Origin of the sequence: Streptomyces sp. R-74717 (assembly GCF_047305335.1) — a bacterium.
In the GTDB taxonomy this organism is placed as follows: domain Bacteria; phylum Actinomycetota; class Actinomycetes; order Streptomycetales; family Streptomycetaceae; genus Streptomyces; species Streptomyces atratus.
In genome coordinates this window covers 685,503-798,984 of the sequence record NZ_CP102361.1, presented here as the reverse complement: position 1 = coordinate 798,984, position 113,482 = coordinate 685,503, and the positions used below count along the sequence as shown (strand labels likewise).

At 69.3% G+C, this 113,482-nt stretch carries 104 protein-coding genes and 4 pseudogenes (1 of these 108 running past the window's edge); 43 read left to right on the top strand and 65 right to left on the bottom strand.

Going from position 1 to position 113,482, the window contains the following annotated elements:
* Positions 1–723 carry the 5' portion of a TauD/TfdA family dioxygenase gene (locus NRF20_RS03775; RefSeq protein WP_413751999.1) on the bottom strand. Its footprint begins 363 nt before the window's first position, so 723 of the gene's 1,086 nt are visible here — the first part of the coding sequence; its start codon is at positions 721–723; its stop codon lies beyond the left edge, outside the window.
* 365 nt (positions 724–1,088) lie between these two features.
* Here NRF20_RS03775 and NRF20_RS03770 point away from each other — a divergent pair, with 365 nt between their 5' ends.
* The 7 genes from NRF20_RS03770 to NRF20_RS03740 all read left to right on the top strand — a co-directional run bounded on the left by NRF20_RS03770 (position 1,089) and on the right by NRF20_RS03740 (position 9,684).
* Positions 1,089–2,111 carry an AraC family transcriptional regulator gene (locus tag NRF20_RS03770; protein WP_413751998.1) on the top strand — a complete coding sequence of 341 codons (1,023 nt, stop codon included), beginning with the start codon at positions 1,089–1,091 and terminating at the stop codon, positions 2,109–2,111.
* 384 nt (positions 2,112–2,495) lie between these two features.
* A complete protein-coding gene (locus NRF20_RS03765) occupies positions 2,496–3,554 on the top strand; it encodes a 3-keto-5-aminohexanoate cleavage protein (protein WP_413751997.1) in 1,059 nt (352 codons plus the stop codon).
* A 71-nt stretch (positions 3,555–3,625) separates the two neighbouring features.
* Positions 3,626–4,597 (top strand): quinone oxidoreductase family protein, encoded by a 972-nt coding sequence (locus NRF20_RS03760; protein ID WP_413751996.1) that lies wholly within the window; start codon positions 3,626–3,628, stop codon positions 4,595–4,597.
* Between the two features lie 39 nt (positions 4,598–4,636).
* Complete coding sequence (locus NRF20_RS03755; protein ID WP_413751995.1) at positions 4,637–5,554, top strand: TauD/TfdA dioxygenase family protein; 918 nt, start codon at positions 4,637–4,639, stop codon at positions 5,552–5,554.
* A gap of 111 nt (positions 5,555–5,665) precedes the next feature.
* On the top strand, positions 5,666–6,916 hold the full coding sequence (locus NRF20_RS03750; protein ID WP_413751994.1) for an MFS transporter: 1,251 nt from the start codon (positions 5,666–5,668) through the stop codon (positions 6,914–6,916).
* Positions 6,913–7,497 (top strand): RBBP9/YdeN family alpha/beta hydrolase, encoded by a 585-nt coding sequence (locus NRF20_RS03745; protein ID WP_413751993.1) that lies wholly within the window; start codon positions 6,913–6,915, stop codon positions 7,495–7,497. The genes NRF20_RS03750 and NRF20_RS03745 overlap by 4 nt, the downstream gene beginning before the upstream one ends.
* 171 nt (positions 7,498–7,668) lie before the next feature.
* Positions 7,669–9,684, top strand: coding sequence for an acetoacetate--CoA ligase (locus tag NRF20_RS03740; RefSeq protein WP_413751992.1), 2,016 nt, complete (start codon positions 7,669–7,671; stop codon positions 9,682–9,684).
* A 405-nt stretch (positions 9,685–10,089) separates the two neighbouring features.
* Here the strand turns inward: NRF20_RS03740 and NRF20_RS03735 are convergent, their stop codons facing one another.
* On the bottom strand, positions 10,090–10,473 hold the full coding sequence (locus tag NRF20_RS03735; protein WP_398632066.1) for an AAA-associated domain-containing protein: 384 nt from the start codon (positions 10,471–10,473) through the stop codon (positions 10,090–10,092).
* A gap of 238 nt (positions 10,474–10,711) precedes the next feature.
* On the opposite strand from NRF20_RS03735, the gene NRF20_RS03730 reads away from it, so the two are divergent.
* On the top strand, positions 10,712–11,842 hold the full coding sequence (locus NRF20_RS03730) for a site-2 protease family protein (protein ID WP_398631998.1): 1,131 nt from the start codon (positions 10,712–10,714) through the stop codon (positions 11,840–11,842).
* Positions 11,843–12,058: 216 nt separating this feature from the next.
* On the opposite strand, the gene NRF20_RS03725 is transcribed toward NRF20_RS03730, so the two are convergent.
* From NRF20_RS03725 to NRF20_RS03715, 3 genes are all read right to left on the bottom strand, one after another.
* On the bottom strand, positions 12,059–12,337 hold the full coding sequence (locus NRF20_RS03725) for an SHOCT domain-containing protein (RefSeq protein WP_398631997.1): 279 nt from the start codon (positions 12,335–12,337) through the stop codon (positions 12,059–12,061).
* Positions 12,338–12,441: 104 nt separating this feature from the next.
* Positions 12,442–12,804: a hypothetical protein gene (locus NRF20_RS03720; RefSeq protein ID WP_413751991.1), complete on the bottom strand. Its 363-nt coding sequence runs from the start codon at positions 12,802–12,804 to the stop codon at positions 12,442–12,444.
* A gap of 113 nt (positions 12,805–12,917) precedes the next feature.
* Complete coding sequence (locus NRF20_RS03715) at positions 12,918–13,310, bottom strand: Hsp20/alpha crystallin family protein (RefSeq protein ID WP_413751990.1); 393 nt, start codon at positions 13,308–13,310, stop codon at positions 12,918–12,920.
* A gap of 377 nt (positions 13,311–13,687) precedes the next feature.
* Between NRF20_RS03715 and NRF20_RS03710 the strand changes: the two genes are divergently transcribed.
* Positions 13,688–15,409, top strand: coding sequence for a GAF domain-containing protein (locus NRF20_RS03710; RefSeq protein WP_413751989.1), 1,722 nt, complete (start codon positions 13,688–13,690; stop codon positions 15,407–15,409).
* A gap of 18 nt (positions 15,410–15,427) precedes the next feature.
* Here the strand turns inward: NRF20_RS03710 and NRF20_RS03705 are convergent, their stop codons facing one another.
* The 3 genes from NRF20_RS03705 to NRF20_RS03695 form a co-directional block, all read right to left on the bottom strand.
* Positions 15,428–16,138, bottom strand: a complete 711-nt coding sequence (locus NRF20_RS03705) for a response regulator (protein ID WP_413751988.1) — start codon at positions 16,136–16,138, stop codon at positions 15,428–15,430.
* Positions 16,139–16,248: 110 nt separating this feature from the next.
* Positions 16,249–16,710, bottom strand: a complete 462-nt coding sequence (locus tag NRF20_RS03700; RefSeq protein WP_398631993.1) for a cyclic nucleotide-binding domain-containing protein — start codon at positions 16,708–16,710, stop codon at positions 16,249–16,251.
* Between the two features lie 185 nt (positions 16,711–16,895).
* Positions 16,896–17,627, bottom strand: a complete 732-nt coding sequence (locus tag NRF20_RS03695; protein WP_398631992.1) for a helix-turn-helix domain-containing protein — start codon at positions 17,625–17,627, stop codon at positions 16,896–16,898.
* 260 nt (positions 17,628–17,887) lie between these two features.
* On the opposite strand from NRF20_RS03695, the gene NRF20_RS03690 reads away from it, so the two are divergent.
* On the top strand, positions 17,888–18,499 hold the full coding sequence (locus NRF20_RS03690) for a hypothetical protein (protein ID WP_398631991.1): 612 nt from the start codon (positions 17,888–17,890) through the stop codon (positions 18,497–18,499).
* Between the two features lie 48 nt (positions 18,500–18,547).
* Positions 18,548–19,429, top strand: a complete 882-nt coding sequence (locus NRF20_RS03685) for a universal stress protein (RefSeq protein ID WP_398631990.1) — start codon at positions 18,548–18,550, stop codon at positions 19,427–19,429.
* Between the two features lie 53 nt (positions 19,430–19,482).
* Here NRF20_RS03685 and NRF20_RS03680 read toward each other — a convergent pair whose 3' ends face one another.
* Entirely contained in the window at positions 19,483–19,854 is a 372-nt protein-coding gene (locus NRF20_RS03680) for a universal stress protein (RefSeq protein ID WP_413751987.1), read from the bottom strand.
* Between the two features lie 544 nt (positions 19,855–20,398).
* Here NRF20_RS03680 and NRF20_RS03675 point away from each other — a divergent pair.
* On the top strand, positions 20,399–21,976 hold the full coding sequence (locus NRF20_RS03675; RefSeq protein ID WP_413751986.1) for an AAA family ATPase: 1,578 nt from the start codon (positions 20,399–20,401) through the stop codon (positions 21,974–21,976).
* Between the two features lie 242 nt (positions 21,977–22,218).
* Here NRF20_RS03675 and NRF20_RS03670 read toward each other — a convergent pair whose 3' ends face one another.
* The 5 genes from NRF20_RS03670 to NRF20_RS03650 form a co-directional block, all read right to left on the bottom strand.
* Positions 22,219–22,845, bottom strand: a complete 627-nt coding sequence (locus tag NRF20_RS03670; RefSeq protein ID WP_398631987.1) for a CBS domain-containing protein — start codon at positions 22,843–22,845, stop codon at positions 22,219–22,221.
* A gap of 12 nt (positions 22,846–22,857) precedes the next feature.
* Positions 22,858–23,460, bottom strand: coding sequence for a CBS domain-containing protein (locus NRF20_RS03665; protein WP_398631986.1), 603 nt, complete (start codon positions 23,458–23,460; stop codon positions 22,858–22,860).
* Between the two features lie 240 nt (positions 23,461–23,700).
* Positions 23,701–24,393, bottom strand: a complete 693-nt coding sequence (locus tag NRF20_RS03660) for a CBS domain-containing protein (protein WP_398631985.1) — start codon at positions 24,391–24,393, stop codon at positions 23,701–23,703.
* 131 nt (positions 24,394–24,524) lie between these two features.
* Positions 24,525–25,136, bottom strand: a complete 612-nt coding sequence (locus NRF20_RS03655) for a hypothetical protein (RefSeq protein ID WP_413751985.1) — start codon at positions 25,134–25,136, stop codon at positions 24,525–24,527.
* Between the two features lie 48 nt (positions 25,137–25,184).
* On the bottom strand, positions 25,185–25,901 hold the full coding sequence (locus tag NRF20_RS03650; RefSeq protein ID WP_398631984.1) for a CBS domain-containing protein: 717 nt from the start codon (positions 25,899–25,901) through the stop codon (positions 25,185–25,187).
* Positions 25,902–26,183: 282 nt separating this feature from the next.
* Here NRF20_RS03650 and NRF20_RS03645 point away from each other — a divergent pair, with 282 nt between their 5' ends.
* The 3 genes from NRF20_RS03645 to NRF20_RS03635 are packed head-to-tail and all read left to right on the top strand — an operon-like array spanning position 26,184 to position 30,550.
* Positions 26,184–27,080 carry a universal stress protein gene (locus NRF20_RS03645; protein ID WP_413751984.1) on the top strand — a complete coding sequence of 299 codons (897 nt, stop codon included), beginning with the start codon at positions 26,184–26,186 and terminating at the stop codon, positions 27,078–27,080.
* Complete coding sequence (locus NRF20_RS03640) at positions 27,080–27,937, top strand: universal stress protein (RefSeq protein ID WP_413754516.1); 858 nt, start codon at positions 27,080–27,082, stop codon at positions 27,935–27,937. Before NRF20_RS03645 ends, NRF20_RS03640 begins: the two co-directional genes overlap by 1 nt.
* Positions 27,938–27,946: 9 nt before the next feature.
* Positions 27,947–30,550: a cation-translocating P-type ATPase gene (locus tag NRF20_RS03635; RefSeq protein WP_413751983.1), complete on the top strand. Its 2,604-nt coding sequence runs from the start codon at positions 27,947–27,949 to the stop codon at positions 30,548–30,550.
* Here the strand turns inward: NRF20_RS03635 and NRF20_RS03630 are convergent.
* The 6 genes from NRF20_RS03630 to NRF20_RS03605 all read right to left on the bottom strand — a co-directional run bounded on the left by NRF20_RS03630 (position 30,545) and on the right by NRF20_RS03605 (position 37,401).
* The gene (locus NRF20_RS03630; RefSeq protein ID WP_398631980.1) at positions 30,545–30,976 is read right to left on the bottom strand and encodes an ArsR family transcriptional regulator; all 432 of its coding nucleotides are present in this window, start codon (positions 30,974–30,976) and stop codon (positions 30,545–30,547) included. The two genes, NRF20_RS03635 and NRF20_RS03630, sit on opposite strands and share 6 nt — an antisense overlap.
* Complete coding sequence (locus tag NRF20_RS03625; protein WP_398631979.1) at positions 30,907–32,859, bottom strand: multicopper oxidase family protein; 1,953 nt, start codon at positions 32,857–32,859, stop codon at positions 30,907–30,909. The genes NRF20_RS03630 and NRF20_RS03625 overlap by 70 nt, the downstream gene beginning before the upstream one ends.
* A 395-nt stretch (positions 32,860–33,254) precedes the next feature.
* The gene (locus tag NRF20_RS03620; protein ID WP_398631978.1) at positions 33,255–33,878 is read right to left on the bottom strand and encodes a CBS domain-containing protein; all 624 of its coding nucleotides are present in this window, start codon (positions 33,876–33,878) and stop codon (positions 33,255–33,257) included.
* Positions 33,879–33,925: 47 nt separating this feature from the next.
* Positions 33,926–34,387 (bottom strand): cyclic nucleotide-binding domain-containing protein, encoded by a 462-nt coding sequence (locus NRF20_RS03615; RefSeq protein WP_266354885.1) that lies wholly within the window; start codon positions 34,385–34,387, stop codon positions 33,926–33,928.
* A 177-nt stretch (positions 34,388–34,564) separates the two neighbouring features.
* Entirely contained in the window at positions 34,565–35,911 is a 1,347-nt protein-coding gene (locus tag NRF20_RS03610; protein WP_413751982.1) for a nicotinate phosphoribosyltransferase, read from the bottom strand.
* A gap of 275 nt (positions 35,912–36,186) precedes the next feature.
* Positions 36,187–37,401, bottom strand: coding sequence for an IS110 family transposase (locus tag NRF20_RS03605; protein ID WP_413751981.1), 1,215 nt, complete (start codon positions 37,399–37,401; stop codon positions 36,187–36,189).
* 377 nt (positions 37,402–37,778) lie between these two features.
* Between NRF20_RS03605 and NRF20_RS03600 the strand changes: the two genes are divergently transcribed.
* A complete protein-coding gene (locus tag NRF20_RS03600) occupies positions 37,779–38,651 on the top strand; it encodes a universal stress protein (RefSeq protein WP_413751980.1) in 873 nt (290 codons plus the stop codon).
* Positions 38,652–38,670: 19 nt separating this feature from the next.
* On the opposite strand, the gene ppk2 is transcribed toward NRF20_RS03600, so the two are convergent.
* Together ppk2 and NRF20_RS03590 are read right to left on the bottom strand one after the other, a co-directional pair.
* Positions 38,671–39,492, bottom strand: a complete 822-nt coding sequence (gene ppk2 / locus NRF20_RS03595) for a polyphosphate kinase 2 (RefSeq protein WP_266354880.1) — start codon at positions 39,490–39,492, stop codon at positions 38,671–38,673.
* Between the two features lie 513 nt (positions 39,493–40,005).
* Positions 40,006–40,509: a hydrogenase maturation protease gene (locus NRF20_RS03590; protein ID WP_413751979.1), complete on the bottom strand. Its 504-nt coding sequence runs from the start codon at positions 40,507–40,509 to the stop codon at positions 40,006–40,008.
* 177 nt (positions 40,510–40,686) lie between these two features.
* Between NRF20_RS03590 and NRF20_RS03585 the strand changes: the two genes are divergently transcribed.
* From NRF20_RS03585 to NRF20_RS03565, 5 genes are read left to right on the top strand one after another with little or no spacing between them, the layout of a single operon-like run.
* On the top strand, positions 40,687–41,847 hold the full coding sequence (locus NRF20_RS03585; RefSeq protein WP_413751978.1) for a 4Fe-4S dicluster domain-containing protein: 1,161 nt from the start codon (positions 40,687–40,689) through the stop codon (positions 41,845–41,847).
* The gene (locus NRF20_RS03580; protein ID WP_398631973.1) at positions 41,844–42,302 is read left to right on the top strand and encodes a Crp/Fnr family transcriptional regulator; all 459 of its coding nucleotides are present in this window, start codon (positions 41,844–41,846) and stop codon (positions 42,300–42,302) included. Before NRF20_RS03585 ends, NRF20_RS03580 begins: the two co-directional genes overlap by 4 nt.
* A gap of 17 nt (positions 42,303–42,319) precedes the next feature.
* On the top strand, positions 42,320–43,138 hold the full coding sequence (locus NRF20_RS03575) for an FAD/NAD(P)-binding protein (RefSeq protein WP_398631972.1): 819 nt from the start codon (positions 42,320–42,322) through the stop codon (positions 43,136–43,138).
* A gap of 1 nt (position 43,139) precedes the next feature.
* Positions 43,140–43,922, top strand: coding sequence for an oxidoreductase (locus tag NRF20_RS03570; RefSeq protein WP_413751977.1), 783 nt, complete (start codon positions 43,140–43,142; stop codon positions 43,920–43,922).
* Positions 43,919–45,286, top strand: coding sequence for a Ni/Fe hydrogenase subunit alpha (locus tag NRF20_RS03565; RefSeq protein WP_398631970.1), 1,368 nt, complete (start codon positions 43,919–43,921; stop codon positions 45,284–45,286). The genes NRF20_RS03570 and NRF20_RS03565 overlap by 4 nt, the downstream gene beginning before the upstream one ends.
* A gap of 356 nt (positions 45,287–45,642) precedes the next feature.
* Here the strand turns inward: NRF20_RS03565 and NRF20_RS03560 are convergent, their stop codons facing one another.
* Both NRF20_RS03560 and NRF20_RS03555 read right to left on the bottom strand, forming a co-directional pair.
* Complete coding sequence (locus tag NRF20_RS03560) at positions 45,643–45,924, bottom strand: DUF1876 domain-containing protein (protein WP_398631969.1); 282 nt, start codon at positions 45,922–45,924, stop codon at positions 45,643–45,645.
* A gap of 456 nt (positions 45,925–46,380) precedes the next feature.
* Positions 46,381–47,298, bottom strand: coding sequence for a pyridoxamine 5'-phosphate oxidase family protein (locus tag NRF20_RS03555; protein ID WP_398632065.1), 918 nt, complete (start codon positions 47,296–47,298; stop codon positions 46,381–46,383).
* Between the two features lie 226 nt (positions 47,299–47,524).
* Here NRF20_RS03555 and NRF20_RS03550 point away from each other — a divergent pair, with 226 nt between their 5' ends.
* From NRF20_RS03550 to NRF20_RS03540, 3 genes are all read left to right on the top strand, one after another.
* Positions 47,525–48,199, top strand: a complete 675-nt coding sequence (locus NRF20_RS03550; RefSeq protein ID WP_266354876.1) for a CBS domain-containing protein — start codon at positions 47,525–47,527, stop codon at positions 48,197–48,199.
* Positions 48,200–48,674: 475 nt separating this feature from the next.
* Positions 48,675–49,550, top strand: a complete 876-nt coding sequence (locus NRF20_RS03545) for a universal stress protein (RefSeq protein ID WP_398631968.1) — start codon at positions 48,675–48,677, stop codon at positions 49,548–49,550.
* A 148-nt stretch (positions 49,551–49,698) separates the two neighbouring features.
* Positions 49,699–50,064, top strand: coding sequence for a hypothetical protein (locus NRF20_RS03540; protein WP_398631967.1), 366 nt, complete (start codon positions 49,699–49,701; stop codon positions 50,062–50,064).
* A gap of 53 nt (positions 50,065–50,117) precedes the next feature.
* On the opposite strand, the gene NRF20_RS03535 is transcribed toward NRF20_RS03540, so the two are convergent.
* The 14 genes from NRF20_RS03535 to NRF20_RS03470 form a co-directional block, all read right to left on the bottom strand.
* Positions 50,118–50,837 carry an NADase-type glycan-binding domain-containing protein gene (locus tag NRF20_RS03535; protein WP_398631966.1) on the bottom strand — a complete coding sequence of 240 codons (720 nt, stop codon included), beginning with the start codon at positions 50,835–50,837 and terminating at the stop codon, positions 50,118–50,120.
* A 415-nt stretch (positions 50,838–51,252) separates the two neighbouring features.
* Positions 51,253–51,816, bottom strand: a complete 564-nt coding sequence (locus NRF20_RS03530) for a phage tail protein I (protein WP_398631965.1) — start codon at positions 51,814–51,816, stop codon at positions 51,253–51,255.
* Positions 51,813–53,774 carry a putative baseplate assembly protein gene (locus tag NRF20_RS03525; RefSeq protein ID WP_398631964.1) on the bottom strand — a complete coding sequence of 654 codons (1,962 nt, stop codon included), beginning with the start codon at positions 53,772–53,774 and terminating at the stop codon, positions 51,813–51,815. The genes NRF20_RS03530 and NRF20_RS03525 overlap by 4 nt, the downstream gene beginning before the upstream one ends.
* Entirely contained in the window at positions 53,774–54,199 is a 426-nt protein-coding gene (locus NRF20_RS03520; RefSeq protein ID WP_266354866.1) for a GPW/gp25 family protein, read from the bottom strand. Before NRF20_RS03520 ends, NRF20_RS03525 begins: the two co-directional genes overlap by 1 nt.
* Entirely contained in the window at positions 54,196–54,513 is a 318-nt protein-coding gene (locus NRF20_RS03515; protein WP_413751976.1) for a PAAR domain-containing protein, read from the bottom strand. Before NRF20_RS03515 ends, NRF20_RS03520 begins: the two co-directional genes overlap by 4 nt.
* Positions 54,514–54,573: 60 nt before the next feature.
* Positions 54,574–56,340 carry a VgrG-related protein gene (locus tag NRF20_RS03510; protein ID WP_413751975.1) on the bottom strand — a complete coding sequence of 589 codons (1,767 nt, stop codon included), beginning with the start codon at positions 56,338–56,340 and terminating at the stop codon, positions 54,574–54,576.
* Entirely contained in the window at positions 56,337–57,059 is a 723-nt protein-coding gene (locus NRF20_RS03505; RefSeq protein ID WP_398631962.1) for a LysM peptidoglycan-binding domain-containing protein, read from the bottom strand. The genes NRF20_RS03510 and NRF20_RS03505 overlap by 4 nt, the downstream gene beginning before the upstream one ends.
* Positions 57,060–57,120: 61 nt before the next feature.
* Positions 57,121–57,546: a phage tail protein gene (locus NRF20_RS03500; RefSeq protein ID WP_266354863.1), complete on the bottom strand. Its 426-nt coding sequence runs from the start codon at positions 57,544–57,546 to the stop codon at positions 57,121–57,123.
* Positions 57,547–57,605: 59 nt separating this feature from the next.
* Positions 57,606–58,115 (bottom strand): hypothetical protein, encoded by a 510-nt coding sequence (locus NRF20_RS03495; RefSeq protein WP_398631961.1) that lies wholly within the window; start codon positions 58,113–58,115, stop codon positions 57,606–57,608.
* 2,536 nt (positions 58,116–60,651) lie between these two features.
* Positions 60,652–60,810, bottom strand: a complete 159-nt coding sequence (locus tag NRF20_RS03490; RefSeq protein WP_003966147.1) for a DUF6760 family protein — start codon at positions 60,808–60,810, stop codon at positions 60,652–60,654.
* Positions 60,807–61,295 (bottom strand): hypothetical protein, encoded by a 489-nt coding sequence (locus tag NRF20_RS03485; protein ID WP_413751974.1) that lies wholly within the window; start codon positions 61,293–61,295, stop codon positions 60,807–60,809. The genes NRF20_RS03490 and NRF20_RS03485 overlap by 4 nt, the downstream gene beginning before the upstream one ends.
* Positions 61,292–61,732: a phage tail protein gene (locus tag NRF20_RS03480; protein WP_114242518.1), complete on the bottom strand. Its 441-nt coding sequence runs from the start codon at positions 61,730–61,732 to the stop codon at positions 61,292–61,294. The genes NRF20_RS03485 and NRF20_RS03480 overlap by 4 nt, the downstream gene beginning before the upstream one ends.
* Before the next feature lie 39 nt (positions 61,733–61,771).
* Positions 61,772–63,301: a phage tail sheath family protein gene (locus tag NRF20_RS03475; RefSeq protein ID WP_413751973.1), complete on the bottom strand. Its 1,530-nt coding sequence runs from the start codon at positions 63,299–63,301 to the stop codon at positions 61,772–61,774.
* A gap of 701 nt (positions 63,302–64,002) precedes the next feature.
* Entirely contained in the window at positions 64,003–65,310 is a 1,308-nt protein-coding gene (locus NRF20_RS03470; RefSeq protein WP_398632064.1) for a hydrolytic protein, read from the bottom strand.
* Between the two features lie 226 nt (positions 65,311–65,536).
* Here NRF20_RS03470 and NRF20_RS03465 point away from each other — a divergent pair, with 226 nt between their 5' ends.
* From NRF20_RS03465 to NRF20_RS03445, 5 genes are all read left to right on the top strand, one after another.
* On the top strand, positions 65,537–66,274 hold the full coding sequence (locus NRF20_RS03465; protein ID WP_398631959.1) for a response regulator transcription factor: 738 nt from the start codon (positions 65,537–65,539) through the stop codon (positions 66,272–66,274).
* A gap of 213 nt (positions 66,275–66,487) precedes the next feature.
* The gene (locus NRF20_RS03460) at positions 66,488–69,640 is read left to right on the top strand and encodes a hypothetical protein (protein WP_413751972.1); all 3,153 of its coding nucleotides are present in this window, start codon (positions 66,488–66,490) and stop codon (positions 69,638–69,640) included.
* Complete coding sequence (locus tag NRF20_RS03455; protein WP_398631957.1) at positions 69,637–70,341, top strand: DUF4255 domain-containing protein; 705 nt, start codon at positions 69,637–69,639, stop codon at positions 70,339–70,341. The genes NRF20_RS03460 and NRF20_RS03455 overlap by 4 nt, the downstream gene beginning before the upstream one ends.
* Complete coding sequence (locus NRF20_RS03450; protein ID WP_398631956.1) at positions 70,338–72,473, top strand: AAA family ATPase; 2,136 nt, start codon at positions 70,338–70,340, stop codon at positions 72,471–72,473. The genes NRF20_RS03455 and NRF20_RS03450 overlap by 4 nt, the downstream gene beginning before the upstream one ends.
* 339 nt (positions 72,474–72,812) lie before the next feature.
* On the top strand, positions 72,813–74,564 hold the full coding sequence (locus NRF20_RS03445; protein ID WP_413751971.1) for a DUF4157 domain-containing protein: 1,752 nt from the start codon (positions 72,813–72,815) through the stop codon (positions 74,562–74,564).
* A gap of 232 nt (positions 74,565–74,796) precedes the next feature.
* On the opposite strand, the gene NRF20_RS03440 is transcribed toward NRF20_RS03445, so the two are convergent.
* Complete coding sequence (locus tag NRF20_RS03440; protein ID WP_413751970.1) at positions 74,797–76,224, bottom strand: multicopper oxidase family protein; 1,428 nt, start codon at positions 76,222–76,224, stop codon at positions 74,797–74,799.
* Positions 76,225–76,350: 126 nt separating this feature from the next.
* On the opposite strand from NRF20_RS03440, the gene NRF20_RS03435 reads away from it, so the two are divergent.
* Positions 76,351–76,626: a hypothetical protein gene (locus tag NRF20_RS03435; protein WP_413751969.1), complete on the top strand. Its 276-nt coding sequence runs from the start codon at positions 76,351–76,353 to the stop codon at positions 76,624–76,626.
* Positions 76,627–76,883: 257 nt separating this feature from the next.
* On the opposite strand, the gene NRF20_RS03430 is transcribed toward NRF20_RS03435, so the two are convergent.
* Positions 76,884–77,063, bottom strand: a complete 180-nt coding sequence (locus NRF20_RS03430) for a SelB C-terminal domain-containing protein (protein ID WP_413751968.1) — start codon at positions 77,061–77,063, stop codon at positions 76,884–76,886.
* Positions 77,064–77,255: 192 nt separating this feature from the next.
* On the opposite strand from NRF20_RS03430, the gene NRF20_RS03425 reads away from it, so the two are divergent.
* A complete protein-coding gene (locus tag NRF20_RS03425; protein WP_398631950.1) occupies positions 77,256–77,420 on the top strand; it encodes a hypothetical protein in 165 nt (54 codons plus the stop codon).
* Positions 77,421–77,924: 504 nt separating this feature from the next.
* On the opposite strand, the gene NRF20_RS03420 is transcribed toward NRF20_RS03425, so the two are convergent.
* From NRF20_RS03420 to NRF20_RS03390, 7 genes are all read right to left on the bottom strand, one after another.
* The gene (locus NRF20_RS03420) at positions 77,925–78,560 is read right to left on the bottom strand and encodes a hypothetical protein (RefSeq protein ID WP_398631949.1); all 636 of its coding nucleotides are present in this window, start codon (positions 78,558–78,560) and stop codon (positions 77,925–77,927) included.
* A gap of 244 nt (positions 78,561–78,804) precedes the next feature.
* Positions 78,805–79,239, bottom strand: coding sequence for an ester cyclase (locus NRF20_RS03415; RefSeq protein WP_398631948.1), 435 nt, complete (start codon positions 79,237–79,239; stop codon positions 78,805–78,807).
* 60 nt (positions 79,240–79,299) lie between these two features.
* Positions 79,300–80,070: an SDR family oxidoreductase gene (locus NRF20_RS03410; RefSeq protein WP_413751967.1), complete on the bottom strand. Its 771-nt coding sequence runs from the start codon at positions 80,068–80,070 to the stop codon at positions 79,300–79,302.
* A complete protein-coding gene (locus NRF20_RS03405; RefSeq protein WP_398631946.1) occupies positions 80,070–80,204 on the bottom strand; it encodes a hypothetical protein in 135 nt (44 codons plus the stop codon). The genes NRF20_RS03410 and NRF20_RS03405 overlap by 1 nt, the downstream gene beginning before the upstream one ends.
* 43 nt (positions 80,205–80,247) lie before the next feature.
* The gene (locus NRF20_RS03400) at positions 80,248–80,796 is read right to left on the bottom strand and encodes a dinucleotide-binding protein (RefSeq protein ID WP_398631945.1); all 549 of its coding nucleotides are present in this window, start codon (positions 80,794–80,796) and stop codon (positions 80,248–80,250) included.
* Positions 80,797–80,983: 187 nt separating this feature from the next.
* On the bottom strand, positions 80,984–81,448 hold the full coding sequence (locus NRF20_RS03395) for a MarR family winged helix-turn-helix transcriptional regulator (RefSeq protein ID WP_266354839.1): 465 nt from the start codon (positions 81,446–81,448) through the stop codon (positions 80,984–80,986).
* Positions 81,449–81,557: 109 nt separating this feature from the next.
* Positions 81,558–82,556, bottom strand: coding sequence for an alpha/beta hydrolase (locus tag NRF20_RS03390; RefSeq protein ID WP_398631944.1), 999 nt, complete (start codon positions 82,554–82,556; stop codon positions 81,558–81,560).
* A 447-nt stretch (positions 82,557–83,003) separates the two neighbouring features.
* On the opposite strand from NRF20_RS03390, the gene NRF20_RS03385 reads away from it, so the two are divergent.
* A complete protein-coding gene (locus tag NRF20_RS03385) occupies positions 83,004–84,245 on the top strand; it encodes an IS4 family transposase (RefSeq protein WP_413754515.1) in 1,242 nt (413 codons plus the stop codon).
* Between the two features lie 313 nt (positions 84,246–84,558).
* A complete protein-coding gene (locus tag NRF20_RS03380; RefSeq protein WP_413751966.1) occupies positions 84,559–87,303 on the top strand; it encodes a helix-turn-helix transcriptional regulator in 2,745 nt (914 codons plus the stop codon).
* Positions 87,304–87,353: 50 nt separating this feature from the next.
* Here NRF20_RS03380 and NRF20_RS03375 read toward each other — a convergent pair whose 3' ends face one another.
* Entirely contained in the window at positions 87,354–88,001 is a 648-nt protein-coding gene (locus NRF20_RS03375) for a hydrolase (RefSeq protein WP_266354835.1), read from the bottom strand.
* Between the two features lie 565 nt (positions 88,002–88,566).
* Positions 88,567–88,974, bottom strand: a complete 408-nt coding sequence (locus NRF20_RS03370; protein WP_398631942.1) for a RidA family protein — start codon at positions 88,972–88,974, stop codon at positions 88,567–88,569.
* 138 nt (positions 88,975–89,112) lie between these two features.
* Between NRF20_RS03370 and NRF20_RS03365 the strand changes: the two genes are divergently transcribed.
* The gene (locus tag NRF20_RS03365; RefSeq protein WP_266354833.1) at positions 89,113–89,493 is read left to right on the top strand and encodes a winged helix-turn-helix transcriptional regulator; all 381 of its coding nucleotides are present in this window, start codon (positions 89,113–89,115) and stop codon (positions 89,491–89,493) included.
* A gap of 591 nt (positions 89,494–90,084) precedes the next feature.
* On the opposite strand, the gene NRF20_RS03360 is transcribed toward NRF20_RS03365, so the two are convergent.
* The 5 genes and pseudogenes from NRF20_RS03360 to NRF20_RS03340 all read right to left on the bottom strand — a co-directional run bounded on the left by NRF20_RS03360 (position 90,085) and on the right by NRF20_RS03340 (position 93,639).
* Entirely contained in the window at positions 90,085–90,498 is a 414-nt protein-coding gene (locus NRF20_RS03360; RefSeq protein ID WP_413751965.1) for an AAA family ATPase, read from the bottom strand.
* Positions 90,495–91,118 carry an alpha/beta fold hydrolase gene (locus NRF20_RS03355; RefSeq protein ID WP_398631940.1) on the bottom strand — a complete coding sequence of 208 codons (624 nt, stop codon included), beginning with the start codon at positions 91,116–91,118 and terminating at the stop codon, positions 90,495–90,497. Before NRF20_RS03355 ends, NRF20_RS03360 begins: the two co-directional genes overlap by 4 nt.
* A gap of 82 nt (positions 91,119–91,200) precedes the next feature.
* Positions 91,201–91,347 (bottom strand): annotated as a pseudogene (locus NRF20_RS03350) (alpha/beta hydrolase); the annotation flags it as partial.
* Positions 91,348–91,964: 617 nt separating this feature from the next.
* Positions 91,965–93,223, bottom strand: a pseudogene (locus NRF20_RS03345) (RNA polymerase sigma factor).
* Positions 93,224–93,231: 8 nt separating this feature from the next.
* Positions 93,232–93,639 (bottom strand): YciI family protein, encoded by a 408-nt coding sequence (locus NRF20_RS03340; RefSeq protein ID WP_413751964.1) that lies wholly within the window; start codon positions 93,637–93,639, stop codon positions 93,232–93,234.
* Positions 93,640–94,320: 681 nt separating this feature from the next.
* Here NRF20_RS03340 and NRF20_RS03335 point away from each other — a divergent pair.
* From NRF20_RS03335 to NRF20_RS03315, 5 genes are all read left to right on the top strand, one after another.
* Complete coding sequence (locus NRF20_RS03335; protein ID WP_398634642.1) at positions 94,321–94,512, top strand: hypothetical protein; 192 nt, start codon at positions 94,321–94,323, stop codon at positions 94,510–94,512.
* A gap of 186 nt (positions 94,513–94,698) precedes the next feature.
* Positions 94,699–95,262 (top strand): MauE/DoxX family redox-associated membrane protein, encoded by a 564-nt coding sequence (locus tag NRF20_RS03330; protein ID WP_413751963.1) that lies wholly within the window; start codon positions 94,699–94,701, stop codon positions 95,260–95,262.
* 25 nt (positions 95,263–95,287) lie between these two features.
* On the top strand, positions 95,288–95,845 hold the full coding sequence (locus NRF20_RS03325) for a redoxin domain-containing protein (protein WP_398634644.1): 558 nt from the start codon (positions 95,288–95,290) through the stop codon (positions 95,843–95,845).
* Positions 95,842–97,740, top strand: a complete 1,899-nt coding sequence (locus NRF20_RS03320; protein ID WP_413751962.1) for an ABC transporter ATP-binding protein — start codon at positions 95,842–95,844, stop codon at positions 97,738–97,740. The genes NRF20_RS03325 and NRF20_RS03320 overlap by 4 nt, the downstream gene beginning before the upstream one ends.
* An 8-nt stretch (positions 97,741–97,748) precedes the next feature.
* Complete coding sequence (locus NRF20_RS03315) at positions 97,749–98,252, top strand: S26 family signal peptidase (RefSeq protein WP_413751961.1); 504 nt, start codon at positions 97,749–97,751, stop codon at positions 98,250–98,252.
* A 34-nt stretch (positions 98,253–98,286) separates the two neighbouring features.
* On the opposite strand, the gene NRF20_RS03310 is transcribed toward NRF20_RS03315, so the two are convergent.
* From NRF20_RS03310 to NRF20_RS03300, 3 genes are all read right to left on the bottom strand, one after another.
* Positions 98,287–100,854 carry an ATP-binding protein gene (locus NRF20_RS03310; RefSeq protein ID WP_398634647.1) on the bottom strand — a complete coding sequence of 856 codons (2,568 nt, stop codon included), beginning with the start codon at positions 100,852–100,854 and terminating at the stop codon, positions 98,287–98,289.
* Positions 100,855–101,807: 953 nt separating this feature from the next.
* The gene (locus NRF20_RS03305; RefSeq protein ID WP_413751960.1) at positions 101,808–103,199 is read right to left on the bottom strand and encodes a serine/threonine-protein kinase; all 1,392 of its coding nucleotides are present in this window, start codon (positions 103,197–103,199) and stop codon (positions 101,808–101,810) included.
* A 600-nt stretch (positions 103,200–103,799) separates the two neighbouring features.
* A complete protein-coding gene (locus NRF20_RS03300) occupies positions 103,800–103,994 on the bottom strand; it encodes a hypothetical protein (RefSeq protein ID WP_413751959.1) in 195 nt (64 codons plus the stop codon).
* Between the two features lie 148 nt (positions 103,995–104,142).
* Here NRF20_RS03300 and NRF20_RS03295 point away from each other — a divergent pair, with 148 nt between their 5' ends.
* Both NRF20_RS03295 and NRF20_RS03290 read left to right on the top strand, forming a co-directional pair.
* A complete protein-coding gene (locus tag NRF20_RS03295) occupies positions 104,143–104,709 on the top strand; it encodes a DUF2243 domain-containing protein (RefSeq protein ID WP_413754514.1) in 567 nt (188 codons plus the stop codon).
* Positions 104,709–105,551 carry a cytochrome c oxidase assembly protein gene (locus NRF20_RS03290; RefSeq protein WP_413751958.1) on the top strand — a complete coding sequence of 281 codons (843 nt, stop codon included), beginning with the start codon at positions 104,709–104,711 and terminating at the stop codon, positions 105,549–105,551. Before NRF20_RS03295 ends, NRF20_RS03290 begins: the two co-directional genes overlap by 1 nt.
* Positions 105,552–106,060: 509 nt before the next feature.
* Here the strand turns inward: NRF20_RS03290 and NRF20_RS03285 are convergent.
* The gene (locus tag NRF20_RS03285) at positions 106,061–106,237 is read right to left on the bottom strand and encodes a hypothetical protein (protein WP_398634651.1); all 177 of its coding nucleotides are present in this window, start codon (positions 106,235–106,237) and stop codon (positions 106,061–106,063) included.
* 119 nt (positions 106,238–106,356) lie between these two features.
* Positions 106,357–106,467: pseudogene (locus tag NRF20_RS03280) on the bottom strand (IS5/IS1182 family transposase); the annotation flags it as partial.
* Between the two features lie 387 nt (positions 106,468–106,854).
* Here NRF20_RS03280 and NRF20_RS03275 point away from each other — a divergent pair.
* Complete coding sequence (locus tag NRF20_RS03275; RefSeq protein ID WP_398634660.1) at positions 106,855–107,034, top strand: hypothetical protein; 180 nt, start codon at positions 106,855–106,857, stop codon at positions 107,032–107,034.
* 39 nt (positions 107,035–107,073) lie between these two features.
* Here the strand turns inward: NRF20_RS03275 and NRF20_RS03270 are convergent, their stop codons facing one another.
* The 3 genes from NRF20_RS03270 to NRF20_RS03260 form a co-directional block, all read right to left on the bottom strand.
* Positions 107,074–108,717 carry an amidohydrolase gene (locus NRF20_RS03270; RefSeq protein ID WP_398634652.1) on the bottom strand — a complete coding sequence of 548 codons (1,644 nt, stop codon included), beginning with the start codon at positions 108,715–108,717 and terminating at the stop codon, positions 107,074–107,076.
* 153 nt (positions 108,718–108,870) lie between these two features.
* Complete coding sequence (locus tag NRF20_RS03265) at positions 108,871–110,334, bottom strand: sodium:solute symporter family protein (RefSeq protein WP_266354812.1); 1,464 nt, start codon at positions 110,332–110,334, stop codon at positions 108,871–108,873.
* Positions 110,331–110,552, bottom strand: a complete 222-nt coding sequence (locus NRF20_RS03260; protein ID WP_398634653.1) for a hypothetical protein — start codon at positions 110,550–110,552, stop codon at positions 110,331–110,333. Before NRF20_RS03260 ends, NRF20_RS03265 begins: the two co-directional genes overlap by 4 nt.
* A 162-nt stretch (positions 110,553–110,714) precedes the next feature.
* On the opposite strand from NRF20_RS03260, the gene NRF20_RS03255 reads away from it, so the two are divergent.
* Positions 110,715–111,752: an Lrp/AsnC family transcriptional regulator gene (locus NRF20_RS03255; RefSeq protein ID WP_266354810.1), complete on the top strand. Its 1,038-nt coding sequence runs from the start codon at positions 110,715–110,717 to the stop codon at positions 111,750–111,752.
* Positions 111,753–111,772: 20 nt separating this feature from the next.
* Here the strand turns inward: NRF20_RS03255 and NRF20_RS03250 are convergent, their stop codons facing one another.
* The 3 genes and pseudogenes from NRF20_RS03250 to NRF20_RS03240 form a co-directional block, all read right to left on the bottom strand.
* Positions 111,773–112,012: a hypothetical protein gene (locus NRF20_RS03250; RefSeq protein ID WP_398634654.1), complete on the bottom strand. Its 240-nt coding sequence runs from the start codon at positions 112,010–112,012 to the stop codon at positions 111,773–111,775.
* An 84-nt stretch (positions 112,013–112,096) separates the two neighbouring features.
* Positions 112,097–112,726, bottom strand: coding sequence for a phospholipase A2 (locus NRF20_RS03245; protein WP_413751957.1), 630 nt, complete (start codon positions 112,724–112,726; stop codon positions 112,097–112,099).
* 102 nt (positions 112,727–112,828) lie between these two features.
* Positions 112,829–113,290, bottom strand: a pseudogene (locus NRF20_RS03240) (transposase); the annotation flags it as partial.
* Between the last annotated feature and the right edge of the window lie 192 nt (positions 113,291–113,482).

Genomic DNA, 113,482 nt, shown 5'->3' with positions numbered 1-113,482 from the left:
CTGTGCGGATTCGAGGTAGCAGCGGTTGTAGCGCATGCTGAGCTTGCCCTCGCTGAAGGACACGAGCGGGACCGCGGCGTACGGGCGCTCGCCAGGGGCTTGCTCCTCCCGCAGGTCGAGGAAATGTGTGCGGTACAGTCGCTCGACCAGATCCGGCCGCCGTGCCAGGACGGCGTTGTAGACCGCCGCCGAACTGACGACGGCGGTCCGTGCGCCGGAGCGGGCCGCTCGCAGGCACAGCAGCCCGAGGACGTCGGACCCGTCGGTGTGGAACGGCAGCACCGCTCTGGTCTGATATCCGCGCGTTCCCGGGTCGGCAAGGCTACGGCCGGTGTCCCGGGCGTGGCCCAGCATGTGGCCCGCCGCGTTCTGCGACACCGGAACACCCAGATACTGGCCCACTCCCCAGAAAATGGTGCTCGCCGCCGCCTGGCTGTATCGCTCGACCGGAATGCGTTTGACGAGCACGAACCCGCGTCCGTTCTCCAGTACGCCGGCAATGCGCTCCAGTTCGCCGGCCAAGGTCGGCAGCGGAAAGTCGCCGGCGGTCATCTTCAGCAGTGGAAGGCCCCGCGCACGCACCGCGCGCAGGGCCGCCTCGAGTTCGTTGATCTGCGCCGCCGAGAGCCGCAGGACCCATTCCTCGGAGTCCGCCAGGTCCGGACCCGCCCACACGGCCGGCCCGGTGCAGGGCCGACGCAGCACGTTGATCACGCTCGTCATGGTGACCTCCCTCAGGTCGTACGTCTCTCTTCGGACTCGTGTGCAGCTCATTGCCGGCTGGAACGGGAATCGTGCGGACGACCTCTCACCTTTCTTTGTGGAATATTTCTGACGGCTTCGGTGCGTGTCATTGCCTCGAATCCATTGATCTGCAGGAAATTCCGTGCCGCCTTTTCAGTGCCGGTCAGCACTTGAGATTTTTTGCGATGGTGTTCTCCGCTGGATTTCCGATCGGCCGGGACGCCGTATCCAGGCGGAGAACCCCACCGCGGTGGTGCAACGCTAGGTCACGACGTGGCCCATGGCTTGACGTGACGTGACATCTCACTTATCACTTGGGGACAAAGCCCCCTTGGAGCGCGCCCATGAAGCCTCTTGTCCGCAATGCAGCGCTGAACAACTATGTCGAGGTCAGCCAGTCGCTGGGCATCGATGCGAGGGCCCTGATGAAGCGCGTGGGCCTGGACCCTGTCGGCCTCGCGGTCCAGGACAGATGGATCCCCGGCGCGGCGGTCACCCAGCTGCTCGAACTCTCGGCCGCGGCCTCACGGCGCGGGGACTTCGGCCTGCTCCTCGCCGAGCGACGCAGCTTTTCCAATCTCGGCCCCATCAGTCTGGTCCTGCGTGACGAGCCCGATGTCCGCAGCGCCCTCGAACTTCTCGTCCGCCATGAGCACATGTACAACGAGATGCTCCGCAGCCGGCTCTCCGGGGCGAACGGCCTGGCCACCCTCAAGGTGAGCCTCGAGCTGGGTGAGGCCATGGCCGCCCGCCAGGCCACGGAGCTGGCCGTGGGTGTCTTCCACGGAGTCCTCCGCAGCTTTCTCGGTGCCCGGTGGCAGCCGCTGTCCGTGTGCTTCACGCACGACGCGCCAGCTGATCCCGGCACCCACCGGCGCCTCTTCGGTCCCGTAGTGGAATTCGACCGGGAGTTCAACGGGATCGTCTTCTACGCCAGCGACCTCAAGGCTCCCAACCCCATGTCGGACCCGCTGCTGCGGACCTATGCCCGGCAGTATTTCGAGTCCATCGCGGTCTCGAAGGACACCACCGTGCTGGACCGCGTGCGTGAGCTGATCGAAGTCCTGCTGCCCACCGGGCGCTGTTCGATCGAGCAGGTCGCGGACAGCCTCGGCATCGACCGGAGGACGATCCACCGGCACCTCGCGGCCTCGGGCGAGACGTTCTCCGCCGTTCTCAACGCCACACGTACCCAGCTCGCGGAGCAGCTCGTGGCGAACCCGCGCCGCTCGTTCACGGAGATCTCCGGGCTTCTGGGATTCTCGGCACCGAGTGCTTTCTCGCGCTGGTTCCGCGAGCGATTCGGCTGCAGTCCGAGGGAGTGGCGGGTCCGCGGCACCAGGCAGCGGCCTTCCGGCGAGGAGTGACCACCAGGATTTCTGCAGGGGCGTGGAACGGCCGTTCACGCCATATCCCGGTATGACCCTGCCTGGGCCCGGAGGACGGCGGCCGCGAGGGCAAGGCATGTCCCCAAGCGGCAAGTCTTCTGTCACCTTCGGTCAAGCGCGCGCCCTGGCCCGCCCTTAACGTTGCCTCACCGCAAGGGACATGGCCGATCCCACGAGGCCGGGCAGAAATCCTGCCCGCAGCGAATGTTCCCTCCCGGGCCCGCTGATCGTATCCGAGCCCCCGGCGAGCCCGGGAACCCCGTCTGCATTCCCGCGTCCGCTCCTCGCAAGCCCTCCGGGCCTCGCATCGAAGGCAGTGATGCGTGCGGCGAGTGAAGACCCATCCGACAAAGGAGATGGACCATGCATTTCTTCGACGACTCCCTGTATCCGGAGAACCAGGAGAGGCTGGTCATCCAGGCCGCGCCCTACGGGCCGGAGTGGTTGCCCGGTGACGCCGACGACCTGCCGCTCACCATGGACGAGCACGTGCAGGCGGCCGTCGACTGCTACAACGCCGGTGCCACGGTGCTGCACATCCACGTGCGCGAGCTGGACGGCCACGGGTCCAAGCGCATGTCCATGTTCAACGAACTGATGGCCCGGCTGCGCGAGGCCGTGCCGGACATGGTCCTGCAGATCGGCGGGTCGATCTCCTTCGCCCCCGAGGACGAGGGCAGCGACGCCAAGTGGCTCAGCTACGACACTCGCCACATGCTGGCCGAGATCACTCCCAGGCCTGACCAGGTGACGATCGCGATCAATACCAACCAGATGAACATCGTCGAGCTCTTCGACGACGAGGACATCGAGGGCACCTCGATCGCCAAGCCCGGCTACTACAAGGCTTATCGGGACATGGTGGTCGAGGCCGGGCCCGACTTCTACCTCGAGCACCTCACGCGGCTCCGTGCCAACGGCATCCAGCCGCACTTCCAACTCGCCAACATGGCGCAGCTGGAGACCGTGGAGCGGCTGATCCGCAAGGGCATCTACAGCGGTCCGCTGGTGCTCAACTACGTTGCCATCGGCGGCGGGTTCGCCGGCCGGCACCCGGCTGATCTGATCGAGTTCATCCGCCGTGTCCCGGACGGCGCCGTGCTCACCATCGAGGCATCCATGCGCGCGGTGGCGCCGATGAACGCGATCGGCATCGCCCTCGGCACGCACGTGCGGGTGGGCAACGAGGACAACCTGTGGCGGCACAAGGGCGAGCGGATGTCCTCCGTGGAGCAGGTCGAGCAGATGGTCAAGATCGCCCATGCGCTCGGGCGTGAGATCGCCACCGGGCAGGAGGCGAAGAAGATCTACAAGATCGGCGAATGGTACTCGGACGCCGACGCGACCCTGGCCCGGCTCGGCATGGTGCCCAACCGCCGCCCCGGCCGGCGCGGTTCCATGCTGCGCGACCTCGAGAGCTGACTCGACCCCACTGGCGGCGGCCCGGGTTCCCGCCCCGCCGCCGCCCCACACACGAGTGAACGGAGCACGCCTTGGCACACGCCATTCGATTCCATGAAACCGGTGGCCCTGAGGTCATGCGGTGGGAACAGGTCGTCGTCGGCGACCCGGGTCCGGGCGAGGTACGGATCCGGCACGTCGCCGTCGGACTCAACTTCGCCGACACCTATTTCCGCACGGGCCTGTACCCGGCTCCGCTGCCTGCGGGGCTCGGCGTGGAGGCCTCGGGTGTGATCGAGGCTGTGGGCGAGGGTGTGTCGCATGTCGCCGAGGGCGACCGTGTGACCTACACCGGCAGTCCGCTGGGTGCCTACAGCACAGAGCGGGTCATGCCCGCGGATTCACTGATCAAGCTGCCGGACGAGATCGGCTGCGAGACCGCCGCGGCGATGACCATGCGCGGACTCACCTCGGCGTACCTGCTGCGCCGGATCCATCCGCTGAAGTCCGGCGATACCGTGCTGCTCCACGCGGCGGCCGGCGGCGTCGGCCTGATCGTCTCCCAGTGGGCGAAGCTCCTCGGCATCACGGTGATCGGCACGGTGTCCAGCGAGGAGAAGGCCGAGGTCGCCCGCGCCCACGGCTGCGAGCACATCATCTACTACCGGCGCGAGAACGTGGCCGAGCGGGTGCGTGAACTGACCGACGGCAAAGGCGTACCGGTCGTCTTCGACAGTATCGGCAAGGACACCGTCGCCGGATCCATGGCCTCGCTGCAACGCCGCGGCCTGTTGGTGTGTTTCGGCACGGCCTCAGGAGTCCCGCCGCTCGACGCCATGCAACTGGCCATCCACGGCTCGTTGTTCGTGACCCGCCCCGCACTGGCCGACTACATCGCCGAGCCGGCGGAGCGGGACGCCCTGGCCAGAGAGCTGTTCGGGCACGTCGCGGCCGGTCGCATCAAGATCGAGACCAACCAGCGCTACGCCCTTCAGGACGCGGTACAGGCCCATCGTGACCTGGAAGCGGGACGGACCACGGGATCTTCCGTCTTCGTCCTCTGAGCTCGCCGTGCCCCGCACGTGACCCCCAGGAGTGAGCACATGCCCCAGACTGTCCGCCCGAAGGAAGACACGCCCGCCCTGGTGCGTCCGGGCGTCCTCCGTACCTCGATCAAGGTTGAGCCGCTGACCTGCACCATCGGCGCCGAACTGTCCGGTGTGAACCTCGGCGACGCCGCGCGCGACGGCGACCTGTTCTCCGAGATCAAGGCGCTGCTGCTGGAGTACAAGGTCCTGTTCCTGCGTGACCAGGACATCACGCGCGCCGAACATATCGCCTTCGCCGAGCGCTTCGGCCCGCTGGAGGACCATCCAGCGGTCGGCAGCGACCCCGACCACCCAGGGCTGGTCCGTATCTACAAGGATCTGGACAGCAAACCCGAGCACTACGAGAACGCGCTGCACTGCGACGCAACCTGGCGCGCGTGCCCGCCCATGGGTGCCGTGCTGCGCTGCGTGGAAACACCGGAGGTGGGTGGTGACACGGTCTGGGTCAACATGGCTGAGGCCTACCGCAGGCTGCCGGAGCACATCAAGACGCAGATCGCGGGCCTGCACGCACGGCACAGCATCGAGGCGACCTTCGGCGCTGTGATGCCGACGGAGCAACGCCACCAGCTGAAGGCCCGCTTCCCGGACCCGGAGCACCCGGTGGTGCGTGCCCACCCGGAGACCGGCGAGCAGATTCTCTTCGTCAACGCCTTCACCACCCACTTCGTCAATTACCACACGCCCGAGAACGTGCGCTTCGGCCAGGACTACGCGCCCGGAGCGGGCAGTCTCCTGAACTACCTGATCAGCCAGGCGGCCGTCCCCGAGTACCAGGTGCGCTGGCGCTGGCAGAAGAACAGCGTCGCCATCTGGGACAACCGCTCCACCCAGCATTACGCCGTCCAGGACTACTGGCCCGCGGTCCGCAAGATGGAGCGCGCGGGGATTGTCGGCGACAAACCTTTCTGAGCCCGGACCAGAGACGAAAAGGTGATGCCAATGGGACTGCACACTGCCGGCACAGCGGTGCCGGGGACGTCTCCCGCCGCACCGGCTGTATCCCGCACCTATGCCTGGCTGGTGTTCGCGCTCGGTTTTGGGCTTCTGCTGTCCGACTACATGTCGCGACAGGTCCTCAACGCGGTTTTTCCCCTGCTGAAAGCGGAATGGCTGCTCTCCGATGCCAAGTTGGGCTCTCTCAGCGGCATCGTGGCCCTGATGGTCGGTGTGCTCACCTTCCCCCTGTCGCTTCTGGCGGACCGCTGGGGCCGGGTCAGGATGTTGGTCATCGCCGCGACGGCGTGGAGCCTGGCGACCCTGGGCTGCGCCATTTCCGCGAGCTACGGCCAGATGTTCCTGGGCCGGTTCATGGTGGGCGTAGGAGAGGCGGCCTACGGGAGCGTCGGCATCGCGGTGGTGCTCAGCGTGTTCCCCATCGGTTTGCGGGCCACGCTCTCCGGAGCCTTCATGGCGGGGGGTTCGTTCGGATCCGTGCTGGGCGTGTCGGTCGGCGGTGTGATCGCCCAGGAGCATGGCTGGCGCTGGGCGTTCGGCGCGATGGGAATCCTCGGACTGGTCCTGGCCGCGGTCTACGGCCTCGTGGTCACCGAGAAGAGGCTGGGCCCGGCGTCCATCCGTAACAGCGCCGTGTCCGGTGAACGCGCCCCCATCCGGGCCCAGTTGCCGCGGCTGTTCTCCTCGGTCTCCGTGGTCTGCGCCTACATCGGCAGCGGGCTGCAGATGTTCATCGCGATGGCCCTGCTCGCGTGGATACCCAGTTTCCTCAACCGGTACTACGACATGCCTCCTGCGAAGGCCGGCCTGGCCGCCGGGGTCTTCGCGCTGATCAGTGGCATTGGCATGATCCTCTGCGGGATCGTCGCGGACCGCCTCAGCCGGAAGGCCGCGGCCCGGAAGTGGATCGTTGCGATTGTCTGCGCTCTCGGGTCGTTCGTGCTGCTGATGGCGGGATTCCACTTGCCGGTCGGCCCGCTGCAGCTCGTGTTGATCGCGGCCGGGACCCTGGTGGCCGGCGGCACCGCCGGTCCGGCGGCCGCCATGGTGGCCAATCTGACCCCCGCCGCCATTGCGGCGACGGCTTTCGCCACCCTCACTCTGGCCAACAGCCTGCTCGGGCTGGCCCCCGGGCCCGCGGTGACGGGCATGCTCGCGGACCACCTGGGCCTGCTCGGCGCACTGCAGGTGATCCCGCTCGTCGCGCTAGCGAGCAGCGTGGCCTTCACCATCGGCAAGTTCTCCTACGAAAATGACCTGCGCCGTCTGGGGCTGTTCCCCGGCCCGGCGCTCAAGATCCCGGAGCTGCAGTCATGAATCTCAGCGCACAGCCGACGGTCGTCATCGTCCCCGGACTGCGCGATCATGTGCCGGACCACTGGCAGACCGTCCTCGCCGACACGATCGCGGACGCCCGAACCGTTCCCCCGCTGGAGAAGGACAGGCTGAGCCGCGATGCCCAGGTCGCCGCACTGGACGAGGCGCTGTCGGACATCTCCGGGCCCGTCGTACTGGTTGCCCACAGTGCCGGGGTGATGACCACCGTGCACTGGGCACAACGACACCGGCGTCCCGTCAAGGGCGCACTGCTGGCGGCGCCGCCGGACTTCGACACGCCGCTGCCGGAGGGCTACCCCACCCTGGGAGCCCTGCGCGAAAACGGCTGGACGCCGACGCCGCGGACACCCCTGCCCTTCCCCAGCATCGTCGCAGCGAGCACGAACGACCCCCTGGCCGCTGCCGATCGCGTCGCCGATCTCGCCAGGGCATGGGGGAGCCGCCTCGTGGACCTCGGCCCGGTCGGACACCTCAACCCTGCCTCCGGCTACGGCGCATGGCCCCGGGCGGAGGAGTTCGTCCGCGAGCTGGTCCAAGCCTCGTCCGACATGTCCGCCTGACCGGCGACGGCCTTGCCTCACGGCTCCCTCCTGCCCGCGCCGGGCAGGAGGGAGCCGTGTGCGGCCGAGCACCCCTCGTTGCAGACATGTCGATGAGCCCCGTAGGCGCTTCCCCTGGCCGGCCTCTACGCACCGGTCCCCACCCGCACGACCCCGCCCCTGGAGGCGCTGATGAGCACCGATGCCGACCTGCTGTGGTCCCCCAGCCGCTCGACGGCCGAAAGCTCCAACATCGCCGGCTTCATGCGCTGGCTGAGCGAAACGCGGGGACTGTCCTTCGCCGACTACCCGGAGCTGTGGCGGTGGAGCACCACCGACGTGCCCGCCTTCTGGTCGGCGGTATGGGAGTTCTACGGCCTCGACGCCGTCACCAGCTACGACGAGGTGCTGGCCGACGCGTCGATGCCCGGAGCCTCCTGGTTCGGGGGAGCGCGGATGAACTTCGCCGAGCAATGCTTCGCCCGTACCACCGACGAGCGCCCGGCCTTGATCAGTGTCTCCGAAGGCGGCGTTCCGGTGGAGACGTCGTGGCGGCAGCTCGGACGCGACGTCGCCGCTCTCGCCGCATCCCTTCGCGAGATGGGCGTGGGGCCTGGTGACCGCGTTGCCGGTTACCTCCCGAACACGTCCCATGCCGTGGTCGCGTTGCTGGCCAGTGCTGCTGTCGGCGCGGTGTGGACCGTGTGCTCGCCGGACTTCGGTACGTCCAGCGTGCTCGCGCGGCTGCAGCAGGCGCAGCCGACGGTTCTGGTGGCCGCCGACGGCTACTTCTACGGGGGGAAGAAATTCGACCGACGTCCGGCGGTCGCTGAGATCGCGGACGGGCTGCCCACGCTCCGGCATCTGATCGCGGTCGGCCACCTCTCCACGTCCTCAACCACCTCACCGTGGTCGCAGCGGCCTCAGCTGGAGCAGCACACGTGGTCCACGCTGCTCGACACCCGGGCCGAACTCACCTTCGCCGACGTCGCCTTCGACCACCCCCTGTGGATCTTGTGGTCATCGGGCACCACAGGCGTACCGAAGGGCATTGTGCAGGGTCACGGCGGCATCGTCGTCGAGCTGCTCAAGGCCCTCGGTCTCGGCGTCGACCTGCGGAGCGACGACCGCTATTTCTTCCATACGTCCACCAGCTGGATGGTGTGGAACTTCATGGTCGGCGGCCTGCTGCACGGCGCCACGATCGTCCTGTACGACGGCAGCCCCACGTACCCCGACGTCAACGGCGTCTGGAAGGTCGCCGAACAGACGCGCGCGACGATGGTCGGCGTGGGAGCGGCCTACCTGGTCGCAGCAGAGAAAGCGGATGCGCACCCAGCGGCTGAGATCGATCTGAGCGCTCTGCGGTCCATCCTGCAGACCGGCTCATCGCTTCCCGGCAGCACGTGGCGCTGGGTTTACGACCGTCTCGCTCCCGACGTCTGGCTGCAGTCGATCTGTGGAGGGACCGATGTCTGCTCGGTCCTCGCGGGGGGCTCCCCGCTCCTGCCGGTGCGGGTCGGCCGGATCCAGTGTCCCGGGCTCGGCGTTGCCATCGCCGCCTGGGACGCCTCCGGACAGCCGCTTGTCGGGGCGCAGGGGGAGCTGGTGGTGACGGCACCGCTTCCCTCGATGCCGTTGCACTTCGTCAACGACCCGGAGAATCAGCGCTATCTCGCAAGCTACTTCGATGTCTATCCCGGAGTGTGGCGGCACGGCGATTGGGTCACGGTCGAACCGGACCTGTCGGTCGTGGTGGTGGGACGTTCGGATTCAACACTCAACCGTATGGGCGTGCGGATGGGGTCCGCCGACATCTACGCCGTTGTCGAGCAGCTTCCCCAGATCGCAGACAGTCTGGTCATCGGCGCCGAACTGCCGGACGGCCGGTACGTCATGCCGCTCTTCGTCGTCCTCGCCGAAGGGGAATCCGTCGACGACACACTTCGGAGTGCCATCGCGACGTCGATCAGGCACACGCTCTCACCTCGGCACGTTCCGGACGTCATCGTTCCGATATCTGCCGTGCCGCGCACCTTGACCGGGAAGAAGCTGGAGGTCCCCGTCAAGCGCATCATCCAGGGAGCCCGCGCCGCTGATGTGACCGCTGAGGGCGCAGTCACCCACCCCGAGATGCTGGCCTGGTTCGAGGGGTTCGCCACCAGGCTCCCTTCCGGACACCGACGCGGCCGCCAGGACGGTAAATGATCTCCATGCCCGTTCCTGGGACGGACCGCGTCACCGGATCCATCAGCACGTGCGGAAATGGCGGTGATGACCGGGGCTGACGGCGCACTGGTCCGTTGGTCCTGCTGGCCGGCAGTGTGTCAGGTCGCTTGGCGGGCAGGTCGGGACCCGGCTGTGCCGCCGCGCTGCTGGGAGCCGGCGACCCGGTGGTCGCCGGCTCCCAGCGACAGAACCTCCTCGCACCTGTCCCGGCGCGGGGTGCCTCGGCGCCGGATCGTTCGGGGGCCGACGGGGTGATCCCGGGGTGACCGGCGGACGCGGCCGGCCCCGGTTCCGCTGTCCGCGCCCTGTCCATGCGGACGGTACGTGGACCGACGCCGTGCTTCGGCGTCGTAGGCATGCAGCTCGGCGTAGCGGCCCCGGTCTTCAGCTGCTGGGTGACCTGTTCGCTGGTGCAGTGGTGAGCGAGCAAGTCCCGGACGAATCCTGCGCGGAGATCGTCTTGGACAGCTGGACGCCGGCCCCGGCCCAGTCGGTGCCGTTCTCGATGAGGACCAGGTCGTTGCCGCTGATCTTGGCGAAGCCGAGCAGGTCGAGGGCGTCGACCTGCGGCAGGATGTCGTCGACTTCCAGTGCGCCTGTCCAGCTCCGTACCCTCGACCCGGCCGGGGGTACGGGTTTCATGACGCGGTCGATCAGCTCTTCGAAGGCGGCGCCGTTGCGGTCGCGTGGCCGGTCCAGGCCGGCGCCGAAGGTCTCGTGGATGGTGCCGTAGGGGCGGGAGCCGAGCACGACGATCCGGTCGGCCATCAGCACGGCCTCTTCGATACCCGGCAGCTGAACTTGAATCCGCCCTCCCCGACCGTTTCTGCGCAGCGACGTGCTGAATGGAACCAACGGAACGGAAGAGCACCTTCCTGGGCCATTGGCCGACCGCGGGAGATTCCGAGAGCGAGAATTGTGAGTGGGTGCCGTGCCGCTCGGTTCACGGAGTCAGGTCGCGAGGTCCTGTCCGGTGAACTGGGTGCCGAGCCGGCGGGAGAAGACGATGAACGGTTCGTTCCGCGTCGGACAAGTTGTCGGGGTACCACTGCGGATGCACTGGAGCGTGCCGCTGCTGGTGGTCCTGTTCGCGTACGGTCTTGGCCGCCAGACCCTCCCCGCATGGACGCCAGGGCGCTCGGATGCGGTTTATACCTTCGCCAGTGCGGTGGGGGCCGTGCTGCTCATGGGCAGCCTCCTGCTCCACGAGACGGCACACGCTGCGACTGCCCGCAGGAAGAAGATCGCGGTACAGGATGTGACGCTGTGGGCGTTGGGCGGGATGACCCGGATGGGGCGACCGCAGACGGCTGCGGTGGCTTTCGCGGTGGCGGTCAGCGGGCCGCTCACCAGCCTGGCCATTGGAGGCGCCGCGCTCGGAGTGGGAATCGGGCTGCATTCGATGTCTGGCTGGGCGGTGCCCGCCGCCGTTCTGGTGTGGCTCGGCTGGGCGAACCTGTTCCTGGGCGCATTCAACCTCCTTCCCGCTGCGCCGCTCGACGGTGGAAGGGTGGTGCAGGCGCTGTTGTGGTGGCGTACCGGAGACCGGGAACGTGCGGATCGGGCGGCCTCCCGAAGCGGTCAGGTCGTGGGCGTGCTGCTGATGGCCTTCGGCTGGATCTCCTTTCTGCGCGGGGTGCCGGGCGGGCTGTGGCTCGTCTTCGTCGGTCTCTTCATCACGGTCGTTGCCGGCGCCGAACGGCAGCGCGCCGTGATCCACACGGTACTGCGGGGCGTCAAGGTCGCCGATGCCATGTCCAGCCCGGTGACCACCGGCGCCGACTGGCTGACCATCCGGCATTTCATCGACGAGGTGGCAGTGAACTCCCGCCATTCCGCCGTGCCACTGCTCGATTTCGAAGGCCGTCCCAGCGGGATCGTTCAGATACGCAAGCTTGCCGGGATACCGGGAGCGCGCCGGGAGGCGCTGCGCGTGCGTGAGGTGGCGATCCCACTGTCACAGTGCGCGGTTGCCGCCCCGAGTGATCTTCTGAGTGAGGCGCTCGACAAGCTCCGCTCGGGTACGGGCATGCGCATTCTCGTCGTGGACGGGGGCCATCTGGTGGGGATCGTCACCGCGAAGGACATTTCGCGGCTGATGCAGCGGCACACGCTGGGGGGCCAAGGGCCCGACTGAGCCGGGCCCCGCAGCGTCGTCGGTACTCAAGGGCACCGCAGCGAACCTCCGCAACGGGGACACGGTGCGGCGCCAGCGGCTGGTGTTCGCCCTCGGTTAGCCCTCTCATGCTGCTGGCATCTACCGCGATGAGCGCTGGCTCGATCATCGCGGCGTCCTCGGGAGCGTCGCCGTCGAGCAGCTGTTGCCCGCCAGATGGCGGGGTGTGGACTGCGTTCACTGCTGTTCCCGCAGCAGTGCCAGGCGACGTTTGTACTCGTCCTCGTCGATTTCCCCGCGGGCGAACCGCTCGGCGAGCAGTTCCTCGGCGCGCCTGCCTCCCCACCCATGCTCGCCGGAGGAAGGAGGCGGGCCAGGCTGGTGACCACGGTGGGCGCTGGTCAGGTAGTGGACAAGGACAACGATGCCCGCGATCGCCAGTGCCCAGAACATCACCATGACCACGGCCATGACGAGCCAGCCGCCCCAGCCCCATCCGCCGCCGTACCACACCATGCCGATCACTTCCTTTGGTTCCCCTCAATTCCAGGGTGGGTCGGAAACGCCTTCGACGGAAATCGGGAGCCTGCTTCCCGGTGCTGGGCCGAACGGACGGGGGCTCATGCCTGCGGCCGGAAGGTCGATCGCTGCGCGTGGTCGTCGGGTGCGAACAGGCTGGTGGGCACCACGATCGCCTCCGGGGAGGACTTGAGGCAGCGGCGTACCACCGTCGGACGAGGCGAGCCGCGCTGCCGCGTTCCGCAGGCCCTGAACGTGGTGAGCACCAAGAAGGGCAACATCCCGGCCCTGCCCGACATCAGTCCCGTCCAGGTGACTGCGGGAGTGAGGCCGACCTTTGACTCGGGGCGGCGCCGGAGGGAAGGTACGTCCCGGGTGCGGTGGACCCGCAGGCGTTCACGCACCTTCGGCCCGGAACTCTCCGGCAGGAGGCACGTATGACCGAGCCATGCCTCCGTAGACACCAGTCATGGCTGTGAATCTCAGGCCGACAGGATTCCGACCGACCTGCCGAAGTGGGGCGGACGGCGACCAAAGATCCTCCGCCCCGCGTACGGGAGCCAGGCGCGGCTGCACGTCAGCTTTCAGTGATCTCGATGTGCCGAGGCTTGGCTGCTTCGGCCTTGGGAACGGTCACGATGAGCACCCCGTCGGCCAGGGTGGCCTTGATCTCTTCGGCCTTGACTTCGGCGGGCAGCAGCGCCCGGTATTCGAAGTGTCCGGTCCGCCGGGTGCCGCGCCGCAAGACGCCTTCACGTTCACACTCTTTGCACTCCCCGGTAATGCGCAGTTCCCGCTCACTGACCTCGACGTCGATGTCCTGCCGGTTGATCCCGGGAAGTTCCGCCTCGACCACGTAGGCGTCGTCCTTCTCGTGCATGTCCGCCAGGGGCGACCAAGCCCCGGCAGGAGCAGCGGACTCGAGCAGCCGGTTCATCCGCTCGAAGAGTTCGTCGAACTCGGCGGTCATAGGCTCGCCCCAGCTCATGGCTGGGAACGTCCTCTCCAGGAGCCGGCCGGGCCGGTGGTGTACAGGCAACGTCATCGCGGTTCACCTCCGCGAAACGACAGCATTCGGGTCAATTTCCATGCTGCGCCCCACTGCCTTGCCCGGCGAATCGTGCGCCGGGGCACTCCAACACTCTTCCCGGTCACATTCCCAGGGGCGGCAGGAAGCCGCCTCACTGAGCGTCGGCACATGGCGGAGTCCTTCCAGTCCGGCAATGGTCCTGCACAGGCGGGCTTCGGCGTCCGGAGTGGCGCCGCGTACCGGGTGCCGATCGGCGCGCGGCCATTAACGTGGAGGTGTGGCCGGCCCCGGGGTGCGCGGGGCGAGACGGAGGCACCGTGGGCGACAACGGAACTGACCGCTGCGGCGTGGAGCGCCGTCGGCTGAGCACGTTGCCGGAGGATCTCCAGGGGCGCCTCGACACCGTGCAGCGCGGTCCTGCCGCCGCGGCCGTCCTGTTGGACGCCGTCATGTCAGTGGGCAGAGGGCTCGACCTGCCCCAGGTGCTGCACCGCATCGTCGACGCTGCGGTCATTGTGGTCGATGCCGAGTACGGAGCCCTGGGAGTCGTTGGCGAGGGAACCCGGCTCACGCAGTTCCTGCCGGTGGGCATCACGGGGAAGCAGCGCGAGGCCATCGGCCCACTGCCCGAAGGGCACGGCATCCTCGGCGAGCTGATCCGCCACCCCGAGCCGCTGCGGCTCGCGGAACTCTCCGGGCATCCGTCGTCCTACGGGTTTCCGCCGAACCATCCCCCGATGCACTCGTTCCTGGGGGTTCCCATCCGGGTCCGCGACGAGGTGTTCGGCAATCTGTATCTCACCGAGAAACGGGGCGGCCGCGAATTCGATGCCGAGGACGAGACCGTGCTCTCGACACTCGCGGTGGCAGCGGGAGTCGCCATCGAGAACGCCCGTCTGTATGCGCAGACGCGCGACCGTCAACGCTGGCAGGAAGCCAACAGCGAGATCGTCGCGGGTCTGCTGAGCGGGGCGGACGACGCACACGTCCTGCACATGATCGTCGATCACTCCTCGCGTATTCTCGGCGCGGATCTCGGCGTCCTGGCACTTCCCGCCGGCGCCGGGGGACAGTCCCTCCGTGTGGCACTGGCATCGGGCGTGGACGCCGAGATGCATCGCGGTCTGATCCTGCCACGCGAGGGATCGTTCGTCGGCGCGGCTCTCGACGCGGGCGAACCGATCACCAGCCTCGATGTCGCACGCGATCCCCGGATCACCGAAGGCCCCCCGAGGTGGCCGGGGCTCGGCCCGGCTGTCGCGGTCCCGATGGTGACGGGGGACCGGACCCGTGGTGTGCTGCTGCTGGCCCGGGTGCGGGACAGTCGCGCCTTCACCGATTCGGAGACCGCGCCCCTGCTGGCGTTCGCAGGGCAGGCGGCCCTGGCGATGGAACTCACTGAGCGGCGCGAGTCCGCCGAGCAGATTGCCCTGCTGGAGGAACGCGACCGCATCGCCAGGGATCTGCACGACCTGGCCATTCAACGGCTGTTCGCCACCGGGATGACGCTGCAGAGCGTGGTGCGGCTCGTGGATCAGCCACAGGCGAGCGAGCGGTTGCTGCGCGCGGTGGACGATCTGGACGAGACCATCAAGATCATCCGGTCCACCATCTTCGGCCTCCGCGCCCGTGACTCGGGTCGGACCGGCCAGGGGCTGCGTGCTCGGACGGCGACCATGGTCGAGCAGGCCGCACGGACCCTGGGCTTTCAGCCGTCCCTGCGGATGGGAGGGCTGATCGATACGGATGTGCCGACCGAGATCGCCGAGCAGGTGATCGCGGTCCTCGGCGAGGCGCTCAGCAACGTCGCCCGCCACGCGAGGGCGACGGCGGTGGACATCTCGCTGGTGGTGGGTAAGGGGGCACTGAACCTGGTCGTTTCCGACAACGGTGTGGGCATGCCCGAGCACGGCGGTGCCCGCAGCGGACTCGACAACCTCGCACGGCGCGCCGAGAGACTCGGCGGCGAGATGAATGTGGGGGCATCGGAGCAGGACGGCACCCGGCTGAGCTGGTGTGTGCCACTGCGGCTGTTCTGAGGCTCTGGGGCCGCACGGTCATCTCCGGTGGTGCCCGGCAGTGGGCGGGGAGGATTCCGTGGCGTGCGCGGCGATCACGGCCGCCTGGATGCGACGCTCGACGCCGAGCTTGGCCAACAGACGGGAGATGTGGTTCTTGACCGTCTTCTCCGACAGATAGAGGCGCTTACCGATCTGGCTGTTGGTCAGTCCTTCACCGATCATAGCGAGGACGTCCTTCTCCCGAGGCGACAGCTCCGACAGCGCGTCGTCCTCCGCAGGTGCAGTACCGAGTTCCTCCTCGCGCAGGCTGGTCATCAGCCGAGCCGTGGTCGACGGGTCGAGGGTCGAGCGCCCGGAAGCCAGTGTGCGGACGGCGGCGACGAGGTCCGCACCCTTGATCTCCTTGAGTACGTAGCCTGCCGCGCCGGCCATGATGGCGTCGAGCAGCGCTTCGTCGTCGTCGAACGAGGTGAGCATCAGGCAGGCCAGTTCCGGCATCCGCGAGCGCAGCTCACGGCAGACCGTGATCCCGTCACCGTCCGGCAGCCGCACATCGAGAATCGCGACATCGGGGCGCAGCGCCGGGCCGCGGGACAGTGCGTGATCGGCCGTGCCGGCATCGCCGACGACCTCGATGTCGGGTTCCGCGTCCAGCAGATCCTGCACCCCGCGCCTGACGACCTCGTGGTCGTCCAGCAGAAACACGCGGATCGGCTTCTGCGCCGAGAACCCCGTCACGTCGCTCATGGTGCCCTCCTCGCTGTCGCGTCGACGGGCTGCGCAGTCCCGCCCCTCACTCATCGTGGGTCCGTACGGGAGAGATGTACCAGGGCCGGACGGCCCCACGCCCGGACCGTTCAGGCATCAAGGGGCTCGGCACGGGGACCGTACAGCTGCAGCAGCCTCGTCCGTGTTCCGTACAGCCGCTCCGCCACCGTCTCGGCGACGTACTTGTACACCGCCCGGCCCAGAACTGCATCGGCCTCGCACAGCGAGCGGACGGCAGCGGCATCGAATTCCACGGCCCGACCCGCACGGATCACGTGCGCACCCAGGTGCCACACGTGCGGGGAGAACAACCAGGACCAGCCCAGCAGGTCATCCTGGCCCAGCGTCTCGACGACCGCCGCACGGCGGCCGGGAACATGGAGGTCGACCTCGACCTGTCCGGTGCGGATGATCCAGAAGCGGTCGGCTTTTCGGCCTTCCTCGAAGAGCCGTGCGTCGAGGACCAGAGGCACTTCGCGGGCCGCCTCGTCGAGCAGGCGAGCCCGGCCCTCGGGCGGGATCACGTCGAGCAGACTCCTGGCCGTTGACATGGAACCTCCGTTGCTGGCTGACGGTGTGTACCCGAGCGCCCGCTCTGAACGATATGCCCGCTTTCAGTGGGTCGCTCGGCCGTGCTGCGTGGTGCGATACGGAATCCACGCCGTGCCTGTACGCAGATGGCCAGAACTGGCGGACTCGTGTGCTCGGGCGTTGCCGTACATCCATGATCGCGGCGTCAGGTCGAGGAACCTCGGGGGCCCCCACCAGCCGGAGCGGGGTGGCTCTTCAGTACGTGAATGCGGCGTCCGGTCATGCGGGTGGGGGTGATGGTCAGCCATACATTCCGTGGGCCGCCGGCCCACGGGGTGGTGTAGGCGAGTTCGTCCAGTCTGCGGGCGGCTTCGGGATCGGTGATGGTTGCTGCCGTACCGACGAGAAGTACGCTCCACCCTTGGCTCAGGGCTTCGTCGATGTGGTCCACTTCGAAGGCCACCGGGTGGTCCGCCGCAGTGGCGGGCAGCGTGTGGTGAGCAGTGCGATAGGCGATCCGGTCACCATCCACGACGTAGTTGACCGGCAGGATGGCCGGCCCGTCGTCCGTCGTCAGACCGATCCGGCCCACTCCGTGGGTGGACAACAGCTGGCGGCACTCCTGGGGGCCGAGTTCGAGCAACTGGGTGTGGTAGCCGGCGCGGCCGATGCCCGGCGGCAGCTCCGTTGTGCTGCCGGTCAGCTCGGCCGCGGTGGTCTCCAGCGCCTGGGCCAGTCGCAGCAGAAACCCGATGCCGGGTGTGGCCTGCCGCTCCTCGACGTACTGGATGTAACCGGGCGCCGATCCGGCCCGCTCGGCCACTTGCTCACGGCTGAGCCCGAGCTGCTCGCGGCGCATCATCACCCGTCGGCCCAGGTCTCCCGACGGGGTTCTGTCCGGCTTGCTGTCCGATGAGTGGCTTTGTTCGTGCACCATGCTGCACACATCCTTTGTGGATCCGGTCCGGTCATCAGGCCGCCGCCGTTCTCCGCGCTCTTCTCTGCGTGCTCTTCTTCGACTCCATCGTGTGCCACCGGGGTGCGCGGCGCTTGGGCCGACCGGCCTGGTCTCGCGACCCGCTCAGCCCATGCCGCGGGCCGCACGGGGCGTACAGGATGGTGGCACGCGCTCCTGCCCACACGCTCCGCGATGCACTGCGGGCAAGGAACGGTGTCACAGGGGAATGAGGCCGGATCATGATGGAAGAAATGCCCCCCGGAGAAGGCCAAGGACACGGCGCGCCCAGCACCAGCACCCGGAGGCTGCCGATCCGCGCCTCGGATCGCATCCAGCGCTGGGGCAGAGTGCTCTTGGTTGTGGTTTTTCTACTGGCGGCACCCCTGGCGTCGGCTTCCACGGGCCGTGCGGTGCACGACGCCGAGACTCGTCGTGCCGCCACGCTCTCCGATGCAAGGAAGGTCGAGGCACGGCTCATTTCCGACGCCGACGGCCCTGCTGCAGCTGCCATGGGGCAGACAACGGTGCGTGCTCCCGTCCGGTGGACACAGCCCGACGGTACCGCGCGCACGGCAGTGGTCAGTGTCTGGGCCGGCAGCCCGGCCGGCACCACCGTACCGATCTGGACCACTGCTCAAGGCGTGGCCACCAGCAGGGGACCCGCAGCACCCGGTGAGGTCGTTGCATCTGCATGGATGACTGCAGCAGGGACCTTCACAGCGGCGACGGGACTTTTCATCGCAGTGTGGAAATTTTTCACGAAGCTGGTGGACCGCGTCAGGTACGTGGGGTGGGAGAAGGAGTGGGACGAGGTGGAAGCCGAGCTGTCCGAGCAGTTCCGGAACCGGTAGCAGATCGGCGCTCGCTCTGCCTCGGACGCAGGACTTCGAGGAGAGACCATGGACAACACTCAATCAAGCGTGACCATGACGGGACCCGTCGTCGTCGGCACCGACGGTTCCGACCACGCGATGCGGGCCGTGCGGTGGGCGGCGGGCGAGGCAGCCGCCCGCAGTCGGCCGCTGCGGATCGTGTACGCCACCGCGACGAGCCACGGAAGTCTGTACCTCTCCCGGGAGGACATCCAGCAAATCGACGGCTTCGCGGAAAGCGTGCTGGAAGAGGCTTCTGCACTCGCACGCCGACTTGCTCCCGCCGTCCCCGTGACGACGACCGTGTGCGAGAACGAGACGACAGCATGCCTGCTCAGTGAAGCCGGTCCCGATGCCACGATCGTCGTGGGCTCCCGCGGACGCGGCGGATTCGCATCTTTGCTGGTCGGTTCGGACTCGCTCCGGGTGGCCGCTCGCTCCGATGTTCCGGTTGTCGTCGTGCCCCGCAGTGGTGACCGTGAACCGGCAGGTGTCGTCCTGGCCGCGGCACGGGACGAGCGTGACATGGAGACGCTGTGCGTTGCCGCCCGTCTGGCCGAGCGGGAGGGCGTCTCGCTGCGAGTGCTCAGCGCATGGGTCTTCCTGGAGAACGTCGGGAGCATGGCGACGATGTTCGATGGCGTGGGCCGGCTCGCCGCGGACCAGGCGACAGCGACTGCCCGGCTCGTCGAGCCCGTGCGCAGGGAGTTCCCGGACCTCACGGTGACCGAGCACGTCGTTCGTGCCGGATCCGTCTCTGAGGTGCTGGTGGCAGCGACCGCCGACGCCGACGTGATCGTCGTCGGATCCCATCGGCGTCCCCACTCCATCGGCTCTCCGCTCGGCCGCGTGACACATGCTGTCCTGCACCATGCGCACTGCCCAGTCGTCCTCGTTCCCCACTCTTGAGTTCTCTCCTCTTGACTTGAACAGAAGCGCCCCGTTGAGGAGCGGCGTCGCGCTCAGCGGGTATCTGGGACCACGGCCACGGGACAGGGCGCGTAGTGCAGTACCGCGTGATTCACCGGACCAAGGCGCAGTCCGTGGTGTCCGCCGGCTCGGCGTGCGCCGACGACCAGGAGCTCCGCGTCGGCGGCCGCCCCGATCAGTATCTGGTGTACAGGTCCCTGCTCAACGGATCGGTGGACAGCGGCGTCGGAGCCGGGTGGGAGGCGGATACCCGTGGATTCAGCAGGGCCGCGCCGGAGGAGGACCCGGGCATGGTCGCTCTCGATGAGGAACTTACTGCCGGTGACTGCTTGGACGCCGCCGAGGAAGCGCAGCAGGGCGGGTCTCGACGCGGGTGCGGCCGGGGCCGAGTCAGTGCCGAACACGATTGGCCCCTCCTTCGTTGGGTGGCAGTCCGTCTTCACCCTCACAGTCACGGCGCCGGGGCGGGATGGGCCCGACGGGTCCGGGCAGGGACCGACCGGCCCATATGCGACGGGCGTGCGCCGGGTCAGCCTGAGGGGGAACCTCATCGGAGAGGGCACAGGAAGGGGGGCGACGTCGTGAAGGCACTCGTTTTTCAGGGCCCGGGGCAGACCGCATGGCAGGACGTTCCGGACCCTCCGGTCAACGATGCTGCCCCCTCGATCTCGTCGAACGGGGCGTCGCAGGTGTGGAGGCAGTCCCGGACGGACTCCGCATCGAACCATCCCGCTCAGGGAGGTGCCGCGCTGCACATTCACGTTCTGTTACCGCGGGCACAGCGGCATCCGTGTCCAGCTCCTGCCAGGCCGACTGGGGAATCGCGTGCCCCACTCACGACTCACTCCCCCTCTGCCCGTGTGCCTGCCCGGCGAGCGGCCGGTGACCGTGGCTGCGGGAGAGCACCGTTGGTTCCGCCTGCCCGTGCGCTGACCCATTGCGGATTCAGTGCGCGCCCGACCGCCGCGAGTCCGAGAATGGAGTAGTCCTCAGCTGGTTCCGGAGGTGCATGGTGTGAATGCCGTACACGGACAGCAACAGAGTTCGGTCGTGAGCCGTGATCGCTCGGCCAAGCCCGATCGCCTCTTCGACAAGGAGGACGAATGGGCAGCCCTGATGTCCTTCTCAAGCGATCCGCATCCGGGAACGAGCCTGGGCGTTGTCATGGGGAGGCCGCGCCAGGGCAAGACCCTCCTGCTGGAATCGGTGGCACGCGCCACGGACGGGTTCTATTTCTGCGGACAGGAAGCCACCGAGGCCGAATCCTTGCGCAGGTTGGGCGAGGAGTATGCGCGATACCGGCAGGTCGCACAGCCCAGTTACTGGCGCAATTGGAAGGAAGGCATCGATGCATTGCTGGCACTGGGTGACACCAGGCCACTGCCCGTGATCATTGACTCGTTCCCCGACCTCGTCGCGGCGAGCCCGGCCCTGCCGTCCGTCATCCACGGCGCTCTCCGGCACCTCGACAGACCACCGCTGGAAAACCGTGCGCGATTGCTGCTCAGCGGTGAGACCGCACCGGTCATGACCCGGCTGTTCGCACCTTCCTCGCCCTTGCACGCCCTTGCCGCTCTGAAGCTCGACATCCAGCCCCTGGACTTCCGTAAGGCAGCACAATTGTGGGGCATCGACGACCCGGCGCTCGCTTTCCTCGTCTACACGGTCGTCGGTGGGACGCCCGCCTACCGGCACGATTACGTGAACGACGATGTTCCCGTCGATCGCGACGACTTCGATGCCTGGGTCTGTCGCACCATCCTGAATCCGTGCACGCCGCTGTTCCACGAGGCACGCCACCTCCTCGACGAGGAGACCGGGCCCTGGAGTCATGGGGTTTGTCACTCCGTACTCGCCGCCCTGGCCAGAGGCTGCACGACCCACGGCGAAATCGCCACTTTCCTGGGACAGCAGCTCACGGACGCCTCGCGCGCTCTCGCCCTCCTGCGCGACCACGGTCTGCTCCAATCACAGGCGGACGGACTGCAGCCTGGGATCACGCGCCATCGCATCGCAGACCCGCTCCTCGCGTTCGAGCACGCCCTGGCGCGCCCGCGCAGGGCCGCTCTTGAGCAAAGCGACGCCGAGACGGTGTGGGAAGGCGCGCGAACCGATTTCAACACTCTCGTCGCCGGCCCCCGGTTCGCCCAAGTCTGCAGAGACTGGGCGGCCTGCTCCGCCGGCTCGGCTGCCTTCGGAGCCGAAAACGTCACGGCCTCGTACGGCTCCCTCAGCGACCCGTCGGCGACTGCCGGGCTCGATGCCGAGGTCGTGGTCCGCAGACAGGATGGCCACCCGACCGGCCGCCTTCTGTCGGTCGGGCTCGCACGATGGCACACCGGCATGGACATCCACCATCTGCAACGCCTGCGGCGCATCCTGGAAGGACTCAGTTCACGTGAGGATGTCAGACACGTCCGCCTGGCCCTCTACGGCGCTTCAGGATTCAGCCCCGAACTGCACGCGGCACACGCGCGTGGCGATGTCATGCTCGTTGACGTTGAAAACCTGTACCGGGGCGCCTAGCGGACGGCATTTCGAAAGTCTTCGCACCTCGGTGGTCGCCAGTTCCGGTTCGGCCCCGGGCATGGGCCGATCGGTTCCTCCCCCGCACGGCCCACTCGGGTCCCGGGGCCCCCTCGGCACTGCGGCGATGACGCCTACGGAACGATCCCGGATGCCGGGGATTCGTTTCCTTCATAGGCCTGGAGGCGACGTTCGCGGGTCGGTGACGAACTCTCGTATGCGTCGACGCGCCAGGCCTTCTCCTACCGCTGGGTATCCGTTCGTACATCGACAGGCAGGTCGTCCTGCTCGTAGTTGAGCCGATTGATCACGTCCACGACTCCGTCGACGCTCCGGCACAGACGCAGGACGACGGGCACGAGGCTGTGCCGACTCACGGTGCCGCTGAGAGTCACGAGGCCGTCCGCGACGTCGACGTTCAGCGACGAGGGACTGAGCCGGAGCGTGTGCGTCAGGACGTCTTCGAGGATCTCCTCTTGGATTGCGTGGTCCCTGCGCAGGAAGAGTTGCAGGAGGTCGCTGCGGCTCAGGACCCCGATCAGCCGGCCTTCGCTGTCGACGACGGGGAGCCTCTTGACCTTGTGCTTCTCCATGACGCGGGCGGCACGGACGGCGCTCCACCCGGGAGCCGCGGTGATCGCCGGGTGGCTCATGAGATCGACGGCGGCGTTCGCGCCGCTCCCGGAGTTGCGCATGCGGAGCAGGTCGGCTTCGGAAACGACACCCACGGGGCATCCGTTCTCGTCCACGACAGGTACTGCGGTGACGCCGAATTCGTCGAGGAGCCGGGCGATCTCCTTGAAGGTGGTGCCGCGCTGGACGCTGACGGCCGTGGGTGTCATGAGGTCGGAGACGCTGCGATGCCTCATGTTCGCTCTCCTTCACGCGGGAACTTCGGCGTCGAACCGGGCCGTCACGTCCACGACTCCCGGCACCGTGCGCGCAACACGCACCAGCACGTCACTGAGTGACGGGTCGGGGATGGCGCCGTTCAAATGGACGATGCCGTCGGCCACGTGGACGTACACGGTTGCCGAGCCCTCCGGGACGAGCTGAGTCATGATCAGCTCGCGCAGCTCCTGGGCGACATCCTCGTCCGGGCGGAGATAGATCTTCAGCAGATCGCCCCGGCTGACCACGCCCACGAGGCGTCCGTCGTCGTCAACGACCGGCAGCCGCTTGAGGTGGCCGCGGGCCATCAGCCGAGCGGCACCTGCGATGCCCGCACTCCGTGGCACCGTCACGGCGGGTACGGTCATCAGCTGACCTGCGGAGACAGCGCGGGACTCATCTCCGCCTTGCGCCTTGAGCAAAAGGTCTGCCTCGGAGACCACGCCGACGACCCGTCCCTCGTCCGACACGACAGGCAGTGCGCTGATCCGCCATTGCCGCATGGTCTCAACGATGTCCTTGAACGGAGCTCCGCGGTTGACCGAGATGACGGCGTGCGTCATGACGTCGTCGACGATACGCAGAAGTTTCATGGTTCCTCCAGGAACAGAGGCCCTGTATCTCCGAGCGTCCGCATCGTTGTCGGCCGGTGGTAGGACCACCCGGGGTCCGCCGGGGACTGTTCGGCCCTGTTGCCCTGGCACGAACGGTGCTTTCGTGAATGTGGCGGAAGGAGCCGTTGCGAGGATGCGGAGAAGCGGCTGATGGCCGTGCACCGCACAATCGGGAACCGCGAGAAGCGGTTGGCTCCTTCCGTCCTCTGGCGTGAGCGCTCAGCGATTGCCGGCGTCACGTGCCGGATCGAGATCCGGCGACAGATCGTCCACGGCGTATTCGAGGGACTGGTCGACGCTGACGACGCCGTCGACGGAGAGGCACAGGAGTTCGATGATCGGAATGATTGAACGCTCCTCCACTCTTCCGCTCAGGGTGACGACTCCCTCCTGAACGGTCACTGTCACGCCCCCGGGTGTCATCCGGAGGGTCCGGCCCAATACCTCGTCGACGATTTCGTCGTGTATGGCGTCGTCGCGGCGGAGCATGGGGCGCAACAGGTCCGAGCGGCTGACGATACCCACGAGCGTGCCGGTGTCATCGATCACCGGAAGGCGTTTGACGCCCCGCTCGTTCAGGAAGCGAGCTGTCTCGACGACGCCCCACTCGGGCCGGGCCGTCAGCACGGGGGTGGACATGAGATCACCGGCGGTGCGGGCGTCCATGATGCGGTGGTTCACGGCCGCCGTCCCGCGCAATTGATCACGGCCCTCCGCGTCCGGCAGGCCGGCCTGCCTGCGGAGCAGGTCGGCCTCGGAGACGATGCCGATGGGATGGTGGTGGGTGTCCACGACGGGCAGGGCGGAGACGTCGTTGTAGGCGAGGCTCCAGGCGACCGTCTTGAGCGACGCTTCGGGGCTGGCCGTGGCGACGTCCCGGGTCATGACTTCGGCGACAGTGCGGTGCATCATGGTCCGATTTCCCTTCGTGCAGGGGCGTCAGTCGTGGGCGACGTGGTGATCTCCAGATGCCTCCTGAGCGCCCCGGACTGCGGCTGCCCGGCTTTCTGGGGAGCTGTCGACGCCGACCGTCACGCGGTGCTTCATGGCGGAACCTCCTGCGCGTCGCAGGTCTGCGCTCCGTTCTCAGCCTGGCCCGCGAGGCAGGAGCGGAGGAGGGGCCATGCGGCCCCTTGCGGGGCCGACCAGCCCCGTCCAGCCAGGTGGTGGGTGTGCGCGAGGCTACGTAGTCCGCGCAGCTGTTCAAGGTGTTCAGCGAGGGATAGTCCGTGACATCCGCCCGGGCTCCATGGGATGCCCCGTGATCGCGGCGAACGAAGCCGTTCCCGTCGGCGGATCCGCGACGGGGCGGACGAGAAGCACGTGATCCAAGCGCGGCAGGCGGTGCCTGTCTCCTCCACCTTGCGCCGGTACAGCTCCTCCGTGGTGACAAGAACCCGGACGTCGCCCAGTTCCAGCCGCTGGCGTACGGGCTCGGGGCCGAACGCGGAGACAGCGAGCACAGCACGCCGACGACTGCGCAGCGTGCCCAGCACCGTCGCGTAGAGCTCGGGGCCCGGCCCAGGAGCGTGAACACCATCTCCTGCCGAGCCCACCCCCATGACCGTGAGTGCGTTGGCGAAGCGCCCTGTGAGGCAGGCGAGTTCGCCATAACTGATAAGGGTCGCCGTGTCGTCCGCTGCGACACAGCGCAACGCCAAGGCCTGCGGCCACCCGGCGGTCCACGGCTTCGTCTCCCATGTTCAGCCCGCCACCGGGCAGTCCGGCCAGCCGCGACCGAGCCTCGTCCCAGGTGAAGGCGGCGCCGGGCCTGCGCCATCCACGGGTGCGGACACATGGTTCACGACCGCGACCACCCCGTCGAGCTGTTCGGCTAGGCAGGTCAGGATCGCGATCTGGTTCTGGCCCTGCAGCCGGCCTTCCAGGGTGACAACGCCGTCCACTACATGGACGGTGACCACGTCGGCTCTGAGCCCCATGATGCCCACGAGCACGTCCTCGACGAGGCGTCGTCGTATCTCGGCGTCGGGGCGCAGAAAGAGGCGCAGCAGGTCCCGGCGCGTGACGATGCCGACAAGTCTGTCCTCCTCGTCCACGACCGGGAGCCGCTCCACGCCACTGCGCATCATCAGCCGGGCGGCGTCCGGTGCGGTCTCGTCCGCGTGGACGGTCACCGCCGGTGTCGACATGACCTCGGCAGCGGTGAATTCCGCTCCGGACGAGGCCGCGGTCCCGGTGGCGGCGTCAGGGACGTCGCCCGTCACGAGGTGCCTCGCCGCCTGTCGGTTCAGCAGGTCGCTCTCGGAGACGACGCCGAGGACCCGGTCCTCGTCGTCGAGCACGGGCAGTCCGCTGATGTTGTGCTCGGCGAGCAGCTTCGCGACCTCCTTGAAGGAGGTCACCGGGACGACCGAGACGACCTCGTCGGTCATCAGGTCTCCCACTTTGATGCGCTTCATGGAGGCGCCTCCTGCCATCTCGCAGGGACCCGCACGGACGCAGCGCCCGCAGGTAGTTCAGGGACCACGATCCGCCGGGCTGTACTGAGAGGAGGAGGGCCGAACGGGTCGTGGCCGGGACCGGTCGGACCCGGATCGGGCGTCCGGGCACCTGAGCACGGCAGGATTCTCTCGACAGGGTCCATCGGCCCCCCGGGCGGTCCTGAGCGGCCCTCTCCCCGAAGGGGCCCGTGGTGCCAGCGTGAGAGCTGACCCTTCAGTGGCCCTCGGTGAGGAGGAACCATGAAAGGCACCACCGGCAGCCCGGAACTGGGCTCCGTCATCGTCGGTGTCGACGGCTCCGAGCAGGCCCGCCGGGCGGCGCTGTGGGCAGCGGCCGAGGCCACTCGCCGTGACAGCCCGCTGTGCATCGTCCACGCGGCCGACACCGACAGCCGGGTTCTCTACTCCTCGGCGGAGAGCATCGAGCGCGTTCGCGGCGCGGGCCACGAACTGCTGCGGGAAACCGCCGCTGCCGTCGCGGAACAGTACCCCGGTCTACGCATCACCACGGAGTTCAGCCGCAGCGCACCTGTCCCGAGCCTGCACCGGACGGCCGGCCTCCGCGGCACTGTCGTGGTGGGCAACCGCGGGCTCGGCGGGTTCAAGAACCTCATGCTCGGATCCGTCGGTCTGAAGGTCGCCGCCGGCGCCACGACGCCCGTCATCGTGGTCAGGGGCACCGACAACGGGAACGAGACCGGAGTGGTGCTCGCCGCGGTCCGTGACGAGCACGACGCCGAATGCGCCCGGTACGCGGCGCGCGAAGCCGAGATCCGCAAGGCCTCGCTGCGGCTGCTGCACGTGTGGAACATTCTCGAATCAGCCGGACTCGCCGTGACCATGCTCGACGACGTCGAAGCGATCGCCGGTGAACATGTCCATCACCTGATCGCCGTGACGGACCGGATCCGCGACGAATTCCCGGAGCTGAACGTGCAGGCGGATGCTGAGAAGAGCCTGACCGTCGCCGGGGTCCTGGTGGAGGCATCGCGCCACGCGGATCTGCTGGTGATGGGCGGACGGCGGTCGCCCGGGTATATCGGACCCACCCTCGGGCGGGCGACGCACAGCCTTCTGCACCACGCCCACTGTCCCGTGCAGCTCATTCCGCGGCAGGGTCCCGGGAGTGAGTCGTGATGGGCGCCGGTGAACGCGGTGAGATCGTCGTCGGTATCGACCCGGCCAGGAACTGGCACCTGTCGTTGGCCTGGGCGGCGGACGAAGCACATCGACGCGGGCTGGAGCTCCGGCTCGTCGTGGCCGCACCCCCATCGCACGACAGGCGTGAGGGCGATGACAGCCCACGCAGAAAGGACATGCTCCAAGCCGGTGCGGATGCTCTCCAGGAGGGGGCCGACTGGGTCCGGGCGCGCCATCCGCAACTGCAGCCGGCCACCGATCTGCTCGACGGTTTCCCGGTTCCCGTGATCGGCGCGCTGTCCGCGCGGGCCCGCATGGTCGTTCTCGGGTCCCGGCATCTGAGCCGTACGGCGGAGTATTTCAGTGCAGGCTCCCTCGTCGTCCCCGTCACGGCCCAGGCGCGTTGTCCCGTGGTGGTCGTGGGCGACGCGGAGCACGTCACCCAACAGCCGACCTACCTGGTCGTGGGAATCGACGGCAGCGAGTCCTCGAAGGCGGCGCTGGGGCTGGCGTTCGAGGAGGCCGACCTCCGCGGAGCAGTGCTCCGAGCCGTCTCGGTGTGGCAGCCGCCCGTATTCATGCTCCACGACGAAAAGGTCGCGGTGCAGGCTCAGCGACGCATGCTCTCCGAGACCACGGCGGGCTGGCCACTGCGGTACCCGGACGTGCACCTGACTCACGAGGTGCCGACCGGACATCCGGTGGAGGAGCTGGCCGGTGCGTCCGAGTACGCCCTGGCTGTCGTAGTGGGCCGCCGTGGCCGGGGCGGCTACACGGGCATGCGGCTCGGCTCCGTCGTCCACGGACTGCTGCACCGGGCACACTGCCCGGTGATCACAGTTCCCCTTGTGTGAACTCCGACGGTGACGACCACCCCGGCCGGGGAGAGGGAGCCCGGACAGGAGCTCTGCGGGCTGGCTGCGCCGGAGGCCGAGCGGCGTCTGGCCGAGCACGGCCGCAACGAGGTGGCGGAGGTGCGCAGCGCGCCTTTGCGCAGCCGCGTTCTTGCACAGCTTCGCGATCCTCTGATCATGGTGCTGCTGGGTGCGGCCCTGCTGACGATCGTGATCGGTGACCACCCGGATGCGGTGGTCATCGGTCTGGTGATCGTCTTCAATACAACGGTGGGAGTCGTGCAGGAGATCCGTGCCGACCATGCCGTGGCGGCCCTGTCGGTCTTGTCGGCACCAAGCGCCCGTGTCCTGCGTGATGGCATCGCACGGGAGATCGCCGCAGCTGTTGTGGTGCCCGGCGACGTATTGCTTCTCGGCGAGGGCGACATTGTTGCTGCCGACGCCGAGCTCATCGAAGCATCCGCTCTTCTCATCGACGAATCCATGCTCACCGGGGAATCGGTTCCCGTGCACAAGGACGCCGGTTCGCTGCTGGGCGCAGGGACTGTCGCAATGCGCGGACGAGGCGTCGCGACGGTCACGGCCACCGGCGCTGCCAGCGCGCTCGGCCGTATCGCCGCACTGCTCGACGGCACGCGCGAGCCGACACCACTGCAGCGCCGTCTGGCCTCCCTGGGCCGCATCCTGGCCGTCGTCACCCTGGGACTGTGCCTGGCGGTCTTCGTCCTCGGGCTCGCACGAGGCCTGCCGGCCGGAACCATGGCTGTGACAGCGATCAGTCTGGCCGTGGCGGCGGTCCCCGAGTCCTTGCCGGCCGTCGTGACCCTCGCGCTGGCACTGGGCGCCCGTCGCATGGCGGCCCGGCACGCGCTGGTGCGCCGGCTCCCCGCTGTGGAAACGCTCGGCTCCGTGACCGTTCTGGCCACTGACAAAACCGGTACCCTCACCGAGGCCCGCATGGTCGTCCAGCACGTATGGACACCGTTGGTCACAGCGGACTTCTTCGGAGTGGGATACGAACCGCAGGGGGACGTCCAGGTCGACGGCAGGAAGCCGACGCCTGCCGAACTCGGCCCCGTACGGGACCTGCTGACGGTGGCGTCGTTGTGCAACGACGCCACCTTGCGGCCACCGCAAGGTCCTCCCGCTCACGAGGACCGGTGGACCGCGGTCGGCGACCCGATGGAAGCCGCTCTCCTGGCGGCTGCGGCCAAAGCGGGCTGTGCGGATCAGGCGGACATCAGGCGCCTGTACCCGAGGACGTGGGAAGCGCCCTTCGACAGCCTCCGCAAGCGCATGACCACGGTGCACCGAATGCCATCGGGCAATCTGCTGGTGTGTTTGAAAGGGGCGCCGGAAGTGGTACTCGACGTGTCCGTCCTCGCCGACCGCAAAGACGTGCTGATGGGCGCGCGACAGCAGGCGGCGATCCTTGCTTCCCGCGGTTTCCGGGTCCTCGCGTTCGCGTCCACCGAGTGTCGGGACGAACCGAGCAGTGCGGCCACAGCCGAGAAAGGTCTGCGGCTGCTGGGCCTTGTCGCGATCAGCGATCCCCCGAAGTCCGCGGCGGCCACCACACTCGCCGCCTGCCGTGCAGCAGGGATTACGCCAGTCCTCATTACGGGCGACCACCCGGCCACGGCGCGCGCGGTCGCCGCTCGCGTAGGGCTCGTCGGCGAGGACGGCGGTGACGAAGAGGTGCTCAGCGGCCCCGATCTGGCATCGGGTCGCATCGCCGACCTCACCGCGGCGCGGGTATTCGCCCGGACAGACCCGCAGCAGAAACTGGATATCGTCGATGCTTGGCGTGCCCGAGGGGCGGTCACGGCGATGACCGGCGACGGCGTCAACGACGGCCCGGCCCTGCGCCGAGCCGACATCGGTGTGGCGATGGGGAAGCGGGGGACGGAGGTCGCACGACAGGCGGCCGACCTCGTTCTCACCGACGACAACCTGTCGACCGTGGTCGCGGCCGTCGAGGAAGGCCGGCGCGTCTACGACAACATCCGGCGCTTCCTGGTCTACGGCCTGGCCGGCGGTACCGCCGAGATCCTCGTCATGCTGGCCGGTCCCCTTCTCGGACTTCCGCTGCCGCTCAGGGCCGGGCAGATCCTGTGGATCAATCTGCTGACCCACGGCCTGACGGGTGTGGCCATGGGCGCCGAGCCGGCGGCCCCGGACGCCATGCGCAGACCACCGAGGCCATCCGGCCAGCACATCCTCGGCGCCGGAGCCTGGCAGCGTCTCCTCGTGCTGGCCGCGGTCGTCACCGCGGTCTGTCTCGCCGCAGGTGCTGTCGCACGAGCCTGGGACCTTCCATGGCAGAGCGTCCTGTTCCTGTCGCTGCTCGGCGCGCAACTCGGCGTCGTCCTGGGCCTGCGGACGCGTCTGTTGACCCGGCAGAACCTCTTCCTCCCCCTGGCTGTGCTCGCGTCCGCCCTGCTGGCGCTGGCGGCGCTGTACGCTCCGCCGCTGCGGTCGGTCCTGGAGACCGAGCCGCTCGGTTGGTCCGGGGCCGCTCTTGCGACGGCCGCCCTCATGAGCGGTTACCTGGCCGCTCGGCTCACACGAAACGCATTCCGGGAAAAGAAGGCCGCGAAGGCGAAGTCATGAGACTGGTGCGAGTCTGTCAAGAACCCGCCTGATGAGGCACCCTGCGCACTCGGTTGCCGCCGGCTCAGCCTCCGCCGCGGTCAGCGGCGCGGGCCGGGCGAGAGCAGGGCGGGAGTCAACCAGCCCGCACTCGCACAGACAGGCCAGGTGCTTGAACACCATCGACTGCGCCAGGCCGGACTCGTCGACCAGGTCCACCACCCTCGCTTCGCCGGCCGCGAACCGCCGCACGATCTTCAACCGGGCCGGTACCAGCGACCGGAACAAGGCGGCGGTCGGCGCCGACTCGACACGCGGGGTCGGTGAATCGTCACCGCCGTGGAGCGATGGCAGCGTAGAGCGAGGTGCTCCGGCGTTCAGAGAGGGCCTACACGGTACGGCCGCATCATCTCGTTGTCTTCGTGTTCCAGCATGTGGCAGTGCCACACGTACTGTCCCGCCCGGTCGAAGGTGGCCTTGACCCGGGTGATGGCGTGCGGATAGGCGATCACCGTGTCCTTGAAACCGCTCTCCCAGGGCTCTGGAGGTCTTGCGCTGTGTCCGGTGCTCTGCCGGTCGACGACCTGGAACTGGACCTCGTGGATGTGGATCGGGTGGGCATCGCCGGTGGAGTTGTGTATTTCCCAGATCTCGGTCGCTCCGAGTGCCGGGTTCTCCGTGATGGGATCACTCCATCCCATGGGGGTCGGGTTTCCGTGCCGGTCCACGGTGCCGAGCATCACCACGCGGGGGCCCACACCCCGCAGGACCGCGGAGTTCTGCTCCTGCAAGGAGACCCGCCGCGTGTGGCTCGCTGGACCCAGTGGTTTGAACGGCGGAAGGGTGAGGTGTGCTGGGGGTACGGTCCTGTCCGGTGTGGCGAGCGGTCGTGCCACCGTGAATTTCATGACCTGTCCAGTGGTCCCGGGGGCCGCCGGCCGGAAGTCCGTGCCCGCTCTCCCACCCCTGAACGGCTCGTCGGGGCCCTCGTTGATGAGGTACAGATCAGTGCCGACCGGGATCGAGGTGAAGTCGACGATGACGTCGGCGCGTTCGGCGGGGGCGGTGAGCAGTTGGTCGCGCTGCACAGGTGCGGGCAGGAAGCCTCCCTCCGAACCGATCTGCCAGAAGGGGAGTACCGGGTCTGCGGGACGAGAGGCCATCGGGTCGGTGACGATCTTCAGGATCAGGAAGCGTGCGTTGCAGCCGTTGAGAAACCGCAGGCGGTAGCGGCGCGGCTCGACGGAGAGAGCGGGCCAGGTGCGGCCGTTGGTCACCATCGTGTTGCCGAAGAACTCCGGGTTCCAGATGGGGGAGATGTCACTGCCGGGGATGTAGGGACCGGTGAAGTGGTCGAAGGATGCGCGGCTCGCCGGGTAGAACAGGCTGCCGTCGGTGGAGAACGACCGGTCCTGGATGACGACCGGGATCTCGTAGTAGTGCCTCCCCGGGGGGTCACCGAGTTTCGGCGCCGGCCCCGGAAGCACACCGCTCGGAAGGTCGGCGGGCCCGCCACGCAGGAGGTAGAAGCCCGCCAGCCCCGCGTAGACGTTCAGCCGAGTGACCCCCAGGGCATGGTCATGGAACCAGGAGGTGGCGGCACGCTCCTGGTTGGCGTACTGGAATACGGCGGTTCCTGGCTCCCAGACTGCATCGAACTGGTTCTCGAATATCGTCTTGAACTGTTCATAGAAGGAGCCCACCCGTGCGTATCCGTCGGGGATGTCGGATGCACGGGGTAGATACCACGCCTCGGGGTAGCCGTCGCTCTCCTGCGTGTTGTGCCCCCCGTGCAGGTGGGTCACGATCGGCACGGGCCCGGTATAGGGGCCGGGTGTCGAGTTGAAGTTCGGTCGCGCATCACGCCGTGAAATGCCGCCTTCAGGGTTGGCCCAGTGCAGTGTGGGGTCTACCGGCAGCAGGTGCGGCAGATGGTTGCCGTGGCGGTCGAGCAGCTGGTTCACCCACGTGACCCGTATGGCCCGGCCGAAGGCCGCCTCGACGGTGCATGACGGGTAGGCGAAGCTTCCCGGATGCCGGGTCGACCCGTATCCCCATACCGTCGTGGCCGGCATACCGGCTGGCAGGATCTGCTGCCGTAACTGCCGAACACCGATCGTGTAGTGATCGACGCGTCCTGCCTCGTCCCTCTGGGTCCAGGGCATGACTGGCGGGACGGCGAGCTCGGTGACGTACTTGTCGATTGTCGTCGGGTTCAGGACGCGGCTGGGGATCCCCGGCCAGGCCGACGTGGAGGCAGACCCGGCCGGGAGGAAGAGGCAGGTTCCGCCGGCTAGGCCGGCCTTGATGAATTGGCGCCTTGTGGCCATCTGAGTCCTCCTGGACACGGCCCCCCCATCGGCTGCAGTCCCAGAAACCGTTCCAGTGTTTCCGACACAAGGAAGAAGAGCCACTCGGAACGTCGCGGGCCGAGTTCTTCGTGCAGGTGCAGCGTTTCAGCTCGCCCGGATCTCCACGCCGTGGCGTTCACTGCGCATGGCTTACGACTTCGGCGACAGTCGGCTTGATGAAGGAGACTGGTACGCCGGCCGGGTTTCAGCAGCAGCGCAGTCACGACACTGCCCCCGGAGCGTAGAGGTCGAGTGTCCACTCCGCCGGAGGAACTTCTGAGGAACTTCACCCATTCGATACCCCTGCTGGGCCGCGACCGCCCGCACGGCGGAGCCGGACCGGCTGCTGCGGGACGCAGTGCCTGGAGGGAACTTCAGCCAAGCTCCATGCGCACGTCCACGACGCCTTCGACCGCGCGAATGGCCCGAGCCAGAAGTGGCACCAGGGAACGGTTCTGAAGAGGTCCTTGCAGGGTGACGACACCGTCCAGCACAGAGAATTCCACCCGGTCCGGGGGAGAGATTTCGGCGACAACAGCGGATCGGATTTCCTCGCCGATCTCCTCGTCCGGGCGCAGGAACACCTTCAGCAGGTCGCTGCGGCTCACGACGCCCTCCAGCATGCCGAGGTCGTTCACGACGGGCAGTCGTTTCACTCGCTTGCGCGCCATGATGCGGGCGGCCTCGGCGAGCGTGGCGTCGGGGTGGACGGTGACGGCTGGACTCGACATCAGCTCGTCGGCCAGCACGGCGCCGGCTTTGGACGCCTCCTCCAGTTGGTCGGGCAGCTTCGGGTCGTCCTGCCGGAATTCCTCCTTCGGTAGCAGGTCCGCCTCGGAGACGACCCCGACGACGCGGCCCTCGCCTTCGAGGACCGGCACGGCGCTGACCTTCCACTGATGCATCAGCTCGATGATCTCCTTGTACGAGGCCTCGCGGCCGATGGCCACGGCCGTGTGGGTCATGACGTCGCTGACGGTGTACCGGGATGCAGCCATGGCGTGCTCCTCGGGCGTGACTCCTGGGTGGTGGCACGACGGCGTACTCACATGAATCCGCCGCTGCCATGAGGGGCGTAGAGATCGAGCAGACGGATCCGAGTGGCCTGCAACCGGTGGGCGAGAACCTGCCCGACCCAATGGCCGATGGCCGAACCGAAGGCGGGATCGGCGTCCATCATCATGCGTACGGTCGCCGCGTCGAACTCATGGGTACGGACAGGTGTCATCGCCTCTGCTCCGAGGTGCCAGATGTAGGGCTCGAACAGCCAGGCCCAGCCGACCAGTTCGCCGGAGCCGAGGCTTTCGATCGCTGCCGGGGAACTGCCCGGTACGCGGATGTCCAGCGTGACGGTGCCCGAGCGCAGGATCCAGAAGCGGTCTGCGCGGTCTCCCTCGTGGAAGAGGCGGACTCCCTCCGCGAAATTGACCTCCTGTCCGATCTGCATCAGGCGGTCACGGTACTGGGCAGGCAGGGCTGCGGTGATGCGAGTCGGAGAAGCGCTCATCGGTGTCCTCCTCTGTGGCCTCCGGTTTCAGCATCGCCGGACGGCCGGTTCACGGACATGGGTCGACCGGCCCCTGCCGCGGTCCCGTCCGGCCCTGGGTGGGCAGGCTCTGCGATCTCAGAGCACTTGACGGCTCTGTCGGCCGAGTCACTCCTTGCGCCCGATCGCGAGTTCGGATCAGGCGGCTCCGTGAGTGCCACCCAGCAGATTCTTCTCGATGTACCGGCGGACATCTGCGGTGAGTGAGCTGAGGCGTCCTGAGAGTTCCGCTTCTGGCGCGACGGGCGCGCGTATGGTGCGGGCCGCGGGAGGCAGTGCCGCGAGGTCGGCCATGAACCTTTGCCGGGCTGTGTCCAGCTCTGCGCGTTCCGAAACACGGCGCCCCTCCCGCATGACCGACTCCAGCAGCGGGACGCCATCCGGCGGTGGCTGCTCATCGACGAGGGCTATCAGATCCGCGTATCCCGGCCTTCGGAACACCTGCTTACGTCCGGGCGCCGTCACCTTGGCCGATGACAGTTTCATCACCGGCCGCCCGGCGTACTCGACCAGCTTGTACGCGGAATCCAGGTAGGGGGCATCCGCACTGACGCCGATCCGGGTGCCGACCGCGTACGTATCGATGGGCGCTTCGGAGCGGACCAGACTGTCCACGGCGAACTCGTCGAGACCACCGCTCGCCACAATCCGTGTCTCCTGGAGGCCGGCAGCATCGAGGATGGTCCGCGCCTGTATGGCCAGGGCTCCGAGGTCACCGCTGTCCAGCCGGATGGCGCAGCCCGGGCCGAGCCCCAGGTCGCGCAGCACGCGTGCCGCCGTCGCCACGCCTGTCACGGTGTCGTAGGTGTCCACGAGAAATGTCACCGGGCCCGGATGGGACCGGGTGAAGGCCCGGAACGCGTCCTCCTCGGCACCGAACGCCTCGATGTACGAGTGGGCCATCGTGCCGACCGCGGTCAGGCCCTCCGAGTGAGCCGCCGCCACATTGCTGGTTCCGGCGAAGCCGACCATGGCACCCAGCCGGGCGGCCTGGTGTCCGGCTTCGATGCCATGAGTGCGGCGCAGGGAGAAGTCCACGACCGGGTGTCCGTCGGCGGCCAGGACACACCGGGCGCATTTGGACGCGACGCAGGTCTGGTGGTTGAGCTGGTTGAGTACATAGGTCTCGACGAGCTGGGCCTGCGGGAGAGGTGCAGTGATTTCCAGCAGGGGTTCTCCGGCCAGCACGACGCGCCCTTCGGGTACTGCCCGGACTTCGCCGCTGAATTCCAGGCCGAGCAGCGGTGCCAGATCCTCGGGCCGCCGTCCCATCACAGAGGCGAAGACGTCCACGTCATCTGCGTCTACACGATAGGCGGAGAGGAAATCGAGGACGGAATCCAGCCCGGCACAGACAAGGAAGCCTCGGTCCGGCGGCAGATCGCGCACGAACAGACTGAACGTCGCCGAACCTGTCATGCCCTCGCTCAGATACGACTGAGCCATCGTGACCTCGTAGAGGTCGGTGCTCGTGGCATTCGACATCGACGGCACCTTCCTCCCCGTCGCGTCATCCCTTCCGGGACTGCCGCCCGGCCCCCGCGCCCTCGCGCCGCACCACCCTGCACTTCTCCCTCCACTATCGGCCTCCTGCGTCTCGTGGGCCAGCCGGACGCCGGGGCGGCAACCAGCATCGCCGAGTCTCTTCTGCCGCTGCCGAAGAGCACGTCATGCGTGCGGACCAGCCGGACCACGAAGGGGGGGTGCCTCTATGTCCTTCGTCAAGGACGTGGTGCCGGGTGTGCGGGTTTTTGGGGTGGTTATGCGGCCAGGATGGCGGTGGGGGCTTTGGACTCGTAGAAGGTGCCGTCGCGGAGCATGGCGAACAGGACGCTGATGCGTTGGCGGGCGAGGCGGAGGAGTGCTTGGGTGTGGGTCTTGCCGCGGGCGCGCTGGCGGTCGTAGTAGGTGCGGGAGGCGGGGTCTGCGTTCATGCAGGCGAAGGCGGAGAGGAACATCGCGCGTTTGAGCTGCCGGTTTCCTCCTCGTGGTGCGTGTTCGCCGTGGATCGAGGTCCCGGACGACTTGGTTGTGGGGGCGAGGCCGGCGTAGGAGGCGAGGTGGGCTGCGCTGGGAAACCCGGTGCCGTCGCCGACCGTGACCAGCAGGACGGCGGCGGTCCTGACTCCGACTCCGGGCATCGAGGTCAGGACCGGGTGAAGAGGGTGGGCCTCCAACAGGGTGGTGATCTGGGCTTCGAGCGCTCTGCGCTGGTCGTGGACCGCTGCGAGCGAGGCGGCCAGGGACGGGATCACGATGTCGAGGGTGCCCGTGCCGGGAACGATGACGGTCTGTTCGTCGAGGGCGTCGAAGATGTCGTCGATCAGCCTCTGTGCCATCCGCGGGGCCTTGGGCCGGATGAGTTCGACGAGTCTGCGGCGGCCGGCTTTCCTCAGGGCGGCCGGGGATCCGTATCGTTCGAGGAGCCAGGTGACGGCCCGGTGGTCCAGTCGTGGGCCCAGGACGCGCTCGAGGCTGGGGTGGAACTGGGTGAGCAGGCCGCGTATCCGGTTGCTGGTGCGGGTGGCTTCCGCGGCGAGGTCCTGGTCGAAGCCGGTCAGGACGGTGAGCTCGGCGGTGATCTCGTCGGTCAGCTCCAGCGAGCGCAGGGTGTGGGGCATCGTCCGGGCGGCGTCCGCGATCACCGCCGCGTCCTTCGCGTCGGTCTTCGCCTCGCCGGGATACAGATCGGCGATCCGCCGCATCGCGAGTCCGGGCAGGTAGGCGACCTGGCAGCCCGCGTCCCGGGCGACGGTCAGGGGCAGAGCACCGATCGATGCGGGCTGGTCGACGATCACCAGCACGGTGCCGAACTTCGCGGTCAGCTTGTCGAGGACGGCCCTCAGTTTCGGTTCGCTGTTGGGCATCGGCTTGTCGAAGACCTTCTTCCCGGCCGGGGTCAGCCCGTGGCCGTGATGGGCACTCTTGCCGACGTCCATGCCCAGGAAGACGCCCACATCGCCGGTGTCGAACATCGCACCCCTCCCAAGTGGTTGACCTTGCCGGCCTCGGCGGTGGCACCGTGCTCGCGCATCCACGTTATGCAGACCTGCCGCCCGCGAGCTGCCCGGCATTGCACCGGGCCAGGCGGTGGCCGGACCTCTCATCAGCGTCTCCGACGGCACCCCACGGACCCGGCGACACCACCCCCCAGGTCATCGCTTCGACAGAGGGGACACAGTCATACCGGGCCCGGAGGCCAACGGCCCCATTGCAGGACCGCGAAAAAGATAACGGGGGGGGGGCCGAATGTTCCGTATCCGGGCCGAACCGGTCCTCACGAACGGCCCGCTGCAGTGCAACTGTGAGGGCAGGTACTTCTTACCCGGTCGAGTGGAAGGTGGTGGGAAGGATGAAGCTGCCCCTGGTCTCGGGTGTGGACGGATCGGAGACCAGCCTGCGGGCGGTCGACTGGGCCGTCGACGAGGCGGCCCTTCATGGGCTGCCGCTGCGGCTGGTGTACGCGTCCAGGTGGGAGCAGTACGAGGGCGCCGCGCTGGCGCTCAGCCTCGGCCGTCCTTCGGAGCAGGCGCTCGCCGACAGCATCGCCGAAACTGCCGCTGAGCGTGCCCGCCGCCGTCATCCGGACGTCGACGTCTCGGTTGAGGTGGCGCCCGAGGACGCGGTGCTCGCCCTTCTGTACGAGGGGTACAACGCCGAGGCACTGATCACCGGGGCGCGTGGCCGTGGCGGTCTCACCGGACTTCTGCTCGGCTCGGTCAGCCTGGCCGTAGCCGCGCGGGCCCCTTGTCCCGTCATCGTCGTGCGCGGTGACGAGGCCGGTATCGAAGGCGCGCATGGGCGGATCCTCGTGGGTGTCGGGGAATCGGAGGGAGGATCGGCGGCGGTCCGGTTCGCCTTCCGCGAGGCCGGGGCAAGGGGCTGCGTCCTGGATGCCGTACGTGCTTGGCGCTGTCCGGCGCACAACCGTGCCGACCCCCGGCGTACTGCCAGTGAGTACCTGTACCACAAGGAACGTGCGGCGACCCTGATCGACGAAGCGGTGGCTGAGTCCGTACGCGATCACCCGACGGTCCGGCTGTACTCAGCGGCGGTCGAGGGAACGGCTGCGAAAGTGCTGGTCCAGCGCTCGGCTGCCGCGGACCTGATCGTCGTCGGAGCGCATCGCCGCCACGGCCACCTCGGACTCCAGCTCGGCCGAGTCGCTCATACCCTGCTCCACCACGCCGACTCTCCGGTGGCTGTCGTACCTCTGGCGGGCTGACTGTGTGAGACCTGTCGCCTCACTTCCTGAGTAGTGACGCGTGATCGGGGACGTACGTCTGAAGGTTTCTCGGCGGTCGTTGGTATCCCGTGGCCGGAGGTCGTCGAGGCAGTTCGATCACCGGCGGAGCGACTGCCTCGTACGGCACGGTCGACAGCAGATGGGCGATCATGTTGAGCCGGGCCCGGCGCTTGTCGTCGCTCTCGACGACGTACCACGGAGCCTCCGAGATGTCGGTATGGACGAACATCTCGTCCTTCGCCCGGGAGTACGCCTCCCAACGGGTGATCGATTCCAGGTCCATCGGTGAGAGTTTCCACCGGCGGGTGGGATCCCGCAGTCGGCGTCGGAACCGCTCCTCCTGCACCGCGTCACTCACCGAGAACCAGTACTTACGCAACAGAATGCCGTCCTCCACCAGCATCCGTTCGAAGATCGGGCACTGGCGAAGGAACCGCTGGTGTTCCTCCATGGTGCAAAAGCCCATGACGCGCTCGATGCCCGCGCGGTTGTACCAGCTCCGGTCGAGCAGGACCACTTCCCCCGCGGCTGGAAGGTGCTCGACGTAGCGCTGGAAATACCACTGGCCGCGCTCGCGCTCGGTGGGCCGCGGCAGCGCGACGATACGCGCCAATCGGGGATTGAGGTGTTCGGTGACGCGCTTGATCGTGCTGCCCTTGCCCGCCGCGTCACGTCCCTCGAACACCACGACGAGCCGCGCGCCTTCGGCCCGCACCCACTCCTGAAGCTTCACGAGCTCGGTCTGGAGCCGGTACAGCTCCCGCTCGTACAGCGAGCGCGGCAGCTTTCCGGGCTCGCCCGAGCCTTTCTCGTCCGACATGGGATGACGTTATGGAGGAGACCATGCTCGAAGTCAAGCGTCAGCGCCGAACGGGCTTCGCTGCGCGGACCCGGTACGGCGTACTCGATGAGGCAGGTCGGCGAGCGGATCGGTTTCACCAGTTCGTCGACCACTCCCGACCACGCGTTCCGTCCAGACACGGATAGCCCTGTTGCCGCCGCCGTGTCGCGCTCTCGCACGTAAACGCTTATCTCAGGATTATGACCTCGACCGATTGCCAACACGATGAGGGTATGGCTCCTGTCGGTTCTGCGGACCGTTTCGACGCGTTTCGGGCCACTGCTCCGACAGGTCCGCGTACGACTCGGGCAGAAGACGGACGAGGGTGTCATCGTGGCCGTAGGACTGGTGGGTGCGATGCATCCGACGCCCGCTGAGGGTTCGTGGGAGCGTGGCCGGGGGTGCGCCGGGTGAACCGGGGTGCGGATCGCTCCGGTGCAGGACATGGCGGCGCGACAGGGAACGTGCATGTCGCACGCAGCCAGTTCACACCTATCGGCTGCCGCCAGAACCCACGTGCAGCGAGATTTCTTCCGCGATCCGTTCGGCGAGCGGTTCCACGATGGCTGCGACGGGTGCTGACAGGCCGGTGCCCAGGCTGCTGTTGGCTCCCTCGATGGCGTAGACGACCAGTTGTCCGGGCAGGCGGTCCAGTTCGCGGGCGAGTTCGACGGCGTCGCCGAGTCCGAGCCCGTGGGAACTCGTCGCGCTGCCTGTCTGCGACAGCGGCCCACCGTCCGGTTTCAGGCGATGCAGTCGACCGGGATGCCCGGGCTGTGCGTGCGCGGCGTCCACCACGATGGCGAGGTCGGCGTCTTCCCACAGGGTGATCAGTCGGGCGGGGTCGCCGTCGCACACCACGAGGGCGGTCCCGCTCGGCAGTGGCCGTTCCTCGGCTCGTTCTGCCAGCCGGCCCACGACGGCCCAGCCCACACCGTCGTCGTGGCGGAACTCGTTCCCGACGCCGATGACGGCGATCCGCGTAATGGGGTTCACGCGCTCGCCCCTTCCCGCCGGAAAGGCTCGCCAGTTGTACCGGGTCCGTGCGGGGTCCGTACGGGGTGACGGACACAGCCACCTGGACCACGCAGGGGCAGGTCGGCCCATGCCGGGCAGCAGGTCCGTGCGCATACTGGCCGGGCAAGCATCATCGGCGGCGTCGGAAGGTTGGCGATGGCGGACGACGGCGGCACGGCCGCGGTGATCGGCAAGGACGGCCTGGACGCGCTGATCACGGTCCTGGCCGGGCGTGGCCGGACGGTCGTGGGACCGACCGTCCGCGACGGGGCGATCGTCCTGTCCGAGATCTCCGGCGGTGCGGAACTCCCCTATGGCTGGGGAGTCGAGTTGGAGGCAGGCGTCTACCGGCTGCGTGCCCGCGGGGACGGCGCCGTGTTCGCGCACAGCGCGGGCCCTCAGTCCTGGAAGACGTTTCTGCACCCGCCGCGGGAGCGGCAGTGGACAGCCGATCGCGGTGCCGACGGCGAGCTGGTGGTGACCGAGGACCGGACATCACCGCCGTCGTACGCGTTCCTCGGCGTGCGCCCCTGTGACCTGCGGGCCATCGCGATCCAGGACCGGGTGCTGACCGGCGGGATGTACAGCGACCCGGGGTACCGTGGGCGTCGTGAGCGGGCCTTCTTGGTGGCGGCGGAGTGTACCGAGCCGGGTGCCACCTGCTTCTGCGTGTCCATGGGCACGGGGCCGGCCGTGGGGCCCGGCTACGACCTGGCGCTGACCGAGGTGCTCGATTCCGACGGCCACCGCTTCCTGGTGCGGATCGGGAGCGAGGAGGGAGAGTCGGTCCTGGCCGAGCTGCCCCACCGTTCCGCCGATGCCGCGACCCGGACCGCGGCGAGTGAGCGTGTCGCCGACGCGGCGGATCGCATGGGTCGCAGCATGCCGCTGGTGGACCTGCAGGTGCTGATGCGCGAGACGCTCACGGCCGAGCGCTGGGACGATGTCGCGGCCCGCTGCCTGACCTGCGGAAACTGCACCATGGTCTGCCCGACCTGCTTCTGCACCACCACCGAGGACGTCACGGACCTCACCGGAGACCACGCCGAGCGGTGGCGGCGCTGGGAGTCCTGCTTCGACCTGGATTTCTCCCACCTGCAGGCGGGTCCGGTCCGTAACTCCTCGCGTAGTCGCTACCGGCAGTGGGCCACCCACAAACTCGGCACCTGGTACGACCAGTTCGACAGCTCCGGGTGCGTCGGCTGCGGGCGCTGCATCGTGTGGTGCCCGGTCGGTATCGACATCACCGAGGAGGCTCACGCGCTGAACCTGGAACGGGAGGCCGCCCGGCAGGAGACGGGGGAGGGCCCGCCATGACCGTTGTTCGCCACGGGTTTCTCGGGGCCCTGCCGCCCGGCCACCGCGAGCGGCTGGTCACGTTCGCCCACGACGTCTCCTTCCCCGGTGGCACCCGCATCTTCGAGGAGGACGGCGTCGCCGACCGGTTCTGGATCATCCGTTCCGGGCTTGTTGCGCTCGACGTCCACGTTCCGGCCCGGCGCGAGGCAGTCCTGGAGACCCTTGGTGAAGGCGATCTGCTGGGCTGGTCCTGGTTGTTCGAGCCCTACCGCTGGCACCTCGGCGCGCAGGCCCGCACCATTGTGTCGGCGTCGGAGTTCGACGCGGAGCGGGTCCGAGCCGCGTGTGAGAAGGATCCGTCGTTCGGCCTGGCGTTGACCAACTGCGTTGCACAGGTGATCGCACGGCGGCTGAAGTCCACCCGAATCCGCCTGCTCGACCTGTACGGGCCCCCCGACGCCGGTGAGTCGTGACGACGGCTGCCGCACCAATGACTGCTCGGCCGGGAGCGGTCCCAATTCCGTACCGGGTGGTGGAACGTGAGGCCGAGACGCCCGACACCGCCACGATCGTCCTGGAACCGGTCCGCTCGGTTCTGCAGCCCTTCGCTCCTGGGCAGTTCGCGATGGTGTACGCCTTCGGCGTCGGCGACATCCCGTTGTCGGTCTCCGGGATCGACGGGAGCCGGCTGACGCACACCGTTCGCACGGTCGGAGCGGTCTCCGGCGCGCTGCACGGGCTGCGGCGTGGTGACACGGTCGGAGTGCGCGGCCCGTTCGGCACCGACTGGGCACTCCCCGCCGCAGCCGGGAACGACCTGCTCGTCGTGGCTGGAGGTATCGGTCTGGCGCCGCTGCGCCCGCTCGTACGCGACGCGCTTGCCGCACCCGAGCGTTACGGACGGCTGAACGTTCTCATCGGAGCGCGCACGCCCCACGAGCTGCTCTACGGCGAGGACGTTCGCGGCTGGCAGTCGGCTGCCCGGGTGTTGACCACCGTGGACCGCGCGGACCCGCTGTGGCAGGGCGAGGTCGGCGTCGTCACGACCCTGCTCGACCGGGTCGCCTTCGGCCCCGGGGCGTCGGCGGCGTTCATCTGCGGCCCCGAACCGATGATCCGGGCCACCGCCGGCGAGCTGGTGCACCGCGGCGTCGATCCGGAGCTGATCCGGGTCTCGCTGGAACGCAATGTGCACTGTGCCACTGGCCACTGCGGGCACTGCCAGCTCGGCCCCCTCCTGCTCTGCCGCGACGGTCCCGTCGTCAGCTGGACCAAGGCCCAATCCCTTCTCACGGTCAGGGAGTTGTGACATGACCGCGAGCGGTCGCCCGAAACTCGCCGTCTGGAAGTTCGCTTCCTGCGACGGATGCCAGCTCACTCTGTTGGACTGCGAGGACGAGCTCCTCGGCATCGCCGAGCGGGTGGAGATCTCACACTTCCTGGAGGCTTCCAGCGCCGACGCGCCGGGCCCGTACGACCTGTCGCTGGTCGAGGGATCGGTCACCACCCGGCAGGACGCCGACCGGATCCAGCACATCCGGGCTGTCTCCAAGCGGTTGGTGACCATCGGGGCGTGCGCGACCGCAGGTGGGGTCCAGGCGCTGCGCAACTACGCGGACGTCGCCGACTTCCAGGCTGCCGTCTACGCCAGACCGGACTACATCGAGACACTCGCCACCTCCACACCCATCAGCGCCCATGTCCCGGTGGACTTCGAGCTGCGCGGCTGCCCCATCGACCGAGGCCAACTGGTGGAAGTCATCACCGCCTACCTGGCCGACCGCAAACCCGACGTACCCGCGCACAGCGTCTGCTTCGAGTGCAAGCAGCGCGGCACGGTCTGCGTGACGGTGGCCCACGGCACGCCCTGCCTGGGTCCGGTCACCCATGCCGGATGCGGTGCGATCTGCCCCGCGTACGGGCGCGGCTGTTACGGCTGCTTCGGCCCGTCCAACTCGACCAACTTCCCCTCGTTCATTCCCCTCCTGCGCCGCGATGGCATGGACACTCTCGACGTGGTGCGGGTGCTGCGCACCTTCAATACCGCCGCTCCTGAGTTCGATGCGGCCTCCCGGAAGGAACTGGAGGGGTGACCCACCGCGGCTCAAGGCTGTTGAAAGTCGGATCGCTCGCCCGCGTCGAGGGCGAGGGCGCACTGTATCTACGCATGGACGGCGGTGAGGTTGCAGAGGTCCGGCTGGCGATCTACGAACCGCCACGCTTCTTCGAGGCGTTCCTGCGCGGACGCTCCTACACCGAGCCGCCCGACATCACCTCCCGGGTGTGCGGGATCTGCCCGGTCGCCTACCAGATGAGCGCCTGCCGAGCGATCGAGGACGCCTGCGGCGTCGTCGTGAACGGGCAGTTGGCGGCGCTGCGCCGGCTGCTCTACTGCGGTGAATGGATCGAGAGCCAGACGCTGCACATCTACCTACTCCACGCGCCCGACTTCTTCGGCTGTGACAGCGCCATCGACCTCGCACGCGCCCGGCGCGCCGACATTGAACGCGGCCTTCGGCTCAAGCAGGCCGGCAACGCGATCATCGAACTGCTGGGCGGCCGGGCGATCCACCCGATCAATGTCCGCCTCGGTGGCTTCCACCGCATCCCGACCACGACCGAACTGCGCCCGCTGGCCGAACGGTTGCGCCGGGCCCGGGACGACGCGGCCCAAACCGTGCGTTGGGTGTCCGGTTTCGAGTTCCCCGACGCCGGATGCGACAACGACCTGTTCGCCCTGTCCGAGCCCGGAACCTACGCCATCGAGTCCGGCACCCCGACCGTCATGGCCGCGCCGCACACCGCCGGCCTTCCCCCCGAGTCCGACCGTGCGCTGCCCACCCGTACCTTCGGGGTCCACGATTTCGGCGCCCACGTCACCGAGAGCCAGGTACCCCACTCCACCGCCCTCCACTCCCTGCTGGACGACCGCCGCCATCTCACCGGGTCACTCGCCCGCTACGCCATCAGCGGCCGCTGGCTCTCCTCGATCGCCCTCCAGGCCGCCCACGACGCCGGCCTCGGCGACCCCCGGCAGGGCACTGTCTGCCGAAACCCCTTCCGCAGCATCATCGTCCGAGCGGTTGAGGTGCTCTACGCGGTCGACGAGGCACTGCGGATCATCGACGCCTACGAACCCCCGCCGCGCCCCTATGTCGACGTGCCCTCACGAGCCGGTACCGGGCACGGGGCGACGGAGGCACCGCGCGGTCTCCTGTACCACCGCTACACCCTCGACTCCGAAGGGACCGTCACCTACGCCGACCTTGTCCCGCCGACCGTACAGAACCTGGGTGCGATCGAGGAGGACCTCCGCCGAATCGTGCAGGAACGCCTGGGAGACGGCGACCCCACCGACACGGAGCTGACCACCCTGTGCGAACGGACGGTCCGCAATCACGACCCGTGCATCTCATGCTCCGCCCACTTCCTCGACCTCACCGTCGAGCGAACCTGAAAGCCGAACGAGGCGGTGTGCGAATAGGCGCGCCGGCTCACCGGTCCAGTGTTGGCCACCGCGGCAACGTAGCTCGTTGCGGCCGTACCGCAACGCCCCTGCACCTCGGTGGATGTCAGCGTGCGCGAACTGCGCAGACCGCAGGGGAGTGTGGCACGGCACGCATCGGGGCCACGTACAGGTGCATCCGGAGCGCGTCGGACATCGGGCGGAAGCGCCACGGCCGACTGTTGTGCAGTGGCGGTGCCACAACTCCGGCCGAGCCCTGCAGAAGCGGCTCTTCCAGGGGCAGGGACCGCTCGGCTGTGGCGGATCTCTCCCTGCCCACCAGCCGGGCGGCTGCTCTCGACGCCCGTTCAGCCGGGCACGGCAAGGTCACCCGACGCGGAGTCGGTGCTTCCGGCGCGGAGCAGCTGGTTGCCGAGGTCGATCAATGCCCGGCCGGCGGCGAACTCGTCGCCGATCTCGGGAACGGGTGTGTCGTGAGGGTTGCGCTGGGCGGAGGCGCGACTCCGAAGGGTGGTGTCACCGGTGTCGAGGACGGCGTGAACCTTGGTGAGGTCACCTTCCTCGAAGAGGTCCAGACGCACGCTCCACTGCTTGCTGTGTGGCTTCTCGGTGCTGGTGTGATGGGTCATGGCCAAGGCTTCCTTCCGTTATATGGTCCAGGCTGCCGGGGACGCGGCCGCCGTCGGCACGCCGGGTATCCACGACGGCAGAAGCGCACGACCGACCCCCGGATTCGGCGTGACAACGGTCCTCCTCGAATTGCTCCGGCCTCCATACTGCGCCGTGTGAGCCGTCCCGGACGTGGGCCTACTGGCCCACAGGGAGTGCCGGACGGGGGACCGTGGCCGCAGCCCCAACGAGCACGCCGCCGACCAGTACGAGCGCCGCTTCGAACTCGTCGGCCTCGACCCCTTCCGCTACGACCACGGGCTTTGCCGACCACGTACCCCAGGACATCACCCCGGGCTTCCCGGGCGGCGGTGTGCACCACGGCTACGACGGCATGCTGGACGACTTCGCTGTGAGGTCAGGGCTGGATCGTGGTCGTGGAATGCCCGCCGGGCGTCGCGGCACCCCTCTGTCGGTCACTGATCAGCCGGGCTGATGCGCCGCCCTGTGAGGCGCGTGGGCCGGATCGACACCCACGTCTCGCGTTCGCCCCCTGCCCAAGGCGTGGTATGGGCGCGATCGGCAAGCTGCCGCAGTGCGTCGGGCTCCGTAACGATCCGCGCAGGGCCTACGGCAAGCACGCTCCAGCCCTGGCTCATGGCCTCGTCCACGTGGTCGACCTCGAATGCGACATCTGTTCCCCCGGCCATCGCAGGCACTGAGTCAGGCGCGGTCCGGAAGGCAATAGTGTCATCGATGACCTCGTAGTTCACCGGAAGGACTGCCGGGCCATCGGGTGTCGACACCGCGATGCGTCCTACGCCGTGCGTGGAGAGCCGGGCGCGGCATTCGTCGGGGCCGAGGTCCTGCAGCCGGGGGTGCAGGAGCGCCTGGCCCTGGCCGGGTGGCAGATCGATGCCGCCTCCGCGCAGGGCTGCGACGGTGGTGCCGAGTGCGTCGGCCAGGCTGATGAGACTCGCCGGACTCGGGTCAGCCGGTTGTTGTTCGAGGTATGCCAGGTAGTCCGGCGCCATTCTGGCGCGGCGGGCTGTTTCTGCGCGGCTGAGCCCCTGTCGCTCGCGTTCCATGGCCACGCGCCGGCCGATGTCGCCGGGGTCGGGTGCCCCATCGGGCCGAACCCTGGCGGACTCGGCACCGGCCTCAGTCATGCCCGGCCGGGCCGGCCGGCGAGATCTGGCGGGCCTCTGCTCAAGGTGACGGATATGGGCGTCGGGCCCGGGGAACACGAGCGTCACCTGGTCGGTATCCGACCAGTGCACGTCGTAGGGAGGGGTTCCGTCCTCATGGTGCAGTCCGACAATCTCGCCGTCGCGCCTGCTGGCGCCGGTTGCCGGGCTTTCGACAACAAGTTGATCGCCGAGGTGAGCTCGCATGATCGCCGCCGTTTCCTCATCATGTTGCTGTACCCAACGTGCCACGAGTGGCGTGTCACCGCACGGGACGAGAAACCGTGATTCGGCAGGGCCGAACGGGCCGGTATCGGGCCTACTGGTCCACCGACGAGCCTGGCCGACTCGCTCTGGCGACTCGCGGGCGACAGGTCCTGACCCGCTCGACACATGACCATTACTGGCCGTGACACCTCGAAGGAGAAGCCGCATGCACCACCGATCGGTCGCAGAGCTCATGACTCGAGACGTCGTCCGGGCACGGCGTGACCTGCCGTTCAAAGAGATTGTCAAGCTGTTGGCGGAGAACGATGTCACAGCGGTACCCGTTGTGGATGAACTGGATCGTCCCCTGGGTGTTGTGTCCGAGGCCGACCTGCTGCGCAAGTCTTCCGACCAGGCCGATCCGTCCGGCCGGACACCGATTCCGCATCTGGAGGCGTGGGAACGGGCCAAGGCGGAGGGGGCCAGGGCCGAGGAACTGATGTCGGCTCCCGCGGTGTGTGCGCGTCCGGAGTGGACCGTGGTCGAGGCGGCCCGCCTCATGGAAGTGCAGAACGTCAAACGGCTGCCCGTCGTGGACGAGACGGACAAGTTGCTGGGTATTGTCAGCCGTCGTGACCTGCTGCGGGTCTTCCTGCGTCGTGACGACGCCATCTATGAGGAAATCAACCGGGATGTACTGCAGCGGACGATGGGTCTGGCCCCCTCGGAGGTGACGGTCGAAGTACGCCAGGGGCAGGTCGTCCTCGGCGGATCCGTCGAGTTCAAGAGCCTGATCCCCATCATCGAACGGTTGTGCCGGAGCGTTGACGGTGTGGTCTCCGTCGCTGAGCGTGTCGCCTACCGGACCGACGACATCCGGACTTCCCGCACCGACAGGTGAGACATTCGGGCCCCGTGACCCGCCTCACCGCGCACCGCGACGGCAGGGCCGTCTGTGCCGGCCCGCGGCAAGGCTGACGGAGCACGGGGCAGGCCCGCGAGGAGGACTGGCTCGTCGTGCCGGGTTGCCTTGCCGGCAGCCCGTTCCACCCTTTCAGGGAGCGCCCCGCAACCCGTCGATGCCCCATCACCAGGGGAATGACCACCGCTCTGCCTCCTTGCGCGGACTTTGTGCCGCTACGAGTCCTGCCACATCAGGGTCCGCATGCGACACCAGGAGATTTGCGGTACTTCTCGAATGAGGAGAAGCCGTGCTCGGCGCGTCGGCGCGGATGTTGACACCATCGATTGCCTTTCCCCCTCGTCCGTCCGGGCCCAGACAAGCGCACAAGGATGGCAGAAGGCCGGACAGGCGGACTTGTTCACCGTTATTCCACCCTGGGACTTACGAGACTTACGAGACGGAGGCAGTCGCCATGGAGCCAGTCGTCACCGTGGGCCTCGACGGCTCACCCGAGAGCCTTGCCGCTGCCCGTTGGGCCGCCGACGAAGCCGAGCGGCGCAAGCTCACGCTGCGTCTGCTGCACGCATGGCCTCTGCTGGTTCCGGAACCGACCCGCGTTCCTGCGGAGATGGATCAGAACTACTGGGCGAGGCGGATCGTGCACAAGGCGCGGGCGGAGCTCCAGGCCCGCCACCCGGGCCTTTCCATTGTCGGCAACCTGGTGGCCGACGACGCCCAGCACGCTCTGCTACGAGCGGCGCCGGAGTCCGAGATGATCGTGCTCGGTTCGCGCGGGCTGGTGTCCGTCGAGAGCTATTTTCTCGGAGACATCAGCATGCCCGTCGTCGCACGGGCCGACGGGCCGGTGGTCCTGGTACGCGCCGAAACGAGCGAACAAGGGCCGCAACCCGCTCCAGTTGTGGAAGGCGGCGTGGTGGTGGCACTGAAACTGCACGGCCCCTGCGACGACCTGCTCGAATTCGCCTTCGGCACCGCCGCAGCGCGAGGCGTGCCTCTTCGAGCCGTCCATGGCCAAAGCCTGCCGCTGGTCGCTTACGCGCCCTGGGGCGTGGATCACGACGTGACGGAAGAGATCACTCGGGACGCGCAGAAGCATCTCGACCAGATCCTCCGCCCCTGGCGTGACAAGTTCCCGCTCGTGGAGGTGGGCGACAGCATCGCTCTCGAAAGCCCCGCCAAGGCTGTCGTACGGGCCGCCCGTGGCGCCGGGCTGCTGGTGGTCGGCCGACGCAAGCACCGCCCCGCCCTGGCACCACACCTGGGCCCCGTGGCCCAGGCCGCCATTCATCACGCGCGCTGCCCTGTCGCCGTCGTCCCTCACGACTGAGGTGAGCACCACGGCAGCCGATCATGTCGGTACATCAGGCCGGCGAGCCCGTACGCGAGACCCACACCTCGATCGAGTTGTCCGTCGACGACCGCGCCAACAGGCATCCGCCCAGGGCATCAATGCCCGGGAGAACTGTCTCGCCCGGGTGCTCGACCTCGTCGACGACTGCGCAAGCCGGCACCTCGACGAGTTCCTGCCGCCGCTGGCCCCGGAGGCTGCCCTGGTGACGGTCGGTTACGGAGACGCCGCGCGGGAGACGGCGCGCGACAGGACGAGCACGTTCGAGTACCACTACGGCAGTGCCGTCGCCACCAGCGGGAGCGACTACGTGACCATGGAGAACTACGTCCGCCGCGACGCGAACGAGGGCAACAGCACCGGCTCCGACGGCGACCCGCTCTTCTTCAAGACGTACGGCGCCGATTCCGGCTCGGGCGGGACCCGGCACAGTACGCAGGTCGCGACCAATGGATTGATCGGCGCGATCCTGTCCATCATCCGGGAAGGCTGAGCGGACGGGAGCGGCGCAGCCCGGTCCACTCCCGTCCCGGGCGGCGCCCGGCCTCAGGTGCGCTTGAAGAACTCGACCTCCCCGACTGCGATGGGCCGTCCCTCGCCCTGGCCGGACGCGGCCCGCAGCACGAGCCGGACGGAGACGACATCGCTGATGCCGGTCCGCACCGCCTGCGGGCCCGGCTTGTCGGTGAATGTCACCGCCTTCTCGCGGACCTCGCCGTCCGCCGTGGTGACGATCAGATCGGCACGGGTGGGCCTGGCCCCCTGCCGGAACTCCTGGGGCTCCTTCGACACACCGGTGTGCACCACGACACCGACCAGCCGGAACGGCTTGTCGAAGGCGCATGTCAGTGAGGAGCCGAGCTCGGGTGCCCCCCAGTACTTGTTGGTCAGTCCGTCGACAGCCGCGGTCGCCGGATGGCCGGGAGCCTGGGCGCTCGCGGTGACCTCGGCCGGGCTGATCTCCGCCGTTCCGCCGAGCTTGTCCCGCACGTCCTCGAAGAGATAGCGCCCGGCCGGCAGGAACAGGAAGCCCGCAAACAGCAGTCCCACGACCACCAGCACCAGCAGGGTCCGTCGTAGCGCCCGGCCCGATCCGCCCCGCACCCGGCGGCGGAACGGCCACACCGTGCGCCACCACGGCAGCGGCGCCGGCTGTTCCCGGGTGTGCAAGGGTGCGGCGCAGCGCCGGCAGAACTGGCGTCCCGGCAGGTTCGGGGTGCCGCAGGCCGGGCACGGTGGCCCGTCCGGCTTCTCGTCCGCTGCCACGGGCCTCACTACGGGCCGCCGGGCGATGGGCTTGGCCGGCTGCACCGCGACCACGGGCGCGTCCGGTGCCGGTGGTTCCGGCCGTACGGGGGCGGGCTGCGCCGGTCGCGGGGGCGGCTTCGGGGCCGGTGCGGGCTCCGCCGGGGGCGGCTCGGCAGGTTCCGGTGTGCGGGACCGCGTCGGTTCCACCGGTGGCTCGGGGAGCGGGGAGGGCGGGGCCCCGGCCTCAGGACCCGTGGTCTCCGGCGCGGTACCGGCTGCGGGGCTGACCGGTTCTGAGGGGCCGACAGGTTCCGTGGCGCCGGGGGGATTCCGCGACGCCCGGGAGGACCAGCCCAGATAGGAACCGCAGTTCCCGCAGAAGTCGTCGTCCTCGCCGTTGGCAGTACCGCACGCCGGACACGAGCGCATCGCGTCAGCCTCCTGTCTCGTCTGGTGGGCCCGGCAGGATCTCCACCCGGCATGTGAGGTGTACGGGGCACGAGGCGGCGACGACGTCCAGGACGCGGCTCGCGTCCACCGGCCCCCCGCTCACCGCCCAGACCCGCACCAGCAGTTCTCCGGTCGGAGCCGGAGGCAGCTCCGCGCCCGGCTCGGACGACCACGCGACGCCGCCGCCGTCCTGGATGTCGGCATGCACGCCGAAGCAGAGCCGGAGGTGTTCGATCAGGCCGCGGCGGGTGCCGCGCCACCGATGCAGCTCGACGGCGCGGGCGACGACGGCCCGCCGCAGCTCTTCGGGCCATGCCGGATCGATGTCGGCGCCCACCCAGGTCGACAGCCAGGGCAGGAAGTCGGCCGGGGCCAGCGACGGGTCGAAGTAGGCCGGGAGGTTGTCCAGGGTGGACAGGACGGGCGCGAGGACGGTGTCGAGGCCCGCCGTGAACCGCTGCGCCAGGTCGTCGTCCGCGTACAGAGCGGGCAGCAGCTCGCCGATCGGATAGCGGCTGGCGAGTCCGGGTACCGCAGCCCTGGTCATGAGCCGTCACCGGCCCCGCTCGCGGTGACCACGACCTGATGCTGGTGCGAGAAGATCAGGGCGCCCGGGGCGATGTCGATCCGCTCGACCGCAGCTCCGCGCCGGCCGGTGATCGGGTCCGCGGGGAACAGGCGAACCTCCTCCACCAGGCCCACCCCCCGCACGCCCTGCAGTACGGCAAAGACCTCGCCGTACTGCACCGGTCTGCCGAACGGCCACCCGGTCCCCTCCGCCCCGCCCCGCAGTGGGTCGATGTGGCGGAACAGTGCCGTGAGCGCCTCCGCGCGGACCCGGTCCACGTCACCACCGGCCGCCACCAGGCTGGCGACCACGGTGACGCCCTGGTACGCGGGCGGTTCCACCATCAGTCGGGTGCCGACCAGCCGCCGTTCGTCGAGCCGCGCCGCGACCGCCGAGAGCACGGAGTCCGACGGGATCAGCTGCTCGAACCGCAGCTGCCCACCCTCGTCGGCGACCGCGTCGGGCACCACCAGGACCCGTACCGCACCGCCCTCGCCCGCAACGGCGGGCAGGCATCGGACTCTGCGCAGGGAAGGCGAGGCCTCGCGGGCGATGACCTCGTAGTCCTCGGCCGTGACCGCCCGCTCCTGCACCCGAAGGACGTTGGGTGCCCGGACCTTCGCGTTCTCCACGGTCTCGCCGTCGACCCCGCCCCGGGCCGCCTCGCGGTTCTCCACGCCCGCCACGTACGGCACCGAGCTGCGCAGCACGCAGATGGCGCCCCGGGCGACGTTCCCGGCCGCCCCGCCGCCCGTCAGGTAGCGGGGGACCCGCAACTGTGCGCCCTTCTCGGGCACCGCACCGTAGGCGCGCATCGTCCCGTCCGGCTCGCGTACCTCCGGCGGGAACGCGAACTCGCCGGAGACGGCGTCGATCCGGACATGCCGGTCGTCCGGGGAGGAAGCGCCGAAGTGCTCCACGGCGGTCCAGATCTGCCAGCCCTCAGGGGAGGAAACCTGGACGACCGGCGGCTCCCCGTCCAGAAGCAGCGGCGCCCTGCTCACGGAGAATCTCTGCCCGGCGACGCCTTCGGAGATGCCGAGCGGGACGTCGAGGACGGTCTCCGCGTGTTCGACGCCCGTGGTGCCGCCGACGGTGAACACCTCGGCCTCCCGGATCGTCGGCGACTCGGAGTAGAACGGCTGGCCGGGTTCCGGCGCGGTGACCCGGCAGCGCAGCCATCCTGCAAGGGTTCCCGCGGTCACCGACGCCGTGTGCCCGGCGGGGACGAACACGATCACCTCGCCGGGCCTGTTCAGCCCGCCGGTGCTGTCGGTGCCGGTCTGGCACATGACCCAGCGGGCACCGTCCCACGCCTCCCACACCAGCGGCGGCTGCCGCGGGTCGACGCCCACGCCCTCCACGCGGCTGTCCAGACGTACGGCGACGATGCACCGTGGGACGGCGGTGGGCAGCCCGAACAGCAGGGCGTCACCGGGCTGCGGCTGGGGCTGGAAGCACGGGATGTCCTTGCCCGCGCCGAGCGGTGCGGTGCGGTCGGTCTGTTCGCCCGACACCGGCGCGGTGACCAGCCGGACCAGCGAACTCGGCACGATCGGAAGGTCGTCGGAGGTCGAGAACACCACTGCCTCCTCGGCATCGCCGCGTGAGGTGGCGACCTCCGTACCCGCCGGGAGCCGCACGGTCTCCGGCTGCGGCGCGGACAGCCAGAAGTCGACCTCCGCCCGTGCCACCGACGGCGGGAACAACGTGACGCCCAGCAGATCGAGGAAGGCCGAGTAGTTCTTGTCCGGCACCCGGTTCAGCCGGTACAGCAGTTGGTCGACCATGTACGCGAACGTCTCGATGAGCGTGACCCCGGGGTCCGACACATTGTGGTCGGTCCACTCGGGGGAGCGCTGCTGTACGTACCGCTTGGCCTCGTCGACGAGCTGCTGGAAGCGCCGGTCGTCCAGGTTGGGTGAGGGCAGGGCCATCAGCGCACTCCCGCTTCTTCGGAACCCTCGGAGGACGGGATGGTGTAGAAGGGGAAGACGAGGTTGCGCAGGTCGTTCGTGGCCCGCACGGTGTAGTGCACGTCGATGTACAAGGTGCCCTCCTCGATGGCGTCGAACGCGATCACCACGTCGGTCACTTCGATGCGCGGCTCCCACCGCTCCAGCGACGTGCGGACCTCGTGCGCGATGCGCCCGGCGGTGGCGCCGTCACCGGGTGCGAAGACGTAGTCGTGGATGCCGCAGCCGAACTCCGGGCGCATCGGCCGCTCGCCCGGCGCCGTGCCGAGCACCAGCCCGATCGCCTCCTCGATCTCCCGGTCCCGCTCGACCATGCCGATGCCGCCCGTGGCGCCGACCCGCAGCGGGAAGCCCCAGCCGCGTCCGATGAACCCACCGCCGCTCACATCGGGCCCCCGATCAGTACGTTCAGCGCACCGCTGATGATGGGCGCGCCGCAGGTGGTGTTGTCCCGCATCCGGGCGGCGGGCAGCCCGCCGATCAGGACCTGACCGGTGACCGCGGCAGCCGGGTTGGGCATGATCACATTCCCCGGCCCGAGCGCGGCGTGCGGGGGGACGACGCACACGTGCAGGCTCCCGGTGACGGCCGCGGGCCGACCGCCGATCAGCACGGTGGCGACGGCCACCGCACCCGGGGGCGAGGTGCCGATGAGGCCGCCGTGGGCGGTGCTGTCGCCCGTGCGGGCTGCGGGGGGCATGGTCGCTGTTCTCCTTGCTGTGAATGGGGACATCTGCTGCTGTCGGACGGCATGGGGGCGTCAGTTGATGCGGATGAGCTTGGCCTTGAGGACGGCGAGGAGTCCGCCGTCCACGGTGACCCCCGTCTTGCCGTTGACGGTCACCGAGCGTCCCTTCACATTCACGTCACCCGTACCGGCGTCGAGCGTGATACCGGATGCGGAGACGGTCACGGAGCTCAGCGCCCGGGTGCCGCCGGGGGCGAACACCGTCAGCGCGATCTCGCCCCGCTGCTCGTCCAGCGTGACTTCGAGCCGCTTGTTGCCGGTGGCCAGCCGGACACCGGACGGTCCGCGTGGGGTGTCCAGCAGTTCGAGCCGGTTCCCGGAACGGGAGACCAGCGAACGGCGGTTGACCTTGCCGCTGGTCGGGTCGACCAGCGGAACGTCGTGGGGCGACGGCTTGTCGACCCCGTTGTAGAGGCCGCCCAGGACATAGGGGCTGTCCAGCAGCCCCTGCTCGAACCCGACCAGCACCTCGTCGTTGACCTCAGGACTGAACACCCCGCCGCCGCCCTGGCCGCCCCACTGCACCGTACGGACCCAGTCGGTCACATAGGTGTCGTCGAGCCAGGGGAACTTCAGCCGGACCCAGCCCCGTTGGGCCTTGCCCTCACGGATGTCGGTGACCACGCCGATCGCGAGCCCCGGGATGCGCGGGCCGCGCGAGGGTGCGTTCGAGCCACTGGTCAGTCCCGCCAGCGAGCGGTCGGGTGCCGCGCTCACCACCACGGTCGTGCGGTATCCGCCGTTCGGTTCGAGGACGTGGTGCGCGGCGGTCGCCGTGTAGCGCCCGGCGAACGCGGGCCCGACGTTGCCGAGGGTGACCGGCTCGCCTGCCCGCAGCCGGGGATTGCCCTCGGCGACCGCCTCGATCTCGCCGAACCCGGAGCTCACCGAAGCGGCCACCGAACCGGCCACGGCCCTGGTCTCGGCCTGGGTCCGGTACGGGGTGTCGGTCACCGTCATCCGGGCCTTCGGGCCGAATGCCCCGGCCGCCGACGACGGGCTCATCCCGGGAGACACCGTGTTGCTTCGGATGGACTGCTCGCGGGCCACCAGCCGTGTCTTGGTGTCGACGTTCCAGCCGCGCACCTCCACGCTGTCCGCCCCGTCGGCAGCGGTCAGTACGGCCCGCAGGGCCAGCAGGTTGCGCCCGTACTCCAGGACCATCGGGTGCCGGGTGGCGGAAGTGGCGGGCGAGGGTGCCGACGCGGCGGGCTTCGGCTTCACGAACTGCAACAGGCCCTTGTCGTCCACCCGCACGTGCGCGCCGCTCTCGCCCGCGAGGTACTGGAGGAATTCCCAGTCCGAGACATTGGGCTGGGTCAGCTGCTTGTACGTGATGGGCGCGGCCTCGATCCTTCCGCAGGCCAGCCCGGCGCCCGCGGCGACCTTGCGGACGATGTCCGCGGTCCTCATGTTGCGGTAGGCCACCACCTTCCGTCCGCGCTGGAGCCGGTGAGCCTTGGAGAAGGCCCGCACGACCGTGAACGAACCGGTGGTGTCGCTGTCCAGTTCGACCGCCGTGACCTCACCGGTGAACAGCCGCTCGCGCACCCGCTCCTGCACGGTGACCACGGATATCTTCAGCGGGGTGCCGATGGTGAGACCGGTGGCGGTGAGCAGCTTGTGATCGGGGTCCCGGTACGTCAGCACGGCGGTGTCCGGCAGGCCGACGTTCTCGTCGACCACGCAGCTCACCAGCTGGGCCGCCCAGGCCGGTGGCAGTTCACCAGGGGCCTCGACGATCGGATCCGCGGCGAAGGAGCGGCCGGGGGCGGTCACCGGCCGCCCTCCGGAGCGTGATCTTCCAGTCCGGGCACGACCAGCTCCCGGCCGGGGAGCAACTGCATCGGGTCGTCGATGTCGTTGGCATCCGCGATCGTGCGCCACGCGGTGGCATCGCCGTACTCCCGCCAGGCGAGCAACGGCAGGCTGTCACCGGCGACGACCCGATGGGTACGACGCGCCTCCCGCGAGCCCGACGTGGGGTTCTGGCCGGCCGGATCGACGCTCGCCTCCTCGATCGACAGGGAGCAGGTGGCACGCAGCGGCTTCCCGTCGACGTCGAACAGCGTGTACGAGACGGAGAGGTTGGACAGCACGCCGTCGAACGAGGTCGTCTTCGACGTGCCCCAGTCGAAGCGGACCCAGGGGCTGGCGGGCGTCTTGCGGGCCAGGCTGCTCGGGGTGGGCACACACGCCATCATCAGCTGCTCCACCGCCTTCTCCACCGAGTTGTCATGGGTGGCCGTGGCGTCCAGGAAGACCTCCAGGGACAACGCCCGGGGCCCGCTGCCCACGAATTCGGGCAGCGCGGACTGCCCGGCCATCCGGGACGGAGTGCGCCGCCACTCGGTGCTCTTGCTCAGCGACAGCTTCGCGGGGTTGAACTGCAACGTGAGCCGGGCGAGGCTCCCGCCCGGTTTGGCACCGACGGTCGACGGCGGTTCCATGATGGTCAGCTGGGCGCGAGCACGGCTCGTACGGACAGCGGGTGACATTGCGTTCCTCCTTCCCGATCATTTCTTCTACTCGGTACCTGCTAAGGAAATTGACGGACCATCAGGATGGCTCCAGCCCCTCGTGCGCGATCTCCAGCGTCTCGATCGCCGCCTGGGAGCTGGCGGGGTCGAAGGACGGTCCCTGCCAGCGCACCGGCACGATGCCTTGCACCTGCCAGCTGATGATGCGGCTGAGGTCCGGACGGAGCGCGACGATCTCGCCGTCCTTGGGCTCGACCCGCTGGATCGTCTCGTTCAGCCACCGCGCGATCTTGAGCGTGTCGGCGGTGACCGGGCGGGTCAGCGTGATGTTGGTCCAAGTGATCCGACCCGGCAGTTGCCAGGTGAATCCGTTGTTGCCGCCCTCGGCGTAACTCTCCATCTCCACCTCGGCACCCAGACCTGAGCAGGTGTGGAAGGCTCCCAGGTCACTACCTCCGATCACGAGTTTGAAGAACACGCTCGTCGCGAAGATGTTGTCCGTCATGTGCTTCTCTTTTTCTCTGCTGTTTCCCAAGTGCCGTGCCGTACCAGGCGGGGCCGCCGTCAGCGGCGGCCGTCGTACAACCGTCCGGCACGCTCCCGCCCTCTGCGCATGTCCGCGCGGATCAGCCGGCTCACCGGATCGAGCAGACGACGGGCCAGTTCCTCGATGTCCGCCCCGGTGATCCGGCTCGTGGCCGGGGCGTCCACGATGGCCGGGCCGGCTGATCCGGTCCCTCCCGACGGCTCGGCGGGCTTCACCGGGGCCGCCCTCACCGGAACACCGGTGATTCCGGCGTCGGTCGCCGCGCGCTGAAGCGCCTGAGCCGTGGTCCCGGAGCTGCCGGCTCCGGCGGCCGGTGTGGGTGCGCGTTGCGGAACCCGTACCGAAAGGCTCGGTGGTCCGGTGAGCGGAGCACCGTCTCCGGCCGCCGGTCCGGTGGCGGTGGGACCGGCGGAGTCGGCCACCACCGGCATCACCATCCGCTGTACGGGTGCGGCGGCTGCTCCTGGCCGGTCCGGTGCGGGCGGATGCGGGCGCACGACCGGAACCGGCTGAGCGGCGGACGGCACGGAGGCCACGGACGGGGCTGCGGACGGGGTGGTTGGTGCGGGTCGTGGCGCCGTGGACGGCGGTCCGGGGCGGTGGGCGGAGCGTGACTGTGCGGGCTCCTGCTCCGGAGGGCGGGCGTCGGGCCGGGACGGCGGCGTTGTCGCACCGCCGCGTACCGAGCGCTGCACGAGCCGCAGGAGGGAGCCGCCGACCGCCGGTCCGCGACCCGTCCGGTCAGCCCCGGCCCCCGGAACGCGACCGGGATCACCGGCGGGCGTCAGGCCCGAGGGCGTCCCGCTACGAGCGGTGCCGGGCGACGGGTTCCCGGGCACGGATCGCTGGATGGTGCCGCCGGGCGTCGGTCCCGGGCCCGTCGCACGGGTACGGGGCGGCGACGCGGGCTCGGCGGGGCGGGTGCGCGTGTGCGGAGCTGTCTGCCGGGGTGCCGCACCCGATGGCGTCCGATGCTCCCCTGTCCGCGAACTCCCGCGCCCCGGCTGCGGCACATCGGACCCCGGCTGCTGTACATCACGACGCCAGGTGGCTGCCACGACCGGCCGGTCGGTGCTGCCTGCCGTCGGCGGCGGCGCCGAAAAGCCCTCACCGGAGCCGGTGCTCACCTTCAGAGCCCTGCCGGCGAGCAGGGTCCGCGACCGCGGGACGGCGGGCGACGGCCCCCCCGTGCCGGCGGCAAGCCCGGATGCCCGTCCCTCCTCCCGCTCAGGGGCGATCCTTCGGACACGTACGGGCGTAGTGGGAGCAGAAGGGGAAGGGACGGTGACGGGCGTGCTCGCAGGTGTACGCGTGGTGTCCACCACGCGTTGGACAACCGCAGGTTCCGGTGAGGACGCAGCGGGCGGAGCAGGCACGGGGGACGAGCGCACCGGCATCTCGGAAGGCGCGTTCGGGGGCATCGACGTCGGCATCGGTGTTGGCTCGGCTGCTGCGGAGGGCGGGGGCGCCGCAGGATCCCCCGCCGACGTCGTGCCCTGCCGCGGGCCCGTGGTTCCCGGCTGTGCCCGACGGTGGTCACCGAGCAGCGGAGCGTCGTTCTGGAGCCTGGCTGTCGACGGAAGCGAGGGGAGGGGGGTGCCGATCCCGCCACGGGCACGAGCTTGTGAGCCGGACCCCTGGGCCTGTGGCGACTGCAGGGACCGAGGGGGGCCCGAAGGCTTCGACGGCTCGTGCACGCTGGGGTGTTGCGTCCGCTCCGGCCCGGATACCGATGACTGTTCCGGAGCCGGAGCCGGAGCCGGAGCCGGAGCCGGTGCATGAGCAGCAGCCGGTGCCGGTGCCGGTGCTGACTGTATCGGCAGGGGAAGCCGGGGCGTCCGGGACTGCTTGGGGGTCCGAGCCTCCGGGGAAGGCTGCTGACGCACCGACGGCTTCGGCGCCTCGTGCGAAGGCGTGGTCGCCGCAGGGGTTGCCGCGTTCGGTGCCTGCCGTTGAAGCACGGGCATGTCCGCTGTCTGGTGCCCTGCCGGGCCGGAGGGTACGACCCCGCCCTGCTCTGCCGGGCCGGAGGATACGGCCCCGGTGGGCAGTTGCTGCAGGGGCTTGCCGAGGGCGGGGCGCACCGTCGCGGCGGCGGGACGGTCCGCGGTGCTGCCCGGTGGCGGTGCGGCGCTCGGAGGGGCAGCGATAACCGCCCGGTCGGAGTGGCCCGGCCGGGCGGGCGCGGTCGGTTGTTGCGTCACGCCCTGCTGCGCGCCGGTGTTGGCGGCGGAAGCGGCCGGTGCGGAGGCTGTGGCCGGCGGGATCCCGGTGATGCGCCGCAGGACCATCGCCGGACGCCGGGCAACGATCAGGGGCGGGGCGGTCCGCCGCGGACGTACGGCGGCGGGCCGGGCCCGCCGCGGCGAAGCCGGTGCCGGTCCGGTGTTCGCGGGATGTTGCGGCGCCGGCGCGGCGGCCGGGCCCGAAGCCGGTCCCGGAGCCGCGACTGACGCCGTGCCCTTCGCCGGGGCCGCGCCGGCCGTGGCTTCTTGGGGGGTTGCGCCGCCCCCGCGAGCCTGCCGCGCCGGTGCCCCGCGCCCGGAAGAGCCCGGGGGCGTCGTGCCGCTCGACCGCTGGACGGTTGCAGGGACCGGCTTCCCGCCGGTCGCGTTGCCCACCGTGAGAGGTGTCAGGTCCGCCGCAGGCTCCGCCTCCCCGTCCGCACCGGTCCGGGCGGCACGCAGGAGCAGCGGTCCGTTGGGAGACGCGGAACGCGCGCGGCCCGGACGGGCGACGCCATGGATGAGGCCCACCGGTGCGGACGGCAGTACGGCATGGCCGAGTTCGCCCCCGAACGCGAGGTTCTGCCACGAGGCGAGGCCGGACCTGAAACGCAGTCCGTCGCTCACCCCGATCGAGGACCGGGCGACGGTCACCGTCGGCGGCGCGACCTGCCGCCAGCCGCCGTCCCAGCCGGTGTCCTGCTGATCGGTCCGGCTGTCGCTCCGGTCGGCTTCCGGTACCGGACCGCGCCCGGTACCGGCTCCGGCCCCGCGCCGGGAGGGCGTGTCAGGCTGCTGCTGGTCCCCTCGGCGGAACCAGTCCCTGAATCCCATACGATCACCCGCCTTCGTTGACGCGGGTGTTGATCCGCGCTATCTCCCTCACCCACTGCTGACGCTCGCCGTGGGTGAGGTCGAGAATGTCCTCGCGCTGCCAATGGAAGTGGTAGGCGACGTACGCGATCTCCTCCCGCAGTCGGGGAAGCGCGTACGTCACGATTCCCCCAGGCGCCCACCCGAGAGGTCCACCTCGAACGATCCGTGGCACAGCGGACAGGTCACCGCTGCGTGCGTGTGGCCCTCGCTGTTGATCCGGCGGTAGAAGTCCTGGAGGAACGCCACATCAGTGGCGTACATCCGCTCGACGACCCCGGCGTGCACATCGGTGATGGTGCCGAGCTGGGTGATCACCTGGCTCAGCAGCACCACGCTCAGGTACGCCGGGTTCTCCTTCACCCGCAGATCGATCTGCGGGCGCAGCTCGTCGCGTGCCGTTGCGAGCCGCATCGAACCGCGCCGGTGCACCTGGCCCTCGTCGTCGACATAACCGCGCGGGAGCTCGAAATCGAACTCCGTACGCAGCTCCTCCCGGTCCCGGGCCGGAGACGACGCGGGAGCCTCCTCGCGTGCGGGGGTCGGGGCGGGCGCGAGGCCGTCGAGGAGTTCGTCGAGCCCGCCCGACGTAACGGTCCTGCGCCTCATTCGACCACGATCTCCTCGAAGGTGATGGTCACCGTCTCGGTGGCGGCACTGGACTCGCCGGCCTTCAGCGAGGGGCCTTCCCACTTGCTGGCCCACCCCTGCATCAGCTGGATGCGCCGGACCGTCTCACCCTTCGAGTCCTTGATCTCGATGGTCAGGTTCTGGCGAGCGGTGTCGACAGCTCCGTTGTTGAGTGTCTCCTTGATCCAGTTGGTGAACTCGCTGCTCTTGTCGAGTCCGCGGGTGATCGTCACCTCGCCCGCCTGGCGTGCGCCGGGCTGCTTGCGGATGATCTGCTTGCCCTCGGCGGTCACTTGACGGACCTCGACGACTTCCTCCTCGACGGTCATGCCGCTGATCTCTTGGATCGACTCGACGAGATAGCCGCCGAGCTGCACGCCGAAGACGTGGGTGGAAAGAGCGTCGCCCTCTGCCATGACTTTGTGTCACCTGTTCCGTTTGCGGACCCTGCTGGGTCACTCGTTGACGAGGCTGGTGCTGTCGGAGAACTGCGCGAGGCGGAAGACGACGAACTCCGCGGGCTTCACCGGCGCCACGCCGATCTCGCACACGACCTGGCCGAGGTCGATCGACTCCTGCGGATTGTTGTCGCGGTCGCACTTGACGTAGAACGCCTCTTCGGCCGTGCGGCCGAAGAGAGCGCCCCGGCGCCACTCCTCGGTGAGGAAGGCGGTGACGTTGCGCCGGATGCTCGACCACAGGCGGTCGTCGTTCGGCTCGAACACCACCCACTGGGTGCCCAGGAGGATCGACTCCTCCAGGTAGTTGAAGAGGCGGCGTACGTTGAGGTAACGCCAGGCCGGGTCGGACGAGAGCGTGCGCGCGCCCCAGATCCGGATGCCGCGCCCGGGGAAACTGCGCACGCAGTTGACACCGATCGGGTTGAGCAGGTCCTGCTCTCCCTTGCTCAGGCGGATCTCCAGGTCCACAGCACCGCGGATGACCTCGTTGGCGGGGGCCTTGTGTACACCGCGCTCACCGTCGCTTCGCGCCCAGACGCCGGCGACGTGTCCGCTCGGCGGCACCAGGGAGTTGTGGCCGGTCGCCGGGTCGAAGACCTTGAGCCACGGGTAGTACACGGTCGCGTAGCGCGAGTCGAATCCGGCGTCGTCGTTGCGCCAGGTGCGGACGCGCTGGGCGTTCATGCCCGGTGGAGTGTCCAGGACGGCGACCCGGTCGCCCATCTGCTCGCAGTGCGAAATCACTGCCAGCTGCACTGTCTTGACGCCCTCGGCGTCGATGTCCCCGCGCTGGTAGGCGCTCATCAGATCCGGAACAGCGACCATCGTGATCTCGTCGATCGCTTCGAGGCCCGCGAACCCCGTGCGGGCCGCGGCGTCGCCGACGTACTCGGCCGGGTCGAGCCGCGCCACGCCGGCCCCGGGGGCGGCAGCGGCAGGCGCGAGGGGAACGCTCTGCTTCTCGGGACGGCTCTGGTCCGCGCCGGGCTGCTCGATGACCTCGATGAGCTTGGACTGGCGGGCCTGGGTGACCAGATAGCCCTTGACGTTCTTGCGGGTGGAGACGTCGTAGGTCTCCACCACCTTGCCGGCCTGCCGCACCAGCAGCCGGAACCGGTCCTCCGGAGGGTTCTCGCCCTCGGCGTCGGCGACCTCCACGGAGAGGTCTCCACTCGTACCGGGTCGTGCGGAGACCAGGAACCCCCCGATGGCGACGGGCGGGGCCGCTTCGGGCGCAGATCCCTGCGCAGATCCCTGCGCGGGTCCGCCGATGCGCACGATGTAGGCCGCGCCGCCGCCGTTGGCGAAGTAGCCGTAGACCGCGGGCGTCAGGTACGTATCGGCGATGAAGGTGCCGAAGGTCTGGACGTATTGGTCCCAGTTCGTCACCAGCGTCGGCTGGTGGAAGGGGCCGGTCTCCGCGAAGCCCACGAAGGCTGCGACCGCGGTGCCGACTCCTTCGATGGGTCGCGCTCCGGACTGCACCTCCTCCACGTATACACCGGGGGTGAGGTACGACGGCATGCTCGCTCCTTCGGGTGGTTATTCGTTCGCCGCTCAGTCTGGTCCGCCGACCGTGGCGGACAGTAGGCCTCAAAGTCCTGGACACGGGGCAAGGACGCTGCCTTTCCAGTCACCTGCACGACGGGAAATGCTGCCCCTTGCGGACCGGTCGCGACAGTCGTCGGATTCCTTGGCTCGACGTATTCCCCGATTCGGTCGCGTGAAGGCCGGCTGGACTCCGGGGCAGGGAAGTGAGTCCGGTGGTGGGGGATTCGCCGGAAATGCGAATGCCTGGCTTCGGTGAATGCCGGCGTGCGGGCTCTCCCCGTCCCCCGGGATTCCCGGAACTGCTCGCCGGTGTCCGCAGCGGTCGGGGAATCGGTGTCGGGGTCGACGAAAATCAGCCAGAATTCACCGTGGACGGTTGGGCATCCGGCCGGGACCTGACGGTCGGAATGGGCTCTTGATCGCCCTGCCCGGCCCCTTGGCCTTCCGCCTCGAGGGCGACAGGAGTGGCTCTGAGCAGGCCAGTTCGTATCCCAGGGTCTGTGACCGGATCATCCTCACCCGCTGTCGGCGGCGCGAGGAGCCTTAAGGTCCAGATCTTTGATGCGCGCAGGGGAAGGAAACTGTCAACGACCGGCAAGCCGGGTTTCCCCCGGTCGGGATTTCTGCTGTTCTCATTCCCCACACGGGAAGCGGGAGGGCTGTCTTTGTTGTTCCTACGGTGCGAGATCGCTCAGTATGCCGCTGACGTTGAGTACCTGGTGGCATTCGGAAGCCTGAGTTCCGGTCGCCGGAGTACCGGGTTTGGCACAGGTCACGGAAGCGGTGACAGTGGCGTTCTCCGGAATCTGGATGGGGGTGACCCAGTGATAGTCCTGGTTGCGAAAGGTCTCCAGGGCGATGGTGGTGATCTTCCGTTCCCCGAAGGAGATGGTCAGTACTCCTTCGTCGCCCTGGAAGTTCGCCACCACGATGTCCGTGATGCCGAATACCTTCCCCTCCGGAACCCGGTACGTCCCCTCCTTCTTGGCCCCGGCCCCGGTCTGCACATCGATCGTCGCCGAGCTCTGCTGGGTGCCCCCGGCGCCGGCGCTCGCTCCCGTGCTGGAACCTCCCGTACCGGAACTTCCGGGCGCGGCCGACGCTCCCGGACCGGCCCCCTGACCTTCGCTCTGCCCCTGACCGCCGGCCGGATTGCCCGTGCCGCCCGGCGGCGTTGTAGCACCCTGCTGCTGGTCGCGGGCCGTCTCTTTCTCCGCGGCCTCGGTCGCCGCCTGTTTCGCGGTGCTCCGCACCGCGGGCCGTACCAGCGTGAACCACGCGATCAGCAGCGCGAGCAGCGCGGCCAGGACGATCAGCAGCCACTTGGGCAGCACGGGCAGTTGAGCGAACTCACCAGGCAGCGCCTCGGACCGGTCGGGCTGCTCGCTGTTGGCGTCCCGCTCGGTACTTTCGGCGGCCTCGACCTCGAACGGCCAGGCGACCGGCTCGCCGAACCAGATCAGTTTCCGGGCCCGGACCCGCAGACGTACCTCGGCGGACTCGCCCGGTTCCAGGCGCCGTTGGCCCGGAGTGAGTACCAGGCGGAGTTCCTCCCCGGCCTGCTTGCCGGTGAGGGTGACGTCGACCGCGGTGTTCCCCTTGTTCTGTACCGACGTCCGGAACCGGGCGCCCAGCCAGCCGCGGCGTCGGCGCGGGTCCAGCTCTGCCTGGAGCTCGTGAAAGGGCTCGACGACCACCGTGGCCTCGGGGACCACCACCGACTCGGGGTGCTCCGTGGGCAGAACGCGGACACCCAGGGGTATCTCGCCGGCCCGGACCTCGTGGGACCGGGGCGGCGCGAGCCGTACGGTCACCACCTCGGAGGTGCCCGGGTAGAGGGACACGCGCGCCGGCTCGACGGTGCTCCACGCGGCGCAGTCGCCGACCACTTCGAGCGTGTAGGCCTCGACGATGTCGCCGTCGTTGCGAACGGTCAGGGTCGTCGTCGCTTCAGCGCCGGGCGATACCGTCACCGTGGGCATTTCGAGTTCGGCAGATGTGGTCACGGTGCGACATTAAGCCGCCCCTGCGGTTGTGCAGCAGAGACTCGAGGGCAACAAGCGGGCAGGGGTGGTGCCCCGACGGCACACCGGCACTGTGTCCCCGCGGCCCCTCCCCGGGCCCGGTCCCCGTGCCGGAGGCCGGTGCAGTCGAGAGCGGCAACAGACATATCGAGCGGAAGTACCTGAGGAAGACGGGCACGGAACGATGACAACGACGGACATGACGAACAGAGCAGCGGAACGCGGCCAGTACCGCAGGCCCGCAACATCGGAGCGCTCCGCCGAGGGCAGCGCCGAGGGCAGCGCCAAGGGGGCTCCCGGGAGCAGGGTCTCCGTAGCGGTGTACGCGGAGGACCTGATCCTGCAGACCGGTATGGTCCACCAGTTGCGCCTGCGGCCCGAGATGGAACTGATAGCGGAGTCCGAGGCCGACCGGGCCCAAGTCTCCTTAGTAGTGGTGGACATGGTGGACGAGCCCACCATCCAGCTTCTGCACCGTCTCCAGCGCAACACCGCGACCCGCACCGGACTCGTCGTCGGTTTCTTCGAATCGGGCGCGCTCCAGACCATGATCGAGTGCGGCGTCGCCGCCGTGCTGAGGCGCGGGGAGGCCGACCAGGACAGTCTCGTCCACCTGGTGACGGCGATGGCGAACGGTGAAGGCGTGCTGCCGGGCGACCTGCTCGGAAAGCTCCTCGACCATGTCAGCAGTCTCCAGCGCACGGTCCTCGACCCCCGGGGACTCTCGCTCTCCACCCTCACGACCCGGGAGGCGGAGATGATCAGGCTGGTGTCGGAGGGCTTCGACACCGCGGAGATCGCACAGAAGACCTCGTACTCCGAACGCACCGTCAAGAACGTGCTGCACGAGGTGGCGACACGGCTCGAACTGCGCAACCGGGCCCACGCCGTCGGCTACGCCATGAGACACGGTCTGATCTGAGTCCCGCCACGGGCTCCCGCGCGGACGACGTAAGGACGTCGGCGCGCGGGAGCCCGCCGGTGTTCATGGCCGGAGCGGCCGGGCGAGGGCCGGGAAGGCGCCGCAAAGGGCAACAGCCCCTTCCCCTGCTCCGGGTACTCCGGACCTGTTCTTGGCCCGGCGCATGCACGATGCTTTTCTTGGAGAGTCATCAACAGGACTGTGAGGTGGGCCGTGACCGGCACTGCTGGCCCTGCGAGGCATACCCGGCTGGGCCGACTGACGGGCGCTGTGGTGCTGTTGGCGCCTCTGCTGGTGGCGGGTTCCGCGACCGCGCCCCAAAGTGCGCCGAGATTCGCCGCGGCGGCGGACGAAAGCCCGGTGGATGCCGGGCGCATCGCCTACGCCGGTACCGAACACCGCAGTCTCGGGCGGGTCACCGACCCGTCCACCAGCGCACCGCTGTTCGGTCCCGGACCGGCCCACTACGACCAGGACCCCTTCGCACGCGGTGAGGTACTGGTCTTCACCAGCCTGCGCGACAGCCTGCGGCCGCAGGTGTACGTGCGTGACGCGGGCGGAGCGGTGCGCAAGCTCACCACCGGCCGGGACGCCGCACACCCCGAACTCTCCCCGGACGGACGGACCGTGGTGTTCGACTCCGCGGAGCCCGGGTCGGACGGTGTGGTCCAGCGTGAACTGTGGACCGTCGGGGTCGACGGCTCCGGCCTGCGGCGGCTGACGGACACCCCCAACAACGAGACCTCCCCGACCTTCTCCCCGGACGGCTCACTGATCGCGTACTCCTGTGACTCCGGTCCCGGGCGGACCGGGCTGATATACGAACGGGCCGTGGCCGGCGGCGCGGCGAGGCTGATCAGTGACGGCCCGCCCGGCGACGCGACCGAGCCGGAGTGGAACCCGGTGGACGACGACACCCACCGTGCTCGTATCGCGTACACCCTCACCACGGATGAGACGACGGGTCCCCGGCTCCGGGTGACCGAGGGAATCGGAGCCGACCGTCCGCTGCTGACCGGTGTCCAGGCCGGCTGGCGCACCCGCTCGGCCGCCTGGCTGCCGGACGGGAACGGCCTGCTCTTCCTCAGCCCCGACACGACCTGCGGGTGCAAGGACTACGACCACGTCTACCGGACGACCGCCTTCGACGGGAACGAGCCGGGCCTGACGCTCGGCGAGGACCGCGCGGTCGAATCGCCCACCTGGCTCGGGCCCGCGGACTCCGGGACCCCCGTCGTGGCACGGCGGACCCCCCGCGAGGCGAACGACGTGACGCTCCAGGACGTCAGGCAGGACGGATCGGACCCGCGTGACCTCGGGCTCTCCATCCTGAAGGAGGACCCGGAGGCCAATACCAACACCGACCCCGCCAAGGACCCGCTGTTCAACCCGGCGGAGGCCTACGACCCCTGGACCGAGCGGCAGAACTACACACCGGACGGCAGGCGCATCGTCCTGACCCGCTTCGAGGGGCGGGAGAAGGAGCGCGTCGAGCGGATCTGGCTGGCCGACGCCGACGGCACCCACGAGGCGGCGATGCCGCTCGCCGGACGCGGTCCCCGCGACTGGGACACCGACCCCACGTTCTCGCCGGACGGCACCAAGCTGGCGTTCACCAGAACCTCGCCCGGCGGGGTCGGCCAGGCCGCGGGGCCGAGCAGCATTCTCATCGCGGACGTCGCCACGGGAGCGATCGTGGGCAAAGTAGTCCCGCCGGAAGGGCAGTTGGCAGGAGGTGACGCGCAGCCGACCTGGTCGTCGGACGGAACCACCCTCGCCTTCACCCGCAACCACGTGATCCGGGGCCTGGGCGGCATCAAGCACGTCTGGACCGTGCCGGTGGCGGCACTCGACCAGCAGCGGGACCTCAGCGTCACCATCTGCCCGGGTGAATGCAAGGTGATCGACGACAGCCCCGCGTTCTCCCCCGACGGCGGCACGCTCGCCTTCAACCGCAAGGACGGCGGCGGCCGGGTCAACGAGCGCGACGGAATCCTCGTGACCTCGCTGACCGGTGGCGAGTGCCGGGTCGTGCTTCCGTCCGTCCAGCGGAACAACCCCGACGCATGCCATCAGGACATCCCCGACACCTCGCAGACCGGGCCCTTCCAGCCCCGCGACGTGGCCTGGTCGCCGGACGCGGGACGGCTGGTGCTGAGCTCACGCAGAGCACTCGCGCCGAACTCCCCGGAGCAGCTGTCCGTGCTCGACCTCTCCTCCGGCACGCTGACGCCGTTCGGCGACAGACTCACCGGGCGGCAGAAGGAGCCCGCCTTCCAGCAGTCGGTCGACCTGTCCCTGACCGCACCGCCCACCGGACCCGCGGTGGAGGTCGGTTCCTCCGTGTCGGTGACGGTCACCGTCACCAACAGGGGTCCCGCACCCTCGCCCGGCACCACGTTCACCGTCGACGCCCCGCCCGGCGTGCGCCTGGAGGAGCTCACCACCCCGGCCGGGCCCTGCGCCACCGGGTCGCCTCAGTGCGACCTGGGCGTGCTCCGGCCCGGGACCAGCGTGGAGGTCACCGCTCGGCTGACCGGCGTGACGACGGGAGACCAGCAGATCGGCTGGTCGGTCACCGGAGCCGTGGTGGACCCGAACCCCACGGACAACGCCACCGGGACGACCGTCCCGGTCCAGGACGTACCTCCGACACCGACGCCCACCCCGTCTCCTTCGACCTCGCCGCCCCGGCCTCCGGCCCCTCTGCCGCCCGAACCGCAAGCGGGGCCCGGCGTCACGGTGCGCGCCCAGCCCAGCCCCGGCTTCGTCGGCGGCCGGGTCGTGGTGACGTACACCGTGCGCAACGGCAAGAACGCGCTCGCCACCGGCCTGCGGCTGAGGCTCGGACTGCCCGCGCGGATCCCGGCGGGTCCGCTTCCGGCGGGCTGCGCCGCGGGAGTGTGCACGCTGCCCGACCTGGCACCGGGGGCCTCCACGGTCGTCCGTGTCGTACTCAAGCCGGACCGGGCGCTGAGGACGACGATCACCGGAACGCTGACCACGACCGGTACCGACGCCGACACCGGCGACAACGTCTCCAGGATTCCGCTGCGCATCCTCCAGCCCCGTATCGTCGCGGTGCCCGCCGTCGGCAAACCCGGGTTCGTCACCTCCGTACGAGGCAAGGACTTCCCGCCCGGAGCACCTGTGACGCTCACCTGGAAACCCGGGATCACGGCGACGGCACCGCCCACCGTCCCGCGTGGGGACCGTACGTTCATCGCGCAGCTGCTGATCCTGGCGAAGGACCAGACGGGGCCGCGCACGATCACCGCCGAGGGACCGGGGTTCAGCCCGGTCACCACGCCCTTCCTGGTGGTCAGCGGCACCATCGTCCCGCCGGACGAGGTGGGACGCCGATGATCCACGAAGTGGACGAGGGGCTGCGGCTGTTGCTGGTCGACGCCGGCCTCCAGGAGAGCGGCGTCGACCTGGTCTTCGACGCACCGACGAAGGACTGGTCCGCCCGGCGCAACGCCCCCACGATCAGTGTCTTCCTCCACGGCATCCGTGAGGATGCGGCCCGCCGCCGTACCGGCACGGCCGAGGAGCACGACGACCAAGGAATGGTCATCGGCTGGCGGACCCCGCCGCGCTGGTTCGAGCTGACCTATCTGGTGACCGCCTGGACCAACCGCCCGCAGGACGAACACCGTCTGCTTTCCGAGGTGTTGCGCTGCCTCGTACGGTCGGACGTCCTGCCCGCCCGTATGCACACGGGCAGCCTCGCCGAACTCGGGCTGACCGTGGAGATCGAGGCGGCGGGTCCGGGCACCGACGGGCCGTCCGCCTCGGACGTGTGGTCCGCGCTCGGCGGTGAGCTCAAGGCCGCGATCGACCTGCGTGTGTGGGCACCGCTGGCCGGCGAACGGACTTCCGCCGGCCCGCCGGTCACCGAAGGGCTGGTGGTGAAGGCCGCCGCCGCACGGGACGGCGACGGGGCGGGACCGGGGCGCCGGTTGCGCTACGACGGGGCGTCCGACCCCGGTGGGCAGGGCTTCGCCGCAGAACGTGAACGGCAGTTGCCGCCCGGCCGGCGCAGGCGCGGGGGCGCGGCTCGATGACCACGACACAGGGCACCCATGCCGTCCGCGAACTGCCCGGCACCCCGACGGCGGGCATCGAGGACCTTTGGGAGCGGTTGATCCACGTCGAGCAACGGGTCAGGCACGCCGTGGCGGCCCGGCGGGCCGTCGACCCGGAACCGGACGATCCGTACCGGGGGCAGTACCTCACCCCCCAGGCGGTCGAGCAGATCATGGAGTCCCGCGACGCGTTCGCGCCCGTACCGGCCTACGGCTCCGAGCCTTCGCCGCACTCCCCGCCCGGGAGCCGGATCTGGCACCTCGCCGAGAACTTCGGCCTGGTACCGCTGGATGTCGACCTCCTGCTGGTCGCGATGGCCCCGGACATCGACATCCGGTTCGAGCGGCTCTATGGCTACCTCAACGACGACCTCACCCGGCGCAGGCCGGCCATCGGCCTGGCACTGGAACTCTGCGGGCTGTCCGCCGCGAGCTCCGGCCGCTTCCGGTTCTCGCCGTCCGCCCCGCTGGTCGCAGGCGGGCTGCTGGAGGTCCTGGAAGCCGACCGCCCCCTGCTCTCGCGGGTGCTGCGGGTGCCGGACCGGATCACCGCGTACCTGCTCGGCGACGACGAGCCCGATGGGAGGCTGCGCGGCCTCGTCCGTGTGGTCGGGCCCGAACAGGAGCCGGACACGGGACCGGAGGCCCTGCGGGTCGCAGCGGCGTTGGGCACAGGCAGCGGCCTGGTGCATCTGCTCGACCGGGGAGGCGACCCCGGCAGACTGGCAGTCGAGGCGCTTCTCGCCGCGGGGCGTCGTCCGCTGGTGGTCGACATCGCGGCACTCGCCGCCGCTCCCGAACCGGCGAAGCTCATACGGACCCTGGCGGCCGAGGCCCGGCTGAGCCGCGGCGGCGTCGTCCTCGGGCCGCTCGAATCGCTCGCCCCCGAGCGGCCCGAGGGAGCCCAGCTGCTCGGTGGCCTCTGCGCGGCGGTCAGCGGTGCTCCCCTGATCGCGTTCGGGAAGAAGAACTGGGATCCGCTGTGGACCAGGGAGAGCCCGGTTCCGGTCCGCGTCCTGCCCCCCGCCCCCGCGGGCGTGGCGCGGCAGTGGCGTCGGGCGCTCGCCGAGGCAGGCACGTCTGTCGGGCTGCCCGCCGAGAACGCGTCGGCCGACGAGGGACTCATCGAGGCCACCGCCTCCTACCGGCTCGACTCCGAGCAAGTACGCAAGGCCGCCGTCGTCGCCTCCCGGCTGGCGGTCCTGGAGGAGCGTCCGGTGGACGCGCAGGACCTGCGCACGGCGGTCCGGGCACAGAACGGCGCGGGGCTCGAACGGCTTGCCCGTCGCATCGAGCCCGCGGTCGGCTGGGACGACCTCGTGCTGCCTTCTGCAACCCTCCGCCAGCTGTCCGAACTCTCCCTGCGCGCACGCCACCGTGAGCAGGTGCTCGGTCAGTGGCGGATGAGGCCGGGCGGCGGCCGGGGACGAGGGGTCATCGCACTGTTCGCCGGTGAGTCCGGCACCGGCAAGACCATGTCCGCCGAAGTGGTGGCGTCGGAGCTCGGCATGGAGCTCTACGTCGTGGATCTGTCCACCGTGGTGGACAAGTACATCGGTGAGACCGAGAAGAATCTCGAAAGGATCTTCGTCGAGGCGTCCGACGTCAACGGCATCCTGCTGTTCGACGAGGCGGACGCGATCTTCGGGAAGCGCTCACAGGTCAAGGACGCGCAGGACCGCCACGCCAACGTGGAGTCGGCTTACCTGCTGCAGCGGATGGAGTCCTTCGACGGGATCGCGGTGCTCACCACCAATCTGCGGGCCAATCTCGACGGGGCTTTCACCCGCCGCCTCGACGTGATCGCGGAGTTCCCCATGCCGGACGCCCAGCAGCGACTGGCCCTGTGGGACCGCTGCCTCGGGACGGCGATCCCACGCGAGGCGGAACTCGACCTGGAGTTCTGCGCGGGACGCTTCGAGCTGGCGGGAGGGTCGATCCGCGCCTGCGCGGTGACCGCCGCATATCTTGCGGCGGAATCCGGGAGACCGCTGGGTATGGAGCAGATCGTCTCGGCCGTGCTGCAGGAGTACCGCAAACTCGGCCGGCTGGTCCTGGAAAGCGAGTTCGGTCCTTGGCTGGACCGTGCAAAGGAACGGGGCGAACGGTAGCGCCTTCGGAAACCCCGGCCGTACCTCTCCCGGCCGGCGGTGTGGGCCGGGGGCGACGGTGTGCGTACCCGGAGGGTGGGAGACGCTGCCCTCAGGGAGAAGGCCCCTGCCCTGCAAGGCCAATCTTCTTGTCGAGTGCGCCGATAGGCTCGAGCCCACAGGGTGAGCGGCGTCCGATCCGACCGTCGTCGCCCCTGGTCGCGGCGGAAGGGGCCAGCAGCTGTGTATGCACACGAACGGTCGGCGAAGGCAGTCCGCCCGGGACCATCGGCGCGAGCGGCCAAACGTGCGGGGTCGGTGCTCCGGCCCGGCCCCGGCCGTCTGACGCCCGCGCGGGCGATGGACCTGCAGCGCACCATCGGCAACGCCGCCGTGGCGCGCATGGTCGAAGAAGAGACCGAGTGCAGCGCATTCGGGCAGGAGAACCCGCAGCCCGTTCAGCGCTCCACGGCGCACGCAGTGCTCCGCTCGCCGGGCCGGCCGCTGGACGAACCCGTCCGTACCGAGATGGAGGCACGCCTCGGCTCCGACTTCTCCGACGTCCGCGTGCACGACGACAGTGCGGCACGCGCCTCCGCCGCGGACGTGGGTGCCCGTGCCTACACCTCGGGCCACCACGTCGTGATCGGTGCGGGTGGGGCTGACCTGCACACCCTGGCTCATGAACTGACCCATGTCATCCAGCAGCGCAAGGGACCCGTCGCCGGCACGGACAACGGCGACGGCCTCAAGGTCTCGGATCCTTCGGACCGTTTCGAACGCGAGGCGGAGGCCAACGCGAGGCGGGCCATGGCCGCTCCGCCGGAGAGCGCGAGCGCACCCTCCCGCGAGAGCCCCGGGCAGACACGCAGCACGCCGCCCGCGTCCCCCGTACGGAACAGCCTCGGCCCTCGCACCCTCGCGGAACCGCAAAGCACCGTGGGCAACACGGCCGTGTCGCAGTTGATCACAGTGTCCCGGATGATGACCGAGGGCGAGTTCAAGCAGAGCACGGCGACCTCCGGGCTGCGCGGCCGCTCCGATATCACCAAGGTGGACAAGGCGCTCAAGGCGTTCTACGCCCTGCCGGACGCCCGACAGGGCGCCCGGCTGCTCGCCCTCAAGGACATCGTCAAGGCGTGCGGCGACTACGTCGCCCACAAGGCCGAGGGAGGGGCGCGCGTCGGGGGCACCCAGCAGCTCGGCCAGCAGGCCGACGCGGCGCAAGGACAGCTGGACCCCCAGGCTGTCTTCCGGGACCTGCTGACCGAAGTCGACCAGATGATGAGCGAGGGGAAGAACCCGGACCTCGACATCCGCATGCCGGCCGGTGAGGCCCAGAAGGCGGCCCAGGCCGTCCCCGCGGAACGGTTCGACGCGATGATGCGCGAATTCGTCCAGAAGTTGGGGGCACTCCGCGAGGACCGGGCACTACCTGAGGAGACGCGCGCCGTCATCGAGGAACTGATGGCCGTGGTGCCCCTGGTGACCGTGATGCAGTACCCGCAGGGCGGCATGCCGGGCATGAAGCTCAACCCGACCACCGACGGCGGCGGCCCGGCGTTCACATTCAGCGTCGACACCCAGGCCAGGGGTGGCACCTCCTTCCTGCTGGGACATATCGCCCACGAGCTGACCCATGTGGCGGCCCACCAGGCGTTCGGCAGCAGCCCGGTGATGGAGCTGGTGCGGTCCGGGGCGACCGATGAGGAGGTCGCGGCGCTGGCGGCCGAGCGCAAGCAGGCGCTCAGCGATCTTCAGGCGGCGCTGGCCGGAAACCCCGAGTTCGACGAATTCCAGCGAGGGATGCTGGAGGAAAAGCTGGTCTACGGCGCTCAACCGCACAAGCTGGAGAGGTACGCGGACTCCTTCGAGAAGGCGGGCAAGATCACCGCCGCTCAGAAGGAGCGCCTGGTCGACTGGGGCAAGGCGGCCGGAGACGCGTCCGGCACGCTGGTCGAGTACGACACCGTGCTCAACCAGATGCTGATCTATCTGCACATGTGGCACATCAGCCAGGACAACCCCTTCTACGTGCGGCTGCGGGCGGTGGCACAGGCGGCGTACGACCGCCGGAGCCGCGCCTTCCAGCCCACGGATCAGTCGTCGTAGAACGCTTCGCGGGTCACGGTTTCATACGTGCAGTGCCTGGAGCTCCGTCTCGTCGGCAGTCAACTGCCGCGTGACGCCGGTGACCGACCGTGCTTCGTGCCCCTGCTCGACAACGGTCACCCGCTCGGGTTGCGCAGACCGACCGCCGTCCGCTGCATGGTCTGAAGAAAAGCGGTCAAGCTGGTTCTGCCACTCCTCCCCGCCTTGCGGTCGGTGGTCACTTGCTGCGTGACTACTGGCCCCCGCTGCGGGGCGGGACGATGTCGAGGACGGTCATCATGCCCATGTCCTCGTGGTTGAGGATGTGGCAGTGCAGGACGGTCTTTCCAGTGAAGTCGGTGAAGTGGATGCGGATGACGATTTTGCTGCGCGTGGGCACGTTCACTGTGTCGTACCAGCTGTGAGAGGGCTCGTGGACCTTCCCGTTCGTGCTCATCAGCTGGAAGTCGTTGGTGTGGATGTGGAAGCTGTGGTCCTCGTCCGTATCGTTGCGGATGGTCCACTCCTCAACGGTGCCGAGGACAGAGGTGAAGTCGATCCGGTCGGGGTCGTACAGCCGGCCGTTGATGAAGAACTTCGTGCCCTCCTTGTTTTCCGTGTAGACCACGGTCTTGCGGGCCGCGATCGTTGCGCTGCTCAGGTCCTCGTGCGGAGCGAAGTCGGTCGGGACAGCGGCCTGCGTCATGCGTGTGCCGCCGGTGATGACGGTCGCGAGGGTCGCTTGGGGAAATTGGTTTCCGGCAGGACCGGTGTTGTACGGGAGGGTTTCCAGCCGGGTGGTGCCGGGGCTGCCGCCCCGGACGAGGATGTCGAAGCGGGCACCGGCGGGGATGACCAGCGTGTCCTGGGCGTAGACCTTCCGGACGGGAATGCCGTCCTGGGCGATCACGTGGAAGCGGGTGCCCGGGAGGTGGAGCTTGTAGTAGATGTTGGCGCCGATGTTGGCCAGCCGCCAGAGCTGTGTCTCGCCGGGCCGGATGTTGATGACGGGGTTCGTCTGGCCGTTGACGGTGCGATTGGTGGGTGCGCCGATGCTCAGGGGGTGGGTCTTGACCGAGTCGCCCTGGACCTGGAAGTCCTTGAGCGCGATCGTGTGCTCGGTGATGCCGCGCAACGACGGAGGCAGGTAGTGCCGCAGACCGTCGATGATGATGACGCCGGACTCGCCGCCCGCGACTTGGGCGGCGGACTTCATGTCGGCGTGTGAGTGGTACCAGTAGGTGCCGGTGGGCTGATTGTGCGGCAGCCGGTACGAGTAGTGGTACGACTGGTTGTACTTGATGGCGATGAAGATGTCGTCGGCAGGGGCGCGCGGCGAGACGTGGAGCCCGTGCGTATGCACGTTGGTGTTCTCGTTGATGTGGTTGGTCATGGTGAGGTCGATGCGATCGCCGGGGCGTACGCGCAAGGTGGGAGGCATGTACGCCCCGTTGTAGGTCGTCGCGTACAACTGGTGGTCGCCGACCCGGACCTTGCGCCGTTCCACCGCGATGGTCGCCTTGAGGACACCGCCGCTGCTGACCAGCTCTGGCGGGTCCTGCAATCGTGGGCCCAGACCCACAGGTGTGGCGCCGCCTTCCGCTGCGGGCTGGTGCCCCATCGGTGCGTGGCCCGCACAGCCGGCCATCCAGGCCGAGGCAAGGACCAGGCCGATGACCATCCAGGCCGGCGCAGGGCGAGTACTGGACCGGGTCACATCTCTCCCAGGGAGGTTGTGCGGCCGGGCGGGGTGATGCCCGGCAGACGTCACAAAGAAGGCCATCGGCCTGTCAACAGGAGCGTAGGCATGCGCATTTCACGGGCCCTACGACCACGCGCCGACGGCGGCGGCAGCCGCCCGAACGGTGTACGCCGTGCACCGGGGTGGCGGAGTAGAGGAAAGGGGGTTTTCCTCACCGTGCGCGTCCCGGCCGACAGCACGGCCACCGTCGAGGTCCCGTCCACCTCCGGCCGGGTCACCGCTCCCGACGGCGCCCGGCCGGTGGGACACCGGGGCGGCGCGCAGATCTACCGGGCGGGATCGGGTACCCGGAACCTTCAAGTCCAGCTTCACATCCGGTAACCGACCGGACCTTCGAGGAGCCTGCGCATCCGCGGTCGAGCGAGATGCGGGGTTCCGGGTCCGCGGAGGGTGCCGTCGCAGGCCATGGGGGAGGGGGCCCGGTTTCTTGCCCGGGCCCCCTCCTCTCCACACGCCGGAGCTGCGGCGGAGGAGCAGCCGTTGCCACTACGCCGCGGTTCGGCAGGAGGCACCGCAGTCGCGACCGCACGGGCGCGGGTCGCCGACGAAGGCGGCGCGGATGGCCGATCGCCACCGGCTCAGGCACGCGGTCCCTCACCGGGAGGGTCCGGCCGGTCAAAGGCCGTCGGACCGCCGGTGCGCAGCCGCCGCTCGTGGGCGTTCGTACGGACGGTGAGTCCCAGCCGGTCGAGGTACTCGAACAGGGGGACCGCGACTCTGCGGCTCGTGCCGAGGCAGGCGCGCCCCTGGTCGGACACGCAGGTCTCTTCGCCCCATCGGCCCGGGAGGCGTGGGCCGATCGGGTCGTACGACGGCAGGGGAGCACGGATGTTCCGAGAGCGGGGCTCCGGGGCGGGCCCGCACAGGTGCTCCCGGGCCTGGGTAGAACAGCCCGGCTTCGGCACCTGTCTCGTCCACGGTCCGGGCGGGCAGGCAGGGGAAGACCCGACTTGCCCAGCACATGGCGGACCGGCTTGGCGCAGCGCAGGGCGGAAGCCGACGCCGCTGTCAACGTGCCGCTCGCGGTGAGTCTCGATCACCTCTCGCGGTTGCTGGGCACCCTGGGGAACGTCGAGGAAGGTCTCGCCGCCGCTATGGAAGCCGTGGCCACCTGAAGGGCCCTCGCGAAGCACCTGACGTCCGCCGAGCGCCGGATCGCTCTCGCACACAGCACCACCAGCCTTGCCAACCACCTCGCGGATCTGGGACAGGTGGAACATGTACTGGACCACGCTCAGAAAGCCGTCGCTCTGTGCCGCGAACTCGTGCGCACGGTTCCCGGCGCGTAGAAAGCCGCTCTTGCCCAACGCCTCACGAATCTCGCCACTCATCAGTCGGAGCCGGGGCAGGAAGAGATGGCGCCGGCCACGGCCAATGAAGCGCTGGACATGGCGCGGGCGCTGCGCGCACGCGAGCCACACGCTCACGAGGCCGATCTGGCCGGCACTCTGACGAATGCGGCCGCGATCCTGATGGACCTCAACCGCCCCCACGGCGGCCTTTTGGCTACACCGGACGGTTCCCGAGGGAGGTCGGGTTGCCGATTGACTCCCGGTTGGCGCCGAGCTTCTCGGCCGCCCTCGACCCTCGCTGATCGCCACGCGATCAGCGAGGGGTGTTCAGGCGAGGGTCGCGCGGGACAGCAGTGGGGCGAGTTCGCGGCGTGCCTGTTCGGGGGTTACCACGTCCTCCGGGGGCAGCTTCTCGTAGCGGTAGCTCGCCGAGTCCACGTAGATGCGTTCGCCGATGAGCTTGGCTTCGTCGGTATAGGCGAACACCTGGAAGATGTTGTAGTTCATCAGGTAGTGCGCGTCGGGGTCGGCGTCGACGTCGTGATCGTCCAGGAACTCGCCGGGTACGACGTGTGCCCAGTAGGCCTCGGTGGTCACGCCGAAGTCCTCGACGCACATGTTCATCGTCCGGGCGCCCATCACGTTGGACCGCGATTCGTAGGTCTCCCGGTAGAAGTCCTCGACGGCGGCCTTGCCGGACAGGACCCGTACTGTGCCCCGGTCGCCGACGCGGTACTCGGGTACGTCGACGGTGAGTTCGGGGACCAGGATCTGGTCCCAGTATCCGGAGACTTCGAGGAGCAGGTGCCGGAGGTAGTTCTTCAGGATGGCTCGGTGGAGCGGCTTCTCTGTCCGTGCAAGGTGTTTTTCGACGTTGATCGGCCAGTGGGTGACGTCGAATCTGGCGGGGACGTCCATGGTGGTCATGGCGTCGTGGGTGGTCATCCGCGCAGTGGGGGACATTGGTGCGCTCCATCTCACGTGCTTGAGGGCGTGTGGCCACAACCAGGGTGTGTGTAGGCCACAGGTGTGGTCGCTCTCGCTTGTCGGGGTGTTCTTCCTGGGGCGCGTCGGCGGGACCGGTCTGTCTCGTGTCAGGTGCGCGGCCAGGCTTGAGTTGTCGGCCCGGCCGCGCATCAGGCCGCCGATCGGCGGCCACCGTGGGGGGGTCTGCCGGGCCGAATTCTCATGCAGAGAGGTCGAGCGCCTATACGGCAGCCGGCAGCGCGCCGAGCTGCTGCATCAGCGAGAACAGGTTCGCGACGCCCCAGTGCTCGGTGATCTTCCCGTCGCGTACCCTCATGGCGTCCACGGTTTCGAAGCTGATCTGCTTGCCGGTGGGCGCGATGCCGAAGAACTCGCCCTTGTGGGTGCCGTGATACGTCTTGTACGTGGTGACGAGGTCGCCGTCGGCGGACTGCCAGTGGATGACGGCGTGGAAGTCGGGGAAGGCCTCGCGGAGCACCTGGTACAGCTGGCGTGCGCCCGCCTTGTCGGCCGTACGTCCCGGCTGCGGTGTGTGGTCGAGGAAGTCGTCGGCGAACAGTTCGTCGAAGAGGGCGAAGTCCCCGCCGCCCTGTACCTCCTCGGTGTTGCGACGGACGATCGCCTTGGCGGCCTCGCTCGGATTGTTCTCGCTCATGGGATTCCTTCGTGGAAGGTACGGTCGGCCGGTTCGGCTCGCACGGGTCTTGAGCAGGTGTCAGATCACCGAGGTCAGGCCGCCGTCGACGACGAGGGCGGTTCCGGTCACATAGCTCGACAGATCCGATCCGAGGTACGCCACGGCGTCACCGATCTCGGACGGCTGCCCCAGGCGCCGTAGCGGAGTCCGCTGCCGGAACCCGTCCGCGGCGTGCGCGATGTCGGGCGTGGACCTCAGGAGATGGGTGTCGATGGTGCCGGGGCACACGGCGTTGACCCGGATGCCGTCGGGCCCCAAGGCGTCGGCGAGGGACTTGGCCATCAGGATGACCCCGCCCTTGCTCGTCGAGTAGGCGACGGTGAATCCGGCGCCGACCAGTCCGCCCATGCTGGCCATCAGCACGATGCTGCCGGGCGTGGCCCGGTCCTTCATCTGCTGTGCCGCGCCTTGGGCGCCGAACAGGACACCGTCGAGGTTGACCGCCATCAAGCGGCGGTAGTCGGCCTCGGCGACGTTTGCCCCGTCCGCGCCGAGCGTGATTCCGGCGTTGCACACCATGACGTCGACTCCACCGAACTCGCTCGCGGCCTCCACCAGGGCGTCGGCGTCGGCGCGGCGGGTGACGTCGGTGGCGACGAACCGCGCCGGGACGCCCAGCGTTTCGATCGCGCCGACGGTGGGCTCGCCGCCCTCGCGCGGGGTCTCGGTGAGGTCGGCGACGATGACGCCCTTCGCGCCGTGCCGCGCTGCCGCGACCGCGATGGCCCGGCCGATCCCGCTCGCGGCGCCGGTGACCACGACGACCTTGCCTGCCAGGATGTCGCTCATCACGCCTCCGGGGCGGCGGTACGCGGGGCCGCCAGTGCGTTGCTCGACGCGGCGACCCGGTCGAGCGTGGCGATGGCCTCTGGGCCGTTGCTGCCGAAGCCGGTGCTGCCGCTGACCGCGGCGGTGGTGGTCATGAGGTGGCTTGCTCCTTGGACATGTGTGGCGGACGGTGGCGGTTCACAGCTCGCCGGGACGTCCGTAGCGGTAGAAGAAGGGGCCCAGCTGTCCGGCCAGCGCACGGGTGAGTGCTGAGCTGTCTTCGAGCAGGCGGGCGCCGGGATCGAGGTCGCCGACGAAGACGGGGTCGTAGCCGGCGTCCCGGATCAGCTGTTCGGCCGTCTCCCGCGCGGCCGCTTCGGCGGCGAAGAGGTTGCTCGGGCGAACGCGCTGCGCCTCGATCTGGTCGTACATCGCGGCGAAGTTCGTCGAGAACGACTTCGCGGTCGGTCCGCCGACGATCGACTTCACCTGGTGGGACAGCGAGGGGAAGGAGTCGTCCCGCGGTCCGTAGAGGTTGCAGGCGTCGATGGTCACCTGTCCGGCCAGCCCCGACACCCGCACCAGCGCATCGGCGATCGCCGGGCCCGGCACCGCGACCACCAGGACGTCGGCACCGGCCGCGTCGCCGCCGTCGCGGCCAAGGCCGGTCACCTCGTGGCCGGCCTTCTCCCACAGACTGGCCAGGCCGCCTCCGACACGTCCTCGCCCCACAACGGTGATCTTCATCCCGACTCCTCACGTAGGTCTGTCACAGCCGACACTCGCAGCGCGTCGGCCGACTCGCGTCGGTGACGGTCGCCTATGCGGCGGGGTTACGTAGGGTCTGCCGACGGCGCGATCCAGTGGGGCGTTGCGCGGCGCGTGCGGGCACTGCGCCATGATCAGCCATGTGAGGGGGCGGACGGAGGAACGGTCAGTCCGTGTCGCGTGAGAGTGAGGCGAGGAGCCGGTCGAAGAGTACGCCCAGCGTTTCGACTTCGTCGTGGGCGAGAGGGTCGAAGAAGTAGCGGCGGACGGTCTCGACGTGCTGCGGTGCGGCGGCCTCGATCGCGGCCCGGCCCTGGGCGGTCATGCGCACCATCGAGCCGCGTGCGTCGTCCTCGCACGGCTCGCGGGCGACCATGCCGCGCCTCTCCATGCGGCTGATCTGATGCGACAGCCGACTCCGTTCCCAGCCCAGCTCGGCCTGGAGCTCCCGGGCCCGTAGGACGTCGCCCGGCGACTCGGACAGGGGGACGAGCACCGCGTAGTCGGCTCCGGACAGCACGGAGTCGCGGGCGAGCTGCCGGTCCAGGGCACTTTGCAGCTGGCGCTGCAGGTCCCGGTACTTCTTCCAGACAGCCGCCTCACGCACGTCGAGCCAGAGTGGTTCGTTCATGAGGCCAATCTTCTGGGTGTGTGTCCACTGGTTCGGGAATCGTAGCCGGAGCCCCTCAAGCGGCTTCGCGTGGTGCCCGAAGGCAGCAGTCGGCCGGACCGGAGCACGTCTACAGAACTCGGCGCAGCCAGCGCAGCCGGGCCGCGCGGGCGGCTTGGGACAGTGCCGCGCCCGGCACCATGGCGTCGAAGCCATGGAATCCGCCCGGCCACACGTGCAGCTCCGCATCGCCGCCGGCGAGCCAGAAGCGGGACGCGTACGCGACGACCTCGTCGCGGAACGTCTCGGCGGAGCCGACGTCGATGAACAGCGGTGGCAGACCGGCCAGGCTCGACGCACGTGCTGGGGCCGCGTACGGGGAGACGTCGGGGCCGCCGCGCGCCTCCCCGAGCAGCGCGGTCCAGCCGGTGTCGTTCGACGTGCGGTCCCAGACGCCGCGTCCGGCCATCTGGATCCCGGACGGTGTGTCGTTGCGGTCGTCGAGCATCGGGCAGGCGAGGAGTTGTCCGGCGAGGCGCGGGCCGCTGTGGTCCCGGGCCAGGAGCGTGGCGGCCGCGGTCAGGCCACCGCCCGCGCTGGACCCGGCGACCACGAGGCGGTCGGGATCGACGCCGATGTCGGCCGCGTGGTCCGCGACCCAGACCAGTCCCGCGTACACGTCCTCGATCGCGGCCGGGTAGGGGTGCTCCGGGGCGAGGCGGTATTCGACCGAGATGAGGACGACTTCGAGCTCCTGCACCCAGTCGAGCATCTCCCCGATGAGGTTGCGGTTGTCGCCGAGGACCAATCCGCCGCCGTGGGTGAAGTACACGGCCGGTCTGGGGGTGGCGACGGTACGCGGGCGGCAGATCAGCAGTGAGACGTCGGGTGCGCCGGGCGGCCCCGGGATCCGGCGCTCCTGCACCTCGATCGCCCCGCCGCGCGCCAGGTCTTCGTCCGATGGCCGCTGGCCGGCGATGGAATGACGCACGGAGGAGATCATGGACGGCAGGATCGCCGGCGGCAGGACTTCCGCCAGTGGCGCGAGCGCCGGGGCGAGCTCGGGGTCGAAGGGCGGCGGCGGGCCGGGGTTCGTGGGCTGGGGTTCGCGGGGTGCGAGTGTCGTCATCGGTTCTCCTGGACATGCGCTGGGCGGCCCTGGCCGGGTGGCCGGGGCGTGGGTGTGTCGGCGCGGGGGCACGGGATGCCGGAGCGTGTGGGTGCTTCGCGGCACATTCAGCTGGCCGTCCGGCCGCCGTCGGCCACGTACACGGGCTTGGGGTGTCTTCGGTAGATACCTCCTCCAAGCGGGCCTACGACTGAGAAACAGGACTTACTCGGATGTCTCCGAGGTCTTTCGGCGTGCGTGCGACGACACGCGGACAAGATCATCACTACTTGTTGACATGTCAACAAGACCGGTGGGACTCTCAAGACGCGCCGGCTCGCGTCGCATTCGGGAAAACGAGAGGGAGTCCCATGACCAAACTCGCAGGCGGAGTCCGTGTTCGCGTCGGCAGAACCCACCTAGACGCAATACCGGTGACTTTGAGGGTGTCGGTTCGTTGTGTTGAGTGTGCCAAGGCCGGGACAGGTGAAGTCGGTCGGGGGCGAGCGGTTTTCGGATCGCATCGCTCTCGGAGTGTTAACGCGCACGTTTACGCCGGATCTGGTGGACGAGGTGGTGGCGGAGTGCGGGCGTGTTGAGCAGCGCCAGCGGCTGCTTCCGGCTCGGGTGGTGGTGTATTTCGTGCTGGCGATGTGCCTGTTTTCGGGGCAGGGGTATGAGGAGGTCGGGCGTCTTCTCACGCAGGGTCTGGAGCGCCAGGGCCGCTGGGCAAAGGGGTGGCGGGTGCCTACGAGCGGAGCGATTGGGCGGGCGCGGCTGCGGCTGGGGCCGGAGGTGTTGAAGGCGTTGTTCGCCCGGGTGTGTCGGCCGGTGGCGGTCCCGGGGTCGCGTGGCGCGTGGTTTCGGGGGCTGCGGTTGGTTGCTGTGGACGGGACGACGTTCGATCTGCCGGACACGGTGGCGAATGCCGGGTCTTTCGGGCGTCCGGGGACAGGTCGTGGTCAGGGCAGGAGTGCGTATCCGCAGGCCAGGGTTGCGGCTCTGGTCGAGTGCGGCACTCATGCGGTCTTTGCTGCCGAGGTCGGTCCGCTGGCGGTGCACGAGACCGTGCTGGCCGGGCGCCTGTTCTCTTCGTTGACCGGGGGGATGCTGCTGATGGCCGACCGCGGGTTCCTCGGATTCGACCTGTGGCGGGCCGCCGCGGCAACCGGCGCCGACCTGCTCTGGCGGGTCAAGAGCAACGCGGTGCTGCCTGTGGTGACGTCGCTGCCCGATGGTTCCTACCTGTCGGAGATCGTCGCCGCCCGTGACAAGAACCGGCGGGCCGACCCGGCCCGGGTCCGCGTCATCGAGTACACCCTTGGCCCACGCGGGAAGGACGGCACCGTCTACCGGCTGGTCACCACCCTCCTCGACCCGGACACTGCGCCGGCGGCGGAACTTGCCGCGCTCTACGCCGAACGCTGGGAGATCGAGACCACGCTGGACGAGATCAAGACCCACCTGGGCGGGCCACGGCTGGTCTTGCGCTCCCAGCACCCGGCCGGGGCCGAGCAGGAGATCTTCGCGTTCCTCCTCGTTCACCATGCCGTGCGGGACCTCATGCACGGAGCCGCACGACAGGAGGGACACGATCCGGACCGGATCTCTTTCACGCGCGCCGTGCGCGTTGTCCGCCGCCAGGTCACCGCCCAGGCGGGTTTTTCCCCCCTCCCGACTCACGCGGGCCCTCGCACAGACTCTGCTTGAAATCGGTCAACGGCTCCTGGAACCAAGGCGGTTACGCTCCAATCCCCGTGTCATCAAACGCAAGATGTCCAACTGGGCCCTCAAACGCACCGAACACAACAACCAGCCCAGGCTGGACACCCCAGTCATCACCCTCGTCGGACCCACCAAACCAGCCCCGACCTCCCGGAAAAAGACCTAAATCACCGGTATTGCACCTAGACGGCCGACACCGCGGCACACCGGCGAGTGCCCGCACCTGGGGCGAGAGGACGTGCATATCGTCGGTCGCGCCGCCGGTCGGCACCGACGTGTGCACCGAACGGGCCCTCTGATGCGGGGATCCCGCCAAGGAATCGAACGTCCCGGGCTCCACGGCCGACGGCGCGAGTCGGACGTGTTGGACCGGCTGCTCGACGGCATCCGGTCCCGGCGCGGCGGCGCTCTGGTGGTGCGGGGAGAGCCGGGCATCGGAAAGACCGCGCTCATCGACCATGCCCTGGCGACACCCGGCTTGAAGGTGCTGCGCGTCGTCGGCGCCGAGTTCGAGTCGGAACTCGCGTTCGCCGCACTCCACCAGCTCTGCAGGCCGACTCTGCGCTGGCAGGAACGGCTGCCCGCGCCGCAACGCGAGGCGCTTGACGCGGCGTTCGGGCGGACCGGGGACGGCGCGCCCAACCGCTTCCACGTAGGCTTGGCGGTGCTCAACCTCCTCTCCGAGGCCGCGGCCGAGCAGCCCGTGCTGTGCGTCATCGACGACGCGCATTGGCTCGACCAGGCGTCCGCGCAGGCATTGGCCTTCGTCGCGCGCCGGCTCCAGGCCGAACCCGTGGCGCTGCTGTTCGCCGAGCGCGATGCGAGCGAACGCCACGAACTGGCGTGCCTCACTGAACTGGAGCTTCGCGGCCTGGCCGACGACGACGCCCGCCGGCTCCTCGCGTCGCAGATCCACGCGCCTCTCGACGGTGCCGTACGCGACCGCATCATCGCCGAGGCACGCGGCAATCCGCTCGCCCTCCTCGAACTGCCACACAGCACGGACCTCGCGGGCGGGTTCGCGCTCCCCGCGGCGTCGCCCACCTCGGGGAAAGTCGAGGCGAGCTACCGGGCGAGACTGGCCGAACTCCCCGTCGAGACACGGACCCTGCTGTTGATCGCGGCAGCCGAGCCGACCGGCTGCCCGATCCTCCTGGGCGCGGCGGCGGAGCAACTCGGCGTCCCCGACGACGCGGTGACGCACGCCGAGGAGTCCGGCCTGGTGTCCATCGGCGGCCGAGTACGGTTCCGCCACCCGCTGGTGCGTTCGACCGTCTACCGGTCCGCTGCCCTCGACGAGCGCCGCGCGGTCCACCGCGCATTGGCCGAGGCCGTCGCGGACACCGAGCCCGACCGCAAGGCGTGGCACTACTCACAGGCTGCGTGCAAGCCGGACGAGGACGTCGCCGCGGCGCTGGAACGTTCGGCCGACCGGGCCCGGGCCCGCGGCGGCGTCGCCGCCGCGGCGGCCTTCCTGGAGAAGGCCGCGAATCTGACGCCGGATCCCGCTCGCCGCGCCGTACGAGCCGTCGTCGCCGCGCGCGCCAAGCGCGACAGCGGCGCCGCGGACTCCGCATTGTCCCTGCTGTCCATGGCGGAAGCCGGACCGCTCGACGACCTTCAGCGTGCCACGGTCGCCACGCTGCGCGCACGGATGGCGTTCGACAGGAACCGGGACGACGCCGCGGTCGAGAAGCTGCTTCGGGCGGCCCAGCTCATGGCACCGCTCGACACCTTCTCGGCCCGTGAGACATTCCTCGAGGCCTTCGCCGCAACGGTGTTCGTCGGCCGGTTCACCACCGCCGGCCGCATGCTCGACATCGCCGAGACCGCCCGTGACATGAGCCCCACACCGCCGGAGCCGCGCCCGCTCGACCTGCTGCTCGACGGATTGACCACGCAGGTCAGGGGCGGGTACACGGCGGCGGTGCCGGCACTACGGCAGGCCGTGGACGTCTACCGGGGCGGTGCGGGACGCGACGCGTACGACGTGGGCCAGTTATGGGTGGCCTGCGGTCCTGCGATGGATCTGTGGGACGACGCGGCATGGCGGGAGCTGGCCGCCCGTCAGCTCGAGCTGGTGCGCGGCGCGGGCATGCTCGCCGAACTGCCCGTGGCCTTGAGCTACCGGGCCCTCGCGCACGTCCACGCGGGCGAGTTCGCCGATGCCGCCGCGCTGGTCGACGAGGCGCACGCGATTGCGGCGGAGGTCGGCACGCCGGCCATGCTCCACGTCGACGTCACCGTGGCCGCGTGGCGCGGCGACGAGGAATGCACCACCCGGCTCGCCGACATCGCCACCCGCGATGCCGACGCGCGCGGCGAGGGACGGCTCCTCAGCGCCACGGAGTACGCCCGGACCGTACTGCTCAACGGCCTGGGCCGCTACGACGCCGCCCTCGATGCGTGCCAAGCGGCAGGCGATCTCGACGAGATCAGCTTCCACTCCTGGATACCCGTGGAGTTCATCGAGGCGGCGACGCACGCCGGACGTCCCGATCTCGCGGAGCCCGCCATGAAGCTCCTGTCCGAGCGCGCTGCCGCGAGCGGTTCCGAGTGGGCGCTCGGGACCGAGCTGCGCTCGCGGGCCCTGCTCACCGAGGGGCCGGCCGCCGAGAAGCTGTACCGGGAGGGGATCGAGCGTCTCGCCCGCAGCGACGGCGCCCCCCACGTCGCGCGCGCCCGGCTGGTGTACGGCGAATGGCTGCGCCGCGAGGGCCGGCGGTCCGAGGCGCGGGTGGAGTTGCAGGCGGCGTACGAGCAGTTGTCCATGCTCGGGGCGGCGGCGTTCGCGGGACGGGCCGCCCGAGAGCTCGCCGCGACCGGCGCCCGCGCGCGGAAACGGGTCGGCGACGTGCCTACCCGTCTCACCGCGCAGGAGTTCCAGATCGCCCGGCTGGTCGCCACGGGCGCGACATCGAAGGAGGTGGGCACGCAGCTGTTCCTGAGCCCGCGCACCATCGACGCCCACCTGCGGAACATCTTCCGCAAGCTCGGCATCACCTCGCGCCGCCAACTGCGCGACCTGCTGCTGACCACATGACCGCGGTGGGCGGCGGCGAGGCGCCGTCCACCGCGCCCACGTGCGGGTTGTCAGTCCTGGCCGAGGAGCTGAAGCTCCCAGGCCAGGCTGGTGCCGAAGCTGCCGCCGTGGTCGAACATGATCTGGCTCACGCCGGGGACGGTCGCCTCGCGCGCCCAGTCGCGCTGCCATTCCGAGATGACGGTCCCGGCGGTCATCGGGATGACGCCCGCCTGGATCATGCGCTGGACTCCGCGCTCATGCGCCTCGACCGTCGTCGCGCCGGACGCGTCCGTCACCGCGTAGACCCGGTAGCCGTCGGCCATGGCGTGGATCGCCGGGAAGGCGAGGCAGATGTCCGTCCACAGGCCGGCTATGACGAGATCCTTGCGGCCGGTGGCGGCGACGGCATCCACCACCCGCTGGTCCTCCCAGGTGTTGATCGTGGTGCGGTCGATCGGCTTCTGGTCGGGGAACACGTCCTGGATCTGCCGGATGATCCGGCCGCCGCGGTCCTCGACGACCGTGCTCAGGATCGTCGGTACGTCGAACAGCTTGGCGCCCTTCGCGAGGGCGGTGACGTTGTTGACCACGAGGTTGGGGTCCATGCTGTGCATCCCGGCGAACTGCGCGCCCTGGTGGTCGATCAGCAGGAGAACCGACCTTTCGGGAGCGAGCAGTGCGTCCAGGCCGATGTAGTTGACGCCGTTGGCTGCCATGTATGAGTCTCCGGTATCGATGGTTCCCGAGAGGCCGATCGGCCCTCGCCGAACCGAAGCTCCCATCGCGGCGGGCGGCCTCGCATCGGCGATGGCTACTTAGACTCGTGTTACGTACTCGCCCCGGTCCGGCGCGACCGGGTTCCGCCGCGGCTGGAACTCCTGCTCGTTCCGCACACCTCTGGTTTCCAGGTCGTCACAGGTGTCCGTAAATGTGTAACGGCGCTTGCCGTAGGGGGTGGCCACCGAGGACGTACGCGTGGACCGCTTCCACGTAGTCCGACGCAGCGACAGTTGTGCTCCCCGCGCCGTCACGCGGCCCTGGCCGCGCCGAATTCCCTTGGTGCACCGGAGACCGCCGCAGACGTGCGGTCCACCCAGCCTCTTGTCGTCGCGCAGCCCGTGTCACGGCCGGGCGCAGCTGCACCGACCCAAGGGATGGGATCCATGCTCGCGGGGGACTGCCAGGATCAACCAGCCCCGGGGAATCGGGCGGCGTCCGGTCCATTGCCACGCACGCAGGCTGGTTGGCGACTGCGGTGCTCAGTGGGCGAGACGTATCTGTTCAGTCGATGATCCCGATGGCTTCGACCTCGACCAGATGGTCGGGTACGTCCAGTGCTGCTACGCCGATCAGTGTGCCCGGCGCCTTCGGGGTGATCCCCAGCTTTGCGGAGGCCCGGGCGATTCCCTCGAGGACCAGGGGCATCTTGTCGGGGGTCCAGTCGACAACGTAGACAGTCAATTTTGCCACGTCGTCGAAGGAAGCGCCGACCTCGGCCAGTGCGGTGCCGACGTTGAGGTAGCTGCGCTCGACTTGAGCGGCGAGGTCACCTTCGCCGACCGTGCCCCCCTCGGCGTCCCATGAGACCTGCCCGGCGACGAAAACCAGCTTCGACCCGGTCGCGATCGACACCTGCCGGTACACCGGGATCTCCGGCAATCCGCTGGGGTTCACCAGGGTGATGGTCATGCTGCCTGCCTTCTGTCGTGAACGTCTGTGGGCTCGAGTCCCTATCAAGACGTATTCGGTCACTTGTAGTTACTAAGAAACTGTAGGAGAGTGGCCGCTGACATGGAAGAACGCACTTTTCGGTGACTGGGGAACCTGATGGTGACCAAGCAGTTCAGTGGCTCGCCCGACGATGCGGACCTGAGGCGCGCGGACTCTCTGGCGCGGGAGATCTTCTCGGACGTCGCCAACAAGTGGGCGCTCCTGATCATCGAGGCTCTGGGCGACGGCACCCTGCGCTTCAGCGAGCTGCGTAACGAGATCGAAGGCATTAGTCACAAGATGCTCACCCAGAACCTGCGCATGCTGGAGCGCTATGGCCTGATCGAACGGACGGTGCACCCCGTAGTGCCGCCGCGGGTCGAGTACACCCTCACCGAGCCGGGCCAGGCCCTGCGGGAGACGATCGACGGACTGTGCGACTGGACCCACCGGTACCTGGGCCATATCGAGGCCGCCCGCAGTCACTTCGACGCCTGACGGCTGGACCACTCGCACGCGCAGCCGTCGGAGGTGTCTCCCTTGGACGGGGGTATTTCGTGGGGCCGGCAGTCAATGATGCTCACGATGGCGAACCAGCGTGCTCAGGCAGAGTGAGGTTGCCGTGTGCGCGGGCGACGGCGTCGGCTGCCCTGTGGACGATGTCGAGGTGGGGGCGGTGCCGGCCGCACGCTCAGGGAGTGCTCCTCGACCGGGTTGCCCCCTTCATGCGCAGCACCTTCATCGCGTCCGGATGCCGGCGTGCTCGACACTGCGGAGCTCTCCGTCCAGGCGGGGGTGGAACTGCCCTACCCTCTCCCGGCCGGCTTCCATGAAAGCTGGTTACCCGAGCCCGCTCGCGATCCCGGCAGGGGCCCCTCGAACCCTGTTCAAGGTCTACCCTGAATGCATCACCGATGGGAAGAATGGGGACTCCAACTGCCAGGCGGAGCACGGCTTATGACAGGTCGCCACGGAGGCGTTCGGAGACATGGCAGCCCTTGAACCGCCCACGGGGCCCACGGACGAGGTACTCACCCGCAGGGCCCAGGCCGGCGAGGCCGGAGCCCTCGGGCTGCTTCTGGCCCGCCATCAGGCGCCGATGCGCGCGGTGGCGCTGAGTCTGCTCGGCTCTTGCCCCGATGTGGAAGACGCGGTGCAGGAGGCCGCTTGGTCGACCTCTCTGATCACGGGCTGGAGGAGCTGCTGGAGACCACTGAAGCTGGTCTGGGCCTCGAACTGCACCGCTGTCGCGTGCCAGGCGGGCATGCCCGCGTCCGCCGCCCGGGACGCCGCCGCAGCGAGCAGTGCGGTCTTCCCCACCCCAGGATCCCCGGAGATCAGCAGGGTACCGCCGACGGCGGACGTGCCCGCGAGGAAGGAGTCGATGCGCCGAAGGTCGGCCTCTCGGCCCACCAGTGTCTCGTCGGGATCACGGGGAACGCTCGCTCCTTGCCGGTCTCCTGGGGGGTGCGGTCCGTCGGAGCGGAACACCGTGCGGCTCATTCTGCGCTCCTGCTGTGTTCGGACCGGGTTGCTGCGGTTTCACCCGTCTTTGGTACGAGCGGGCCGTGCGTGAGGGGCGTACCGAAGCGGGCCTGGCGCGCGTTCGGCGTGTGTGTGGCCACGAACTGCTCGATGGTCTCGGAGAAGAGGCAGGGCTCCTCGATGTGCGCGAAGTGCCCGCTGTGCTCGAAGATCACAAGTTCGGAATGAGGGATCAGGGTGTGCAGCTCCTCGGCCCAGCGCACCCCGCAGATGAAATCGTGGCGCCCGACCAAGACGAGGGCGGGTGCCTTGAGCGCGGCCAGCCGGCCACGATCGTCGACGGTCTCGGGGACGCCCTGATCGTCCTCGGCACGGACGTACGTCGCGCTCGCGCGGGATCGGAACGCGGCGTACTCCTGCTCCCGGCCCCAGAAGTCGGCGAAGTACGCCGGCATCACGCCACGCACTACCTGGGTGATCTCGTGGTTGCTTGCGCCTTCCGGCGCGGACTGCAGGGAGGCGATGACCGACGCCAACTCGGGTTGATCGGCATGACGGGCAGCGAACTCCTGAACGTTCGTCATGGCTTCGGCCACGTGCTCGGCGCCAGTGACGGGGGCGCTCTCGTACAGGATCACGCTCGCCGCACGCGGGCCGGCACAGGGCGTAGTACTGGACGATGAAGCCGCCGTGCGAGTGACCCAACAGATGCACCTTGGGGACGCCGAGGTGCTCGATGATGGCGTGAAGGCAGCGGCTGTAACGGGATCGGATGTACCCACTGGGGTGAGTGGGGAGCCTTCCGGATTCGCCGGTGCCGATCGGCTCCACGTACACCATCGTCAGGTGCCGCTCCAGCTCCGGCATGCGCAGGTACTCCCATGAGATGCCGGGTCCGCCGGAGTGGGCGAGGCACACGGGACCGGTGCCGTGCACGTGGTACCGCTGAACAGTGCCGCCGATGTCAATGCTGTGGGTGCCGGTGCCCAGCGGGCCGGTGTGGTGCGTAGGCGACATGGAAGTTCCTCCGGTCGAGTGGTTGGCACCGACAAGATGCAGCCCGGCTCCAGAGGTTCGACCCATCCAATGTGTCCTGCGTCACATTGGCGTCGAGGTGGCGACTTGATCCTTTCGTGGTGCAAGGGGCGGGCAGACACCGGCCGGCAACGAGGTGGACGGCGTGCTGGCGAACCCCGCCTGTGAAGTCCTGATCCATGGCGCGGACCAGCATGTCGCGACTGCGTAGATGAGCCTGGGTGAGCCGCTTTTCAGGCAGCCGAACCGTCGCAGATGGGTCACCTTCACCGGGCACTTCAGCAGGCGGGTCTATTGAGACACCACGCCTCCAGCGCGCATGTCATCGCCCATGAGCTTCCCCGTCGGCAACGCGTCGTGCAACTGGTCTCGACCCGCCTACTCACTTTGAGGCGCGGCTCTGGCCATGGCGTCGCGCCAGTGCCACGGGAAAATACGAGCGCGACCCGTCAGCGACACCGGCGGGCGTTGAGCCGGGCGGCCTGGCGCATCAGGTGGTCGCGCTCGGCGAGGTTGGGTGCCTTTTGGGCCGCCTCGGCGTACAGCCGTGCCGCCGTCGCCAGGTCGCCGTCGCGCTCGTGGAGGTACGCCGCCACCGCGGCGTGGCGGGGGATGGGGTCTCCCCTGCTCGAGCGAAGCCGAGAGCTTGGGGAAGAGTCGTCCAGCGCCGCGAGCGCCGCCAGGCCGGCGCGCGGTCCGTCGGCCTCGCCGACGGCCACCGCGCGGTTGAGCCGGACGACCGGGCTGTCGGTCAGGCGCGCGAGCTCGTCGTACCACTCGACGATCTGCACCCAGTCGGTCTCCTCGGCGGTGGGCGCGTCGGCGTGGAGTGCCGCGATGGCCGCCTGGGCCTGGAACTCGCCCAGCCGGTCGCGGGCGAGGGCCGCCTGCAGGATCCCGACGCCCTCGGCGATCGACTCGGTGTCCCACCGGCCGCGGTCCTGCTCGGCGAGCGGCACCAGGCTGCCGTCGGGCGCGGTCCGGGCGGCGCGCCGGGCGTGGTGGAGCAGCATGAGGGCGAGCAGCCCAGCCACCTCGGGGTGGTCGACCTGGGCCGCGAGCTGCCGGGTGAGCCGGATGGCCTCGGCGGCGAGGTCGACGTCGCCCGAGTAGCCCTCGTTGAAGACCAGGTAGAGGACGCGCAGCACGGTGGCGACGTCGCCGGGCTGGTCGAACCTTCCCCGAGCTCTCGGCTTCTTCCCCAAGCTCTCAACTTCGTTCGAGCAGGGGAGACCCCATTGAGCAGGGGATACCCCATTGCCGGAGACGGTGCGCTTGGCCCGGCTGATGCGCTGCGCCATGGTCGCCTCGGGCACCAGGTAGGCCTGGGCGATCTGGCGGGTGGTCAGCCCGCCGACGGCGCGCAGTGTGAGCGCGACCGCGGACGACGGCGTCAGCGACGGGTGTGCGCACAGGAAGTAGAGCTGGAGCGTGTCGTCCACCGCGGGCGCGGGCCCGGGCGCCGGCTCCTCGTCGACGAGGTCCTCACGCCGCCGGCGGGCTGCGTCCGCCCGGGTCGCGTCGAGGAACCGGCGCCAGGCCACGGTGACCAGCCAGCCCTTCGCATCCCGCGGCAGGCCGGCCAGACGCGGACCGCCTCGACCAGCGCGTCCTGTACGGCGTCCTCGGCCGCCGCGAAGTCGGCTCCGCGGCGGACGAGGATGGCGATGACGCTGGGTGTGAGGCTCCGGAGCAGGAGCTCGTTCATCTGGGAGGTCACTCCGTGATGGTGGGCGGTGCGGCCAGGAACGGGCGCAGCTCGAGCCACTCGTGGATCGGCTTCCCGCCTGCCCCGGGGGCGGCCGACAGTTCTCCGGCCAGTTCGATGGCGCGCTCGTAGCTGTCGACGTCGATCACCATCCAGCCGGCGATGAGGTCCTTGGTCTCGGCGAACGGGCCGTCGGTGACCGGTGGGCGGCCCTCGCCGTCGTACCGGACGAACGTCCCCTCGGGGGCGAGCGCCTGACCGTCGACGAACTCGCCGGTCCCCTCGAGCCGGGCCGCGAAGTCCTGCATGTACTGCATGTGTGCCGAGATCTCCTCCGGCGTCCACTGGTCCATGGGCACGTCGTTGACCGCAGCCGGGGCGCCGCGGTAGTGCTTGAGCAGCAAGTACTTGGCCATCGTGTTTCTCCTCGGTGCTGGTGCGACCCATTCTGGTCGCGTTCACTGCGGGGACGGAGCCAGTCACGGGTTCTCGACATCGCCGTGCGAAAACGCCGTCCGTTTTTTTGGCTCTCGTAGATGGGCCTGGGTGAGTCGACTCGCGGGCCGGGACATCCGCCCGGATGTCCGCCCAGGCATGCCACGAGGTCGATCAATACCACGCACGGTAGCCATGGTGTCGCCCTGCGCGGGGGGCGTGTTGATCATTCCGGCCCCACACCCTCCGGGGTTGTCCGGTTTCAATGAGGTGCTCAACATGGCGGTTGAGCAGGGGTATTTCGCAGAGAACCCTCTCAACGGTCCCCGGCGGAACGCTCCTGCTGTCAACGAAGAAGTGGATCCGGCTGCAGTTCCACACCGGGCCAAGTCGCCCGGCTGCTCACGGGCGTGGCGCAGCAGCGTGGGAGTGGTCCCCGCTCGGAGGCGTTCTTCGTCGCGCAGTGTCCTGAACAGTCCCGAACACCTCTGGCCGTTGTCACCGACCGCAGTCCGGCGAAGACTCTGTGGTGCCCCGGCCGACCCGGACACCTGGTCGGCCGACCGGTGGGGCGCATCCCGCACCGCAGGGAGGACCGCCACGTGCGGTCCGGCGCCCCGGCGCAATCGCCACAGAAGACCCGACGGAAGGAACATCACACCATGAAGACCGTACGTGGACTGGCCGACCGCATGCTGGAACGCCTGGTGCCGCAGGAGACGGTGAGCGCGTGCACCGGCTACTGGATTCCCCGGTGCATCAACGGCTCGTGCGCCAACTACAGCAACTACACGCAGCGCGTCTGGTCCTGCAACCTCGACAGGCGCGAGTTCCTGTACTGCGGCTGCTCGTAAGCCGAGGCCTGCCCCGACTCCGTGAACCCCTGCGGAGGCACAGGGCAGTCGCCTCCCCTCGGCGTCCTGGCGCCGTCACCTGCCGCCACCGCCGAGGGGACCGCTCCACCTCGGGCACCTTGCACACACGTCTCGTGGCCCGGCCCGCGCCAGGGCCGGGCCACGGATCTCTCCCCGGGAGACCCAGTGGAATTCGTCTCGGCGTTGAACCAGGCCTCGCTCGTCCTCGTCTTCGCAGCAGCTGTCCTCGGCAAGATCAGGAACGCGGCGTCGTTCCTCGCGTTCAAGCACGCCGTGGCGACACTGGGCCGGGTACCCGCCGCACGGGTGGGTGTCCTCGCGGCGGGAGTCGTCTTCGCGGAAGCGACGACCGTGCTGCTCCTGGCCGTTCCGTGGCCGCACGGCGACCGGCTGCCAGCGGTGATCGGTCTCCTGACGGCGATCGGCCTGCTGGCCTCGTTCACCTACGCCGTCGCCCGCGCCCTGCACGCCGGAACACGCGTGGCCTGCCGGTGCTTCGGCACCTCGGCCGGCCCCGTCGGACCGCCCCAACTCGTACGCAACGCCGTGCTCCTCGTGGTCGCGGTGGTGGCCGTCCCCGGAGTGGCGGAGAGCGGATACCTCTCCTGGCAGGCTCGGTTCGCCGCCTGGCTGTGCGGCGCGACGGCCGCTCTCGTTCTGGTGGTCGGAGACGAACTGGTGGCGCTGCTGCGGCCCGTCCCCACCGCCCCGACCCGTACGAGCATCTGATCCCTCTACCGAGAAGAGGCCGACCATGGTCTACCTGGCCATAGCCCTCGTGGTTGTCGCCGCGCTCTGCGCACTGGACCTCATGCTGACGCTCGCGGTCCTCCGCCGGCTCCGGGACCGGCCCTCCGCCGTCCCGGTACTCACCGAGGAGGGCGGCATCTCCGTAGGCGCGGTCGTGGAACCCTTCAGCACCCGGTGCTCCGAGGGCGTGCGGCTCACGGAACGCGATCTCACCGACGGCGCCGTGGTGTCGTTCTTCACGCCGGGCTGCCAACCGTGCCGGGACAAGCTGCCCCGCTTCGTCGAGAAGGCCACCGCACTCCAAGGCCGCCGCCAGGTGGTCGCCGTCGTGGTGTCGGGCAGCGGCGAGCAGCAGCACGAGGAAGAGGCCCGGGAGATGACCGAGCAACTCGCGTCCGTGGCGCGGGTTGTACGGGAGGAATCCGACGGCCCCTGCACGACCGCGTTCGGAGTCAGCGCCTTCCCCTCCCAGTTCGCCGTCTCGGCTCCGGACGGGGAACCGCCCACGGTAGCCGCCGTCGGGGACTCGGTCCTCACCGTCGTACCGGCCGGGCGGGCATGAGCCCCGCCCGGGGGACCGCTGCGCCGCCCCGCACGGCGCCGCTCCACCGCGCCGTGATGCCGGCCCTCGGTCTTGCCGTCCGTGCCGCTCCCGTCATGATGACCGGATTTCTGGCAGTGACCCTGGTCGCCGCCGCAGCACCCGTGGTGGTCACCTGGCTGGTCAAGGACATCCTGGACGGGCTCGCGGCAGGCACCGGCGTACGAGAGGTCTTCGCCCCTGCTTTCTCACTGGCTGTCGTCGGCGCGGTGATGGCCTGCGCCCCCCAGCTCACCGGCTACCTCCAGGCCAGGATGACGCGCGCGACCAGCCTTCTCGTCCAGGAACGACTGCATGCCTCCGTCGACGGCTTCGTGGGACTGCGCCGCTTCGAGAACCCGGAGTTCCTGGACCAACTCAGGCTGGCGCAGCACGCCGGCGGGCTCGCCCCCTTCCAGGTGGTCCAGGGGGTGGCGGGCATCGTCCGCAGCTCCGTCCTCCTCTTCGGTTTCATCGGTTCCCTCGCGGTCCTGCATCCGCTGCTCGCCGTCGTCGTGTCGCTGTCCGGCGCCCCCGTGCTCTGGGCGGAGGTCATGCTCAGCCGCCGGCGTGCCGCCACCTTCTGGGAGATCAGCCCCACCGAGCGCCGGGAGCTCTTCTACGCAGCCCTGTTGTCGAGCGTGGAGGCCGCGAAGGAGATCCGGCTCTACGCCGCGGGGCGCTTCCTGCGGGAGCGTTTGCTGGCCGAGCGCCGCAAGGCCGACGCTCTCCGGGAGCTGATGGACCGCAGCGAGCTGCGCGTGCAGTCGTCCTTGCAGGTCGCCGCCTCCGTCCTGGCGGGGGCCGCGCTGCTGTGGGCGGTCGAGTCCGCCGCACGAGGAACCATGACGGTCGGCGACGTCTCACTGCTGCTGGCCGCCATCCCCGCCGTCCAGAGCGGCATCGGCGGACTGGCCAGTGAGACCGGGCAGGCGCACCACTCCCTGATGATGTTCGATCACTACGTCACCGTGGTGGGGCTCGGCCCCGACCTCCCCACCCCTCGTCGCCCCACCCCGGTCCCGCCCCTGCGTGACGCCATCGAATTGCGGGACGTGTGGTTCCGCTACGAGGAGGGGATGCCCTGGGTGCTGCGCGGCGTCGACCTGCGGATCGAGGCTGGGAAGGCCCTGGCGCTCGTGGGGGTCAACGGCTCGGGGAAGTCGACGCTGGTGAAGCTGGTGTGCCGGTTCTACGACCCCACCCGCGGCCGCATCCTCTGGGACGGCACCGACCTTCGCGACATGGAGCCGACGGAGCTCCGGCGACGCATCGCGGCCACCTTCCAGGATCCGATGCGTTACGAACTCACCGTCCGGGAGAACATCGGCATCGGCGACCTGAGCGCCCTCGACGCACCCGGCCGGTGCGAGAAGGCGGCACGGCTGGCGGGCCTGCACGAGGACATCGCACGGCTGCCGCACGGATACTCCACCCTTCTCAGCCGCACGTTCTGGGCCGAGGACGACAACGCATCCGGCGTTCAGCTGTCCGGGGGGCAGTGGCAGCGGATGGGCCTCGCGCGGTCGTTCCTGCGCGCGGACGCGGACCTGCTGATCCTCGATGAACCCAGTTCCGGCCTGGACCCGGCCGCCGAGTACGAGATCCACACCCGGCTGCGGGCCCGCCGGGTCGGACACACCAGCGTACTGATCTCACACCGGCTCGGCGCGGTCAAGGACGCCGACACCATCGCGGTCCTGGAAGGCGGGCGGATCACCGAACTCGGCGACCACGCACACCTTCTGGGCCGCGGCGGCACCTATCACCGGCTGTTCACGCTCCAGTCCCGTGGCTACCGCGAGCGGACGGATGACACCGCAGGTGAGGAGGCGGACGTGACACACCCCCTCTCCCTGCCCGGCCCGGGCTCGTGAGGCGGCCGGTGAAGGGGCGCTCCGTGTGCGCGGCGGCGGTGACCGTCACCGCGCTTGCAGCCCTGGTCCCGGCGGCGGCGTTCCTGATCCGCCGTCGCTGCACCCTGCTCGACGTCAGCGGCTCCAGCATGCTCCCCACCTACCGCGACGGGGATCGGCTCCTGGCGCTCAGGGTGCCGGCACGCCTGGTGCGCCGGGGAGCGGTCGTCGCGATCCGGATGCGAGCGGCGGCCGACCCGGCCGGCGCGGACGAGGAGGACATCACCCCCGGAGACCCCCTACCCACCTCCATGATCAAACGCGTCGCCGCCCTTCCCGGAGACCGGATGCCGGGGCCACCCTCCTCAACGGACATCGTCCCGGACCGGCATGTGTTCGTTGTGGGCGACAACCACGAGGCCAGTTACGACTCCCGCCATACCGGGCCGGTGCCGGTCGACCTGCTCACCGCGGTGGTCCTCTGCCGGATCCGCCGCGCCACCACGCGGATCGCGGACCACAGTGCGAGGTGAGGCCGCCGCCCGCCGCCCGCCGCTCGGGGAGGGATCACGGGCCCGAGCCGCCCTGGGTCGTCCGCGCCGCCGCCGCCGCGTCGCGAGCCTGAGCCGCGGCCACATGGTCACCGGCCAGCGTATGGGCCTTCGCCAGGGTTTCGAGGCCGGTGGCCAGCCACGCCCGGGCGCCGATGTGCCGCCACAGCCCGACGGCGGCCTCGGCACGTCGACGGGCCTGCTCCGGACGGCCGACCGACAGCTGAGCCTCCGCCAGCGCGTACAGCGTGGCCGCCTCACCCCACAGGTTGCCGAATTCGCGATACGTCCACAGACTCCGGGCCAGCAGCCGGCGGCCTTCGCGAGGGGCACCCTGGCGCACCAGGACGTCCCCGAGCCAGCAGGTCGCGTGGGTGGCGCCGAGCCGGTCGCCGAGGTCCTCACTGATCGCGGCGGCCAGCCGGAAGGAGTCGGCGGCAGGGGCGTACGCGCCGAGGGCGCGATGGCTCTGCCCCAGACACCGCAGGGCCTGTGCCTCGCCGGGCCGATAGCTCTCGCTCCGGCTCACCCGCAGACACTCCGTGAAGCGCTCCATGGCCGCCTCGACACGGCCATGCTCGAGGTCGATGACGCCGATGCCGTTGGTCGCGTACACGAGACAGTTGACGTTGCCGGCTGCCCGGGCCAGTTCGGCGGCCTCTTCGAACCGCAGCACGGCCGCGGCGTACTGGCCGAGGAGCCGGTGCACGTACGCGAGCCCGGCCGTGGCACTGGCCCGGTACGACGGCCCCAGCCCCTCGGCCAGAAGCAGGGCCTGCTCGAAGTGGGCCAGCGCCTCCGGATAGCGATCGAGAATGGTGGTGAGTTCGCCGAGGCAGCGGTGGAGCTGAGAGGCGCTGCGCTTGTCGCCGACGTGCAGCGCCGCCTTCAACGACCGCTCCTGCAGCCGCTCCCAGTCGTCGAAGTGACTGCCGACCTGGAAGAGCGTCGTCAACGCGGTGGCCAGCCCGGCCGCCGGTGCGATGTCCGCTCTGTCCAGCGCCTGGTCCGCCACGCTGATGAGGAACTGGCGTTCCTCGGTGAACCAGGCCAGGGGAGTGACGAGGAGCTGGTCCGTGTCCGTGGAGGAGAGCTGCCAGGAGACCAGATCGGTCTGGGAGACGCCTTGGAAGTCGACGCTGAGCGTGTCCGCGGCGAGGTCGGCGAGGTGGAGGCTCATGCCGAGGAGCCGGGTGAGGGCCGTGGCGTGCTCCTGCTGGCCGACCTCGCTCCGGGCCCGCTCGCGGCCGAGCACCCGCACCAGGTCGTGCAGTTGATAGCGGAACCCCGTCGCGCCGACGGCCCGGACCCTGACGAGATGTACCTCCACCAGGTCATCGAGAACGTTCTCCGCTTCGGACAGGCCCACGCCCAGTAAGGCGGCCAGGGCCCAGGCACCGAAGTCGGCCATGGGCAGCAGCGAGAGCAGGCGCAGCGCGTGCTGTGTCGTCGGGGCCATTCCCCGGTAGGTCAGTTCGAGGCTCGCCCTTACGGCGATGTGCCCGACGGCCAGCTCGTCGAGCTTGCGCTGCTCGTCGGCGAGCGCCCGGGCGACCTTTTCCAGCGGCCAGTGCGGCCGCGCGGCCAGGCGGGCCCCGGCGACCCATACCGCGAGGGGAAGCCCGCCGCAGGTTTCGACGATGGAGCGCGCCGAGCCGGACTCCGCGGCGGTCCGGTCGGGGCCCAGCATCTCGCGCAGAAGGGCCAGTCCTGTCGCGGAGTCGAGTACGCCGAGGGGAAGCCGGTGCCCGCTCATGTCGGCCAGCGTGGTCCGGCTGGTGACGACGGCGGCGCATCGTGCGCCGTTGGGAAGGAGGTCGCTCACCTGCCGGGCATCGGCCGCGTTGTCCAGGACGATCAGCGTCTGTCGCTGGGCCAGCAGGGTGCGGTAGAGATGGATGCGGCTGGTCATTTCTGGGGGCACGGCGCCTCCGCGTACGCCGAGCGCGCGGAGGAACGCCCCCAGGACCGTGAACGGCTCGGCCGGTTCGTCATCGAACCCCCGCAGGTCCACGTACAGCTGGCCGTCCGGGAAGCGTGAGGCCAGCAGGTGCCCCACGCGTACGGCGAAGGCCGTCTTGCCGACACCGGCAGGGCCGGTGACCAACAGGATCACCGGCCCCGGTCCCTCCCGGTCCAGCACCCGACATGCCGTGCTCAACTCGTCCTGCCGACCCACGAACAGGGACTGGTCCGCCGGCAGCAGGCAGGGCACGAGCTGCCGGCCGGTCCCCCCGCCGTCATCCTCGTCACCGCGCCCGGTGGCGAGGCCCGGCAGCCCCTGGGATGACCAGGGCATGTCCTCCGCTCGTGCAGAGCTCTCCCGCTGGGCCAGCGTCGCACGCACCTCGACCCATTCCTTCACCGTCGCCGGGTCACCGCCGCACGCCCGGACCAGTGCCGCCACCACGTCCGCTCTCGGTAGCGATCCCCGGCTGAGCGCGCTCGCCAGGGTGCTCACCGGCAAGTGGTCGCCTACCTTTCGAGCCTTGCGCTCCAATGCCCGGTAAGAGAGGCCGGACCGGTTTTTCGCGGTACGCAGCAGGGCGACGAACTCGGCGGCAGTCCGGGCGCTGCTGGGCATGGGTAACGGCGTAGTCACAAAGGGGCATGCTACCCATTCCGGTGAACGCCCGACCAGCCTGCGATATCGGCCAGACACGCGTCCCGCACGTCACTCGTGCCGCGACTCCTCGCAGGTTGCGGGCGCGTGGAATGCGCGGCGGATTGCCCGGTGGGCGCTCTGCGCGGCGGGTTCGTGAGGTGCGTGAACGCGACAGAGGCAATGCGTATACGGCGCGGTATCGGCCATTCCCGGAGCGCAATTTCCCTGAGGGGCCCGCGTCTTCACCGAACTGCCGTCGGAGTTCATCCGCGTTGCTTTCTTCGACGCCGAGAGCCGCCGCACGGTGCCCATGTATTGATCAGAAACTCAAATGGTTCTCTTCGAGGGCGCAGGGGACGTGGGGGCCGCCGAAGCAGCCGCGGACGATGTGGGGCTGGCGTTGGCGGCGGTGGAAGAACCTGCGGGTCTCGGCGGCGAGCTGGGCCTGGTCGCGGGCCCGGCTGCTCGGGCAGGGGCAGCAACCGGCGGCCTGCCGAACAGGCCTGAGCGGCGATCATCGCCCCCAGCTCGTCCCCGCCGCCGTCCCATGTGACTGCGTCGGCCACGCGCTCGACCAGGTCGAAGGCGTCCCAAGCGGCGGCCAGGACACCGGAGAGTTCGGCCGGCGCCAGAGCAGCCTCCAGCCCTCGATCGGTGTGGGTGTCGTCCTGCGCCCTGCCCCCCGTAGTGGGTCTCGCTGTGATCGTTCCACCACGTACCGAAGCGGACCAAATGCGCTGTGGACATGAGTTGACCTGTGGACAGCCGGTGCCGTCGGCGGTATCCGCGTCGCATCGATCGACAACCTCGCCAAGCGCAAGACGGACGAGGCCACACTCACCCGGCGAGGTGTCTATCGTGAAATAAAGGGCAATATGCCCAAGCCGGACATCCTCTGAATCGGCGGCAGAACCCAGGAGTTGAGCCAGAACTCATTCTGCCGGTGCAGGGAACCGGAAGAGGCTGTAGATCAGCACCGCGCACCCGAAGATATAGACGTATGCACCGGGGCCGAGGATATCGAGCTGCCCCTCGGCGTTCAGGGTAGTGACCATCCATACGATCAGCCCGGTGCTGATGATGGTGGTGACAGTGTGCAGCTGGCGGGGCCAGCGCGGCACGGGAGCAACGGGGGTGCGGCGCGACATGTACACCGCTGTCGCGCAGGTGCTGGCACTGAGCGCAGCGGCCAAGGCGAATGGCCAGGAGTCATCGGCCAGGTGGGTCAGAGCGGCTTCTCCATCCATGGCGGGCAAGACCATGGCGAGTGCCAGGGCCGCGATGGCAATCCAGAAGGGGAGAGCGGTGCGGGGGCGTGCTGGGGGGAGTGCAGTCGCGGCCGGTGTGGCCGGAGTAGCCGGGGCCTTCACGGTAACGGGCGGCGGAGCGGAGGCGGGTTGTGGCTGGCTGGTTGGGGCCATCGAGGCGGGGGCGGTGACCGTGATGGGGAGCGCCCGGGCGACCGGGGTGGGTATCCAGGTGGCAGTCTGGGAGGTGACATCGGCAGGCGGGTGGTGCTCGGTGGGTACCAGAGCGAGTTCCTCGATGAGCGCGGTCACTGTCGGGCGTTGTTCAGGGTTCTTTGCCAGGCAGCGCGTGATGATCTCCAGGCCCGGCGACGGCAGTTCGGTGAGGTCCGGTTCCTCGTATGCGATACGGAAGTTGAGCGCCTGTGCTGAGCCGGCGCCGAAGGGACCTGTGCCTGTGGCTGCGTAGGTCAGTACTGCGCCGAGGGCGAACACGTCGGTGGCCGGCGTGACGGGGTTGCCGGTGAGCTGTTCGGGGGCCATGAAGCCGGGGGTGCCCACGATCATTCCGGTGCGGGTGAGCGCGGTGTCCTCGGCCGCTACGGAGATTCCGAAGTCGACCACCCGCGGGCCGTCCGGCGCGATGAGGATGTTCGAGGGCTTGAGATCCCGGTGGACCAGGTCGGCCGCGTGGACGGCTTCCAGTGCCTCGGCCAGGCCCGCGCCCAGCGCCCGCACCGAGTCCACCGGCCAGGGGCCGTGCGCTGCGACGGCCTCGTCCAGCGGCATGCCGGGTACGTAGGCGGTGGCGAGCCATGGGGTCGAGCTGTCGGGGGCGGCGTCGACCACGGCGGCTGTGAAGAAGCCGGTGACCCTCCGGGCCGCCGACACCTCGCGGGCAAACCTGCGGCGGAAGCCAGGGTCCTGGGCAAGTTCCGTCCGCACCACCTTCACCGCTACCAGCCGCCCGCTAGGCGAATGCCCCAGGTATACACAGCCCATCCCCCCGGCGCCCAGCCGCCCGGTGATCCGGTACCGCCCTACCTGTCGCGGATCAGCGGGTTGCAGCTCGTCCACCAAAATCTCCCCTCGTCCAACGCCGCGCACGTCCCGTGATTACACACCACCCACGCTTGTACACGCAGCTGGCGCTTCACACCTGAGGACATCGCGCAGCCCGACTACGCCTCCGGCTGGCCACCTGGCCGGTGCAGGGCCTGGTGGAGGCAGCAGCCACAGCCAGTGCGAGAGCCAAGTGGCCCTGTGCGCCCCCTTCCGCTGCGAACTGCTGCTCCAGTTCCTGGCGGTGCCAGAGGGTAGTGAGAATTGCGGCGTGGGGCTGTAGTCGGTGCCGAGGCACGCCCAGCGGCCGCCGACGAGGGCGGCGTCCAGGTCAGGCACGGGAAGGCCGGCTGGGGGGCCTGTTCGGCGCGCAGCGCGCCGAAGACGATCGAGTAGCGGCGGGACATGGTGGAGAAGCGGCCGCGAAAGCAGACGCGTGCGCCCACTTCCAGAGCTTGACGTCGGCGAACTCTCACCCGGACGATGACGAATGACGGCACCCCAGTGCGGAATCACGGGCTTCAGAAGCGAAGAGCTGCTCGGATGGTTGTTGTATTGCGACGATGGGCCCCCTCCGAGGCCATCTCGATACACCGCCCACAAGCCCAGCGTTGGTCACCACCCGGGCGAGGCATGGGCGTAGCCGCACCGCTCCGCCTCGGCCTGGTCGGCGATGACCCGCGTGGTGAAGCCGACACCGCCCAGCCCCACCTCAGTCAGAGCGTGGCGCAGCCGGTCGACGGCGGTCTTCTCGTTCGGGCAGTCCGGCACGACCAGCACCTCGATGTCCACGCCGCCGGCATCGCGCACCAGTGCCGGGTGGACCGGCCGGGTGGTCAGGCCGCCTGGACGTAGGCGAAACGGCCGAAACATCGCGCGAGTGGGTGATTGGGGCGGGCCGGGCGGGAAACCGTGTCCGGAAGGTCTGCGTGCAATGTCGAGGGACGGAGAACAGGTGATGGTCACCACGACGGGCACAGCCCGGGCGGCTACGGCGGCGCCGAACAGTCTCCAGCTGCCGGGAATCATCCTCGGGGTGGGGCTCGGCGGGTTCGTCGACGGCATCCTGCTGCACCAGCTCCTCCAGTGGCACCACATGCTCACCAGCACCAACCACGACCACATCGGCGTGAAGTACTACAACCCGCACACGGTGTCCGGGCTGGAGATGAACACCGTCTGGGACGGCATCTTCCACGCCGTGTGCTGGATCGCCGTTCTGACGGGCCTGGCCGTCTTGTACTCCCGGGTCACCCACAACCGGCGCGCGGTGTGGACCTCTCGGGTCCTGTGGGGCTGGATCCTGGCCGGCTGGGGCCTGTTCAACCTGGTCGAGGGCCTGCTGGACCACCAGATCCTAGGCATCCACCACGTCCACGGCGGCCCCTACCAGGCATGGTGGGACGCCGGCTTCCTCGTCCTGGGCGGTCTGCTCCTGATCGGCGGCTATCTGCTCCAGCGCAGCGGTCGGCCTTTCGACCCGACCACTCCGCGCGGCGCCGAGCGGACCGGGGGCCGCGCCTGATGGACGGTATGCACCCCGTGGGGCACCACGGCGATGGCGGTGACGGCCTCCTCGGGGCGATAGTGACGGTGCTGGTCCTGCTCTCCGCGGCCGGCGGCTACTTGCTCGCGGCGGGCCGGGCCCGACGCCGCAACTCCGCGCAGGGCTGGAACGCCTGGCGGTCGACGTCGTTCCTCGCCGGACTGGCCCTTCTCGGCGTCGCGCTGCTGCCGCCGCTGGGGCCGGCCGCGCACACCGACTTCCGCGGGCACATGGCCCAGCACATGCTCATCGGCATGTACACGCCGCTGGCGCTGGTGCTGGCCGCGCCGGTCACCCTCCTCCTGCGCACCCTGCCGCCCGCCCGCGCCCGGCGGGTGACGGCAGTGCTGCACAGCCTGCCCGCCCGGGTGCTGGCCCACCCCGCGGTCGCCCTGTTGCTGAGCACCGGCACTCTAGGGGTGCTGTACTTCACGCCGCTGTACAACACCGCCATGGCCCACCCCGCGGGGCACTGGCTGATGGACGTGCACTTCCTGGCGTCCGGGTGCCTGTTCGCCTACGTCATCGCCGGCCCCGACCCCGCGCCCAACCGGCCCGGCGTGCGGGCCCGCCTGGTCTACCTGGGCATCGCGATCGCCGCGCACGCCCTGATCGCCCAGGCCATGTACGGCGGGTTCTTCGTCGACATCCACGCCCCCATCGAACAGGTCCAGCAAAGCGCGGAGATCATGTACTACGGCGGGGACATCGCCGAACTCCTGCTGGCCGCCGCACTGGTGTCCACCTGGCGGCCCGAGCGCCGCACCACGGGGGCCATGCTGCCCGAGCGCCCGAAGGCAAGTGCGGCAACACCGCACTGAGCGCACGATACGCAGGAGCCGCAGAGTGATTCCGAGCTGTACCCTCTCGGCCGTACACGTCGGTCCGACCTTCTGACACCTCTGCCGGCCCGTCCCGACTCAGCGCACTCCGCCGCTCGGGCCACCAAATCGCGCACCCCCGGAATACTGCTTCTCCACCAGTACGCTACAGCCGCGCCCACCCGTGGCATCGCCTGCGCCGTGGCCGGCCATGCTTGGGGCATCGCATCGATCTCTGTTCTGCGAGGGCTCGGTACCCGAAGGCCGTGACGACTCTGAGGAGCGTTTCGTCCCGGCAGAGGTGTTTGATTAGGCCAAGGCTCTGCGATCGCCAACCTGGACGTGCCGCCGGCCACCGTGCGGATCGTCGCGGCCGAGCTCATTGTGCTCGGCCGCGACCGGCAGATGTACAAGTGGGAACCGGCCGCACAAATGCAGTTTGGCCGGCGCTCTGCGGAGGTCCAGCACGCGGTGCTGGCGCGGCAGCACCGGGCGGGCACCACGCGGGGTCAGACGGCGTCAGTCAGAGCCATCTCGTACAGGCTCTGCACGTTGAGGGAACGAAGGAGCGGCCCCAGCAAGCGTCTGGTCACCGAACCGGGGGCGCTCGTGAGCTCGGCCCGGGGCGCGCCGGTGGCCTCCCGGTAGGTGTCCTTGCTGTACTGCGGGTTGTTGTCGATGTACACCCAGCTCTGGTGCCGGAGGTGACTGGCGTGGCCGCGCAGCCGGTTGGCGCCGATGGCGAAGGACCAGCTGGCTCCCAGTGAACCCTTCTCGGTAACGTCTTGTGGCAGTTTGTGGTCGTTCAGGTGGTACGGCCGTGTTCGAGCTGGAGCAGGACGAGGGCGGCGCGGGCGATGCGGGTGATGGCGGCGGGGTCGAGGCTGACCCTGCGCAAGGCCTTGAAGGTGACCTTGGGCGACCAGGTGACAGCCCACGTGGTTCTCTTCACTGTCGATGCGCATGAGCGGCGTAGCGCCCAAGGCGGTGAGGTCCAGTGTCCTGACCCCTCCCTCGGGAAAAGGTGAGATATGCGAGCGTGAGTGGGTGAGTGAGACGACGACTGAAACCCTGCAGTAGCGCTTTGACGGGCCAGAAGACGCACCGATCCTGGTCTTGGGCCCCTCTCTTGGTACTTCATGGCACAGGTCATTGCGACTCTCCAGGGCCGTCCGGCCGATCCAGGACGAGCACTTCATGCCAGGTCAGGGCCTCATGGTCTGGGGAACTCCGCACAGTCGGTGAGACCTGTGCGAGAGCGCGTGAGACGACGAAGCCCCGCCCGGTTTGCTGGAAGACCACGTTGGGCGCTGACGGGGAGCCGACCGGCGGCCGTCAGGGAGGCGCGCGCATAGGCCCCGAGCTCCAGCAGAAGGTCATACGCGCCCTCGCCCCCGCACTGAAGAAGGCGAAGAGAGCCCTCCGGTCGGCAGGGATCTTCTCCGGCAAGAACAAGCGCGCCGCAGCCCAGAAACGGCTGTGATACACGTTGCCCGCCCCGTCCCGCGCGCCACCGTGGCGCTCACCCGGCGCCGTTCGACCAGACCTGACGGGCGCCCACCCACGTGGCGCGCACCGGAACGGCCGCGAGGGCGTCGGGGGCGGTGGTGAACAGGTCCTGGCCGAGCACGGTGAAGTCAGCCAGGTATCCGGGAGCGATGCGGCCCTTGAGGTGGGACTCGCCTGTGGCGCGCGCGGAGCCGACGGTGTAGACGCCTAGAGCCTCACGGACCGTCAGGGCCCGGTCGGATCCGAGGACATCGCCCTCGCTGGTGCGTCGGGTCACCATCGTCTGGAGGGCGAGCAGCGGCTCAAGGGGACCTGCCGGGTGGTCGGACGAGCCCGCGACGACGACGCCGGCGTCCAGAAAGGAGCGGTGGTCACTGACCCGTGCGGCGCGCGCGTCACCGTAGTAGCGGCGCAGTTTGGAGCCGTGCCCGTGGACGAATGCGCCGAACGGCACAGGGGTGACCTCTGCGGCGCGGATCCGCTGGACCAGCTTGTCGTCGACGAGGGAGCAGTGCTCGATGCGGTGGTTGATCCGCTGCTCGGGGTGGGCGGCGCGGGCCGCCTCGATGGCGTCGAGGACGTGGGAGACGGCCAGGTCGCCGTTGGCATGCACGCCAACGCGCAGGCCTGCCGCGTGCAGGGCGAGAACTGCGTCGGCGAGCTCGGCCTCGTCCAGGAGCTGGATTCCGTTGTCGGAACCGGTCTCGGCCGGGTAGGGGTCGCGGCACAGGCAGGTGCCCCCGGCCAGCGCGCCATCCATGATGATCTTGGCGCCGACGATGCGCAGCCACTCGTCGCCGAATCCGGCGTGCAGGCCCGCGTGGCGCAGGGCGTCCACGTAGCGATGCCACAGGAGGGCGCCCACCCGCATCGTCAGGCGGCCGCGCTCGCGCATGTGCTGATACGTGCGCAGTGCGGCCGGGGTGGTCACGGCGTCGCAGACGGAGGTGACGCCGGCCGCGTGGTAGGCGGTGAAGACGTCGGCCAGCGGTTCGAGCAGGGCCTCGGGCGCTTCCTGAGGTAGCAGGGCGGGTTCGCCGGAGGCGCGGTAGAGCTGGTCGAACCAGGTCCGCTCGTAGAGCCAGCCGTCCAGTCGGCCCGTCGTGTCGCGGCCCAGGTCGCCGCCGGTCTGGGGGCCGCTGCCGTCGTGCAGACCAGTCAGCATCAGGGCCGCGGAACCGGCGACCGCCATGTGAAACGAGAAGTGGATCACCAGGACCGGGTGGCGGGTGGTGATCGCGTCGAGCGCGGTTCGGTCGAGGCGGCCGTCGGGGTCGGTGGCGGGGTTGTAGCCCTGGGCGACGATCCATCGGCCCGGCTCGGTGGCGGCCACTCGCGCCGCGAGCCGCTCCCGGGGGGTTCCGGCGCCCGCGCCCAGGTCGAGGCGGAGAGCGGCGTTGGCCACCTCTATGGGGTGGCAGTGCGCGTCGTGGAAGCCGGGCACCAGGTGGGCGTCGCCCAGATCGACGGTCTCGGCGCCCGGCAGTGCCGTGTACGCCTCGGCTGCCTCGCCGACTGCGGCGATCCGCTCGCCGACGGTGGCGAGGACCTGGGTGTCGGCCTCGCCGTCCAGGGTGGTGATGCGGCGGGCCCGGACGATGCGAACAGGCGTGGGAGGGGCGACGGGGCCGTGCTGCCTGTTGGTCGCGGCGGTCATACGTTCGGTCTCCTTCTTGTTTCTTGTTCCCGTGCGGCTGGACATGTCTACGAGGACTGCGGCCGGACGGGAACGAGGGGGCGGTGCGGTGGTGTGGCGACGTCCGGCGGACGGTCGCTGGTGACGGTGTGTCTTCGGGAAGGGACTGCAAGGTCAGCGCGCGGGTGTCGGGGCCGGCGCCGGGGCCTCCCGCTCCTCCTCGGCGGCACGGCTGCTCCGCAGGCGCGAGACCGCCTCGGTCACCACTGCCACCAGGACGTTGACCGCCAGGGAGATGAGACCGTGGCTGACCGGACCGTCGTAGATGCCGCCGAAGGTCAGCCAGATGAGGACGGTCTCGCCGGCGACGATGCCCGCCCCCGCCGACGGTGCGCGTAGCAACGGACGCCTGGTCAGGGCGGCGGCCGTCGCCGGGGCCATCTGGGCGAGGCCGCTGTAGGTGAGCAGGAGCAGGTTGGCGAGAGCATCAGGCCGGGCGATACCCAGGACGAGGGCGACCCCGACACCGGCCACCACAGTGGTGTGGTTGACGATGAGCGCGCGACGGCGGTCCTGTACGCGCAGCACATTGCGGGCCACCATGGTCGACATGCCGAGCACGATGGCGGCGGCCGGGACCATGGCAGTGGCGGCCGCTGCGACGGCCACGACGCCCACGAGCCAAGCGGGCAGTGCCTGGGAGACCAGGGTGAGCAGGACTCCGTTGTTCCCGTTCACGGGAGCCGAGAGCGCGGTGATCGCGACAAAGCCTACGATGATCGGGATGGCCTGGGTAGCGCCGTAGACGGGCATCCAGATGCTGTTCTTACGCAGGGCGCGCTCGGAGTCGGCGGCCATGACCGCGGGCCAGCCGTGAGGCATCGTCATGAACAGCACGCTGAACAGACTGGTCAGCATCGCGGTGAAGAACCAGACGGTGCCGTGCGGGCCACTGTGCGGGACACTGAGCAACTCACTGTGGTGGGCGCGCAGTTCACCGCCGAGGCTGCCGAGCCCGCCATGAAAGTGGGCGGGGACAGCGACGAGCAGGACGATCAGGACGACCAACATCAGGGCGTCCTTGAAGTACGCGGTCCTCGCGACACCGTGGATGCCGGACCACAACACGAAGGCAACGATGAGCACCGAGGCGAGGATCATCGCGGGGGTGCCGACGTTGTCCTTGCCGGTGGCGAGTTCGACGACCAGGCCGAGTCCGGTGATCTGCAGTTGCAGATAGGGCAGCAGGAAGAGCACGCCGAAGACAGCGGTAACGGTGCCGAGCAGGGGGCTGCGGTAGCGATCGGCGAAGAAGTCACCTTGCGTGACATGGCCGCGTTCGCGCCCGATGCGCCACACGATCGGACTGACGACGTATAGGCCGACGTAGGCGATGGGCAGGTACGGCAGGGCGTAGACGACCGCGACACCGGAGCTGAAGGCGAGGCCCGCGAGGCCCAGGAACGTGAAGGTCGTGTAGATCTCCCCAGCCTGCAGGAACCAGGTGGTCAGGGCGCCGAAGTTACGGCCTCCGACGCTCCACTCCTCAAGATTCGCGGCGGGCTTGCGACGGCCCATCATGCCGAGTAGGCCGATGACGACTATGCCGACGACGCAGACGACAAGGACGGTGCTCATCGGCGCTCCTCCTGGAGGTTTTGGCGGCCGGCAGCGAGCGCAGTGCGGCGCCGCTCGACGAAGGCGAGGGCGGGGGTCAGGGCGAGGACCCAGACGATGGACCAGACCAGCAGGGACGGCATGCCGAACCACAAGTGCGGTCCGTTGACGAAAGGCAGCCAGACAGCTGACAGCAGGGCCACTACAGGCACGGCGGTCAGCAACCACGGAAGGCGCATGGCGAACTCCGAGACATGTCGCGAGTCGGTGGTCGGCTGCCGAGAGACGGACAGCCACCGCGGCGGACGGCCGGCGGCCGTTGCCAAATCACACAAGGAGCTTGAAACTCCTGGAGTGCACCCCATGGATTTCTGCGTAATTCATTCAGGAGAGATGCCACAGTGACCGATTCCGCCACTGGCTTGCTGGACGAGCTGGATCTGTCCCTGGTCAATGCGCTCCAGACCGCGCCCCGCGCGTCCTGGGCGCGGGTAGGAAGGGCCATCGAAGTCAGCCCGGTGACGGCGGCGCGGCGCTGGGAGCGGCTGCGCGCCCAGGGTCTGGTCTGGGTGACCGCGTACGGCGGAGCCTTCGTCAACCACCACCATTGTGTCGCCATCGTCGGCGTGGACTGCGAACCCGGCCGCATCCCAGCGATCTCGGCCGCGCTTGCCGAGCAACCGCAGATCGCCAGCATCGAGCACACAGCGGGCCACCACGACCTGTCCCTCAACGTCATGGTGGACTCGCTGGCTGACCTCTCCCGGCTGCACACCGAGGTCCTCGGGAGACTGCCCGGGGTGCGTGCCACACACAGCCGGATCGTCACCCGGTTCTTCACCGAGGGCTCCCGCTGGGACATTCGCGCCATCAGCCGCGACCAGCGCGAGGCGGTCCGCTCCGGGGCGCCCCCCGCGGTGGGTGACGTCGATCCCGCACCGGCCGAGGCCGACCGGGAGCTGCTGCTCGCACTCGGCGCCGACGGGCGCGCCGGATACGGCGAATTGGCCCGACGTACGGGAATGAGTGAGTCGACGGTGCGGCGCCGGGTGGCGTGGATGGTGCGCACGGGGGCCGCGCTGCCGCGCTGCGAGGTGGCCCACACCTACTCGCCGTATCCGGTGTTCGCCACCTTCCACGCGAACGTGCCCTCCGACGCGCTGGCCCGGGTCGGCCCCGCACTGGCCGCGCTGCCGGAGGTGCGGATGTGCGCGGCGACCACCTCGAACCACAACCTGGTGGTCAACGGCTGGGTACGCTCCACCCCCGACGTGCTGCGCCTGGAGTCGTACATCGCCGAGCGCTTCCCGGAGATCGCTGTGACCGACCGCTCCCTCACGCTCGGCAATCCCAAGCGCATGGGCTGGATCCTCGACGAGGCGGGGCGGGCGGTGCGGCATGTACCCATCGACCTGTGGCGGCGGCCGGGGGCCGGCTGAGCCACCAGCGCCGGCGCCTCTCACGCCGCGACGAGCCGGCGGCGCGGGGGTCGGCGTCGCAGGCGGAGGTGTAGCGTCCGCCGCCCAGGTTCATGTTGGCGGCGATGATGGGCTACCGGCTTGCTTTTCTTGTAGGTGGCGGAGGAGACGGGGTCGACGTCGCCGGTGGGGTCGAGGCCGTCGGCTGCGGCGGGTGTGGCGGCGAGACTGAGGCTGGTGACGGCTGCGGCGAGGACGGCAGCCCATATGGGTCTTCTCAAAGCGGGTGCTCCTGGTTGAGGGCATAAAAGGGGCCAGCCCGGGGGCGACGGGGACGCTCCCCGGGCTGGCGTTCAGAGGGTGGTTCAGGTGGCGTTGGCGCCGTTCTTCGGGTTGCCGTCACGCTTCATTGTCTGGAGGTAGGTGTAGGCGACGGAGCGGCAGAGGCTCTTGAACCGGTAGGCGCTGCAGGTGTAGTCGGCGAGGGTGGTGTGGAAGGCGTTGTCTACGTTCGATTTCTTGGAGCGGTCGAGGTAGTACTTGTAGCCCTTGTAGGTATTGCCGATGAGGCCGTAGCCGTAGTCGTGCATGTCACAGGCGTTACGAAAGTCGTAGCCGGACGGCTTGTCCGGGGCGGACGTGCAGTGGTCGTGGTTGATGCCTACGACCCAGTAACCGGTGGGGAGCTTCTTCCAGTAGGGCTGGTGCCAGCCGTGGTGGGCGACCCAGGCGGCGCAGCCGTCTTCGAGGTACCAGAGCCAGTCGGTGGCGCGGTCGCAGTGGCGGGGGCGGGCTTGGGGGTCGCTGTTTTCACCGGTGGTGAAGTCGGACGCGGGGGGCTGGGTGGCGTTGGGGTCGGTAATGCCTTCGGCGCCGTTGAAGATGGGCTCTGAGGCGGGGTGGCTGGGGCCGACGGGTTCGACGTTGGGGGAGCCGTCGTCTCTGGAGGAGAAGTCCAGGTCCCAACTCCCGTGAGGAGCCAGGTCGTTGCCCATCCAGCGGTGGCGGTGGTGGCGGACGTACTGGAGGTCGATGAAGTGCCACCGGTGAAGTGTGATCGAGCAATTGTCAAGAGTTGCGGATCGGGTGATGTGTGATCAGGCTGCGGTGGCCTCCTCCGTGCGTTCGACCAGAGCGCCGTTCTCGAACCTTGCGCCGGAGCGGACCAGCGCGACCAGGTGGGCCCCGGTGATCGCCCGCCAGCGTTCCTGGGCGGACTCGACCGGATTGAACACCATCGCCAGGGCAGCAGCCGGGCTGCCCGCACCGCGGGTGACCTTGGTTCGAAGCTTCACGGTCGAGAAGGTCGACTCGATGGGGTTCGTGGTCCGCAGGTGGATCCAGTGCTCGGCCGGGAAGTCGTAGAACGCCAGCAGCTCCTCCGCATCGTCGGTGATCTCAGCGACGGCCTTGGGGCACTTCGTCCCGTAGGTCTTCGTGAACGCTCTGATCGCCTTCTCCGCGTGCGCGCGGTCCTCGGCGCTGTAGATCTCCTGCATCGCCTTCGTCGCACCCGGCTGCGCGGACTTCGGCAAGGCGTTCGTGACACTCCGGGCCTTGCGTAACGGCTCGAACCCAAAGCGTTTCGGATCAAAATAAGCGGGTTGGTCGAAGTCAATTACTGATCATTTGGGGCGTTAAGGCGCCGACCTGGGGGAGGCGAAATGATCAGTAGTGCGCTTCGCTGATGCCGCTTAGAACCGTCCGCTCGTACAACGCGTCCCTCAACTTCACCGGGTACATCAACAACG

Coding starts and splice junctions, on each gene's coding strand:
- NRF20_RS03500 (WP_266354863.1), bottom strand. CDS start 57,546: ATGACGGACAACATCTTCGCGACGAGCGTGTTCTTCAAACTCGTGATC.
- NRF20_RS03695 (WP_398631992.1), bottom strand. CDS start 17,627: ATGGTGCACGAACAAAGCCACTCATCGGACAGCAAGCCGGACAGAACC.
- NRF20_RS03615 (WP_266354885.1), bottom strand. CDS start 34,387: ATGAGCGCTTCTCCGACTCGCATCACCGCAGCCCTGCCTGCCCAGTAC.
- NRF20_RS03485 (WP_413751974.1), bottom strand. CDS start 61,295: ATGAGGCGCAGGACCGTTACGTCGGGCGGGCTCGACGAACTCCTCGAC.
- NRF20_RS03525 (WP_398631964.1), bottom strand. CDS start 53,774: ATGGCCCTGCCCTCACCCAACCTGGACGACCGGCGCTTCCAGCAGCTC.
- NRF20_RS03700 (WP_398631993.1), bottom strand. CDS start 16,710: ATGTCAACGGCCAGGAGTCTGCTCGACGTGATCCCGCCCGAGGGCCGG.
- NRF20_RS03625 (WP_398631979.1), bottom strand. CDS start 32,859: ATGGCCACAAGGCGCCAATTCATCAAGGCCGGCCTAGCCGGCGGAACC.
- NRF20_RS03665 (WP_398631986.1), bottom strand. CDS start 23,460: ATGAAACTTCTGCGTATCGTCGACGACGTCATGACGCACGCCGTCATC.
- NRF20_RS03645 (WP_413751984.1), top strand. CDS start 26,184: ATGAAAGGCACCACCGGCAGCCCGGAACTGGGCTCCGTCATCGTCGGT.
- NRF20_RS03555 (WP_398632065.1), bottom strand. CDS start 47,298: ATGCGAGCTCACCTCGGCGATCAACTTGTTGTCGAAAGCCCGGCAACC.
- ppk2 (WP_266354880.1), bottom strand. CDS start 39,492: ATGTCGGACGAGAAAGGCTCGGGCGAGCCCGGAAAGCTGCCGCGCTCG.
- NRF20_RS03505 (WP_398631962.1), bottom strand. CDS start 57,059: ATGTCACCCGCTGTCCGTACGAGCCGTGCTCGCGCCCAGCTGACCATC.
- NRF20_RS03640 (WP_413754516.1), top strand. CDS start 27,080: ATGGGCGCCGGTGAACGCGGTGAGATCGTCGTCGGTATCGACCCGGCC.
- NRF20_RS03440 (WP_413751970.1), bottom strand. CDS start 76,224: ATGGTCATCGGCCTGGTCCTTGCCTCGGCCTGGATGGCCGGCTGTGCG.
- NRF20_RS03705 (WP_413751988.1), bottom strand. CDS start 16,138: ATGAGCGACGTGACGGGGTTCTCGGCGCAGAAGCCGATCCGCGTGTTT.
- NRF20_RS03765 (WP_413751997.1), top strand. CDS start 2,496: ATGCATTTCTTCGACGACTCCCTGTATCCGGAGAACCAGGAGAGGCTG.
- NRF20_RS03560 (WP_398631969.1), bottom strand. CDS start 45,924: ATGACCCATCACACCAGCACCGAGAAGCCACACAGCAAGCAGTGGAGC.
- NRF20_RS03265 (WP_266354812.1), bottom strand. CDS start 110,334: ATGAGCACCGTCCTTGTCGTCTGCGTCGTCGGCATAGTCGTCATCGGC.
- NRF20_RS03360 (WP_413751965.1), bottom strand. CDS start 90,498: ATGAGCCGCACGGTGTTCCGCTCCGACGGACCGCACCCCCCAGGAGAC.
- NRF20_RS03295 (WP_413754514.1), top strand. CDS start 104,143: ATGGTCACCACGACGGGCACAGCCCGGGCGGCTACGGCGGCGCCGAAC.
- NRF20_RS03685 (WP_398631990.1), top strand. CDS start 18,548: ATGGACAACACTCAATCAAGCGTGACCATGACGGGACCCGTCGTCGTC.
- NRF20_RS03715 (WP_413751990.1), bottom strand. CDS start 13,310: ATGACCGCCGAGTTCGACGAACTCTTCGAGCGGATGAACCGGCTGCTC.
- NRF20_RS03545 (WP_398631968.1), top strand. CDS start 48,675: ATGGAGCCAGTCGTCACCGTGGGCCTCGACGGCTCACCCGAGAGCCTT.
- NRF20_RS03390 (WP_398631944.1), bottom strand. CDS start 82,556: ATGACGACACTCGCACCCCGCGAACCCCAGCCCACGAACCCCGGCCCG.
- NRF20_RS03320 (WP_413751962.1), top strand. CDS start 95,842: ATGAGCCCCGCCCGGGGGACCGCTGCGCCGCCCCGCACGGCGCCGCTC.
- NRF20_RS03770 (WP_413751998.1), top strand. CDS start 1,089: ATGAAGCCTCTTGTCCGCAATGCAGCGCTGAACAACTATGTCGAGGTC.
- NRF20_RS03410 (WP_413751967.1), bottom strand. CDS start 80,070: ATGAGCGACATCCTGGCAGGCAAGGTCGTCGTGGTCACCGGCGCCGCG.
- NRF20_RS03755 (WP_413751995.1), top strand. CDS start 4,637: ATGCCCCAGACTGTCCGCCCGAAGGAAGACACGCCCGCCCTGGTGCGT.
- NRF20_RS03370 (WP_398631942.1), bottom strand. CDS start 88,974: ATGACCATCACCCTGGTGAACCCCAGCGGATTGCCGGAGATCCCGGTG.
- NRF20_RS03245 (WP_413751957.1), bottom strand. CDS start 112,726: ATGGGCAACGACCTGGCTCCTCACGGGAGTTGGGACCTGGACTTCTCC.
- NRF20_RS03530 (WP_398631965.1), bottom strand. CDS start 51,816: ATGACCAGGGCTGCGGTACCCGGACTCGCCAGCCGCTATCCGATCGGC.
- NRF20_RS03735 (WP_398632066.1), bottom strand. CDS start 10,473: ATGGCCGACCGGATCGTCGTGCTCGGCTCCCGCCCCTACGGCACCATC.
- NRF20_RS03475 (WP_413751973.1), bottom strand. CDS start 63,301: ATGCCGTCGTACCTCACCCCCGGTGTATACGTGGAGGAGGTGCAGTCC.
- NRF20_RS03375 (WP_266354835.1), bottom strand. CDS start 88,001: ATGGCAGCCAACGGCGTCAACTACATCGGCCTGGACGCACTGCTCGCT.
- NRF20_RS03730 (WP_398631998.1), top strand. CDS start 10,712: ATGAACGGTTCGTTCCGCGTCGGACAAGTTGTCGGGGTACCACTGCGG.
- NRF20_RS03690 (WP_398631991.1), top strand. CDS start 17,888: ATGATGGAAGAAATGCCCCCCGGAGAAGGCCAAGGACACGGCGCGCCC.
- NRF20_RS03550 (WP_266354876.1), top strand. CDS start 47,525: ATGCACCACCGATCGGTCGCAGAGCTCATGACTCGAGACGTCGTCCGG.
- NRF20_RS03325 (WP_398634644.1), top strand. CDS start 95,288: ATGGTCTACCTGGCCATAGCCCTCGTGGTTGTCGCCGCGCTCTGCGCA.
- NRF20_RS03480 (WP_114242518.1), bottom strand. CDS start 61,732: ATGGCAGAGGGCGACGCTCTTTCCACCCACGTCTTCGGCGTGCAGCTC.
- NRF20_RS03455 (WP_398631957.1), top strand. CDS start 69,637: ATGATCCACGAAGTGGACGAGGGGCTGCGGCTGTTGCTGGTCGACGCC.
- NRF20_RS03610 (WP_413751982.1), bottom strand. CDS start 35,911: ATGTCGAATGCCACGAGCACCGACCTCTACGAGGTCACGATGGCTCAG.
- NRF20_RS03290 (WP_413751958.1), top strand. CDS start 104,709: ATGGACGGTATGCACCCCGTGGGGCACCACGGCGATGGCGGTGACGGC.
- NRF20_RS03575 (WP_398631972.1), top strand. CDS start 42,320: ATGACTGCTCGGCCGGGAGCGGTCCCAATTCCGTACCGGGTGGTGGAA.
- NRF20_RS03270 (WP_398634652.1), bottom strand. CDS start 108,717: ATGACCGCCGCGACCAACAGGCAGCACGGCCCCGTCGCCCCTCCCACG.
- NRF20_RS03260 (WP_398634653.1), bottom strand. CDS start 110,552: ATGCGCCTTCCGTGGTTGCTGACCGCCGTGCCTGTAGTGGCCCTGCTG.
- NRF20_RS03600 (WP_413751980.1), top strand. CDS start 37,779: ATGAAGCTGCCCCTGGTCTCGGGTGTGGACGGATCGGAGACCAGCCTG.
- NRF20_RS03470 (WP_398632064.1), bottom strand. CDS start 65,310: ATGCCCACGGTGACGGTATCGCCCGGCGCTGAAGCGACGACGACCCTG.
- NRF20_RS03660 (WP_398631985.1), bottom strand. CDS start 24,393: ATGATGCACCGCACTGTCGCCGAAGTCATGACCCGGGACGTCGCCACG.
- NRF20_RS03335 (WP_398634642.1), top strand. CDS start 94,321: ATGAAGACCGTACGTGGACTGGCCGACCGCATGCTGGAACGCCTGGTG.
- NRF20_RS03670 (WP_398631987.1), bottom strand. CDS start 22,845: ATGAGGCATCGCAGCGTCTCCGACCTCATGACACCCACGGCCGTCAGC.
- NRF20_RS03580 (WP_398631973.1), top strand. CDS start 41,844: ATGACCGTTGTTCGCCACGGGTTTCTCGGGGCCCTGCCGCCCGGCCAC.
- NRF20_RS03380 (WP_413751966.1), top strand. CDS start 84,559: ATGCGGGGATCCCGCCAAGGAATCGAACGTCCCGGGCTCCACGGCCGA.
- NRF20_RS03465 (WP_398631959.1), top strand. CDS start 65,537: ATGACAACGACGGACATGACGAACAGAGCAGCGGAACGCGGCCAGTAC.
- NRF20_RS03570 (WP_413751977.1), top strand. CDS start 43,140: ATGACCGCGAGCGGTCGCCCGAAACTCGCCGTCTGGAAGTTCGCTTCC.
- NRF20_RS03450 (WP_398631956.1), top strand. CDS start 70,338: ATGACCACGACACAGGGCACCCATGCCGTCCGCGAACTGCCCGGCACC.
- NRF20_RS03725 (WP_398631997.1), bottom strand. CDS start 12,337: ATGGTGTGGTACGGCGGCGGATGGGGCTGGGGCGGCTGGCTCGTCATG.
- NRF20_RS03605 (WP_413751981.1), bottom strand. CDS start 37,401: ATGTTCGACACCGGCGATGTGGGCGTCTTCCTGGGCATGGACGTCGGC.
- NRF20_RS03395 (WP_266354839.1), bottom strand. CDS start 81,448: ATGAACGAACCACTCTGGCTCGACGTGCGTGAGGCGGCTGTCTGGAAG.
- NRF20_RS03585 (WP_413751978.1), top strand. CDS start 40,687: ATGGCGGACGACGGCGGCACGGCCGCGGTGATCGGCAAGGACGGCCTG.
- NRF20_RS03415 (WP_398631948.1), bottom strand. CDS start 79,239: ATGAGCGAGAACAATCCGAGCGAGGCCGCCAAGGCGATCGTCCGTCGC.
- NRF20_RS03445 (WP_413751971.1), top strand. CDS start 72,813: ATGGACCTGCAGCGCACCATCGGCAACGCCGCCGTGGCGCGCATGGTC.
- NRF20_RS03740 (WP_413751992.1), top strand. CDS start 7,669: ATGAGCACCGATGCCGACCTGCTGTGGTCCCCCAGCCGCTCGACGGCC.
- NRF20_RS03620 (WP_398631978.1), bottom strand. CDS start 33,878: ATGGCTGCATCCCGGTACACCGTCAGCGACGTCATGACCCACACGGCC.
- NRF20_RS03405 (WP_398631946.1), bottom strand. CDS start 80,204: ATGACCACCACCGCCGCGGTCAGCGGCAGCACCGGCTTCGGCAGCAAC.
- NRF20_RS03515 (WP_413751976.1), bottom strand. CDS start 54,513: ATGCCCCCCGCAGCCCGCACGGGCGACAGCACCGCCCACGGCGGCCTC.
- NRF20_RS03310 (WP_398634647.1), bottom strand. CDS start 100,854: ATGCCCAGCAGCGCCCGGACTGCCGCCGAGTTCGTCGCCCTGCTGCGT.
- NRF20_RS03420 (WP_398631949.1), bottom strand. CDS start 78,560: ATGTCCCCCACTGCGCGGATGACCACCCACGACGCCATGACCACCATG.
- NRF20_RS03650 (WP_398631984.1), bottom strand. CDS start 25,901: ATGAAGCGCATCAAAGTGGGAGACCTGATGACCGACGAGGTCGTCTCG.
- NRF20_RS03435 (WP_413751969.1), top strand. CDS start 76,351: ATGCGCATTTCACGGGCCCTACGACCACGCGCCGACGGCGGCGGCAGC.
- NRF20_RS03745 (WP_413751993.1), top strand. CDS start 6,913: ATGAATCTCAGCGCACAGCCGACGGTCGTCATCGTCCCCGGACTGCGC.
- NRF20_RS03365 (WP_266354833.1), top strand. CDS start 89,113: ATGGTGACCAAGCAGTTCAGTGGCTCGCCCGACGATGCGGACCTGAGG.
- NRF20_RS03340 (WP_413751964.1), bottom strand. CDS start 93,639: ATGGCCAAGTACTTGCTGCTCAAGCACTACCGCGGCGCCCCGGCTGCG.
- NRF20_RS03400 (WP_398631945.1), bottom strand. CDS start 80,796: ATGAAGATCACCGTTGTGGGGCGAGGACGTGTCGGAGGCGGCCTGGCC.